Origin of the sequence: Pseudomonas agarici (assembly GCF_001543125.1) — a bacterium.
In the GTDB taxonomy this organism is placed as follows: Bacteria; Pseudomonadota; Gammaproteobacteria; order Pseudomonadales; family Pseudomonadaceae; genus Aquipseudomonas; species Aquipseudomonas agarici.
This window is the reverse complement of record NZ_CP014135.1, coordinates 28297-143639: the sequence shown is the minus strand read 5'-3', so window position 1 is coordinate 143639 and position 115343 is coordinate 28297. Positions and strand designations below refer to the sequence as shown.

General features: G+C 61.1%; 107 protein-coding genes and 1 pseudogene (1 of these 108 running past the window's edge). 62 read left to right on the top strand and 46 right to left on the bottom strand.

The window, feature by feature from the left end; translation table 11 throughout:
- The 6 genes from pqqF to pqqE all read left to right on the top strand — a co-directional run.
- Nucleotides 1–98 carry the 3' end of a pyrroloquinoline quinone biosynthesis protein PqqF gene (pqqF, locus tag AWM79_RS00620; RefSeq protein WP_060781914.1) on the top strand. Its footprint begins 2368 nt before the window's first position, so only the last 98 of its 2466 coding nucleotides appear in the window; its start codon lies beyond the left edge, outside the window; the stop codon is at nucleotides 96–98.
- Between the two features lie 154 nt (nucleotides 99–252).
- The gene (gene pqqA, locus AWM79_RS00615; protein WP_010444206.1) at nucleotides 253–327 is read left to right on the top strand and encodes a pyrroloquinoline quinone precursor peptide PqqA; all 75 of its coding nucleotides are present in this window, start codon (nucleotides 253–255) and stop codon (nucleotides 325–327) included.
- A gap of 86 nt (nucleotides 328–413) precedes the next feature.
- Nucleotides 414–1325 (top strand): pyrroloquinoline quinone biosynthesis protein PqqB, encoded by a 912-nt coding sequence (pqqB, locus tag AWM79_RS00610; RefSeq protein ID WP_060781913.1) that lies wholly within the window; start codon nucleotides 414–416, stop codon nucleotides 1323–1325.
- A 12-nt stretch (nucleotides 1326–1337) separates the two neighbouring features.
- Complete coding sequence (pqqC, locus tag AWM79_RS00605) at nucleotides 1338–2090, top strand: pyrroloquinoline-quinone synthase PqqC (protein WP_060781912.1); 753 nt, start codon at nucleotides 1338–1340, stop codon at nucleotides 2088–2090.
- On the top strand, nucleotides 2087–2362 hold the full coding sequence (pqqD, locus tag AWM79_RS00600) for a pyrroloquinoline quinone biosynthesis peptide chaperone PqqD (RefSeq protein WP_060781911.1): 276 nt from the start codon (nucleotides 2087–2089) through the stop codon (nucleotides 2360–2362). Before pqqC ends, pqqD begins: the two co-directional genes overlap by 4 nt.
- Nucleotides 2355–3500 carry a pyrroloquinoline quinone biosynthesis protein PqqE gene (gene pqqE / locus AWM79_RS00595; protein WP_244159640.1) on the top strand — a complete coding sequence of 382 codons (1146 nt, stop codon included), beginning with the start codon at nucleotides 2355–2357 and terminating at the stop codon, nucleotides 3498–3500. Before pqqD ends, pqqE begins: the two co-directional genes overlap by 8 nt.
- 284 nt (nucleotides 3501–3784) lie before the next feature.
- Here pqqE and AWM79_RS00590 read toward each other — a convergent pair whose 3' ends face one another.
- From AWM79_RS00590 to bioB, 9 genes are all read right to left on the bottom strand, one after another.
- Entirely contained in the window at nucleotides 3785–5563 is a 1779-nt protein-coding gene (locus tag AWM79_RS00590) for an acyl-CoA dehydrogenase C-terminal domain-containing protein (protein WP_017129806.1), read from the bottom strand.
- Nucleotides 5564–5720: 157 nt separating this feature from the next.
- On the bottom strand, nucleotides 5721–7016 hold the full coding sequence (locus tag AWM79_RS00585; protein WP_060781909.1) for a GGDEF domain-containing protein: 1296 nt from the start codon (nucleotides 7014–7016) through the stop codon (nucleotides 5721–5723).
- A gap of 336 nt (nucleotides 7017–7352) precedes the next feature.
- On the bottom strand, nucleotides 7353–9158 hold the full coding sequence (locus AWM79_RS00580) for a phenylacyl-CoA dehydrogenase (protein WP_060781908.1): 1806 nt from the start codon (nucleotides 9156–9158) through the stop codon (nucleotides 7353–7355).
- Between the two features lie 406 nt (nucleotides 9159–9564).
- Nucleotides 9565–9858, bottom strand: coding sequence for a hypothetical protein (locus AWM79_RS00575; protein ID WP_060781907.1), 294 nt, complete (start codon nucleotides 9856–9858; stop codon nucleotides 9565–9567).
- Between the two features lie 107 nt (nucleotides 9859–9965).
- Nucleotides 9966–10646, bottom strand: a complete 681-nt coding sequence (gene bioD, locus AWM79_RS00570; RefSeq protein ID WP_060781906.1) for a dethiobiotin synthase — start codon at nucleotides 10644–10646, stop codon at nucleotides 9966–9968.
- On the bottom strand, nucleotides 10643–11455 hold the full coding sequence (gene bioC / locus AWM79_RS00565; RefSeq protein WP_060781905.1) for a malonyl-ACP O-methyltransferase BioC: 813 nt from the start codon (nucleotides 11453–11455) through the stop codon (nucleotides 10643–10645). The genes bioD and bioC overlap by 4 nt, the downstream gene beginning before the upstream one ends.
- The gene (locus tag AWM79_RS00560; RefSeq protein WP_060781904.1) at nucleotides 11448–12179 is read right to left on the bottom strand and encodes an alpha/beta fold hydrolase; all 732 of its coding nucleotides are present in this window, start codon (nucleotides 12177–12179) and stop codon (nucleotides 11448–11450) included. The genes bioC and AWM79_RS00560 overlap by 8 nt, the downstream gene beginning before the upstream one ends.
- On the bottom strand, nucleotides 12172–13362 hold the full coding sequence (gene bioF / locus AWM79_RS00555; protein ID WP_060783921.1) for an 8-amino-7-oxononanoate synthase: 1191 nt from the start codon (nucleotides 13360–13362) through the stop codon (nucleotides 12172–12174). Before bioF ends, AWM79_RS00560 begins: the two co-directional genes overlap by 8 nt.
- A 5-nt stretch (nucleotides 13363–13367) precedes the next feature.
- A complete protein-coding gene (gene bioB, locus AWM79_RS00550; protein WP_060781903.1) occupies nucleotides 13368–14423 on the bottom strand; it encodes a biotin synthase BioB in 1056 nt (351 codons plus the stop codon).
- A 93-nt stretch (nucleotides 14424–14516) separates the two neighbouring features.
- On the opposite strand from bioB, the gene AWM79_RS00545 reads away from it, so the two are divergent.
- The 5 genes and pseudogenes from AWM79_RS00545 to rarD all read left to right on the top strand — a co-directional run bounded on the left by AWM79_RS00545 (nucleotide 14517) and on the right by rarD (nucleotide 19964).
- Nucleotides 14517–15254 (top strand): ComF family protein, encoded by a 738-nt coding sequence (locus AWM79_RS00545; RefSeq protein WP_060781902.1) that lies wholly within the window; start codon nucleotides 14517–14519, stop codon nucleotides 15252–15254.
- Nucleotides 15255–15318: 64 nt separating this feature from the next.
- Nucleotides 15319–15420, top strand: a pseudogene (locus AWM79_RS24770) (TOBE domain-containing protein); the annotation flags it as partial.
- Between the two features lie 527 nt (nucleotides 15421–15947).
- Complete coding sequence (locus AWM79_RS00540; RefSeq protein ID WP_060781901.1) at nucleotides 15948–17849, top strand: PhoX family protein; 1902 nt, start codon at nucleotides 15948–15950, stop codon at nucleotides 17847–17849.
- A 127-nt stretch (nucleotides 17850–17976) separates the two neighbouring features.
- Nucleotides 17977–18951, top strand: a complete 975-nt coding sequence (locus tag AWM79_RS00535) for a serine/threonine protein kinase (RefSeq protein WP_060781900.1) — start codon at nucleotides 17977–17979, stop codon at nucleotides 18949–18951.
- Between the two features lie 125 nt (nucleotides 18952–19076).
- On the top strand, nucleotides 19077–19964 hold the full coding sequence (rarD, locus tag AWM79_RS00530; protein ID WP_060781899.1) for an EamA family transporter RarD: 888 nt from the start codon (nucleotides 19077–19079) through the stop codon (nucleotides 19962–19964).
- A gap of 216 nt (nucleotides 19965–20180) precedes the next feature.
- On the opposite strand, the gene AWM79_RS00525 is transcribed toward rarD, so the two are convergent.
- Nucleotides 20181–20702: a glycine cleavage system transcriptional repressor gene (locus tag AWM79_RS00525; protein WP_017129976.1), complete on the bottom strand. Its 522-nt coding sequence runs from the start codon at nucleotides 20700–20702 to the stop codon at nucleotides 20181–20183.
- Nucleotides 20703–21338: 636 nt separating this feature from the next.
- On the opposite strand from AWM79_RS00525, the gene AWM79_RS00520 reads away from it, so the two are divergent.
- Nucleotides 21339–23516 (top strand): malate synthase G, encoded by a 2178-nt coding sequence (locus AWM79_RS00520; protein ID WP_060781898.1) that lies wholly within the window; start codon nucleotides 21339–21341, stop codon nucleotides 23514–23516.
- Nucleotides 23517–23664: 148 nt separating this feature from the next.
- Here the strand turns inward: AWM79_RS00520 and AWM79_RS00515 are convergent, their stop codons facing one another.
- Entirely contained in the window at nucleotides 23665–24108 is a 444-nt protein-coding gene (locus tag AWM79_RS00515) for a response regulator (RefSeq protein WP_060781897.1), read from the bottom strand.
- Nucleotides 24109–24438: 330 nt separating this feature from the next.
- Between AWM79_RS00515 and AWM79_RS00510 the strand changes: the two genes are divergently transcribed.
- Together AWM79_RS00510 and AWM79_RS00505 are read left to right on the top strand one after the other, a co-directional pair.
- Entirely contained in the window at nucleotides 24439–26373 is a 1935-nt protein-coding gene (locus AWM79_RS00510) for a DUF294 nucleotidyltransferase-like domain-containing protein (protein WP_060781896.1), read from the top strand.
- Nucleotides 26370–27077: a 3'-5' exonuclease gene (locus AWM79_RS00505; RefSeq protein ID WP_060781895.1), complete on the top strand. Its 708-nt coding sequence runs from the start codon at nucleotides 26370–26372 to the stop codon at nucleotides 27075–27077. The genes AWM79_RS00510 and AWM79_RS00505 overlap by 4 nt, the downstream gene beginning before the upstream one ends.
- 49 nt (nucleotides 27078–27126) lie before the next feature.
- Here AWM79_RS00505 and rloA2 read toward each other — a convergent pair whose 3' ends face one another.
- From rloA2 to AWM79_RS00485, 4 genes are all read right to left on the bottom strand, one after another.
- Entirely contained in the window at nucleotides 27127–27627 is a 501-nt protein-coding gene (gene rloA2 / locus AWM79_RS00500; protein ID WP_017129981.1) for a retropepsin-like aspartic peptidase RloA2, read from the bottom strand.
- A 38-nt stretch (nucleotides 27628–27665) separates the two neighbouring features.
- Entirely contained in the window at nucleotides 27666–28208 is a 543-nt protein-coding gene (locus AWM79_RS00495; RefSeq protein WP_060781894.1) for a DUF2780 domain-containing protein, read from the bottom strand.
- 99 nt (nucleotides 28209–28307) lie between these two features.
- Nucleotides 28308–28961 carry an ATPase gene (locus AWM79_RS00490; RefSeq protein WP_017129983.1) on the bottom strand — a complete coding sequence of 218 codons (654 nt, stop codon included), beginning with the start codon at nucleotides 28959–28961 and terminating at the stop codon, nucleotides 28308–28310.
- Complete coding sequence (locus AWM79_RS00485; protein WP_017129984.1) at nucleotides 28961–29305, bottom strand: type II toxin-antitoxin system Phd/YefM family antitoxin; 345 nt, start codon at nucleotides 29303–29305, stop codon at nucleotides 28961–28963. The genes AWM79_RS00490 and AWM79_RS00485 overlap by 1 nt, the downstream gene beginning before the upstream one ends.
- A 336-nt stretch (nucleotides 29306–29641) precedes the next feature.
- Between AWM79_RS00485 and AWM79_RS00480 the strand changes: the two genes are divergently transcribed.
- A complete protein-coding gene (locus tag AWM79_RS00480) occupies nucleotides 29642–30046 on the top strand; it encodes a DUF3757 domain-containing protein (RefSeq protein ID WP_082712555.1) in 405 nt (134 codons plus the stop codon).
- Nucleotides 30047–30250: 204 nt separating this feature from the next.
- Here the strand turns inward: AWM79_RS00480 and fdhA are convergent, their stop codons facing one another.
- The 7 genes from fdhA to glyA all read right to left on the bottom strand — a co-directional run bounded on the left by fdhA (nucleotide 30251) and on the right by glyA (nucleotide 39254).
- Entirely contained in the window at nucleotides 30251–31450 is a 1200-nt protein-coding gene (fdhA, locus tag AWM79_RS00475) for a formaldehyde dehydrogenase, glutathione-independent (RefSeq protein ID WP_017129986.1), read from the bottom strand.
- Nucleotides 31451–31575: 125 nt separating this feature from the next.
- Nucleotides 31576–32433: a formyltetrahydrofolate deformylase gene (gene purU, locus AWM79_RS00470; protein ID WP_017129987.1), complete on the bottom strand. Its 858-nt coding sequence runs from the start codon at nucleotides 32431–32433 to the stop codon at nucleotides 31576–31578.
- A 102-nt stretch (nucleotides 32434–32535) separates the two neighbouring features.
- Nucleotides 32536–33168, bottom strand: a complete 633-nt coding sequence (locus AWM79_RS00465; RefSeq protein WP_060781892.1) for a sarcosine oxidase subunit gamma — start codon at nucleotides 33166–33168, stop codon at nucleotides 32536–32538.
- 58 nt (nucleotides 33169–33226) lie between these two features.
- A complete protein-coding gene (locus tag AWM79_RS00460; RefSeq protein WP_060781891.1) occupies nucleotides 33227–36244 on the bottom strand; it encodes a sarcosine oxidase subunit alpha in 3018 nt (1005 codons plus the stop codon).
- Nucleotides 36241–36570 carry a sarcosine oxidase subunit delta gene (locus AWM79_RS00455; protein WP_017129990.1) on the bottom strand — a complete coding sequence of 110 codons (330 nt, stop codon included), beginning with the start codon at nucleotides 36568–36570 and terminating at the stop codon, nucleotides 36241–36243. Before AWM79_RS00455 ends, AWM79_RS00460 begins: the two co-directional genes overlap by 4 nt.
- A 156-nt stretch (nucleotides 36571–36726) precedes the next feature.
- Nucleotides 36727–37977: a sarcosine oxidase subunit beta family protein gene (locus tag AWM79_RS00450; protein WP_017129991.1), complete on the bottom strand. Its 1251-nt coding sequence runs from the start codon at nucleotides 37975–37977 to the stop codon at nucleotides 36727–36729.
- A 23-nt stretch (nucleotides 37978–38000) separates the two neighbouring features.
- Entirely contained in the window at nucleotides 38001–39254 is a 1254-nt protein-coding gene (glyA, locus tag AWM79_RS00445) for a serine hydroxymethyltransferase (protein ID WP_060781890.1), read from the bottom strand.
- A gap of 297 nt (nucleotides 39255–39551) precedes the next feature.
- On the opposite strand from glyA, the gene AWM79_RS00440 reads away from it, so the two are divergent.
- Both AWM79_RS00440 and AWM79_RS00435 read left to right on the top strand, forming a co-directional pair.
- Nucleotides 39552–40598: a threonine aldolase family protein gene (locus AWM79_RS00440; RefSeq protein WP_060781889.1), complete on the top strand. Its 1047-nt coding sequence runs from the start codon at nucleotides 39552–39554 to the stop codon at nucleotides 40596–40598.
- A gap of 171 nt (nucleotides 40599–40769) precedes the next feature.
- The gene (locus tag AWM79_RS00435; protein WP_017129994.1) at nucleotides 40770–40970 is read left to right on the top strand and encodes a hypothetical protein; all 201 of its coding nucleotides are present in this window, start codon (nucleotides 40770–40772) and stop codon (nucleotides 40968–40970) included.
- 228 nt (nucleotides 40971–41198) lie between these two features.
- Here AWM79_RS00435 and AWM79_RS00430 read toward each other — a convergent pair whose 3' ends face one another.
- From AWM79_RS00430 to gbcB, 3 genes are all read right to left on the bottom strand, one after another.
- The gene (locus AWM79_RS00430) at nucleotides 41199–41501 is read right to left on the bottom strand and encodes a cell division protein ZapA (RefSeq protein ID WP_017129995.1); all 303 of its coding nucleotides are present in this window, start codon (nucleotides 41499–41501) and stop codon (nucleotides 41199–41201) included.
- On the bottom strand, nucleotides 41498–41728 hold the full coding sequence (locus tag AWM79_RS00425; protein ID WP_017129996.1) for a hypothetical protein: 231 nt from the start codon (nucleotides 41726–41728) through the stop codon (nucleotides 41498–41500). The genes AWM79_RS00430 and AWM79_RS00425 overlap by 4 nt, the downstream gene beginning before the upstream one ends.
- A 260-nt stretch (nucleotides 41729–41988) precedes the next feature.
- The gene (gene gbcB / locus AWM79_RS00420) at nucleotides 41989–43089 is read right to left on the bottom strand and encodes a glycine-betaine demethylase subunit GbcB (protein ID WP_017129997.1); all 1101 of its coding nucleotides are present in this window, start codon (nucleotides 43087–43089) and stop codon (nucleotides 41989–41991) included.
- Nucleotides 43090–43470: 381 nt separating this feature from the next.
- Here gbcB and gbcA point away from each other — a divergent pair, with 381 nt between their 5' ends.
- From gbcA to AWM79_RS00350, 14 genes are all read left to right on the top strand, one after another.
- Nucleotides 43471–44766 carry a glycine-betaine demethylase subunit GbcA gene (gbcA, locus tag AWM79_RS00415; protein ID WP_017129998.1) on the top strand — a complete coding sequence of 432 codons (1296 nt, stop codon included), beginning with the start codon at nucleotides 43471–43473 and terminating at the stop codon, nucleotides 44764–44766.
- An 867-nt stretch (nucleotides 44767–45633) separates the two neighbouring features.
- The gene (locus tag AWM79_RS00410; protein WP_017129999.1) at nucleotides 45634–46140 is read left to right on the top strand and encodes a prepilin-type N-terminal cleavage/methylation domain-containing protein; all 507 of its coding nucleotides are present in this window, start codon (nucleotides 45634–45636) and stop codon (nucleotides 46138–46140) included.
- On the top strand, nucleotides 46115–46498 hold the full coding sequence (locus AWM79_RS00405; protein WP_017130000.1) for a type II secretion system protein: 384 nt from the start codon (nucleotides 46115–46117) through the stop codon (nucleotides 46496–46498). Before AWM79_RS00410 ends, AWM79_RS00405 begins: the two co-directional genes overlap by 26 nt.
- Nucleotides 46485–46979 carry a type II secretion system protein gene (locus AWM79_RS00400; RefSeq protein ID WP_017130001.1) on the top strand — a complete coding sequence of 165 codons (495 nt, stop codon included), beginning with the start codon at nucleotides 46485–46487 and terminating at the stop codon, nucleotides 46977–46979. Before AWM79_RS00405 ends, AWM79_RS00400 begins: the two co-directional genes overlap by 14 nt.
- Before the next feature lie 109 nt (nucleotides 46980–47088).
- Entirely contained in the window at nucleotides 47089–48666 is a 1578-nt protein-coding gene (locus tag AWM79_RS00395) for a lytic polysaccharide monooxygenase (RefSeq protein ID WP_017130002.1), read from the top strand.
- Between the two features lie 276 nt (nucleotides 48667–48942).
- The gene (gspG, locus tag AWM79_RS00390; protein ID WP_017130003.1) at nucleotides 48943–49383 is read left to right on the top strand and encodes a type II secretion system major pseudopilin GspG; all 441 of its coding nucleotides are present in this window, start codon (nucleotides 48943–48945) and stop codon (nucleotides 49381–49383) included.
- Between the two features lie 17 nt (nucleotides 49384–49400).
- Entirely contained in the window at nucleotides 49401–49895 is a 495-nt protein-coding gene (locus tag AWM79_RS00385) for a lytic transglycosylase domain-containing protein (RefSeq protein ID WP_060781888.1), read from the top strand.
- The gene (locus AWM79_RS00380; protein ID WP_060781887.1) at nucleotides 49892–51070 is read left to right on the top strand and encodes a type II secretion system F family protein; all 1179 of its coding nucleotides are present in this window, start codon (nucleotides 49892–49894) and stop codon (nucleotides 51068–51070) included. Before AWM79_RS00385 ends, AWM79_RS00380 begins: the two co-directional genes overlap by 4 nt.
- Before the next feature lie 4 nt (nucleotides 51071–51074).
- Entirely contained in the window at nucleotides 51075–52709 is a 1635-nt protein-coding gene (locus tag AWM79_RS00375) for a GspE/PulE family protein (protein ID WP_017130006.1), read from the top strand.
- The gene (locus AWM79_RS00370; RefSeq protein WP_244159606.1) at nucleotides 52690–53436 is read left to right on the top strand and encodes a hypothetical protein; all 747 of its coding nucleotides are present in this window, start codon (nucleotides 52690–52692) and stop codon (nucleotides 53434–53436) included. The genes AWM79_RS00375 and AWM79_RS00370 overlap by 20 nt, the downstream gene beginning before the upstream one ends.
- Nucleotides 53436–53978 carry a hypothetical protein gene (locus AWM79_RS00365; RefSeq protein WP_017130008.1) on the top strand — a complete coding sequence of 181 codons (543 nt, stop codon included), beginning with the start codon at nucleotides 53436–53438 and terminating at the stop codon, nucleotides 53976–53978. The genes AWM79_RS00370 and AWM79_RS00365 overlap by 1 nt, the downstream gene beginning before the upstream one ends.
- A gap of 14 nt (nucleotides 53979–53992) precedes the next feature.
- On the top strand, nucleotides 53993–54550 hold the full coding sequence (locus AWM79_RS00360; protein WP_017130009.1) for a hypothetical protein: 558 nt from the start codon (nucleotides 53993–53995) through the stop codon (nucleotides 54548–54550).
- Complete coding sequence (locus tag AWM79_RS00355) at nucleotides 54547–55050, top strand: hypothetical protein (protein ID WP_017130010.1); 504 nt, start codon at nucleotides 54547–54549, stop codon at nucleotides 55048–55050. The genes AWM79_RS00360 and AWM79_RS00355 overlap by 4 nt, the downstream gene beginning before the upstream one ends.
- 30 nt (nucleotides 55051–55080) lie before the next feature.
- Nucleotides 55081–57006, top strand: coding sequence for a secretin and TonB N-terminal domain-containing protein (locus AWM79_RS00350; RefSeq protein WP_017130011.1), 1926 nt, complete (start codon nucleotides 55081–55083; stop codon nucleotides 57004–57006).
- A 24-nt stretch (nucleotides 57007–57030) separates the two neighbouring features.
- Here the strand turns inward: AWM79_RS00350 and etfB are convergent, their stop codons facing one another.
- The 6 genes from etfB to AWM79_RS00320 all read right to left on the bottom strand — a co-directional run bounded on the left by etfB (nucleotide 57031) and on the right by AWM79_RS00320 (nucleotide 64898).
- Nucleotides 57031–57801 carry an electron transfer flavoprotein subunit beta gene (gene etfB, locus AWM79_RS00345; RefSeq protein WP_017130012.1) on the bottom strand — a complete coding sequence of 257 codons (771 nt, stop codon included), beginning with the start codon at nucleotides 57799–57801 and terminating at the stop codon, nucleotides 57031–57033.
- Between the two features lie 15 nt (nucleotides 57802–57816).
- The gene (gene etfA / locus AWM79_RS00340; protein WP_060781886.1) at nucleotides 57817–59037 is read right to left on the bottom strand and encodes an electron transfer flavoprotein subunit alpha; all 1221 of its coding nucleotides are present in this window, start codon (nucleotides 59035–59037) and stop codon (nucleotides 57817–57819) included.
- A complete protein-coding gene (gene dgcB, locus AWM79_RS00335; RefSeq protein ID WP_060781885.1) occupies nucleotides 59037–60980 on the bottom strand; it encodes a dimethylglycine demethylation protein DgcB in 1944 nt (647 codons plus the stop codon). Before dgcB ends, etfA begins: the two co-directional genes overlap by 1 nt.
- Nucleotides 60981–61097: 117 nt before the next feature.
- Entirely contained in the window at nucleotides 61098–63173 is a 2076-nt protein-coding gene (dgcA, locus tag AWM79_RS00330; protein ID WP_017130015.1) for a dimethylglycine demethylation protein DgcA, read from the bottom strand.
- A 52-nt stretch (nucleotides 63174–63225) separates the two neighbouring features.
- The gene (locus AWM79_RS00325) at nucleotides 63226–63765 is read right to left on the bottom strand and encodes a DUF5943 domain-containing protein (protein WP_017130016.1); all 540 of its coding nucleotides are present in this window, start codon (nucleotides 63763–63765) and stop codon (nucleotides 63226–63228) included.
- A 155-nt stretch (nucleotides 63766–63920) separates the two neighbouring features.
- Nucleotides 63921–64898, bottom strand: a complete 978-nt coding sequence (locus AWM79_RS00320) for a dipeptidase (protein ID WP_060781884.1) — start codon at nucleotides 64896–64898, stop codon at nucleotides 63921–63923.
- Nucleotides 64899–65142: 244 nt separating this feature from the next.
- Between AWM79_RS00320 and AWM79_RS00315 the strand changes: the two genes are divergently transcribed.
- Both AWM79_RS00315 and AWM79_RS00310 read left to right on the top strand, forming a co-directional pair.
- Entirely contained in the window at nucleotides 65143–65544 is a 402-nt protein-coding gene (locus AWM79_RS00315; RefSeq protein ID WP_017130018.1) for a lysozyme inhibitor LprI family protein, read from the top strand.
- 175 nt (nucleotides 65545–65719) lie between these two features.
- Complete coding sequence (locus AWM79_RS00310; RefSeq protein WP_060781883.1) at nucleotides 65720–66136, top strand: DUF3010 family protein; 417 nt, start codon at nucleotides 65720–65722, stop codon at nucleotides 66134–66136.
- Between the two features lie 48 nt (nucleotides 66137–66184).
- Here the strand turns inward: AWM79_RS00310 and AWM79_RS00305 are convergent, their stop codons facing one another.
- On the bottom strand, nucleotides 66185–67129 hold the full coding sequence (locus tag AWM79_RS00305) for a GlxA family transcriptional regulator (protein ID WP_060781882.1): 945 nt from the start codon (nucleotides 67127–67129) through the stop codon (nucleotides 66185–66187).
- 195 nt (nucleotides 67130–67324) lie between these two features.
- Here AWM79_RS00305 and choX point away from each other — a divergent pair, with 195 nt between their 5' ends.
- The 6 genes from choX (at nucleotide 67325) to AWM79_RS00275 (ending at nucleotide 72535) form a co-directional block, all read left to right on the top strand.
- Nucleotides 67325–68269, top strand: a complete 945-nt coding sequence (gene choX / locus AWM79_RS00300; protein WP_017130021.1) for a choline ABC transporter substrate-binding protein — start codon at nucleotides 67325–67327, stop codon at nucleotides 68267–68269.
- A gap of 72 nt (nucleotides 68270–68341) precedes the next feature.
- Nucleotides 68342–69229: a 3-dehydrocarnitine:acetyl-CoA trimethylamine transferase CdhC gene (gene cdhC / locus AWM79_RS00295; RefSeq protein ID WP_060781881.1), complete on the top strand. Its 888-nt coding sequence runs from the start codon at nucleotides 68342–68344 to the stop codon at nucleotides 69227–69229.
- 57 nt (nucleotides 69230–69286) lie between these two features.
- Nucleotides 69287–70252: an L-carnitine dehydrogenase gene (locus AWM79_RS00290; protein ID WP_017130023.1), complete on the top strand. Its 966-nt coding sequence runs from the start codon at nucleotides 69287–69289 to the stop codon at nucleotides 70250–70252.
- Between the two features lie 74 nt (nucleotides 70253–70326).
- Nucleotides 70327–70827 carry a thioesterase family protein gene (locus AWM79_RS00285; protein ID WP_060781880.1) on the top strand — a complete coding sequence of 167 codons (501 nt, stop codon included), beginning with the start codon at nucleotides 70327–70329 and terminating at the stop codon, nucleotides 70825–70827.
- Complete coding sequence (locus tag AWM79_RS00280; RefSeq protein ID WP_060781879.1) at nucleotides 70824–71987, top strand: gamma-butyrobetaine dioxygenase; 1164 nt, start codon at nucleotides 70824–70826, stop codon at nucleotides 71985–71987. The genes AWM79_RS00285 and AWM79_RS00280 overlap by 4 nt, the downstream gene beginning before the upstream one ends.
- A gap of 287 nt (nucleotides 71988–72274) precedes the next feature.
- Nucleotides 72275–72535, top strand: a complete 261-nt coding sequence (locus AWM79_RS00275) for a hypothetical protein (RefSeq protein ID WP_060781878.1) — start codon at nucleotides 72275–72277, stop codon at nucleotides 72533–72535.
- 20 nt (nucleotides 72536–72555) lie between these two features.
- On the opposite strand, the gene gbdR is transcribed toward AWM79_RS00275, so the two are convergent.
- A complete protein-coding gene (gene gbdR / locus AWM79_RS00270; protein ID WP_017130027.1) occupies nucleotides 72556–73659 on the bottom strand; it encodes a choline metabolism transcriptional regulator GbdR in 1104 nt (367 codons plus the stop codon).
- Between the two features lie 413 nt (nucleotides 73660–74072).
- Nucleotides 74073–75449, bottom strand: a complete 1377-nt coding sequence (locus AWM79_RS00265) for an L-serine ammonia-lyase (protein ID WP_017130028.1) — start codon at nucleotides 75447–75449, stop codon at nucleotides 74073–74075.
- Between the two features lie 438 nt (nucleotides 75450–75887).
- On the opposite strand from AWM79_RS00265, the gene AWM79_RS00260 reads away from it, so the two are divergent.
- From AWM79_RS00260 to yccS, 14 genes are all read left to right on the top strand, one after another.
- Nucleotides 75888–76835, top strand: coding sequence for a choline ABC transporter substrate-binding protein (locus tag AWM79_RS00260; protein ID WP_017130029.1), 948 nt, complete (start codon nucleotides 75888–75890; stop codon nucleotides 76833–76835).
- A gap of 69 nt (nucleotides 76836–76904) precedes the next feature.
- Entirely contained in the window at nucleotides 76905–77750 is an 846-nt protein-coding gene (gene choW / locus AWM79_RS00255; protein WP_026012970.1) for a choline ABC transporter permease subunit, read from the top strand.
- Entirely contained in the window at nucleotides 77747–78925 is a 1179-nt protein-coding gene (gene choV, locus AWM79_RS00250; protein WP_060781877.1) for a choline ABC transporter ATP-binding protein, read from the top strand. Before choW ends, choV begins: the two co-directional genes overlap by 4 nt.
- Nucleotides 78926–79245: 320 nt before the next feature.
- Complete coding sequence (betI, locus tag AWM79_RS00245) at nucleotides 79246–79854, top strand: transcriptional regulator BetI (protein WP_017130032.1); 609 nt, start codon at nucleotides 79246–79248, stop codon at nucleotides 79852–79854.
- Between the two features lie 168 nt (nucleotides 79855–80022).
- Entirely contained in the window at nucleotides 80023–81495 is a 1473-nt protein-coding gene (betB, locus tag AWM79_RS00240) for a betaine-aldehyde dehydrogenase (protein ID WP_017130033.1), read from the top strand.
- Nucleotides 81496–81609: 114 nt separating this feature from the next.
- Nucleotides 81610–83313: a choline dehydrogenase gene (gene betA / locus AWM79_RS00235; RefSeq protein ID WP_017130034.1), complete on the top strand. Its 1704-nt coding sequence runs from the start codon at nucleotides 81610–81612 to the stop codon at nucleotides 83311–83313.
- Nucleotides 83314–83508: 195 nt separating this feature from the next.
- Entirely contained in the window at nucleotides 83509–84204 is a 696-nt protein-coding gene (locus tag AWM79_RS00230) for an RraA family protein (RefSeq protein WP_017130035.1), read from the top strand.
- A gap of 147 nt (nucleotides 84205–84351) precedes the next feature.
- The gene (locus tag AWM79_RS00225) at nucleotides 84352–85794 is read left to right on the top strand and encodes a TldD/PmbA family protein (protein WP_017130036.1); all 1443 of its coding nucleotides are present in this window, start codon (nucleotides 84352–84354) and stop codon (nucleotides 85792–85794) included.
- Entirely contained in the window at nucleotides 85794–87131 is a 1338-nt protein-coding gene (locus AWM79_RS00220) for a TldD/PmbA family protein (RefSeq protein ID WP_060781876.1), read from the top strand. Before AWM79_RS00225 ends, AWM79_RS00220 begins: the two co-directional genes overlap by 1 nt.
- Nucleotides 87132–87361: 230 nt before the next feature.
- A complete protein-coding gene (locus AWM79_RS00215; RefSeq protein ID WP_060783920.1) occupies nucleotides 87362–88240 on the top strand; it encodes an alpha/beta fold hydrolase in 879 nt (292 codons plus the stop codon).
- Nucleotides 88241–88274: 34 nt separating this feature from the next.
- On the top strand, nucleotides 88275–89702 hold the full coding sequence (gene mdtD, locus AWM79_RS00210; protein WP_060781875.1) for a multidrug transporter subunit MdtD: 1428 nt from the start codon (nucleotides 88275–88277) through the stop codon (nucleotides 89700–89702).
- 212 nt (nucleotides 89703–89914) lie between these two features.
- Entirely contained in the window at nucleotides 89915–91252 is a 1338-nt protein-coding gene (dbpA, locus tag AWM79_RS00205) for an ATP-dependent RNA helicase DbpA (protein ID WP_244159639.1), read from the top strand.
- Between the two features lie 14 nt (nucleotides 91253–91266).
- Nucleotides 91267–92445 (top strand): BaiN/RdsA family NAD(P)/FAD-dependent oxidoreductase, encoded by a 1179-nt coding sequence (locus AWM79_RS00200; RefSeq protein ID WP_060781874.1) that lies wholly within the window; start codon nucleotides 91267–91269, stop codon nucleotides 92443–92445.
- 112 nt (nucleotides 92446–92557) lie between these two features.
- The gene (yccS, locus tag AWM79_RS00195) at nucleotides 92558–94741 is read left to right on the top strand and encodes a YccS family putative transporter (RefSeq protein ID WP_060781873.1); all 2184 of its coding nucleotides are present in this window, start codon (nucleotides 92558–92560) and stop codon (nucleotides 94739–94741) included.
- A 57-nt stretch (nucleotides 94742–94798) separates the two neighbouring features.
- Here yccS and AWM79_RS00190 read toward each other — a convergent pair whose 3' ends face one another.
- On the bottom strand, nucleotides 94799–95536 hold the full coding sequence (locus tag AWM79_RS00190) for a substrate-binding periplasmic protein (protein WP_060781872.1): 738 nt from the start codon (nucleotides 95534–95536) through the stop codon (nucleotides 94799–94801).
- Between the two features lie 295 nt (nucleotides 95537–95831).
- Here AWM79_RS00190 and AWM79_RS00185 point away from each other — a divergent pair, with 295 nt between their 5' ends.
- Complete coding sequence (locus AWM79_RS00185; protein ID WP_060781871.1) at nucleotides 95832–96284, top strand: GNAT family N-acetyltransferase; 453 nt, start codon at nucleotides 95832–95834, stop codon at nucleotides 96282–96284.
- A 6-nt stretch (nucleotides 96285–96290) separates the two neighbouring features.
- Here the strand turns inward: AWM79_RS00185 and AWM79_RS00180 are convergent, their stop codons facing one another.
- From AWM79_RS00180 to AWM79_RS00170, 3 genes are read right to left on the bottom strand one after another with little or no spacing between them, the layout of a single operon-like run.
- Nucleotides 96291–96587, bottom strand: coding sequence for a winged helix-turn-helix domain-containing protein (locus AWM79_RS00180; RefSeq protein WP_017130046.1), 297 nt, complete (start codon nucleotides 96585–96587; stop codon nucleotides 96291–96293).
- A gap of 21 nt (nucleotides 96588–96608) precedes the next feature.
- Nucleotides 96609–97121: a M48 family metallopeptidase gene (locus AWM79_RS00175; RefSeq protein ID WP_017130047.1), complete on the bottom strand. Its 513-nt coding sequence runs from the start codon at nucleotides 97119–97121 to the stop codon at nucleotides 96609–96611.
- Between the two features lie 45 nt (nucleotides 97122–97166).
- Nucleotides 97167–99290 (bottom strand): putative bifunctional diguanylate cyclase/phosphodiesterase, encoded by a 2124-nt coding sequence (locus tag AWM79_RS00170; protein ID WP_060781870.1) that lies wholly within the window; start codon nucleotides 99288–99290, stop codon nucleotides 97167–97169.
- 434 nt (nucleotides 99291–99724) lie between these two features.
- Between AWM79_RS00170 and AWM79_RS00165 the strand changes: the two genes are divergently transcribed.
- On the top strand, nucleotides 99725–100396 hold the full coding sequence (locus tag AWM79_RS00165) for a polysaccharide lyase family 7 protein (RefSeq protein WP_060781869.1): 672 nt from the start codon (nucleotides 99725–99727) through the stop codon (nucleotides 100394–100396).
- A 68-nt stretch (nucleotides 100397–100464) separates the two neighbouring features.
- Here AWM79_RS00165 and AWM79_RS25840 read toward each other — a convergent pair whose 3' ends face one another.
- Nucleotides 100465–100599 carry a hypothetical protein gene (locus tag AWM79_RS25840; RefSeq protein WP_279615807.1) on the bottom strand — a complete coding sequence of 45 codons (135 nt, stop codon included), beginning with the start codon at nucleotides 100597–100599 and terminating at the stop codon, nucleotides 100465–100467.
- Nucleotides 100600–100957: 358 nt separating this feature from the next.
- Here AWM79_RS25840 and AWM79_RS00160 point away from each other — a divergent pair, with 358 nt between their 5' ends.
- Nucleotides 100958–101455, top strand: a complete 498-nt coding sequence (locus tag AWM79_RS00160) for an RICIN domain-containing protein (RefSeq protein ID WP_060781868.1) — start codon at nucleotides 100958–100960, stop codon at nucleotides 101453–101455.
- 208 nt (nucleotides 101456–101663) lie between these two features.
- Entirely contained in the window at nucleotides 101664–101885 is a 222-nt protein-coding gene (locus AWM79_RS00155) for a hypothetical protein (RefSeq protein ID WP_060781867.1), read from the top strand.
- 88 nt (nucleotides 101886–101973) lie between these two features.
- On the opposite strand, the gene fba is transcribed toward AWM79_RS00155, so the two are convergent.
- From fba to tkt, 6 genes are all read right to left on the bottom strand, one after another.
- Nucleotides 101974–103038: a class II fructose-bisphosphate aldolase gene (fba, locus tag AWM79_RS00150; protein ID WP_060781866.1), complete on the bottom strand. Its 1065-nt coding sequence runs from the start codon at nucleotides 103036–103038 to the stop codon at nucleotides 101974–101976.
- A gap of 69 nt (nucleotides 103039–103107) precedes the next feature.
- Nucleotides 103108–103455, bottom strand: a complete 348-nt coding sequence (locus tag AWM79_RS00145) for an MliC family protein (protein ID WP_060781865.1) — start codon at nucleotides 103453–103455, stop codon at nucleotides 103108–103110.
- Nucleotides 103456–103513: 58 nt separating this feature from the next.
- A complete protein-coding gene (locus AWM79_RS00140; protein WP_060781864.1) occupies nucleotides 103514–103738 on the bottom strand; it encodes a hypothetical protein in 225 nt (74 codons plus the stop codon).
- Between the two features lie 32 nt (nucleotides 103739–103770).
- Nucleotides 103771–104934, bottom strand: a complete 1164-nt coding sequence (locus tag AWM79_RS00135) for a phosphoglycerate kinase (RefSeq protein WP_060781863.1) — start codon at nucleotides 104932–104934, stop codon at nucleotides 103771–103773.
- 17 nt (nucleotides 104935–104951) lie between these two features.
- Nucleotides 104952–106001, bottom strand: coding sequence for an erythrose-4-phosphate dehydrogenase (epd, locus tag AWM79_RS00130; protein ID WP_060781862.1), 1050 nt, complete (start codon nucleotides 105999–106001; stop codon nucleotides 104952–104954).
- Between the two features lie 228 nt (nucleotides 106002–106229).
- On the bottom strand, nucleotides 106230–108227 hold the full coding sequence (gene tkt / locus AWM79_RS00125) for a transketolase (RefSeq protein ID WP_060781861.1): 1998 nt from the start codon (nucleotides 108225–108227) through the stop codon (nucleotides 106230–106232).
- A gap of 259 nt (nucleotides 108228–108486) precedes the next feature.
- Between tkt and AWM79_RS00120 the strand changes: the two genes are divergently transcribed.
- The 4 genes from AWM79_RS00120 (at nucleotide 108487) to AWM79_RS00105 (ending at nucleotide 113109) form a co-directional block, all read left to right on the top strand.
- Nucleotides 108487–109482, top strand: coding sequence for an ArsR/SmtB family transcription factor (locus AWM79_RS00120; RefSeq protein ID WP_060781860.1), 996 nt, complete (start codon nucleotides 108487–108489; stop codon nucleotides 109480–109482).
- Between the two features lie 19 nt (nucleotides 109483–109501).
- Nucleotides 109502–110692 (top strand): methionine adenosyltransferase, encoded by a 1191-nt coding sequence (gene metK, locus AWM79_RS00115; protein ID WP_017130059.1) that lies wholly within the window; start codon nucleotides 109502–109504, stop codon nucleotides 110690–110692.
- Nucleotides 110693–110941: 249 nt separating this feature from the next.
- Nucleotides 110942–112615 (top strand): NAD-dependent DNA ligase LigB, encoded by a 1674-nt coding sequence (gene ligB, locus AWM79_RS00110; RefSeq protein WP_060781859.1) that lies wholly within the window; start codon nucleotides 110942–110944, stop codon nucleotides 112613–112615.
- A 98-nt stretch (nucleotides 112616–112713) separates the two neighbouring features.
- Nucleotides 112714–113109: a DUF1090 domain-containing protein gene (locus tag AWM79_RS00105; RefSeq protein WP_060781858.1), complete on the top strand. Its 396-nt coding sequence runs from the start codon at nucleotides 112714–112716 to the stop codon at nucleotides 113107–113109.
- A gap of 28 nt (nucleotides 113110–113137) precedes the next feature.
- On the opposite strand, the gene AWM79_RS00100 is transcribed toward AWM79_RS00105, so the two are convergent.
- Entirely contained in the window at nucleotides 113138–113587 is a 450-nt protein-coding gene (locus AWM79_RS00100; RefSeq protein WP_026012973.1) for a c-type cytochrome, read from the bottom strand.
- A gap of 146 nt (nucleotides 113588–113733) precedes the next feature.
- On the opposite strand from AWM79_RS00100, the gene mltA reads away from it, so the two are divergent.
- Nucleotides 113734–114882, top strand: a complete 1149-nt coding sequence (gene mltA, locus AWM79_RS00095; RefSeq protein ID WP_060781857.1) for a murein transglycosylase A — start codon at nucleotides 113734–113736, stop codon at nucleotides 114880–114882.
- The last annotated feature ends 461 nt before the right edge of the window (nucleotides 114883–115343 follow it).

The window sequence follows — 115343 nt, the reverse complement described above, 5'->3', positions numbered from 1 at the left end:
TCCTGAGGGCCGTCGGGCAGCTCAATCAGGCCGAGGGTGGCTGGTTGTGCCTGGCAAACGGGCCGGGGCCGGCCTCAGGCTGGCGGGTCATCAGATGATCGTACCTTGGCCGCCAGGGGTTTTCTCCACCGAGGCGCTCTATCCTCAAGGTCAAATTGAGTAACATTAACCTCTTAACTATCTGAACATCTCCGGTCGCAGGTGGACTATATGTATAGAGACCAACCGTCCACCTACCCAAAGGAGCCATTCATGTCCTGGACCAAACCCGCCTATACCGACCTACGCATCGGTTTCGAAGTCACGATGTACTTCGCCAACCGTTGAGCCGCGCTTTTATTTCACTGCATGCAGTGCAACGCCTCGGTTCGCCGGGGCGTTTTATTTTCAGACCTTGAGTGAGTAACGCGGCCATGTTCGTCCAGATCCTAGGTTCCGCCGCCGGCGGCGGTTTCCCCCAGTGGAACTGCAACTGCGCCAATTGTGCGGGGTTTCGTGAGGGCAGCCTGCGGGCCACGGCACGTACCCAGTCGTCCATTGCCCTCTCCGACGATGGCCTGAACTGGGTGCTGTGCAATGCATCACCGGATATCCGCGCTCAGCTCCAGAGCTTCGCCCCGATGCAACCGGGCCGGGCCGCGCGCGACACCGGCATTCGCGCTCTCATCCTGATGGACAGCCAGATCGACCACACCACCGGCCTGCTTAGCCTGCGCGAGGGCTGTCCGCATCAGGTCTGGTGCACCGAGATGGTCAAGGAAGACCTGAGCACCGGCTTCCCGCTGTTCAGCATACTGAGCCACTGGAATGGCGGCCTCGACTGGCAACGCATCGAGCTGGGTGGCCACTTCACTATTGCGGCCTGCCCCAACCTGCGCTTCACCCCGCTACCGCTGCGCAGCGCCGCGCCACCTTATTCACCGCATCGCCTCGACCCACACCCCGGCGACAATATCGGCCTGATCGTCGAAGATCGCCACACGGGCGGCAAATTGTTCTATGCGCCGGGCCTGGGCAAAGTCGACCGTTCCCTGTTGGAGATCATGGCCGGCAGCGATTGCCTGCTGGTGGACGGCACGCTGTGGGACGACGATGAAATGCAGCGCCGTGGCGTCGGCACCCGCACCGGCCAGGAAATGGGCCACCTGGCCCAGAACGGCCCCGGCGGCATGCTCGAAGTGCTGGCGCAACTCCCTGGGCCGCGCAAGGTGCTTATCCATATCAACAACACCAACCCGATCCTCGACGAGGACTCGCCGCAGCGCGCCGAGCTGCGCCGGCGCAACGTCGAAGTGGCCTACGATGGCATGAGTATCGAGCTGTAGGAGCACACCAGCATGAGCGACATCCCGATGTCCCCCGCCGAGTTCGAGCAGGCTTTGCGCGCCAAAGGCGCCTACTACCACATTCATCACCCCTACCATGTCGCGATGTATGAAGGTCGCGCCAGCCGCGAGCAGATTCAGGGTTGGGTCGCCAACCGCTTCTATTACCAGGTGAACATTCCCCTCAAGGATGCTGCGATCCTGGCCAATTGCCCGGATCGGGAGATCCGCCGCGAGTGGGTCCAGCGCCTGCTCGACCACGACGGCGCGCCAGGCGCGGACGGTGGAATCGAAGCCTGGTTGCGCCTGGGCCAGGCGGTTGGCCTGGACCCGCAGCAATTGCGCTCCCAGGAACGGGTGCTGCCCGGCGTCCGCTTCGCGGTGGATGCCTATGTCAACTTCGCCCGCCGCGCCAGTTGGCAGGAAGCGGCCGGCAGCTCGCTGACCGAACTGTTCGCGCCACAGATCCATCAGTCGCGCCTGGACAGTTGGCCCCGACACTACCCGTGGATCGATCCCGCCGGCTACGAGTACTTTCGCACACGTCTGGGTCAAGGCCGGCGCGATGTCGAGCACGGGCTGGCAATCACCCTCCAGTACTGCACCCATTACCAAGACCAGCAACGTATGTTAGACATTCTCCAGTTCAAACTGGACATACTCTGGAGCATGCTCGATGCCATGAGCATGGCCTACGAATTGAATCGTCCGCCGTACCACAGCGTGACCGCCCAGCGCGTCTGGCACAAAGGACTCGCCCTATGAGATTCGATCGCGCAAAGACTCCGAAATGGCGACCCGGTTACCGTTTCCAGTACGAACCGGCACAGCAAGCTCATGTGTTGTTGTACCCGGAAGGCATGATCAAGCTCAATGAGAGTGCCGCGCTGATCGGCGGCCTGATCGACGGCAAGCGCCAGGTCACGGCGATCATCGCCGAACTGCAACAGCAATTCCCCGGCGTGCCCGAGCTCGGCGAGGATATCGAGCAATTCATGGAGGTCGCCCGTGCACAGCACTGGATCGAACTTGCCTGAGCCATCCTCGCCGTCCACGGCGCAAATCGGCCTGCCGCTCTGGTTGCTTGCCGAGTTGACCTATCGCTGCCCATTGCAATGCCCGTACTGCTCCAATCCACTGGATTTCACCGAACAGGGCAAAGAACTGAGCACCGACCAATGGCTTAAGGTGCTCCGCGAGGCAAGGGCCATGGGCGCTGCCCAACTGGGCTTTTCCGGCGGCGAACCGCTGGTGCGCCAGGACCTTGTCGAACTGATCGCCGAGGCCCGCCAGTTGGGCTTCTACACCAACCTGATCACCTCCGGCATCGGCCTCACCGAACAGAAGATCCGTCATTTCAAGGAGGCTGGGCTGGACCATATCCAGATCAGCTTTCAGGCCAGTGACGAACAGATGAACAACCTGTTGGCCGGCTCGCAAAAAGCCTTCGCGCAGAAGCTGGAAATGGCCAGGGCGGTAAAAGCCCACGGCTATCCGATGGTGCTCAATTTCGTCACCCATCGGCACAATATCGACAAGATCGATCGCATCATCGAACTGTGCATTGCCCTGGAAGCGGACTTCGTCGAGCTCGCCACCTGCCAATTCTACGGCTGGGCCCAGCTCAACCGAGCAGGGTTGCTGCCGACCCGCGAACAACTGGTGCGCGCCGAACGTATCACCCACCAATACCGTGCCCGGCTCGAAGCCCAGGGGCACCCGTGCAAGCTGATCTTCGTCACTCCGGATTACTACGAGGAACGCCCAAAAGCCTGCATGAACGGCTGGGGCAGCTTGTTTCTCACCGTCACACCGGACGGCACCGCGCTACCCTGTCACGGCGCCCGACAGCTGCCGATACAGTTCCCCAACGTGCGCGATCACAGCCTGCAACACATCTGGTATGAGTCGTTTGGTTTCAACCGCTTTCGCGGTTACGACTGGATGCCCGAGCCTTGCCGCTCCTGCGATGAAAAAACCAAGGATTTCGGCGGCTGTCGTTGCCAGGCCTTCATGCTCACCGGGGATGCCAGCAATGCGGACCCGGTGTGCGGCAAGTCGGCGCACCACGGCCTGATTCTCCAGGCTCGCGAAGATGCCGAACACGCCACCCAGACCATCGCGCAACTGACCTTTCGCAATGAACGGAACTCGCGCCTGATCGCCAAGGGTTGAGCAGAATGGGCGGATCGACCCGTTCGGAGGTTTTGCGATGAGTCCACAAAATCGCGCCCATGCAGGGCACATAAAAGAAAACCCCGCCGAAGCGGGGCTTTGCAGACTGTTTCCCTGACATCCATTTCACTCCACCATCCTGGCGGAATCCTACGTGTCCCTGTTGTTGCTTTGAGCTTCCTGCTCGACGTCCTTGATTAGTAGATTAGCCCTGGATCCAATCCGGCGATATGGGCAAACGGCGGCACGTTATGTAAGCAAATGCTTATACGAAAGACGAAGTGTCAGAACTGTTCGGCATCCAGTAGGAACAGCGACGCACTCCCTGCTTTCACCGACGCGGTCAACGAATGAATACGCGGCAACAAGCGCGCGAAATAGAACCGTGCGGTGCCCAATTTACTCGCATAGAACGTCTCCTGCGTCTCCTTGCCCCATGCCGCCTTGGCCATCAGCGCCCACATGTAGGCATAGGCGGTATAGCCAAAGGTTTGCAGGTATTCGACTGATGCCGCACCCATCTCATCCGGGTTGATCCTGGAGCGCTCCACTACCCACGCTGTCAGCTCGTCGAGGTTATCCACTGCTGCTGCCAGGGGTTGGGTGAACTCCTTCAGGTCGACGCTCGCTGTGTCGATGAAATGGCGGATTTCCTCGGCGAACAGCCGATAGTAGGCGCCACCGTTACCGACGATCTTGCGCCCGACCAGGTCCAGCGCCTGGATACCGTTGGTGCCTTCGTAGATTTGGGTGATGCGCACATCACGCACCAGTTGCTCCTGGCCCCACTCGCGGATATAGCCATGACCGCCGAAGATCTGCTGCCCATGCACCGTGGTTTCCAGGCCCAGGTCGGTCAGGAACGCCTTGGCCACTGGCGTCAGCAGGGCCACCCGTTCATCGGCACGCTGGCGGCTCGCGGCGTCTTCGCTGAACTTGGCGGTGTCCAGTTGCATCGCCACATAGGTGGAGAATGCCCGACCGCCTTCGTTTATCGCCTTCATGGTCAACAACATGCGCCGTACATCAGGATGAACGATGATCGGGTCGGCCACTTTATCCGGGGCCTTGGGCCCGGTCGGCGAACGGCTTTGCAGGCGGTCGCGGGCATACTCGATAGCGTTCTGGTAAGACCGCTCCCCCGAAGCCAGGCCCTGGATACCGACGCCCAAGCGTTCGTAGTTCATCATGGTGAACATCGCCGCCAGACCCTTGTTCGGTTCGCCAATCAGATAACCCACGGCTTCGTCGAAGTTCATCACACAGGTAGCGGAGGCCTGGATACCCATCTTGTGCTCGATGGAGCCGCAGTTCGCCGGGTTGCGGGCGCCGAGGCTGCCATCGGCATTGACCAGGAACTTGGGCACCAGGAACAGCGAGATACCTTTCGGGCCGGGCGGTGCATCCGGGAGCTTGGCCAGAACCAGGTGAATGATGTTTTCGGTCAGGTCGTGCTCGCCGCCCGTGATGAAGATCTTGGTGCCGCTGATCTTGTACGAACGGTCAGCCTGCGGTTCGGCCTTGGTGCGGATGATCCCCAGGTCGGTGCCGGCATGGGGCTCGGTCAGGCACATCGACCCGGCCCAGACACCCGCGTACAGGTTCGGCAGATAAGTCTGCTTCAGTGCTTCGCTGGCATGGGTGTTGATCGATACGCAGGCCCCGGCTGTGAGCATCGGGTAGAGGCCGAAGGCGAGGCTGGAGGAGTTGATCATTTCCTCGACCTGGGCCGAGACCGCCTTGGGCATCCCCATGCCACCGAAGGCCGGGTCACCGCCGACGCCGACCCAGCCACCTTCGGCATAGGTCTGGTAGGCCTGGGCGAAACCGGCGGGCGTGGTGACTACGCCATTGTCCCAGCGGCAGCCTTCTTCGTCGCCACTGCGGCTCAGTGGCGCAATACTCTTGGTGGCAACCTTGCCGGCTTCCTCAAGAATCGCCTCGACGGTTTCTGCGTCCACGGTCTCGGCCAGGGCCGGTAGTTGGGCCCAGAGATTGGCGACCTCGAAAACTTCATTGAGAACGAAGCGCATATCGCGCAAGGGCGCTTTGTAGTCAGCCATGGCAAACCTCGCAAGATCTAAAACGACAAGGCCCGCACGGGCCGATTTCCGAAGGTTTGAGTGTACCCGAACAACTTTTGCGACACATAGGGTCAATGCGTGACTTTTTTGTTATTTTTGGTCACATGCATATCTTGAGATCATGCCCCGCCGTCACTCAGCCTAGCGCCTCGCCCGTGCGCACCGCGCCACGGCGCGAGGCCTGCCCGGCGGACATTACACAGTTGCGGCCAGCGCCCTTGGCGGCATAAAGCGCCTGGTCGGCGGACTTAAGCACCTGTTCCGCCGTGCGCTGGTCCTGCTGGCGCTCGGCGACACCGATACTGACTGTCACCGAGACACTGGTCGCCGCACTGCCCGCACGCCGCTGGCGACCTTGCTGGTCGTCCCGAGGGCGGCTGTCCGGGTTGCGCAGATGGATGTTGTAGTGGGCGATGACCTCGCGAATCACCTCCAGGTGCGGCAGGCATTCTTCCAGGGTCTTACCGGCGAATACCACCGCGAATTCCTCGCCACCATAACGGTAGGCGCGCCCACCGCCGCTGACTTTCGCCAGCTTGCTCGCTACCAGGCGCAGCACCTGGTCCCCCACGTCATGACCATGGGTGTCGTTGAATTTCTTGAAGTGGTCGACGTCGGTCATTGCCAGCACATAGTTGCGCCCCAGGCGCTGCATCCGCTCGTTGAGCGCGCGGCGTCCCGGCAGGCCGGTCAGCTCATCGCGAAACGCCATCTGATAAGCCTCATGGACCACCGCCGCGGCGATCATCAGCATCACCTGACTGCACATGATGTTCAGGGTGAAGGGCAAGATAAACGTCTTGGGCAACATCCAAAATAACCCAAGCAGGCCGACCAACTGGGCCGCGTGCAGCGGCCCCGGATGGCGCCAGTACTGGATAGACAACAGCAGGAAGGAGACGATGAACACCGGGTAGGCCAACTGGATCAGGCTCATCCAGCTACCATGCAACGCCGGCCAGCGAATCTGCGCCAGCCAGCCGAGCAAAGCGTCCGGATAACTCTGCTCCAGCCCCAACGCGATGCTACCGACCGCCAGCAGGACGGCAAAGCGTGCCACCATGTCCTGGAATAGGTGCGTGCGCTCCCGCCAGGCGGCGAACACACCAAACAGCAGGGGCAGCAACAGGCAGCACAGGTGGAAGATCACCGCCGCGTCTTCGCGCACCTTACCGTGGTCGCGGTAGTAATCGGTCTGGGTATCGAGCAGGAAATAACCGATGTAAACCGTGACCATCAGGAACAGTTCACGCTGGCGCCGATAGACCGCGCAATAGGCCCCCCCCAGCAGCAGCACCAAGGTCGGCAGCACATTGAACAGCGAGGTGAAGAACACGCTGAGGTCCTTGACGTAGGCGGCCGCCAGCCCCGCAAGCAACAACAGTAAAGACGGTAGGAAATGATTGAAATGTACAGCGCAAGGACGCGGCAAGGTAAAGCTCCGACCGGCTGAATCAACAGATGGCATTGTGCCTCTATTTGTCCGAGTAAAGCACAAGGAATGTGACAAGGATCAGCAATGCTTTCTCTTTAACGGCAGCCGGCAAGTTCTTCTTAGGATCTGTACGAAATGTTTTTGAGCAAAGACCGGGCCAGGCAAGCCGGCTTTCAACGCCGCATGGGCGAGCACAAATACATTTCCTACAGAGCCTAATGTTCGCGCAGGAATATTTATCGCCACAACCCGTCGCGATGTTGAAAAGCCACGCATAAAAAAGCCGCCTCACCCGGAGGCGAAGCGGCTTTGCAGCAGTCAGCCAGGCAGTAATCAGTAGCCCAGGCTGAAGTGCTCTTCCTTCATGTCCATCAGGTTGTTGGCCCCCGACAGCATGGCTGCAACGTGAGTACGGGTACGCGGCAGGATGCGCTGGAAGTAGAAGCGCGTCGTCTGCAGCTTGGCGGTGTAGAACGCCTCTTCGGTGGTGCCGACGGCCAGTTTCTCGGCAGCCACACGCGCCATGTCCGCCCAGAAGTAGGCCAGGCAGGCATAACCGGAGTACATCAGGTAGTCCACCGAGGCGGCACCGACTTCTTCGCGGTCCTTCATCGCCGCCATGCCCACTTTCATGGTCAGCTCGCCCCACTCCTTGTTCAACGCGGCCAGCGGCACAACAAACTCGATGACGGCGCTGTTGCCTTCATTGGCCTGGCAGAACTTGTGGACAATCTTGGTGAAGCTCTTCAGGGCTTCGCCCTGGGTCATCAGCACCTTGCGACCCAGCAGGTCGAGGGCCTGAATACCGGTGGTGCCTTCGTACAGCATCGAAATACGGCTGTCGCGAACGTTCTGCTCCATGCCCCATTCGGCAATAAAGCCGTGGCCGCCGTAGATCTGCACGCCGTGGTTGGCGGCTTCGAAGCCGACTTCAGTCATGAACGCCTTGGCGATTGGGGTCATGAACGCCAACAGGGCGTCAGCCTTCTTCTTCTCTTCTTGGTCCTGACCGTACTTGACGATATCCACCTGCTTGGCAGTGAAGTAGACCATCGCCCGGTTACCTTCGGCGAAAGCTTTCATGGTCAGCAGCATGCGCCGCACGTCGGGGTGTACGATAATCGGGTCGGCGGCCTTGTCCGGCGCTTTCGGACCGGTCAGGGAACGCATCTGCAGGCGCTCGCGAGCGTACTTCAGGCCACCTTGGAAACCGATCTCGGCGTGGGCCAAGCCTTGCAGCGCGGTGCCCAGACGAGCGGTGTTCATGAACGTGAACATGCAGTTCAGGCCCTTGTTCGGCGGGCCGATCAGGAAACCGCTGGCCGCGTCGAAGTTCATCACGCAGGTGGCGTTGCCGTGGATACCCATCTTGTGTTCGATGGAACCACAGGACACGGCGTTGCGCGCACCGACCGAGCCATCGGCGTTCGCCAGGAACTTGGGTACGATGAACAGCGAAATACCCTTGGTGCCCGCCGGTGCATCCGGCAGGCGGGCCAGGACGATATGGACGATGTTGTCGGCCATGTCGTGTTCACCCGCCGAGATAAAGATCTTGGTGCCGCTGACCCTATAGGAACCATCAGCCTGAGGTTCGGCCTTGGTGCGCAGCATGCCCAGGTCGGTGCCGCAGTGTGGTTCGGTCAGGCACATGGTGCCGGTCCACTCGCCGGACACCAGCTTGGTCAGGTAGGCCTCTTGCTGTTCGGGCGTGCCGTGCTCGGAGATGGTGTTCATCGCGCCATGGGACAGGCCGGGGTACATACCCCACGACCAGTTGGCTTCGCCGACCATTTCGCTGATCGCCAGGCCCAGCGACTCGGGCAGACCCTGGCCGCCGTGCTCGACGTCATGGGCCAGGCTTGGCCAGCCGCCTTCGACGAACTGCTGGTAGGCTTCCTTGAAACCGCTGGGCGTCTTCACACCCGCCTCGCTCCAGGTGCAGCCTTCGGTATCACCCACGCGGTTCAGCGGAGCCAGGACCTGTTCACAAAACTTGGCGCCTTCCTCAAGGATCGCGTCAACCATGTCCGGGGTAGCGTCCTGGCAGGCCGGCAGGCTCTGATAGTGCGCTTCGTAGCCGAGCAGCTCGTTACGAACGAAGCGAATATCACGCAAGGGGGCCTTGTAATCAGGCATAGCGATAAACCTCTGCTGATGAAACCTGGAATAAGCGACCGCGTCCATTTGTCACGTCGGTCAAACGATTGTTTGAAACATACGTTTGCGCTGAAATCTTGTCAAGCCTCGACCATCAGCCATTCCTCATACATAAGGGACAGGCATTGAGGAAAAGGCCTGCGTCCTAGAGGACAACGGCTGACGACAGGTTAAGAGTAGTCGCCCACCGACATGCGCGGGACGCTCTGCGCGACTCATTGCCTAAAGGCTTGCCGCCGCTACGTTAATTTTTTATGAACAGTCACGAGATGGGTATGGCCATCATGAGCCTGGGACTCATCCGCCATGCTGATGGTCGATGAGCGCCGGGGAGTTGCCGGCTTATGGGACTGGTGTAGAACGATGGGCGAGGAACGTGGAAGGGTCAGGCGTAAGTGTCGATCAATGTGCCCAGCGCCTGGTCCGCGGCCTTCTCGACCTTAGCCCCCAGCTCGACCTGGAGCTTGCCTCGGGACAGGTCGACCAGAGTGCTCGACAAATCCTGCCGGCTGCGATCCACCGACAACAGGCGCTCGACCTGGACATCGGAAGACTGACTCTTGAGCGAGCGCTCGACAGTAGTATTGGCGATCTCGCTCGCGGCTCGGTCGACACGGTTTTGCCCAGACTGAATCGTGCTCAAACCGGCATAAAAGGCGGTATTTCCTGAGATTTCCATGGACGAACTCGACTCTACGAAGAAGCGACAATGCTTATTGAAGCAGACCGGTCAGAAAAATACCCGTCAAAAACACTAATGGCACAATGCCTGTCGATAGCCAAAAGCTAGTCGAGCAAGTCCAGTTGCAAATGCGCCGCCACCGCCTTGGCCGTCGCCCCCTTGAGTTTTGGCACGCGTCCCAGGCAGGGGGCCGGCAACCGTTCGGCCAACGTCGCGAGGTTTTCTTCCAAACGAGAGGTCTTGGGGTCGATGATATTGGCCACCCAACCGGCCAGTTGCAGGCCGTCACGGGCAATCGCTTCGGCGGTGAGCAAGGCATGGCTAATACAGCCAAGACGCACCCCGACCACCAGGATCACCGGCAACCCCAGGCCCTGGGCCAGGTCCGATAGGCTGGCCTGGCCCGCCAAGGGCACTCGCCAGCCACCCGCGCCTTCGATCACGGTGAAGTCGGCGTTTTTCGCCAGTACCGCCCGCATCGGCACCAGCAACGATTGCACGGTCAACCCCACACCCGCCTCGCGCGCCGCCAGATGCGGGGCAATGGCCGGCTCGAATGCCAGCGGATTGACCTCGGCGTAGGAAAGCGCCACGGAACATTCGGCCAGCAACGCTAGAGCATCGGCGTTGCGCAAGCCCTTGGGCGTCACCTCGCAACCGGAAGCCACCGGTTTGCCCGCCGCCGTGCTCAACCCCGCTGCCCGCGCAGCGTGCAACAAGCCGGCGGCGATGGTGGTCTTGCCGACATCGGTGTCCGTGCCGGTAATGAAATAGGCCGCATTCATAGCGGTTTCTCCAGCACCGCATAGACCACTTGATAGGTCGCCGGTAAACCCGCGGTCTGACGCAATTGTTCGTAAGCCTGCGTCAGCCCGAGAATCCGCTCGCGGCCCGTCAGTCCTCCTGGCCGACCGGGATTGAGGTTATGCGCCCCCAGCGCCTTGAGCTCATGAGTCAGGCTGCGCACATCCGGGTAATACAGCACTCGCGGCTGGCTTTCCAGGCTCAGTACCTGTAGGCCACTGGCCACGCACAGCCGCTCATAGTCGGCGAACGCTCGGAAGCGATTGACGTGGACCATGCCGTCCACGGTCCCCCAGCTTTCGCGCAACTCATGCAAAGTGCCGACACACAAACTGGCAAAGGCCAGCACGCCGCCCGGCTGCAGGACCCGCTGGGCTTCATCGAGCACCGCCGCAAAATCCGCGCACCATTGCACCGCCAGGCTGGAAAACACCAGTGCGCAACTTTGCGCCTGCAGTGGCAACCGCTCCGCATCTCCGGCGATAAAATGTCGGGCGCCACCCAAGGGCCGGGCGTGCGCGAGCATGCCCACGGCAATATCCAGCGCCAGCCCTCGGTCTTCGCCGAAGCGAGCGCCCAGTACGCGAGTGAAATAACCCGTACCGCAACCGACATCGAGCCAGCGCGACGGGCTCAGTGACGGCGGCAAGCGCAGCAATAGCTCATGGCCCACATCGCGCTGCAATTGGGCAACGCTGTCGTAACTGGCCGCCGCACGGGAAAACGAAGCCGCGACCTGACGCTTGTCGGGCAAGCCGCCCGGCAACGGCGGATGAGCAAGATCAGTCATCACCGGACTCATGCAAAAAAGCCTGGATAGCCCCGGCCACTCCGTGGGGGTTTTCCAAAAGAAAAGCGTGACCGGCCTGTTCGATCAGACCGACTTCAACATCCGGCAACAGCGCCAGCAACTCGCCCGCGGCCTCGGCTGGAACCAGACCATCGAGCCCGGCGAACAGATGCAACTGCGGCCCACGATAGGCTTGCAGAGCCTCACGCGTATCCAATTGCGCCAACACTTCCAGGCCGTTCAACAAGACCGAAGCAGCGGTGTTCGGCGCACCACTCGACAACAGCCGCGATTGTCCGCGCGGGTCCGCGCCGCCCTGGGCACATAGCAGGCTGAAGCGCTTGAGGGTGGCCTGCGGCTGCTCGCGACAGCCCGCCAGGAATTGATCGAACGTTTCGTTGGCCATCGCGCTGGGCCAGCCGTCACGCACGACGAAACACGGGTTGCTCGCCAATGTCAGCAAGCCGCAGCAACGATCGCCACGGCGCGCCGCCAGCGCCGAGGCAAGCATCCCACCCAGCGACCACCCCCCCAGCCAGGTATTCTCCGGCAAGCTCGCATCCAGTTCCTCGATCCACTGTGCCAGCTCGTTGGAATCCAGGTCCGGCAGCGGCTCGATTGTCACCCGCAGGTGCTCGTCCAGCCCGCGCAAGGCGGCCGCCAGCGGCTCCAGCGGTGAAATACCGAGGCCCCAACCGGGCAACAGAATCAACTGATCACGCATGGTCTGGCTCCAACGGCTCATGGGGGCCAAGCAACCTGGAACATTCCGCCAAGCCTTCTAACAATAGCTGCACTTGCGCCTCACTGTGGGCGGCGGACAAGGTCACCCGCAAACGCGCACTGCCGGCGGGCACGGTCGGCGGACGAATCGCCGTGACCAGCAACCCGCGCTCACGCAGCCTCTGCGAGAAACGTAGCGCCCGCCCGGCATCGCCGATCAAGATCGGCTGGATCGGCGTAAAGCTGTCCATCAACGCCAGGCCGATCTGCCGCGCACCCGCGCGAAACTGACCGATCAACGTCTTCAGATGCGCCCGGCGCCAGTGCTCGGTACGCAGCAGTTCCAGGCTTTTCAGGGTCGCGCAGGCCAGCGCCGGTGGCTGGCTGGTGGTGTAGATATAGGGTCGAGCGAACTGGATCAGGCTCTCGATCAGCTCTTCGCTACCGGCGACAAACGCCCCCGCCGTGCCGAAAGCCTTGCCCAAGGTGCCGACCAATACCGGCACGTCCTCCTGGCTCAAGCCGAAGTGCTCGACGATCCCGCCACCGTTGGCCCCCAGCGGGCCGAAACCGTGAGCGTCATCGACCATCAGCCAAGCGCCCCGGGACCGGGCTTCGCGGGCCAGGGCCGGCAGCTCGGCCAGGTCGCCGTCCATGCTGAACACCCCGTCGGTGACTACCAGGGTATTGCCGGTGGTTTTTTGCAGGCGTTGGGCGAGACTCTCAACATCATTGTGCAAATAACGATTGAAACGCGCGCCCGAGAGCAGTCCGGCATCCAGCAGCGAGGCATGGTTGAGACGGTCTTCCAGCACCGTGTCACCCTGCCCCACCAAGGCCGTGACCGCACCGAGGTTGGCCATGTAGCCGGTGGTGAACAACAGCGCACGGGGCCGCCTGGTGAAATCGGCGAGCGCTTCTTCCAACGCATGGTGCGGGCCGCTGTGGCCGATCACCAGATGCGACGCGCCACCGCCTACGCCCCAACGCGCCGCGCCGGCTTGCCAAGCTTCGATCACCTGCGGATGATTGGCCAGGCCCAGGTAATCGTTGTTGCAAAAAGCCAGCAGCCGCTGACCATCGACGACCACTTCCGGCCCCTGGGGACTTTCGAGCAGTGGTCGCTGACGATAGAGGTTTTCGGCGCGACGGGCGGCCAGGCGTGCCGAGAGATCGAAGGACATATGGATCAAACAGCAGCGTTATAGAACTGCTCACTGCTCTTGTGCTCCACCAGCGCCTGTTCGATGGCCGCCTGATGCACTTCGTCCGCGTGTTCTTCACGGGCCTCCGGCTGGATACCCAGGCGCGCGAACAACTGCATGTCCTTGTCGGCTTGCGGGTTGGCGGTGGTCAGCAGCTTGTCGCCGTAGAAAATCGAGTTCGCGCCAGCCAGGAACGCCAGGGCCTGCATCTGCTCGTTCATTGCCTCACGACCCGCCGACAGGCGCACATGGGATTTAGGCATCAGGATCCGCGCCACCGCCAGCATACGGATGAAGTCGAACGGATCGACATCATCGGCGTTCTCCAGCGGCGTACCGGCGACCTTCACCAGCATATTGATCGGCACCGACTCTGGATGCTCCGGCAGGTTGGCCAGTTGAATCAACAGCCCGGCGCGGTCGTCGAGGGACTCGCCCATGCCCAGGATGCCGCCGGAACAGATCTTCATGCCGGCATCACGCACATAAGCCAGGGTCTGCAAACGCTCGCTGTAGGTGCGCGTGGTAATGATGCTGGTGTAGAACTCCGGCGAGGTGTCGAGGTTGTGGTTGTAGTAGTCCAAGCCAGCTTCAGCCAGCGCGGCGCTCTGCTCTTGATCGAGGCGGCCCAGGGTCATGCAGGTTTCCAGGCCCATGGCCTTCACGCCCTTGACCATCTGCAGCACGTAAGGCATGTCCTTGGCCGACGGATGCTTCCACGCCGCGCCCATGCAGAAGCGGGTCGAACCGATGGCCTTGGCCCGAGCGGCCTCCTCCAGCACCTTCTGCACTTCCAGCAGTTTTTCTTTTTCCAACCCGGTGTTGTAGTGGCCGGACTGCGGACAGTATTTGCAGTCTTCCGGGCAAGCGCCCGTCTTGATCGACAGCAGGGTCGACACTTGCACGCGATTGGCATCGAAGTGCGCACGATGCACGGTCTGAGCCTGGAACAGCAAGTCGTTGAACGGCTGAACGAACAGCGCCTTGACCTCGGCCAAAGACCAATCGTGACGCAAAGTGGCAGTGATGCTGGCGCTCATCGGCGGGATTCCTTGTTTTATGCTGGGCAAGCGGCCGAGGTAAGCAACACTCAACGCCGCGACACGGATACTCGGCATATTTAAGGAACAGACATGGACTGTCAACCACGGAACAAAATGCAGGTTTACATCTGGTTAAAAAACAAACAAACCTGTTTGTTATGCGATGAGCCCGCCGACAGCACCTATCCACTTTGCACACCCTGTGAAAGCGAGCTGCCCTGGCTGCTGGCGTACTGCCAGACCTGCGCCTTGCCCTTGCCGATGGCCGGCTTGACCTGCGGCCATTGCCTGAAGCGACCGCCCAGCTTCGAACAGGTGATTGCCCCGTGGTCCTACCACTTTCCGCTGGATAGCCTGATCACCCGCTTCAAGCACCAGAGTCAATGGCCACTGGGGCGTTTGCTCGCCGAGCTATTGGCTGAGGCACTGCGCGAGCGTTTCAACAACGGCTTGTCCCGCCCGGACTTGCTGCTGCCGGTGCCCCTGGCGCTAAAACGTCAGCGTCAACGCGGCTTCAACCAGGCCGCCATGCTGATGAACTGGCTGGGTCGAAGCCTGAAAATCGCTACGGATGAACACCGCTTGCTGCGTACCCAAGACACCGTGGCGCAGCAGGACCTGGACGCCAGGGCGCGCCGCCGCAACCTGCTGAACGCCTTTGCGCTGACACCCGGCGCACGCGTCGACGGCCTGCACTTGGCCTTGGTCGATGACGTGCTGACTACCGGAGCAACCGCCGAAAGCCTCGCCCGCCTGCTGCTCAAGGCTGGGGCCCGGCGTGTCGATGTCTATTGCCTGGCGCGCACCCCCGCCCCGCACAACCGCTAGCGACTTGACGCCATCGACCTGGAGAGGCACCTTGCCAACTACTTTGCCGCCCGAAGTTCGCCGCATGCTCCTGCCCGTCTTGCTGACCCAACATATCGTCCGTCGCCAGCAGCGCATCGCGCTGCTGCAACATATCGCCGAGCAGGGTTCGATTACCCGTGCGGCATAAACAAGCTGCCCCCCATCAGCACGGCTGACATAAAAACCCATGCATCGACCCGATTGGGAAAGTCCCAGGAATGCCAAGGCACGATGAACGTAGGAATACACAGGACCAATCCGAAAAACCTGTAAGACGGGAGCTTGATTATCGAGTCGGGCGTTTTCAATCACGCGACAGGCTTTTAGCCTCACGCACGTTCATTTACCTTTTTTGCAGTACGGGCAATCAAATCTTATTCGGTGGGCTGAAATTGATCGCCCCGCAGGTCTCGGCAACACCTTGACACAATTACCCAGGCAGTCTTGCCGAGGAAACCCAGGAGGACCAAAGCGGGCCTACTGAGATCGGGATGGCCGCTCGGTACGCCGTTGTGAGGCGATGGTCGGCAGCCGGCTCTTGCAGAAAACTGCAGACATTGCGCCGATGTCGGTTTGCCGGTGATCGATCGGGCAACACTTGCGGCTTTCTTCTGCAACAAATTCGTCATCCACCCTCACTAAGGTGGTCGCTTAACCGCAGGGAGCCTGATGATGAAACAACTAGAAGAAAACCAACTCACCGATCTCGAACAGATGGTCGGCCTCAGCCGTCGCGGCTTTATCAGTGCCGGTGCCCTGTGCGGCGCGGCGATGTTTCTCGGCGGCAACCTGCTCACCCGCAGCGTGATGGCCGCCAGCGTCAGCGCCGCCTCCGGCAATCTGCTGGGCTTCGCCGGGATTGCCGCCGCCACCAGCGACAGCCTGACCCTGCCGCCCGGCTATACCGCCTCGGTGTTAATCAGTTGGGGTCAGCCCCTGGAGAAAAACGGCCCGGCCTTCGACCCGAGCGGCAATGGCAGCGCCACGGCCCAGGAAACCCAGTTCGGCGACAACAATGACGGCATGAGCCTGTTCCCCTTCCCCGGCGACGACAACCGCGCGCTGATGGCGATCAACAACGAATACACCAACTACCGCTATCTCTACCCCCACGGCGGCCAGCCGAAATCCCTCGAAGAGGTGCGCAAGGCCCAAGCCAGCGAAGGCGTCTCGGTGATCGAGGTGCGACGCCAGGGCGAGCAGTGGCAGTTCGTCCAGGGCTCCCCTTACAATCGACGTATCCACGGCAACACGCCCATCAAGTTCGGCGGCCCGGCGGCTGGTCACCCCTGGTTGCAGACCCAGGCCGACAAACAGGGGCGCAAAGTCCTCGGTACTTTCCAGAACTGTGCCAACGGCCAGACGCCATGGGGCACCTACCTGACCTGTGAAGAGAACTTCACCGACTGTTTCGGCAGTAGCAACGCCGAACAGATTTTCGATGCCGGGCAAAAGCGCTATGGCGTCGTGGCCACCAGCAAGGAAATCAACTGGCATCTGCACGACCCGCGCTTCGACATGGCCCTGAACCCCAACGAACTGAACCGTCATGGTTGGGTGGTGGAAATCGATCCGTTCGACCCACAGTCCACCCCGGTCAAACGCACTGCCCTTGGCCGCTTCAAGCACGAAAATGCCGCCCTGGCCGAAACCCGTGATGGCCGTGCGGTGGTCTACATGGGTGATGATGAGCGCGGCGAGTTCATCTACAAATTCATCAGCCACGACAAGATCAATCACAAGAACCCCAAGGCCAACCGCGAACTGCTGGATCACGGCACTTTGTATGTCGCCCGTTTCGACAATGGCGACGGCAACCCGGACCACCCCAAGGGCGCGGGCGAATGGGTCGAATTGACTTTCGGCACCAACGGCATCGATGCCAGCAGCGGTTTTGCCAGCCAGGCCGAAGTGCTGATTCACGCCCGACTGGCCGCCAGCGCGGTCAAGGCGACGCGCATGGATCGTCCGGAGTGGATCGTTGTCAGTCCCATCGATGGCCGGGTCTATTGCACTCTGACCAACAACGTCAAGCGCGGCGAAGACGGCCAGCCAGTGGGCGGCCCCAACCCCAGGGAGAAAAACGCCTACGGACAGATTTTGCGCTGGCAGGCCGCGGGTAACGATCATGGCGCCCTGCACTTCGACTGGGACCTGTTCGTAATCGCCGGCAACCCGCAAGTGCATGTCGGCACCGCCAAGGGCGGCTCGTCGAACATCACCCCGCAGAACATGTTCAACAGCCCGGATGGCCTGGGCTTCGACAAGGCCGGGCGGCTGTGGATCCTCACGGACGGCGACTACAGCAATGCCGCCGATTTCGCCGGCATGGGCAACAACCAGATGCTCTGTGCCGACCCGGTGACCGGCGAGATTCGTCGCTTCATGGTCGGGCCGGTGGGTTGCGAGGTCACCGGCATCAGCTTTGCCCCGGACCAGAAGACCCTGTTCGTCGGCATCCAGCATCCGGGTGAAAACGGCGGCTCGACCTTCCCCGAACATCGGCCCGGCGGCAAGCCGCGCTCATCGGTGATGGCCATCCGGCGAGAGGACGGCGCAATCATCGGCGCCTGATCGACCAGAGCCAAAAATGGCGACCTTGTGGCGAGCGGCTTCGCCACATGAGTCCATCACCTTTCTTGGCCCCGGTGCGCTAACATGCTTGGCCGGACGCGGCAGCCTGCCGCGCGCAGGAGCCAGTATGTCCCACCCGTTTGAAACACTTACCCCCGACCTGGTGCTCGACGCCGTGGAAAGCATTGGCTTTCTCAGCGACGCCCGCGTGCTCGCGCTCAACAGCTACGAAAACCGCGTCTACCAAGTGGGCATCGAAGATGGCGAGCCCCTGATCGCCAAATTCTATCGACCCCAGCGCTGGACCAACGAAGCCATCCTTGAGGAACACCGCTTCACCTTCGAACTGGCCGACTGCGAAGTCCCGGTGGTCGCGCCCTTGCTGCATAACGGCGAGAGCCTGTTCGAACACGCCGGTTTTCGCTTCACCCTGTTTCCCCGACGCGGCGGACGGGCGCCGGAACCGGGCAATCTCGACCAACTCTATCGCCTCGGCCAACTGCTGGGGCGCCTGCACGCCGTCGGAGCCACTCACCCGTTCGAGCACCGCGAAGTCCTCGGGGTGAAGAATTTCGGCCACGACTCACTGACCACCCTGCTCGAAGGCAACTTCATCCCGCGCAGCCTGCTACCAGCCTATGAGTCGGTGGCCCGCGACCTGCTCAAGCGCGTGGAACAGGTTTATAAGGAAACCCCGCACCAGAACATCCGCATGCACGGCGACTGTCACCCTGGCAACATGATGTGCCGCGACGAGGTGTTCCATATTGTCGACCTCGATGACTGTCGCATGGGCCCAGCCGTCCAGGATCTGTGGATGATGCTGGCCGGCGACCGCCAGGAATGCCTCGGCCAGTTATCGGAACTGATGGATGGCTACAGCGAGTTCCACGACTTCAATCCTCGCGAACTGGCCCTGATCGAGCCCCTGCGCGCCTTGCGCCTGATGCACTACAGCGCCTGGTTGGCACGGCGCTGGGACGATCCGGCGTTTCCCCATAGCTTCCCCTGGTTCGGCAGCGAGCGTTACTGGGGCGACCAGGTGCTGGCCTTGCGCGAACAACTCGCGGCCCTGAATGAAGAACCGCTGAAACTATTCTGATGCCCCACGGATCGTCCCCATGCTCCCTGTCGATGCGCGGTGTCACGGCAGCGTCCAGCGGGGCGTGGGAACGACCGGTCGCTTACTTTACACTGGCTCTTTAGTCGGCCTCTAAAGGACTCTGCATGCAAGCCGTCAACCCGACTCGCGGATACATTCTGGGCCTCACCGCCTACATCATCTGGGGGCTGCTCCCGATCTACTTCAAAGCCATCGCCACCGTGCCGTCCGTGGAAATCATCATCCACCGTGTGCTCTGGTCCGCGCTGTTCGGCGCCTTGCTGCTGGCCGTCTGGAAACACCCTGGCTGGTGGCGCGAGCTGCGGGAAAACCCGCGTCGCCTGGCGATCCTGGCGCTGAGCGGCACGCTGATCGCCGCCAACTGGTTGACCTATGTCTGGGCGGTGAACACCGGACGGATGCTCGAAGCCAGCCTCGGTTACTACATCAACCCGTTAATCAATGTGTTGCTGGGCCTGTTGCTGTTGGGTGAACGCCTGCGCCGCCTGCAATGGATCGCGGTCGGCCTGGCCGCCGTGGGCGTGGCACAACAAATCTGGCAGGTCGGCAGCCTGCCGTGGGTCTCGCTGGTGCTGGCGTTGACCTTCGGTTTCTACGGCCTGATTCGCAAGCAGGCACCGGTCAAGGCGTTACCGGGCCTGGTGGTGGAAACCTGGATGCTGGCGCCGATTGCCCTCGGCTGGCTGCTCCTCCATCCAATGGCCGACACCGCGCAAACCGACTTCTGGAGCAGCTCCCAAGCGTGGTGGCTGGTGGCTGTCGGCCCGATCACCCTGGTTCCGCTGGTGAGCTTCAACGCCGCTGCGCGCCATCTGCCCTACACCACCCTCGGCTTCCTCCAGTACCTGGCACCGACCCTGGTGCTGCTGGAGGCAGTCTGGCTTTTCGACGAGCACCTATCGCCAAGCACTTTGGTCGCGTTCATGTTCATTTGGGCGGGCCTGGCGATTTACAGTGTGGATATCTGGCTCAACCTGCGCAAACGTAGCTGATCAGAAAACGTACAAAAGCCTGCAAGCCACACCCGACAATGGCTGCAGGCTTCCATCCCAAGCTTATCCACAGGCCGGTCCACGCCGTTTGTGCACAAGCCCTTGAAACTGTTCGTTTTTTGCTCACATCTGCGCAAGCCACGACCCGCCTGGCCGGGCGCCGTGTCTCCCCAGGTTATCCACAGGCCCGTCCCCGTTAACACTGGATAACCCGCCTCAGTCTTCTTCGCCGCGCAACACCAACTCCACCATCAGCTCATCGGCCAGGGTTTCCAGGCACGACTGCAAGGCTTCCAGCGTCTGCTCAAACGGCACCGCCAGGATCGCCTCGGCATGGAACAGCAGGTCGCCACTCATGGGCGCGGGGCTTACGTCGGTCACCAGTTGCTCCAGGTTGACCCCCTGCTCAGTCAACAAGCGGGTGATATCGCGCACGATGCCCGGACGATCATTGCCCACCAGCTCCATCGCAATGGCTTTCCACTGGCCGGGCGCTTCGCCGCCATCGGGAATAACCTGGATATGAATACCTTGGCTGGCAAGTGATTGCAGCGCCAGGATCAGTTCATCATGGGCCTGGGCTGGCGCCTCGACCCGGACAATACCGACAAACTGCCCGGCCAGGCCCGACATCCGGCTTTCCAGCCAGTTGCCACCGTGTTCGGCGATGCACAGCGCAATCTGTTCGACCTGGCCGGCCTTATCGGGTGCGAATACAGTCAGTACGAGGTGATCCACGGGATAGCCCTCCGGTCATGGGTCGACCCAGTATAGGCAAGGGGCACTCCACCCGTGGGGTTTTGCAGGTTTGGAATCACTTGAGGTACGGATGGGAAACCCCAAAGCGGCGCGGAGTGGCTGACTTCATGGGCAAACCATTGTGAAGTCATACAGGCATATCAGATCGTCCCTATTTTTAAGGATCCTTGGTTCTTATAGCGTTTAGCCCTTGAAGCTGAAAAAAAGCAGCAAGCCCTATCGAGCCTCAGCAATGCCGATTACCTCGGCGACATCACCGTAAGCCTTATTGCAGCTGTTGAGGGTGGTATTGGTCCGCAGCAGTCATTTGATGCATCAATCGTTACGCTTGCTTTGCTGTTAGGTGGCGCCTCGTTTATAACCGCCTGGGACAAGGATTAGGCTCGGTATGACATCCTCCCTTTCTCAAAAACGCCACCGGCTTTTGCGTGACCGGATAGAACCCATTGGTCGCAAAACGACGCATTTAGTCTGATTTTCACAACCACGAACCATCATGTAGTATGCCTCGGCGAGCACTACATAATGTTGAATGGATGTCTGCCCGAGTGTCTGTGAAACCACGCCAGGCGTTAAAACACAAGAGCTGAATAGCTGAGCAGAGTGAGGCAAGCAATGACTGAACACGTTCAAGTCGGTGGCCTTCGAGTCGCCAGAGTCCTGTTCGACTTCGTGAACAACGAAGCCATTCCCGGTACCGGCCTGACCGCCGAGCAGTTCTGGGCCGGTGTCGACAAGGTTATCCACGAGCTGGCGCCGAAGAACCGAGCCCTACTCGCCAAACGCGATGATCTCCAGGCCCGCATCGATGCCTGGCACCAGTCCAGAAGCGGTCAGGCTCACGATGCCGTGGCTTACAAAGCTTTCCTGCAAGACATTGGCTACTTGCTACCAGAAGCAGAGGATTTCCAGGCCACGACCCAGCATGTCGACGACGAGATCGCCCGCACCGCCGGCCCGCAACTGGTGGTCCCGGTGATGAACGCGCGTTTCGCCCTTAACGCCTCGAACGCCCGCTGGGGTTCGCTGTATGACGCCCTGTACGGCACCGACGTCATCAGCGAAGCCGGCGGCGCGGAAAAGAGCAAGGGCTACAACAAAGTCCGTGGCGACAAAGTGATCGCCTTCGCCCGTGCCTTTCTCGATGAAGCCGCGCCACTGGCGGCCGGCTCCCATGTCGACGCCATCGGCTACAAGATCGTCGAGCGCAAGCTGGTGGTCGCCCTCAGGGGCGGCAGCAACAGTGGCCTGCGCGACGATGCCCAACTGGTCGGTTTCCAGGGCGATGCAGTGGCCCCCACCGCCATCCTGCTGAAGAACAACGGCCTGCACGTCGAGATCCAGATCGACGCCGACAGCCCGGTCGGCCAGACCGACCCCGCTGGGGTGAAAGACCTGCTGATGGAAGCGGCCTTGACCACCATCATGGACTGCGAAGACTCGGTCGCCGCCGTCGACGCCGATGACAAGGTGCTGATCTATCGTAACTGGCTCGGCCTGATGAAAGGCGACCTGGCGGAAGACGTCGCCAAGGGCGGCACCACCTTCACCCGCACCATGAACGCCGACCGCCGCTACACCGCCCTCGACGGCAGTGAACTGAGCCTGCCTGGCCGCTCGTTGCTGTTCGTGCGCAATGTCGGTCACCTGATGACCATCGATGCGATTCTCGACCAAGATGGCAACGAAGTTCCCGAAGGCATCCTCGACGGCCTGCTCACCAGCCTCGCGGCGATGCATAGCCTCAACGGCAACAACCTGCGCAAGAACAGCCGCACCGGCTCGGTCTACATCGTCAAACCGAAGATGCACGGGCCGCAAGAAGCGGCGTTCACCAATGAGCTGTTCGCACGCATCGAAGAGGTGCTGAACCTGCCGAGCAATACGCTGAAAGTCGGGATCATGGACGAGGAACGGCGCACCACCGTCAACCTGAAGGCCTGCATCAAGGCGGCCAGCGAGCGTGTGGTGTTTATCAACACCGGCTTCCTCGATCGTACCGGCGACGAGATCCATACCTCCATGGAAGCCGGGGCGATGGTGCGCAAGGCCGCCATGAAGACGCAAAAATGGATCGGCGCCTATGAAAACTGGAACGTCGATATCGGCCTGAGCACCGGCCTGCAAGGTCGCGCCCAGATCGGCAAGGGTATGTGGGCCATGCCCGACCTGATGGCGGCGATGCTCGAACAAAAAATCGCCCATCCGCTGGCCGGTGCCAACACCGCCTGGGTCCCGTCGCCGACCGCCGCCGTGCTGCATGCACTGCATTACCACCGGATCGACGTGTTCGCCCGCCAGGCCGAACTGGCCCAGCGTGCGCAGGCTTCGGTGGACGATATCCTGGCAATTCCGCTGGCGAGCCATACCGACTGGTCGAGCGAAGAGATCCGCAACGAACTGGACAACAACGCCCAGGGTATCCTCGGCTATGTGGTGCGCTGGATCGACCAGGGCATCGGCTGTTCGAAAGTGCCGGACATCAACGACATCGGGCTGATGGAAGACCGTGCGACCCTGCGCATTTCCAGCCAGCACATCGCCAACTGGCTGCGCCACGGCATTGTTACCAAGGAGCAAGTGCTGGAAAGCTTCAAGCGCATGGCGCCGGTGGTTGACCGGCAGAATGCTGGCGACGTCCTGTACCGCCCCCTGGCTCCGGACTTCGACAGCAACATCGCCTTCCAGGCGGCGGTCGAGCTGGTGCTCGAAGGAACCACGCAGCCAAACGGCTACACCGAGCCGGTGCTGCACCGTCGCCGCCGCGAGTTCAAGGCCCGTAACGGCCTGTAATCTCAAGAAACGCAACAGCCCTGATCCTTAACGATCAGGGCTTTTTCATTTCGGGCATCTCGCCCCAAGGCCTAGTGGCCTGTACGGTTGGTTCAGTAGTTCAAGTCGGATACCACCCGTCCATGGCGAGGAACAGCGACTCAGGCCACTAGGCCAGCAAGCCCAGTTCGCGCCTGGCCAATGCCAACAGATGCTCGACATCGATCGGCTTGAGCAGGAAATCCACCACGCTCAAGTGCATGGCATCAATGGCATCGCACACCCCGGCATGACCGGACACGATGATGATCGGCAGCGCCGCCCGCTCCGAACTGCGGATTTTGCGAATCAGGTCCAGGCCATCGTCGGCCATGCGCAGATCAGTGATCAGCAAGCCGATGGAGCGATCCGCCTCCAGCAGTTGGAGCGCCACGCAGCCGCTGGCGGCGGTCAGGCAGTGAATGCCATTTAGCATAAAAATTTCCGACAACAACTCACGGGCGTCCCGGTCGTCATCGACGATCAGCACGCATTGGGTCGGCAATTGCGGCGTCTGCATCACCTGAAGTAATGCTTCACGCTCGGCATCGCTCAAAATATCGTGTTCGGGCATACGGTTCTCTAGCTTCCCTTAGCTATCCAATTCCCTGGCACTGTGGTCAGACACTGCTAAACGGCGACTCAATGTGCACTTCGTCGGAAAGTTTTCCAAGAAGCTCTTCATTAAGAACTCGATGAGTTAACTGTAGATTATTTCTCGACCCGAAGAATCTGTACGAAAAACTCGCCGAACACCGATCAGACAAGGCAGACGACTAACGGGAGTAACAGCCGCAAGCCACTAGACTTACGTCCAATGGGCATCCGTTAACAAGCGTCCGACCATGGGCGAACGCGACAGAAAAAAGCCCGATAACAATAACGGACAACAGCGATAGCGGTCATGAACAAAGCCGATACCTTCACCCAGGCAGGCAAGACCGCGGTGTTACAAAACATTCACGGCACCCTGCAGTTCCTGCGACGCTTCCCTCCTTTCAACCAGATGGAACACGCCCATCTGGCGTATCTGGTCGAGCAGTGCCAACTGCGCTTCTACAGTCAGGGCGAGAGCATTATCAAACCCACCGACGGCCCGGTGGAGCACTTCTATATCGTCAAGCAGGGACGCATCGTCGGCGAGCGCCCACACGGCGCCAGTGGCGGCACCGAGACCGTCTTCGAAATCAGCACCGGCGAATGCTTCCCGCTGACCGCGTTGCTGGGCAAACGCGCCACCCGCACCGAGCACCTGGCGGTCGAAGACACCTTCTGCCTGCAACTGAACAAACCAGCCTTCATCAAACTGCTCTCGCTGTCCGAGCGCTTTCGCAATTTCGCCTTGCGTTGCGTCAGCAGCCTGCTCGACCAAGTGAACCAGCAGGTCCAGCAAAAGGCCGTGGAAACCCTCGGCACGCAATATTCCCTGAACAGCCGCCTCGGCGAACTGGCCATGCGTCACCCGGTCACCTGCGGCCCGCTCACGCCACTGCGCGAAGCCGTGACCCTGATGCATAAGCAGCAGGTCGGCAGCATCGTGGTGGTCGACGAGCGCAAGGCCCCGGTGGGCATTTTTACCCTGCGCGACCTACGCCAAGTGGTGGCCGACGGCCTCGATGACTTCGACCAGAGCATCGACCGGCACATGATCAACGCGCCGTTCGCCCTGACCCCGGACCACAGCGCCTTCGATGCCGCTATCGCCATGACCGAACGGCATATCGCCCATGTCTGCCTGGTCAAGGATCGGCGGCTGTGTGGCGTGGTCTCCGAGCGCGATCTGTTCTCCCTGCAACGGGTCGACCTGGTGCATCTGGCACGGACCATCCGCACCGCCGCCCAGGTGGAAAACCTGGTAACGATACGCGGCGAGATCGGCCAATTGGTGGAGCGCATGCTCGCCCACGGTGCCTCCTCCACCCAGATCACCCAGATCATCACCCTGCTCAACGATCACACGGTATGCCGGGTGATCGAGCTGACCCTGGACGACCAGGGCGATCCGGGCGTGCCCTTCAGTTGGCTGTGCTTCGGCAGCGAAGGCCGCCGCGAGCAGACCCTGCACACCGACCAGGACAACGGCATCCTCTTCGAGGCTCGCGACGCGGCACATGCCGCCGAAATTCGCGACAAGCTGCTGCCGCTGGCCCAGCAGATCAACCAGAGCCTGGCGTTGTGCGGTTTCACCTTGTGCAAGGGCAATATCATGGCTGGCAACCCCGAGCTGTGCCTGTCCCGCGCCGAATGGGCGCAGCGCTTCGCCACCTTCATTCGCGAAGCGACGCCGGAAAGCCTGCTGGGATCGAGCATCTATTTCGATCTACGGGTGGTCTGGGGCGACGACCAGGCCTGCCAGTCGCTACTCCAGGGTATCCTCGGCCAGGTTGCCGAAAACCGACTGTTTCAGCGCATGATGGCCGAAAACGCGCTGCGCAACCGCCCACCGGTAGGTCGTTTTCGCGAGTTCGTGTTGAGCCGCAAAGGCAGCGACAAGGCGACGCTCGACCTCAAGATCCAAGGCCTCACGCCTTTTGTCGACGGCGCCCGTCTGCTGGCGCTGGCCAACGGCATCGAGGCCAGCAACACCCTGGCTCGCCTGCAACAGCTAGTTGTCAGGGAAGTGATCGCTCCCCTCGACGGTGCTGCCTATGAAGAGGCCTATCACTTTATTCAGCAGACCCGCATGCAGCAGCACCAATTGCAGACTCGGGCCAACCTGCCGTATTCCAACCGGGTCGACCCGGAAAGCCTCAATCACCTGGACCGGCGCATCCTGCGTGAAGCCCTGCGCCAGGCGCAACGCCTGCAACGCAGCCTAGCCCTGCGGTATCAGCTATGAAGCTGTTTGCCTGGTTCAAGCCCACTACTCCGCCGCTCACGACGGCTCAACGCGAACGCCTGCGACAATTGCCGGCGACGCGGCCCTTGCAGGAGTGCTCGCTGCGTGAACAGCGCTGGATCGTGGTCGACCTGGAAACCACGGGTCTCAACCTCAACCGCGACCTGGTGATCGCCATCGGCGCGGTGGTGATCGAGGATGGCGCCATCGACCTCGGGCAATCCTTCGAGCGCACGCTCTTGCGGACCAACCAGCCGATCAACCCCAGCGTACTGATCCATGGATTGGGGCCCAGTGCCCTGGCGGCGGGCAGCGACCCGGCCGAGGCTTTGCTGGCCTTCATGACATTTGTCGACGACAGCCCACTGCTGGCCTTCCATGCCCCGTTCGACCAGCACATGCTGTCCCGTGCGCTAAAGGACAGCCTCGGTTATCGTTTGCGGCACCCATTCTTCGACGTGGCCGCCATCGCGCCGATGCTGTGTCCGCAGGCGGGTTTGCGCGATGCCGGGCTGGATGACTGGATCGCTCACTTCAACCTTCGGGTGGAAGAACGCCATCACGCCAGCGCCGACGCCCTGGCCACCGCCGAACTGGCGTTGATCCTATTCAGCCGGGCGCGGCAACAACAGATCCATGGCTCGCGGGCCCTGCAGCAACGATTGAGCCACTGGCAGCGGAGTCGGCACGGTCACTCGTTCTGATCCGCCGTCCACAACTGATTCGAACCGGTAATACATCCACGCCCGCCAATCAGCAGTCGGGTTTGTCAGCGGTATAACGCCGCGCCGGATTCACCGCCGCACCGAACTCGCGCAGGGCCTTGGCGCCGATCAGTAACGGATAGTTGAAGCTGCTGCGGTTGGTCAGGTTGACTTCCACGGTGCGTTTGACGTTGCCAAGGCACATTTCCAGGTCCACCACAGGCCGCTTGCTCGGATCGGCGACATCACTGTCCTCGTCTTCCTCGGTGCGAGTCTTGATCTTACTGATGCGTGAGATCAGGTGTTCATAGACCTTGTTATCGGCATCGGCGGTACCGAGACGGAAACGTACCCAGTCCTTGCCGTCGCGCTTGAACAGCTCGATATCCTTGGCCGACAGCGACGCGGTCAGGGCACCGGTGTCCATCTTGGCCTTGAAGGTCTGGCCGATTTCCGGCAGTTGGATGTATTCGTAGCGCCCGTACAAGGTCGGCTCGGCGGCCATGGCGGGCAAGGCCAGGAGGGACAACAGGGCAAGAAGCGATTTCACTTGGACGGTACCTTTGAGTGGAGACGTGGGGAGTGGGTTCAGCTACCGGCGCCCCAAATTCCGCTCAGGCTCTGCAGCAGCGGCCCGCTTACGCCCTGGTCGCCCAAGTACTGGAGAATGATCGGGGCAAACTGGCCGACCATACCGCTGTTCATGCCCAGGGCGCCAAAGGCGTTGTCCAGGTCAGCGGGACTTTTTACATTGCCCAAAGCATTGCCGACGGCGGAAGAGCTACCCGACTGCCCGCCGAGCAAACCACCGAGCCCGGCCAGGGCACCACCACCGGACAATTGATCCAGCCCCGGTACGCTCTGGCTCAGTTGCGAATAATCGTTGCCGCTGAGTTTGTTCTTCGCCAACCCCAACATCGCCCCGGTACCACCGATGGCCTGTTCCGGCGTGACATTGAGCTGCGAGCCAAGAGCACTGAGCAAGCCGCTGGCCGGCGCGGCGGCGTTCTTGTTGCCGTCCTGCATGGACGATATCGCATTGGCCGCATCGCTCAGGCTGAAAGCCGCAAACACCGGCGTGGCGGCAAATGCCATCAGTGAAACCAGTACAACACCGCGTGAAACCTTCATCGCTACCACCTCTTGAGTCATCTGAAAGCCCCTGCGCACGGGGCTTGGCACTGCCCGTTGGAGTCGAAAAAACCGGGCTTGTTCCCAGGGCAATAATCTTCAGTGGCGCTCGATGGCAGCCTGGACAAGCGGTCGTGCCCATTCGGGCGTTGCCCGCAGGGCCTGGGCATCTTGCGGATAGGGATAGACCATCTGGCCCTCGACCATCTCCAGCACGAGCAACGGGTCGGGAATCTCCTCGTCGGGCTCGGCGTCGGTGCTGTTATCAAAGACTTGCAGATGGGTCAGGTATGGCATCAGCGCAATCAGGTTCATCCGCGAATTGACCCAACGTTCGCGAATCTTCTGTGGCGCAATATCATGACCGCCACGCGAAACTCGCAAGTGCACTCGCTGCAGGTGCTGCTCCGGCGAAGACAAGCCACAAAACAGCATCACCACATCATGGGTCCGCGACGCCTGGGCGAGCATCAGGGCGATGGTATTGCCCCCCAACGTGGTCTCGAAAGCATAGTTGCGGCCTTCGCACAGGGCGCGTTCCAATTGTCTACGACCGTGTTCCCAGGCCAAGCCATTGGCCTGGGTCGGCTCGATCGCTAATGAACCGATCAGCTCGCGGGCAAAGCTGTCTGGGTTAAACCAATCCAACCCATGCTCGGCGAGCAACGCACCGCCTATCGAGCTTTTGCCGGCGCCATTGACGCCGGCCAGGACAAAAATAAACGGACGTTCGGCGACAGGCGTCACCGCCATCAGAATGAAGAGCCAGCTTTAGGTCGCTTGGCCAGCTTGCCTTTGGCCGCCAGCAACGAGCGCAGCCCCTGGGCGGCTTCGGGTTGTTGCAGGCTCTCCAGGCGCGCATTAAAGCGCTGGGTCAGCTCATCCAGCGCCGATTGCTCCCGAGCCTTGTAGGCCTGCACTTGCGCGGTCAACTGCTGGTAGGTCTCGGCGTCCAGCAAGACCATTTCCACCGTGGAGTGATTGGTCACAGCGACACTGCCGGACTGATGAACCAGGCGAACAACATCGGCCCACTTGTTCTTCACCTGGGACGCGTTCTGACGGGGCAGATCAAGCAGATCAGGCAAGGCAATCATGACGCGGACTCGCAGACAAGGAAGACAGGCTCACTATAACAAGGCGACGCCATTCTGGCTATTTTTGCCATATTGGTTTTTTCTGGCCTATGAAGGTGGCACGCAGACGTGCTCGCCCGCCAAAGGTGCAGAGACGCTCCCAACGTCCTCAGAATTCCCCTCCTACGCCGAGCGGACAACGAGCAAACTATCGCAACGCTTATATAGCCGCACTGTTATTCAGCAACCTGGCGTTATTTCAAAACAACCTCGGAACCTGTCAATTCTGACAGTAGCCATCACCACTGACTTTGCGCAACATCAAAGTCCTTTCAATCGATAAGTGAGCAAGCAGACATGCAAGGAAAAATAAAAGTAGGACTAGGACTGATGGTGATTGCCTTGTTCACAGGCAATGCTTATGCCGATACCGCCACCTGCCCACACACTGCGACAATCAAAGAGCAACCGCTTAAGGATGGAGGCTTCAGTTATAGCGCTCCAGGCCCCGAGGGACGAATGTGGACGGGAGAAAATGAATATGCCGCCAAGAGTTATCTGGGCGAAGTTAATTTTACCAATGCCAAGTTCAATACCGACAGCCAGGCAGTCATCTGTAGCTATGAAGGCGACGGCGAGGCGGGTATCAGGTTGGCCCTGAAACCTTTCAATCAGTGGAAAGCGGCGAACGGAACAGCCTGGCAAAAGCAAGACTGCGCCGATTCGGACATCTCAAAGTGCTCTTTTGAGTATCAGAAATAGAAGAATCACCCAGCCTCCTTGTTTGATCGTTCCCACGTTCCAACGTGGGAACGCCTCGCATACTTTGTAAAGATGATTGCGCAGGACAATATCACTTATTCCACGCCCGAACGTCTGAATATGGCGATACTCATGAGAGCAATCATCACGAGAAACTAAAAAAGGCGACCGGAGTCGCCCTTTTTAGTTTCGCCCTTTATCTATTTACGCCGCACTGAACAGCTTGTGCGGGTCGATCACGAATTTCTTCGGCACGCCGGCGTCGAACTCGCCATAACCTTGTGGTGCCTGGTCCAGGCTGATGACCTGCACACCGACGATTTCGGCGATGTTGATTCGGTCCCACATGATCGCCTGCATCAACTGGCGGTTGTATTTCATCACGGGGGTCTGGCCGGTATGGAAACTGTGGGACTTGGCCCAGCCGAGGCCAAAGCGGATGCTTAGGCTGCCGATTTTCGCGGCGGCGTCCACCGCGCCCGGATCTTCGGTCACGTACAGCCCTGGAATACCAATCTTGCCCGCCACCCGCACCACCCCCATCAGCGAGTTGAGTACGGTAGCCGGCGCCTCGTGCTTGACGCCCTCATGACCGTGACCACGGGCCTCGAAGCCCACGGCATCGACAGCACAGTCCACTTCCGGCTCGCCCAGCAACGCCGCAATCTGTTCGTGCAGCGGCGTGTCCTGGGACAGATCGGCGATTTCAAAGCCCTGGGCCTTGGCGTGGGCCAGGCGAATCGGGTTGACGTCACCGATGATGACGACAGCGGCACCCAGCAGGCGCGCCGAGGCGGCGGCGGCCAGGCCGACCGGACCGGCGCCAGCGATATACACGCTACTGCCCGGACCGACACCGGCGGTCACGGCACCGTGGTAGCCGGTCGGCAGAATGTCGGAGAGGCAGGTCAGGTCGCGGATTTTCTCCATGGCCTTGTCGCGATCCGGCAGTTTCAGCAAGTTGAAGTCGGCATACGGCACCAGCACGTACTCGGCCTGACCACCGGTCCAATCGCCCATGTCGACGTAGCCGTAGGCGCCACCGGCACGGGCCGGGTTGACGGTCAGGCAGACGCCGGTGTGCTGCTCCTTGCAAGAGCGGCAGCGTCCACAGGCAACGTTGAAAGGCACGGAAACCAGGTCGCCGAGTTTCAGGTTCTCGACGTCACTGCCCTTCTCGACCACTTCACCGGTGATCTCGTGACCCAGAACCAGACCAACCTGGGCGGTGGTGCGACCACGGACCATGTGCTGGTCGGAGCCGCAGATATTGGTGGAGACTACGCGCAGGATGACTCCGTGCTCGATCTTCTTGCCGCGCGGGTCCTGCATTTTCGGATAGTCGATTTTCTGCACTTCGACCTGACCATTGCCCAGATACACCACACCACGATTGCCAGACATGCTTTCACCTCGCTGTTGTTTTTAGATAACGGCGCGTCACCAGAGGGCAGCGCACGGATTGCTCGGGTTTGTGCTTGTGTCTTGTTATTGCGTTGTTCTTGCCGGCGCAGAGAACGGCCAGATAATCAGAGGACGACGGTCCGATTGGCGTTCAAAAAGACGCGTCGCTCAATGTGATAACCCACCGCCCGCGCCAGCGTCAGCCCTTCGATGTCTCGCCCCTTGGCAATCAGGTCCTCGGGATAATGGCTGTGATCCACCACTTCCACGCCCTGGGCGATGATCGGGCCTTCGTCCAGGTCGTTGTTGATGTAGTGCGCGGTGGCACCCACCCATTTCACGCCCTTGTTGTAGGCCTGGTGATACGGCTTGGCGCCCTTGAAGCCGGGCAGCAACGAGTGGTGGATATTGATGGCCTTGCCATCGAGCTTGCGGCACAGCTCCGGCGACAGCACCTGCATGTAGCGGGCGAGAATCACCAGTTCGGCGTCGGATTCCTCGATCACCCGCCAAACCTGGCGCTCCTGGCTCGGCTTGTCGTTGGGGTCCAGGGGGAAATGGTAGTAGGGAATTTGGTGCCAGTCGGCCAGGGGCTTAAGGTCCGGGTGATTGGACACCACGGCGACCACGTCCATGGACAATTGGCCGATGCGCTGGCGGTAGAGCAGGTCATTGAGGCAGTGATCGGCCTTGGAGACCATGATCACCACTTTCGGTCGGTGATTCGGCGCAGTCAGCTCGAAGATCATACCGAAGGTCTCGCCACGCCGGGCCAGGCCTGCACGGAAGGCCTGTTCGTCGAAAGCCTCGGGCTGGCGGAACTCCACACGAATGAAGAACCGGCCCGAGAGCCGATCATCGAACGAGTGGTGTTCGGTGACGTAGCAACCCTGCTCGAACAGATAGCGGGTCACCGCATCCACCGTACCGAGCACGCTGGGGCAGTCAGCGGTCAAAATCCATGTATCGGGTGCGCGGCTCATTGCTTGACTCCTGTGCGTGACGCCAGTTGGTGAATACCCGAGCGATGCAGCACCTGTAGCGAGGGGGCTTGCCCCTCGCCACCCAGTGCCTGCCCGCTCATATCAGGCCTGGACGCTGAGACCGTATTCAACCGAGGCGTCCTGCAACCACAGCCACCAGTAGTCCGAGAAGCTGCGCCGGATCACCAGTTCCCAAGTCTCCTCGCCGGTATGGCGGATCATCAGTTGCGACTTGGCGAACACGGTGCCCACCGCCTTGCCCACGGGGAAGTTGTTGGGGTGTACGTCATAGCTGGTGGACTTCATCAGCACCTCGCGCACGTTCGGGCCGCTCAGTTCCAGCAGTTGCTGGCCGCCGCTGACATTGACGATGGCGACATGCAAGTCGCCCAGCGCTTCGCGCAGTGCCTGCTCGGCGGCAAACTCCTCGCCGCTGGGGACGATTAGCAGCCACTCATCGGGGCCAAGCCATTGCAGGCTGGTGTCACCCTTGGCGACTACGGTCAGCGCCACCGGCAGTTCCAGGCCGAGGGCCTTGTGTACACCGGCGGCCAGCGCCGGGTCGCGGCCATCGCCACGAAGGGTCAGGTGCCCGAGCAGCTTCTTTTCCCGCACGGTCACTCCGGCGTTCTTGCGGCCCCGGCCCACCCTGCTCGCGAGGTCGGCATGGTGCAACGACGACTCGGCCTTGGCCCCGGAGGTCGGGCGTTGTTGGTAAACGTTGGCTGTGGTCATAAAACACCTTTGCTGAATGCTGTTGAGCGTTCCGCTGTTCTGCGCGGGAACCCTCTACTTAAATGTTCTGGCGATCGCCCTTTGGATCGAAGAACACCGAAGAAACGATTTGCGCCTCGATCACGCTGCCATCGGCCAGCGGTGCGAACACCCGCTCGCCAATGCGCTTGAGCCCGCCCTTGACCACGCCCAGGGCAAACGAATAACCGAGGGAGTTGTGGGCATAGCTGGAGGTCACGTGACCGACCATCTTCATTGGGATCGATTGCTTCGCATCGAACACCAACTGCGCGCCTTCCGGCAGCCACTGGGTCGGATCGACCGGCTTGAGCCCGACCAACTGCTTGCGCTCGTCGCGCACGCAGTCTTCGCGATTCATTCCGCGCCAGCCGATCCAGGAGAACGGCTTGGTACGCCCCACACACCAGCCCATGTTCAGATCGTCCGGGGTCATCGAGCCATCCGTGTCCTGACCGACGATGATGAAGCCCTTCTCGGCCCGCAGCACGTGCATGGTCTCGGTGCCATACGGAGTCAGGTTGTACTGTTTGCCCGCCTCGGCGATTTTTTCCAGCACGCCCATGGCGTAGTCGGCCTGGATGTTGACCTCGTAGGACAACTCGCCGGTAAAGGAAATCCGGAACACCCGCGCCGGCACGCCGCCCACCCGGCCTTCTTTCCAGGTCATGAACGGGAACGCATCCTTGTCCAGGTCGATGTCGGTAACTTCGCTGAGCAACTTGCGGCTGTTCGGGCCGGACAACGTCAGGGTCGCCCAGTGGTCGGTCACGGAGGTGAAGTACACCTGCATGTCCGGCCATTCGGTCTGGTGATAGAGCTCCAGCCATTGCAGTACGCGCGCGGCACCGCCAGTGGTGGTGGTCATCAGAAAGTGGTTGTCGGCCAGACAGGCGGTGACACCATCGTCGAAGACCATGCCGTCTTCCTTGCACATCAGGCCGTAGCGGGCCTTGCCCACCTCAAGCTTGGTCCAGGCGTTGGTGTACACGCGGTTGAGGAATTCACGGGCATCCGGGCCTTGGATATCGATCTTGCCCAGGGTCGAGGCGTCGAGCAGGCCGACGCTATCGCGCACGGCCTGGCATTCACGCTTGACCGCCGCGTGCAGGTCCTCGCCGTTGCGCGGGAAGTACCACGGCCGTTTCCACTGGCCGACGTCTTCGAATTCGGCGCCCTGTTTCACATGCCAAGCCTGCAAGGCAGTGTAGCGCACCGGCTCGAAGAGATGCCCGCAGTGGCGCCCGGCGACCGCGCCGAAAGTCACTGGCGTGTAGTTCGGACGGAACATGGTGGTGCCCATCTGCGCGATGGTCACGTTCAGCGAACGGGCGGCAATGGCCAGACCGTTGACGTTGCCCAGCTTGCCTTGGTCGGTACCGAAGCCCAGCGCAGTGTAGCGCTTGACGTGTTCGACCGATTCGAAGCCTTCGCGGGTCGCCAGTTCGATGGCGGCGGCGGTGACATCATTCTGCAGGTCGACAAATTGCTTCGGTGCCCGTGCGGTGGCTTTTTCGTGGGGTACCTGAAACAACGCCAGGGTCGGCTCTTCCAGGCGCGCCAGAGCCTTGGGCAGCACCCCTTCGACGGCCTTGAAACCGGCTTCGCTGGCGGCGCGCGCACCGCCCTCAAAACCGTCGGCCAGGGCATCGGCGAGGCCATAGACACCGTTGATGCCACCGACGCACACGCGTTTCTGCGGCGCTTCTCCAGGGACGAAACCGAGAATGTCTTCACGCCAGATCGGCTTGCCACCCAGGTGCGAGGCCAGGTGTACCACCGGGCTGTAGCCGCCGGAGCTGGCCACCAGGTCGCAGTCCAACCATTCGCCGGGGCTGGTGACTTTATGGGCCTGGACGTCGATGGCGGCGATCCGCGCCGCAGTCACGTGCTTGCTGCCACGGGCTTCGATCACGGCGCTGGCGGTGAGAATGCGAATGCCCTTGGCCCGTGCCTCTTCCACCAGCGCACCACGCGGGTTGCTGCGGGCGTCGGCAATCGCAACCACTTGCAGGCTGGCGTCGAGCCAGTCCAAGGCCACGCGGTAGGCGTGATCGTTGTTGGTCGACAGCACCAGTTTCCTGCCAGGTGCCACGCCGTAACGCCGCACGTAGGTCGAAACGGCACCGGCGAGCATATTGCCCGGCACATCGTTGTTGCCATAGACCAGCGGGCGCTCATGGGCGCCGGTCGCCAGGACCACCCGCTTGGCGCGGACCCGATGAATACGCTGACGCGCCTGCCCGATCGGTGCGCGGTCGCCGAGGTGATCGGTGAGACGCTCGTGGATGGTCAGGAAGTTATGGTCGTGGTAGCCGTTGACGGTGGCCCGTGACAGTAGCAGGACATCCGGCAGCGCCTTCAACTCGGCGATCACACTGGCGACCCACTCGGTCGCGGGTTTGCCGTCGAGGCTTTCGCGCGAATCGAGCAGACTGCCGCCGAATTCTTCCTGCTCATCGGCGAGGATCACCCGCGCACCGCTGCGAGCCGCAGCCAGTGCGGCAGCCAAACCGGCAGGACCGGCGCCGACGATCAGTACGTCACAATGCCGATTCATGTAATCGTAGGTATCGGGATCGTTCTCGGTCGGCGAACGGCCCAGGCCGGCAGCCTTGCGAATGTACTTCTCATAAGTCATCCAGAACGACTGCGGATACATGAAGGTCTTGTAGTAGAAGCCCGGCGGCATCAGCTTGCCGCCCACCTTACCGAGAATCCCCATCACATCGTTGTTGACGCTCGGCCAGCCGTTGGTGCTAGTGGCGACCAGGCCCTGATAGAGGGCCTGCTGGGTAGCGCGGACGTTGGGGATCTGGGTCGCTTCGGTGGCGCCGATCTGCAACACCGCATTCGGTTCTTCGCTACCGGCGGCAACAATGCCCCGTGGCCGCGAATACTTGAAGCTGCGCCCGATGATATCCACGCCGTTGGCCAACAACGCGGCAGCCAGGGTGTCACCTTCGAAGCCCTTGTAGGTCTGGCCATTGAAGGTGAAGCTCAAGACTTTGTTGCGGTCGATCCGACCACCGTTGGACAGGCGATTGACCTGGCTCATACCTTCTCTCCCACAACGGCGCCCGGCGCTTTCGAACGGTCTGCTCCGGCGGTGAACTGGGGCTTCTCGCCGATCCGGTAGGTTTCCAGGATTTCGTAGGTGACGGTGTCACGGGTCACGTTGAAATATTGGCGGCAGCCGGCGACGTGATCCCAGAGCTCGTGGTGCAGTCCGCGCGGGTTGTCGCGAAAGAACAGGTAGTCGCCCCACTGCTCGTCGCTGCAGACGCCGGGCTCCAGGGGACGCGGGATGTGCGCCTGTCCGGAGGCGTGAAACTCCTCTTCGGAGCGCAGCTCGCCGCAATGAGGACAGAAGATATGCAACATAGGGATTTCTCCTCTCAAGCCTCTTGAAAACGTAGCGAGCGAAGGCAAGACAAGGCAAAAACAGGTGAAAAAACGGAGCTTAGTTTACTAAGTGAGCGTTTCGAGCCTGTTTTTAACGCCGTATTGCCGAGCGCAGTCGTTTTCATAAGGTCTTTATTAGTGGGCGACCGCGGCTGCGCCATGTTCATCGATCAACGCACCGTTGTGGAAACGGTCGATGGAGAAAGGTGCGGCCAGAGGGTGCATTTCACCTTTGGCCAGGCTCGCGGCAAACACGTTGCCCGAGCCCGGTGTTGCCTTGAAGCCACCCGTACCCCAACCGCAGTTGAAGAACATGTTCGGGACCGGGGTTTTCGAGATGATCGGGCACGCATCCGGCGTGGTGTCGACGATGCCGCCCCACTGGCGGTTCATGCGCACGCGGGACAACACCGGGAACATCTCGACGATGGCCTGGATCGTATGCTCGATCACCGGGTACGAGCCACGCTGGCCGTAACCGTTATAGCCATCGATGCCGGCACCGATCACCAGGTCGCCCTTATCCGATTGGCTGATGTAGCCGTGTACAGCGTTGGACATGATCACGCTGTCGATGATCGGCTTGATCGGTTCGGACACCAGCGCTTGCAGGGGGTGGGATTCGATTGGCAGACGGAAACCGGCGAGCTTGGCCATATGCCCGGAGTTCCCGGCGGTGACCACGCCGACGCGCTTGGCGCCGATAAAGCCCTTGTTGGTTTCTACGCCGATGCACACGCCGTTTTCTTTGCGAAAACCAATCACTTCGGTCTGTTGGATCAGGTCCACCCCCAGGGCGTCGGCCGCGCGGGCGAAGCCCCAGGCCACGGCATCGTGACGAGCGACGCCGCCGCGACGCTGGACGGTGGCGCCCATGACCGGGTAGCGGGTGTTCTTCGAGCAGTCCAAGTACGGAATCTCGTCCGCTACCTGCCTGGCGTCGAGCAGTTCACCGTCGACGCCATTCAGACGGTTGGCGCTGACCCGCCGCTCGGAATCACGGATATCCTGCAGGGTGTGACAGAGGTTGTAGACGCCACGCTGGGAGAACATGACGTTATAGTTGAGGTCTTGGGACAGGCCTTCCCACAGTTTCATCGCGTGTTCGTACAGGTGTGCCGACTCGTCCCACAGGTAGTTGGAACGCACGATGGTGGTGTTGCGGGCGGTGTTGCCGCCGCCCAGCCAGCCCTTCTCGACCACCGCGACGTTGCTGATGCCGTGCTCCTTGGCCAGGTAGTAAGCGGTTGCCAGGCCATGCCCGCCGCCGCCGACGATGACCACGTCATAGACCTTTTTCGGGGTCGGCGTGCGCCACATTTTCTGCCAGTTTTCGTGATGGCTCAGAGAGTGCTTGAAGAGGCCGAAGCCCGAATAGCGTTGCATGGTCATTTACTCCAAAACCGCTCTCAGCGATAAACCGGGAAGTCCGCGCACAGCGCTGTCACCTGCTTGGCGACGTTCGCCTCGACATCGGCATCGCCGAGGTTGTCGAGGATGTCGCAGATCCAGCCGGCCAGTTCCACGCATTGGCTCACCTTGAAACCTCGGCTGGTAACGGCCGGGGTGCCGATGCGCAGGCCGGAAGTGACAAACGGCGATTGCGGGTCGTTCGGCACCGCGTTCTTGTTCACGGTGATATGCGCACGACCCAGGGCGGCATCGGCCTCTTTGCCGGTCAGGCCCTGACGGATCAGGCTGACCAGGAACAGGTGGTTGTCGGTGCCGCCGGACACGACATCGTAGCCACGCTTGATAAAGACACTCGCCATCGCCTGGGCGTTGTCGATGACTTGTTGCTGATAGACCTTGAAGCCCGGCTCCAGCGCCTCCTTGAAGCTCACGGCCTTGGCGGCGATCACATGCATCAGCGGGCCGCCCTGGGCACCGGGGAACACCGCCGCGTTGAGTTTCTTCTCGATCTGCTCATTGGCCTTGGCCAGGATCAGGCCACCACGGGGACCGCGCAGGGTCTTGTGGGTGGTGGTGGTGACCACATCGGCGTAGGGCAGCGGATTGGGATACAGGCCGGCGGCGACCAGACCGGCGACGTGGGCCATGTCGACGAACAGCAGCGCACCGACCTTGTCGGCGATCTGACGAAAGCGCGGGAAGTCGAGGGTTTTCGAATAGGCCGAGAAACCGGCGACGATCATCTTCGGCTTGTGCTCAACGGCCAGGCGCTCGACTTCATCGTAGTCGATCAGGCCGGTATCGGTGTCGATCCCATATTGAACGGCGTTATACAGTTTGCCCGAGGACGACACCTTGGCACCGTGGGTCAGGTGACCGCCGTGGGCCAGGCTCATGCCCAAGAGGGTGTCGCCGGGTTGTAACAGGGCCAGGTACACCGCGCTGTTGGCCGAAGAACCGGAGTGCGGCTGGACGTTGACGTAATCGGCGCCGAACAGTTGCTTGGCGCGCTCGATGGCCAGGGCCTCGACCTTGTCCACGTGTTCGCAGCCACCGTAGTAGCGCTTACCCGGATAACCTTCGGCGTACTTGTTGGTCAGGCCGCTGCCCTGGGCCTGCATCACGCGCTTACTGGTGTAGTTCTCCGACGCGATCAGCTCGATGTGATCTTCCTGACGCTGCTCCTCGGCATTCATGGCCGTCATCAGTGCATCGTCATAACCCTGGATCTGGTCTTGCTTGCTGAACATCGCGTCTCTCCCAGCGGCGGTGGCACGCCATTCGTCTCGGTGAGGCCGTTGCCATGCGGCAGTGCCCTTTGCCGCTGATGGTATGACCGGCGCAGACAGCTCAAATGCCTACGCACGCCTTGCAAAGGTGCGTTTACGACATAGCCTGGCGCAAAGAGATAATCGAGGCGAAAGATGACGCAAGCCTGTGGCGGGCGGTGCTCGTTGAATAGCGAGTTTTCCTACGCAAACTGCGCCTGTGCGGTGAGGTCATTTCTGGTTACAGTGCACAGCATAAATGATCACAAGGACCGGGCCATGACCGACAAGAGCCAACAATTCGCCAGTGACAACTATTCCGGTATCTGCCCTGAAGCCTGGGCTGCCATGGAGCAGGCCAACCACGGCCACCAGCGCGCCTACGGCGACGATGAGTGGACCCAGCGCGCCGCCGATGGCTTTCGCAGACTGTTCGAAACCGACAGCGAGGTATTCTTCGCCTTCAACGGCACCGCCGCCAACTCCCTGGCCCTGTCGTCCCTGTGCCAGAGCTACCACAGTGTGATCTGCTCGGAAACCGCCCACGTCGAGACCGACGAATGCGGCGCGCCGGAGTTTTTCTCCAACGGCTCCAAGTTGCTCACCGCCCGCACGGAAAACGGCAAACTGACGCCGGACTCGATCCGCGAAATTGCCCTCAAGCGCCAGGACATCCACTACCCCAAGCCACGGGTGGTGACTCTGACCCAGGCCACCGAAGTCGGCAGCGTCTACACCCCGGAGGAAATCCGCGCCATCAGTGCCACCTGCAAGGAGCTGAACCTGAACCTGCACATGGACGGCGCGCGCTTCTCCAACGCCTGCGCCTTCCTCGACTGTTCGCCGGCGGACCTGACCTGGAAGGCCGGGGTCGACGTGTTGTGCTTCGGCGGGACGAAAAACGGCATGGCGGTAGGCGAAGCGATCCTGTTCTTCAACCACGACCTGGCGGTGGACTTCGACTACCGCTGCAAGCAGGCCGGACAGTTGGCTTCAAAGATGCGCTTTCTCTCCGCGCCCTGGGTCGGTCTCCTGGAAAACCACGCCTGGCTCAAGCATGCCCGGCACGCCAACCACTGTGCACAGTTGCTCAGCAGCCTGGTCAAGGATATTCCCGGCGTGGAACTGATGTTCCCGGTCGAGGCCAACGGCGTGTTCCTGCAACTGTCGGAACCGGCCATCGCCGCGCTGACCGCCAGGGGCTGGCGCTTCTACACCTTCATCGGCAAGGGCGGCGCGCGCTTCATGTGCTCATGGGATACCGAAGAGGCGCGGGTGCGGGAGCTGGCGGCGGATATCCGTGAGGTCATGACCGGGTTTCTGTAAGGACTGGCTTTGCAGACCGCTACCGCCGGTCGCGACTGTCATTTCTGACAGTATCGAGCGCCGTCCCGCGGATGGGAAAATCCAACCGCCTGAAAAGGAGTTCGTGCAGTCTTTCAGGATATGGGCCAGCCACTCACTCAGTGACAGCCCCCATGCCAAGGAGAGATAGACATGACCAAGCAAACCCTCTGCGCCAACCCGCAAGCCAACGCCGGCCCTGCGGAGGTCAACTGGGAAGAAGTGCAGAAGTTGATCAGTATCGGCGACCACGTAAAGTTTCTCGCGGGGTCGTCGGAAGGCAAAATCGGCCGCAAACTTTATGAGCAAACAGGGCCTGACACTTACCAAATAAAAATTTGGCGAGAAGATTAGTAGGAATCCGGTCGTTCCCACGCTAGTGGCCTGTACGGTGAGTTCGTTAGCTCAAGTTCGGATGCCATAAGTTCATGGCTAAGGCGCTGTGACGAGTCATAGCCGGGCTATGGCGAGGAACAGCAACGCAAGCCAGGGATTTAGGGCGCCGAAATTGACTCATAGAACTAACCACACAGGCCACTAAAGCGTGGGAACGATCGTCGCGACCCAGCAGTGGGGTCCCCCTCAGCTCTGCCCGATGGTTTTCGAGATCGCTTCGACCGTGGCGCTGACTTGCTCTTGATAACGGTCGAGCTCCTCGCGGTGCTGACGCCGCGCTTCGAGTTGCTGTGAACACAGGTTCAAGGCCGCCAGGACCAGCAACGGCTCGCCGATCAGCGTGGGAAACCTCTTCTTGGTGTCGACCAGGGCCGTCTTGAGCATCAGGGTTGCGTCCTGCAACGTCTGCTCCTGGCCGGCGGGGGCCTTGATCGAATATTCCTCACCGAGGATCGAGATGACGGTCACCCCATCGGCGCTGGCTATCATGCGCCCACGGGATCCGCGCTGACACGTTCGACCAGCGCCCGGATACGAGCGGCGGTGGCGCCGTGCTTTTCTTCCTGCTCCATCAGGCTCAGTTGCAGGCTTTCGTTTTCATCCTTGGCCTGGGCCAGTTCGGCGCTCAATGCCGCATTGGCGGCCAACAGTTCTTGTTTTTGCTGAACCAGTTCGCTGACCAGTTGTTCCAGTTGATTGAGGGAAGTCTCCAACATTTTCTTGATCTCTCGGGCAGTTTCAAAGGGCGCGTAAGATAAAGAAAAGCCCCTGGATTTGCCAGGGAAAAACGCTCTCAAAGCCTTGATTTTCCTGGCCGGGTGCTTTTCTTCATGCTTAGGGACTGTGATTGGCCAAACATGTTCCCGGCCTTTCGTCGCAAAGCCGCCCCCATGCGAAAATACGCAGAAGCTTCAGGCTTTCCTCCTACGACCGACGCGTCGATGTAGGGGTCCAGAGCATATTGTCGCCGACCCGATCAGTACTCGATCCGTACATCCCCCTTCGGCACACTGCAACATGACAGAATATAACCCTCGGCCATATCGTCGTCGGTGATCCCGCCGTTGTGGTCCATCTCCACCTCCCCACCCAGCTTAAGCACCTTGCAGGTGCCGCAGATGCCCATGCCGCAGGCCTTGGGAATCATCAGGCCCAGCTTGGCCGCTGCCGCGTGCACGGTTTCACCAGGCACCACGCGAATGCTCTTGCCAGTGGCGGTGAATTCCACCTGGTGCAGGTCCGCAGCATCCACTTCCGGCGCCTCGGCGGCCTGTTCGGCCTGTTCCACGGCATCGGCACGGGCTTGCGACGGCGTCGCGCCGAACGATTCCTCGTGATAGCGGTTCATATCGAACCCGGCAGCTTCCAGCAGGCGCTTGACCGCGTTCATGTACGGCGTCGGGCCGCAGCAGAATACTTCGCGGTCGAGGAAGTCCGGGGTCATCAGCTCCAGCATTTTGTGGTTCAGGTAACCGCGATAACCGGCCCAGGGCTCGCCCAGGCCATGTTTTTCACAGATCAGGTGCAGACTGAAGTTATCGATCCGCGACGCCATATGCTCCAGCTCGCGCTGATAGATGATGTCCTTGGGCGAGCGGGCACTGTGGATAAACACCATGTCGACATTGGCGTTGGTGTCATAGAACCAGCGGGCCATGGACATCACCGGGGTGATGCCGACGCCGCCGCTCAGGTACAACACTTTGGGGCCGGGGAAGTCGATAGCGTTGAACAGCCCGACCGGCCCGTGCACCGCCAACTCCTGGCCTTCGTGCAGGGTGTCGTGCAGCCAGTTGGAGACCCGCCCGCCCGGTATGCGCTTGATGGTCACGGAAAAGCTGTAGGGCACCGACGGCGAGCTGGAAATGGTGTAGGAGCGCATGATCGGCTGCCCGTCGATTTCCAGTTCCAGGGTGACGAACTGCCCCGGTTTGAAGAAGAACATAATCGGCTGGTCGGCCATGAAGCAGAAGGTGCGCACGTCCCAGGTTTCCTGGATAACCTTCACGCAACGCACGATATGCCGACCATTGGCCCAGGTCTGGGTAGTTACCGGATTCAGGAAGCTGTTCGACATCGTGTTCTCCGCGCCGATCGTCGGCTCTATGTGGGCGATTCTGCGCAAGCCTCATGGCGACCATTTACCTATCCACGACATTGACATGCTTATCGCGACCAGCCCCCAACGACAGGGGATTGCGCGTCGGGAACGGATGCGGCCATGTCGCCCATGGATAAGGTCAGCATCGCTGCCAGTCGCACACTCCAGCGTCAATGAGCCGCTGTATTTTTGCCTTGCGCACTCGGGGCTGTACGACATGTTTTCGAGCACAGGCCAGGCAAGGCGAAAGCCGGCGAGCCAGCTTTCAACGTCGCATGGGCAAACGCAGATACATTTGGTACAGAGCCTAACCGTATTAATCGTCGGCCACACCGTATGGCCATGAGGACCGAATCGATGGACGTCACTGCAACCCTGAGCCTGGGCGATCCGCTGGAACCCGCACGCAAGGCCACCGCACAGATGCTGCAAGAACGCGAGCGGACCTTTTCCCTGCCGCAGCCGTTCTACTGCGATGAGCGGCTGTTCGAAATCGACATGCAGGAAATCTTCCAGAAAGAGTGGTTGATCGCCGGTATGACCTGCGAAATCCCGGCCAAGGGCAATTACATGACCCTGCAGATCGGCAAGAACCCGATCATCGTGATCCGTGGCGCCGACGGCGTGGTCCATGCCTTTCACAACGTCTGCCGCCATCGCGGTTCACGCTTGTGTACCAGCGACAAGGGCAAGGTCGCCAAGCTGGTCTGCCATTACCACCAATGGACCTATGAACTGGACGGGCGCCTGCTGTTCGCCGGCACCGAGATGGGCGCCGACTTCGACATGCAGCAATACGGCCTCAAACCGGTGCATGTGAAGACCTCCGGCGGCTACGTCTTTATCAGCCTGGCGCAAAACCCGCCGCCGATCGACGAGTTCCTGGCGACCCTGAACCACTACATGGAACCCTACGACATGGAAAACACTAAGGTGGCGGTGCAGACCACCCTGGTGGAAAAAGCCAACTGGAAACTGGTACTGGAGAACAACCGCGAGTGCTACCACTGCAACGCCTCTCATCCGGAACTGCTCAAGACCCTGCTGGAGTGGGATGACGTCACCGACCCGCGCGCCGACCAGAAATTCAAGGACCACGTGGCCGAATGCACCGTGGCCTGGGAAGCCGAGAAGATCCCTTACGCCCACGCCAGCTTCGGCCTGCGCAACCGTATCGTGCGTATGCCATTGCTCAAGGGCACCGTGTCGATGACCCTGGACGGCAAGCAGGGCTGCAAGAAGCTGATGGGGCGGATCAAGAACCCCGACCTCGGCTCGATGCGCATCCTGCACCTGCCGCACTCGTGGAACCACTGCATGGGCGACCACATTATCGTGTTCACCGTCTGGCCGATCAGTGCCCAGGAGACCATGGTCAGCACCAAGTGGCTGGTACACAAGGATGCGGTCGAAGGCGTCGACTATGACGTGGCGCGCATGCGTGAAGTCTGGGATGCGACCAACAACCAGGACCGTCGCCTGGCCGAAGAAAACCAGCGTGGCATCAACTCCACGGCCTACCAACCCGGGCCATACTCGAAGACCTACGAGTTTGGCGTGGTCAACTTCGTGGATTGGTACAGCGAGCGGATGTTGAGCAACCTGGGGGCCGAGCCCGCGCCGTACCTCAAGGGCGTGCCGGTACACGGCTAAACACACGGATAGACAGTGGTGGCCTGCACGGTGAGTCCCTGACCACACAGGCCACTAGGGCTGTATGAAATTTGATCTATAACGCTCGGCGCTATAAGAACCGAGGCTTAGCGGGCTTGGCGAACAACTTATCCACAGAAGCGCCCACAGCAAATGTGGGTAAGTGCCGATTCAGGCACTGTCGACAGCGAAATAATTTGAATAAAATCCGTGACTTATTCAAAAAGATCGGTTCCAGGCGCTATCGAACATTTTTTGATCAAATCGCTACAGCCCACGTTTTTAAAGGTTCGTGACGAACCGCAAACACCTTATCCACAAAAAGGCCAACAGACTTTGTGTGCAAGTCGGTCATTTTTTCAAGTGTCTGTGGAAAACCCTGAAAAACCGCCAGATATGTAGGTTTCAAGTTGATCAGATGAAGAAAAAACTACAATTGGATAGTTTTTAATCAAAACCTTACAAGCCTTGTAAAACAAGGTCTACAGCGGATAGCAAACATCTTATCCACATAATCGCCAACAGGCTTTGTTAACAAATCGCTCACCAAGCCCCCCTTTGAAAGCCCCTTATCCACATAAAAAACTTGAATAAAAACCGTCAATTAGGTTGATTACTTTTTGTACCAGGGGCTACAACCGTTGAGCTGTGGCGGATACAGCGATGCACCAACATTTTATCCACAGAACCGCCCACAGCCTCTGTGGACATTTATTCAGATGAACACAACCACCCACCGATGCCGAACAGTTCGCCTGGCATCCTTGAACTATCGACTACACTTCTGGCACAGCGCGCCATGTTCTTGCAGTAAAGGTGTCTTGGCCTGACGCATTTACCCGAGGATATCCAGATGGTGCGATCCCCATGTGGCCGTTTCCGTTATTTCCCCTAGCGTTTCGCCGCCCATCCGTAGCCGGCTTCACCTTGATCGAGTTGCTACTTGCTCTGGCATTGCTGGCAACCCTGGCCACGGTGGCCTATCCGCTGACGGCCCTGGTGGGCAAACGCGAACGCGAACTTGACCTGCAACGCTCGTTGCGGGAAATCCGCCGTGCCATCGACGCCTACAAGGAGGCGGTCGATGACGGGCGGATCGACAAAGGCATCACCAACGGTTATCCCCCCTCCCTCGAAACCCTGGCCGAAGGCGTCGTCGATAAGAGCGACCCGAGCGGCCAGAAGATTTTTTTCCTACGGCGTATTCCCCGCGATCCGGTCTGCGAGTGCCCGGACCAGCCCGCCGAGAAAACCTGGCGCCTGCGCAGCTACAAGAGCACCGCCGAGGATCCGGCCGAAGGTGAAGATGTCTTCGATATCAGCTCTACCAGCCAGCGGGAGGGCCTCAATGGCATTGCGTACAACCAATGGTAAGGCCAGGGGCTTTACCCTGATTGAGCTGCTGGTAGTGATGGCCATCATCGCCACGCTGATGACCCTGGTCATGCCGCAGTATTTCCGCCAGCACACCAAGGCACAGGAAACCGTGCTGCGCCATAACCTGGTGTCGATCCGCCAGGCGCTGGATCACTACCGCGAGGACAAGGGTGGCAACCCCGAATCTCTGGAAGACCTGGTCAACGGTCGCTACCTGCGTGAGATTCCTCGGGACCCGATCACCGGCCGACGCGATACCTGGCGCTTGCAGAGCGGCGAGGACAGCGGTTTCGGCGATGTACACAGCGGTGCGCAGGGACAGGCCGTGGACGGCACCGATTATGGCTCCTGGTAACGATTGGCGCGTCCGGGCACCGCAGCGCGGCTCGGTGTTCATGGGTCTGCTGGTGTCGGTGGCGATTGTCGCGGTGCTGATGATGGAAGTGGGCGTGCTCTGGTCGACCCTACTGCGCCGCGAACGCGAGGCGCAGCTACTGGCCCATGGCGAGGAAATCCGACGGGCCATCGGCCTGTACTACGAATCGCAGAGACTGTACCCAAAGACCCTCGAGGACCTGCTGCTGGACCGTCGCCAACCCACGATCAAACGCTACTTGCGCCGGGTCTACGCCGACCCCATGAGCGGCACCACCGATTGGGGAATCATCGCCGGCCCCGGGGAAACCATCATGGGCGTGTTCAGCCAGGCACCGGGACAGCCGCTCAGGCAAGGCAACTTTCGTCGGCACCAGGAAAGTTTCACAGGGCAAAGCAGTTATCAGGGGTGGCAGTTTCTGTACCGGCCTGGACAGAGTAACTCTCCAAAAAGAACGTAGCACTTACGTTGGAGGTGAACATGTTGGGCGATCAAGTCAGTCAATGAACGAAATACCAGAAGCCCGAACGGTTCGGGAGGTTTTTTCCAACTTGAACGTGGACTGAACAATGAACAGCTTACATTTCTACGCACGATCCATTATCCGCTATTCGCTGGTCATGTCACTGGCGGCGCCAGCGCTGGGCTGGGCCCACGGCTCACCGGACACCCCCATCACACGGCAGACACTGTGCCGCAGCTACGCCGATTATTGGGGGGCTCCCGACAAAATGAAGGACGAGGGTTGCCGAAGGGCTGTGACCGAGCCGGGGTATTCGGGACAACTGGCCCATGCCGCGACCCAGTGGCATGAAGTCAGCCTGAACATCGGCGGCCGCTACAACGACGCGGACGGCGGCGAGGCCGCCGTCAAGGCACTCGTGCCCGACGGCAAGCTCTGCTCGGTAAACCGTCCGGGAATGGATGTACTCAACCTTGCCATGCCACAGTGGACCAAGACCGAGGTGAAACCCGATGCCTCCGGCAAGATGAAGGTGCGCTTGATCGCCACCGCCCCCCATGTCCCCAGTTTTGTCAGGATCTATCTCAGTAAACCCGGTTACGACAGCGCGACCCGTCCGCTGAAGTGGGACGACCTGGAGCTGGTTCACAGCGAAGAACTGACCGAATCCCGCAGGGATTGGGGCAACAACCCTCCGGCCATATCGGGCACCAGCGCCTTCTTTCAGTTCAACGTGCAAATACCCGCCAGCCGCTCGGGTAATGCCGTGCTCTTCACCCGCTGGCAGCGTCGGGACCCGGTGGGTGAAGGTTTCTATGGCTGCAGCGATATCGCCTTCGAGGACAAGACCCAACCCTCGCCCTGGACCAAGGAGAAGGTGTTTATCGACGGTAACGGGATCGATCCGAAGGCCGGTGACACGGTACACTTTCGCGTGTTCGGACATGACAGGGCAGTCACCGAACTGATTGACCTGAAAGTGCCCATCGACGCCAGTAACCAGAGTCCGGCTGTGTGGGGCGCGCAATTGGCGAACCTGTTGAGCAGCAGCCAGCACATCATTCGCGTCGGCGTCAAAAAAAATGAAACCATCACCTTCAATCCCAACGACATCTATGCCAACTACAACTACCTGGCCGATACCAGAGACTCCACGCAGATGTCGGTCGACACCGACGATGACGGAGGAGGAACCCCAGGTCCGGTGGATGAACGTCCGCCCGTGGCAGTGATCGAAGGGCGCACCGAGATCAAGGCGGGTGAGCGCTTTATCATGGATGGCAAACGATCCGTATCTTATAACGGCACGCCATTGCGTTATGTATGGGCATTCCAGGGCGGACCGGGCTGGACCTACGGAGCGAACACCGAGCAAACCTTCACCATTACCACGCCCGTCAGCGACAAGGTCTCGACCGCCAAGCTGCTGCTCAATGTCTACGACGACGCCAACAAAAAGCGCCATGAAGCGCAAGTGACACTGACCGCCAGGCCAGAGGCGGGGGGTGGCGATTATCCACAATACCAGGAAGGCACGGACTACAAGGACGGCGACATCGTGACCAACGCCGGCGCCAACTACAAGTGCAAACCCTGGCCGGCTACCGGTTGGTGCAAAGGCGCCGCATGGGCCTATGCCCCTGGCACCGGCATACACTGGCAGGAGGCTTGGGACAAGCTCTAGTGGCCTGTGTGGTGGATGATAACGTCGCACGGCCCGTGCGACGTTATCCAGGCGAGCGGTTTCTCTTATATTTTTCAATCACAAAAAAATCTCTCACTAATAATAAAGAGATATAACCCCAAAGTACTTGCCACTTAGGGTATTGAACTAGAGTTACAATCAGTCATTCACTCCGAGACATGTTCAACGTGTACCTGCCGGTGGTGCCCGCCTGATGTAGGGCCGGAATAGGTTAGCAGTAACCGCGTTCCCTGCCTCATCAGCCGAGCGGCCTTCATGAACGGTTTATCGTTACGCCTGCGCCTTGCCCAGCCCTCACGCGGCTTCACCTTGCTTGAACTGCTGGTGGTCCTGCTGATCATCGCCCTGCTGGCCGGCTACGTCGGACCGAAGATGTTCGATCGCCTGGAACTGGCGAAAGTCCAGACCGCCAAGGGCCAGATGAAATCCCTGTCCGACGCCCTGAACCAGTACCGCCTGGACAACGGCCATTACCCCAGCGAGGCCCAGGGCCTCAACGTCCTGGTCGAGCGGCCAGCCAGCGAGCCCGCCTGGCACGGGCCGTACCTGTCCAAGGGCGTACCGCCCGATCCCTGGAACAATCCGTACCTTTTCAAGAACCCCGGCGCCAGCCATGAAGTCGAGATCATCTCCCTGGGTCGCGATGGCAAGGCCGCAGGCGAGGGAACCAACGCCGACATCGTGTATGGCTTCTGAGCCCGGAGGTCCTGCCCATGCGTCACTCATTCGAACTGCTGATCGCCCTGGCCGCTCTGCTGATGGCCGGTGCCAGCGGCGCCAACTGTTTCCAGGACGCTGGCGAGCGCTACCATATCGATCCCCTGCTACTTTATGCCATTGCCCAGGTCGAATCCGGGCTCGATCCCCGTGCGCGCAATATCAACCGCGATGGTAGCCGTGATATCGGTCTGATGCAGATCAACAGCCGCCACTTGGAACGTCTTGCCGCCTTCGGGATCGGCGAACGCAACCTGCTCGACGAGCCCTGCACCAGTGTGATGGCCGGTGCCTGGATTCTCGCCCAGTTCGTCCAGCAGCTCGGTTATGGCTGGCAGGCCGTGGGCGCCTACAACGCCGGCGCTCGTAGCGAGCGTGACGCCCATCGCGGTCGCTATGCCCGACGGGTATGGAGCTACTACGCCAACCTGCTGCAACTGCGTCAGCGGGGCGCCGGCACGCTGGCCTCGCGCGGCGGGGCGCGACCATGAGGGAATTCGATGCGCGTATCATCAGCCAGGGCCAACTGCGCAACCTGCGCCTGCAGGCCGTCGACCTCGACGATGCTCGCCGCCAGTTACAGCACACCCAGGTAGTTTCGCTGCGCCAGCGTACCGCCTTCAAGTGGCCGGGACGCAGCGTGCGTTTCGCTCTGGGCCTGTTTATCCAGGAACTGGTGGTACTGCTCGACGCCGGACTGGTCCTGGTGGAGTCGGTGGAAACCCTGCGCGACAAGGCCGCACCGGGGGTCAACCGGCAGGTGTTGAGCGAGCTGCTGGAGTCGATGTACCAGGGCAACGCCTTTTCCAAGGCCATGCAAGCCAAGCCGGCGATCTTTCCGAGCCTGCTGGTGGCCACCGCCGCTTCTTCCGAACATAGCGGGCAACTGTCGGTGGCACTGCGGCGCTACCATCATTTCGAAGCCCATCTGGAAACCGTGAAGAAACGCGTCAGCAGTGCGCTGATGTACCCTTTGGTGGTGCTTGGCGTGGGCGCGGTGATCCTGCTGTTCCTGTTGTTTTTCGTGATCCCGCGCTTCGCCTCGGTGTTCGACGCAATGAGCGACCTGCCGGCGACCGCGCGGTTCATGGTCTGGTGGGGCGAGTTGGTGGAGCAACAGGGAGGCTTGCTGATGAGTGGCCTGGCGTTGCTGATCGCCGCTCTGGTGCTGCTGGCGCGGACCGCGACGGTCAAGCGCCACCTGGCCGCCCTGCTATGGAAAATCCCCAGCCTCGGTGCCCAGCGGACCCTGTTTATCCTCGCACGTTTCTACCGCACCGCCGGTATGTTGCTGATGGGCGGGATGCCGGCGGTGTCGGCCATGGAAATGGCTGGGGCGCTGCTACCGGCGGAGCGTCAGGGCGACCTGGTCCGCAGTTTGACCGATATTCGCGCCGGCCAGCCGCTGTCCACCACCCTCGCCCGGCATCGGCTCACCACTGCGGTCGCCGAGCGCCTGCTGCGCGTCGGCGAGCAGAGCGGCGAACTGGCGTCCATGTGCGAGCGTATCGCGCAGTTCCACGACGAGGCGCTGGAGCGCGCCATCGAGCTGTTCAGCAAGGTCTTCGAGCCGCTGCTGATGCTGGTGGTCGGCGGCCTGATCGGACTGATCGTGTTCCTGCTGTACATGCCGATCTTCGAACTGGCCGGTTCCATCCAGGGGTAGCGCGATGGACACCCTCAGACAGCAATGGCAGCAGCAGGCACGACAGGCCAACAGGCCGTTGGCGGAGCACCTGCAACAGGTGCTGGAGCACACGCCGGAACACTTGGCCGACATCGCCGCGCTGCTGGGCCTGACGCCACTCACCGACGCCCAGGTCGACGGTCATGAGCGCTTCGACACCCTCTCCCTGCCCCAGGCGCTGGCCCGCCGGACCCTGCCGGTAGAGATCGACGGTCAGGCCTACCTGGTGCTCGGCGCGCCCTTCGCCCTGAGCGGTCGCCAATGGTTGCAAGCCCATGCCGAGCTAGCGCCGATGACCCTGGCGATGAGCCTGCCGGGGGTCGTCGAGACACAGCTGAAAAAGGCTGAGGCCAGCCAGCGTGTGATGGACCCCTTCGCCCGCGATGATGAAGACGCGCGGGTGGCCGAAGCGGTGCAGGAAATATCCCTGAGCAGCATCGCCCGCGACGACAATCCGGTGGTGCGGCTGGTCAACTCGATGCTCTTCGATGCCCTGCAGAGCCGGGCCAGCGATATCCATGTCGAGAGCACTCCCGAAGGCCTGGTGATCAAGTACCGGATCGACGGCGTGCTGCAACAGATCGGCCAGAGCGCCGGGCTCGATACCGCCGAACAGGCGCTGTCACGGCTCAAGGTGCTCTCCGGCCTGGATATCGGCGAGCGCCGCGTCCCCCAGGACGGTCGGTTCAAGGCGCGCATCCAGCAGCGCGACGTCGACTTCCGGGTTTCCATCATGCCTAGCATCCACGGCGAGGATGCGGTGCTGCGGGTGTTGGACAAGTCCCAGCGCGGCGAGTCGCTGAGCCTGGACAGCCTGGGCCTGGACGAGGACGCGATCCGCCGCATCCGCCTGCTGGCCAGCGAACCCTATGGCATGCTGCTGGTCACCGGGCCCACCGGCAGCGGCAAATCGACAACGCTCTACGCCGCCCTGTCGGAGACCAATACCGGCGAGAAGAAAATCATCACCATCGAAGACCCGGTGGAGTACGAGCTGCCCGGCGTGCTGCAAATCCCGGTGAACGACAAGAAGGGCCTGACCTTCGCCCGAGGCCTGCGCTCGATTCTGCGGCACGACCCGGACACCATCCTGGTGGGCGAGATCCGCGACGGTGAAACCGCCGGAATCGCCGTGCAGGCCGCCTTGACCGGCCACCTGGTGCTCTCCTCGGTCCACGCCAACAGTGCGTTCAGCGTGCTGGAGCGCTTCAACTATCTGAAGGTCGAGCCGGCCAGCTTTGTCGAGGCGCTCAACGGCGTGGTCGCGCAACGGCTGCTGCGTCGAGTCTGCAGCGAGTGCGCCGAGGCCACCGAAGCCGATGCGCAATTGCTGCAACTGGCGCATCTGCCGGCCGCTTCCTCCGCCAGCCACTACCGGCTCGGCCGGGGCTGCGAGGCCTGCCGCCATACCGGCTATCGTGGCCGGCTGGCCCTGGCGGAAGTACTGACCGTCACCGACGCACTCAAGGAAGGTCTGCTGCAACGCCGCTCCGCCGCCGCCCTGCGGGAGCTGGCGCGGGAGTCGGGCCACCGTTTCATGCGCGATATCGCCTTGGCGAGCGCCGCCGCCGGACACACCACCTTGCAGGAGGTCCATCGTGTCCTCTCCCTTTATTGATCATGTGGTGCTGCTGGCGCAGGACGAAGTTCACTGGGCCGCCCGCCCGCGCTGGCCCGGCGGCCCCCTCTGGCGGGGCCGCGAGCGCGGCGATCCACTGACTGCCTGTGCCGCGCTGCTGGAACAGGCGCCCCATGGTCGACTGGGTTACCTGGAGCGAGTCACCCTATTGTTGGGCTTCCCTCATGTGCATTACCGAGTTCTGCCTTGGCAGGAAGGTCTCTACAGCCCCCTCGACTGGCAAGATTTTGCCCTGGCGCTGTTCAGCCAGCACAACGATCTCGACTCCGCCCAATGGCAGGTCGCGATCGACCCTGCACCGTTCGGTTGCGCGCGCCTGGCGGCGGCGGTCGACAAGGAACTGATGGAATCCCTCACGACGTTGTTCCGGGCCAGGCACCTGCCCATTCAGCGCTGCGTGCCGTTGCTGATCGATGCCTTGCAACGCCATTGGCGCCAGTTGCCCCAGGACTATCGCTTCGCCGTCCGCGAACCCGACGCTCTCGGTTGCGTATTCGCCCACCAGGGTCGGCCAGCGCAAGTCTGCGTGGTGCCGCTGAGCCAGCAGACGGACTTGGCCGATGCCTTACTGATGGTCGATGTATTGTGCGACGAGCAGGAACAGCAAACCCTGGTGGTGGCCGCCAAGGCGCCGTTCGAACCGTCGGCGAGCAGGCCCTGGCACTGGCTGGGGCCGTTGCATCCTTGGCTGGCGGAGCAGGCCTGATGAACATTTCCCTGATCCGCCGCTGGCGCCACCCACGGGCACCCTTGATCGACCTGCGCGGTGAAAGGATGCGGCCCTGGCTATTGGTCCTACTGAGCATATTAGCCCTCGGCCTGTGGTTGCTGCTGTGGTCGGACTGGCAGGCCCTGCAGGTCCGGGAAGCCGAAGCCGACCAGGTTGAACGGCAATTCACGGCCCTGGCGATCCAGCAGGAACAACTGATGCAAGCCTCCCTGCGCACCTCGCCCCAACAGAAAAAACAACTGGAAACCTTCGCCCGCCAAAACGCCACGCCCTTCGCCCTGCTCGACGCCCTCGGTCAGGCCTGGTCACCGGACGTCGCGTTGTTGCGACTGGAAGTCAACACCGCGGCCCAGGAGCTCAACCTGGACCTGGAGAGCCAGCGCCTGGAAGGCAGCTTGCGCTTTATCGAGAAACTCAAGACCGACACCGGCCTCACCGTCAACCTGCAACAGAGCGCGCGCAATACCCGCGATCCCATGCTGCCGATGAGCGTCAAATTCAAACTCAGCGCCCAATAGGGAACGGACCGGCCATGAAGCCAATACCCCGCCAGTGGCCCGACGCCGCCCGACTCCAGGCACGTCTGCGCTGGTCCCTGGCCCAGATGCAACGTTTCCTTGGCTTCTGGGGTGGCCTGGCGCTGCTGCTGATCGTTGTCGCCCTGGTGATTCGCCAAGGGCTGATCGTTCCCGGCCTCGACAACAGCGCCATGCGTCTGCGCGAGGCCCGGGCGGGCATCGCCGAACGCCCGCTGGACCTGCATGCCGCCGAACCTCGGGCGGTCCGGCAACTACCTGACACCGACAGCTTCGAGGCGCGCCTGGGGAGCCTGGTGGCAGTCCTGCAGCAAAACGGTTTCGCGGTGCTGCAAACCGACTTCCAATACTCCTCGCCGGGGGACGATCAAACCCAACGCCTGGAACTGGATATCCCGCTGAGCGGCGCTTATCCGACCTTACGCAGGGCGCTCGACGAAGTGGTACAGCAACCGGCGGTGCGCATAGAGAGCTTGAGTCTGCAGCGCAAGGATATCACCAGCGCACAACTGGACATCCGCCTGCGCCTCAGCCTGTTGGCGGTGCTCAAGTGAAGCTGGCGCTCCCTCTGCGCGTGCTGCTGGGAGGCGTGCTGCTCGGCTGTGGCTGGCTGTTCTGGCAGGACCTCAACACCTCCATACCGCCCCCGCCAGCGCTCGCCCCGGCGTCGCGCACGCCAATTGCCACACCGCCAGCGGCACCCGACGCCAACGCGCCGGCGCCGGCCACATCCCTGGTGGATCTGTTTCCCAGCCAGAGCTGGCTGCCACCACCGCCACCGGTCGCAGCGGCGAAACCCAGCGCCCCACAGGCACCGCCGATGCCCTTCACGGTCAGTGCGCAATGGCGCTACCAAGGCCAGTCGAAGATTGTCGTGCTACAGGGCCAGGGTGTGCGTTACACCCTGTGCCAGAGCTGCTCGGTGGCGGGACATATCCGTCCGGGGGCGACCTTCGACAAGGGGTATCGACTGGACAAACTGACCGACACCCGCGTGGTGCTGACGTACTTGCCTTTGCGCCAAGTGACCACGTTGCGCCTGGATACTCCCTGAGCACGGACCGCTCTAGCGAAGAGAACGATCATGTCAAAATCTATCCGGCCATGGTTGGCCCTGCTGCTGATCGGACTGAGCGCCTGCCAGTCCCGCGGGCCGCTCAACGAGAGTGAACTGTTGCGCCAGGACGGTGATATCACCCGCTCGGTGGATGTGCTGCGCGCCGCCGTCAGAGAACACCCGGACGATATCCAACTGCGCGCCGCGCTGTTCGGCAGGACCGAGCAACTGGTCGACCAATACAGCCGCCAGTCCAGCGATGCCCTGGCACGCAACGACGATGCCGGTGCCATCGCGGCCATGCGGCAGATCCTCAAATACGACCCCGGCAACCTCGGCGCCAGCCAGGCCATTCGCACCATCGAGAACCTCGCCCGGCTGCGCCCCGAACTGGCTCGGGCCAAGGCACTGAGCGCGAGCAACCCGAGGGAGGCTCTGGCCATCGTCCGTCAGATCATCGTCCAGCAACCCAACTACCGCGACGCCCTTGACCTGCGCGACAGCCTGACGCGTACCCTGGTCAGCGTCGACAGCCTCAAGCCGAAGCTGAGCGACTCGATGAAAAAACCCGTCAGCCTGCACTTCAGTTCCCAGAGCCTGACCACTATTTTCGAGACCATCGCCAGGCTGTCGGGGATCAACTTCGTGATCGACAAAGACGTCAACCCGAACGCGGCGGCCAGTATCTCGGCGTCCCGCACCACCGCCGAAGATGCGCTGAACCTGCTGTTGTCGACCCATCAATTGCAGATGAAGGTACTCAATGCCGACACCGTACTGATCTACCCCGCACGCCCGGACAAGGAGCGCGAATACCGCGAGTTAGCGGTGCGCACCTTCTACCTCAGCCACGCCGATCCGAAACTGGCGGCGGCCGAGATCAAGCAGTTGCTCAAGCCCAAGGAGGTGCTGGTGGACGAACGGCTCAGCGCGGTGATCGTGCGCGACGGCGTGGAAACCCTGAGCGCCGTGGAGAAGCTGGTGCAAGCCATCGACCTGGCCGATTCGGAAGTGACCATCGATATCCAGGTGATGGAAGTCAGCCTGGTCGACGAACTCAACCTGGGGGTCAATTACCCCGGTTCCATCGGCCTCTCGCTGCCCGGCACCCTCCCGGCCACCACGGGGCTTGGCGGGCGCCAACTGGAAATCGGCAGCCTGGAAGCCAAGATCAACCTGCTGCAACGTAGCGGCAATACGGTCACCCTGGCCAATCCGCGCATCCGCGTGAAGAACCGGGAAAAGGCCGAGATCAAGATTGGCGATAAGATTCCGGTGGTCACCTCCACCACGGCTAACCTCACGACCACCGCGTCGGTCTCCTACCAGGATGTCGGGCTGAGCATCGAAGTCCAGCCCAATATCAGTCTCAACGATGAAATCAACTTGCAGATGGTGATCGACATGACGCATATCACCAAACGCAACGAAGGCACCGACAATATCCCGCCGACCTTCGAGCTCGGCTCGCGCTCGACCCGCACCACACTCACCGCGCGCAACAATGAAACCCAGGTGGTCGCCGGCCTGATTCGCACCGCCGACATCGACGAGGGCAGCGGCCTGCCGGGCTTGAGCCGGTTGCCGGGGTTGGGTCAGGCGATTTTCGGCACCAACAAGAGCGAGCAGGGCAAGAGCGAGATCATCCTGCTGATCACCCCCAGGATCGAGCGTAATCTCGACCTGCCGGCATCCCAGGTCAGTACCTTCAGCAGCGGCACCGAAGCGCGCAGCTCCACCGAGGGCATGGTGTTACACAACAGCCAGAACTTGAATATGAAAACCAGCGGCGGCGCCAGCAACGGTGCCATTCCACCACCGTTGGCGGTGCCACGGGCGAATGAGAACTGGCAGCCGTTGCCGGCGCCCGTGGAGCAACCGGTGATGGAGTCGCCGCTGCCCAAGCCGGTGGAACAACCGGCCAGCTCCGCGCCAGCCACTCCGCCGCCTTAAGTATCGTGGCGAGCAGGCTCGGTATCAACGCACCACGCCTTCCTCGATCAATAACTTGAGGATCGCCTGCGCGCCCGCCTCCGCAGTGACGCCCTTGAGTACCTGGCCACCGCCGCCGCTGGCTTTGGCCGTGGCCGCCTTCATCCGCTCGGCGCCGCTCTTGGCCTTGATCACTTTCAGGCGCTTAGGCCGGGGCTTGGCCGATTGCAACAACGCAGCGGCGAACAACTCATCCTCCAGCACCTCGACTTCCTCGGCCTGCAACACCCCGCGCCGGGCCGGACCATAGGCACTCTGGCGTGGCTCGGGCGCGGCGTTGTCCACCGTGGCGAGAAACGGCAGGCGGACTTTCAACCGGCGCCGCTGGCCTCGCGGCAATGCCTGCAACACATGGGCCACACCGCCTGCAATGGACTCGACTTCAGCCAGTCCCACCACCAGCGGCCAGCCGAGGTTTTCCGCCAGCAGGAACGGCAGCATGCCCGAACCTTCACCGGTTTCCGCCTGGCTACCGGTCAGCACCAACTGCGCCCCGGCATCGCGCAAATAGTCGGTCAGCGCCGGCAGCGCATCGGCGCCAGTGGGTTGCTCCAGCACCCGTAACTCGTCCAGGCCCATGCCCAGGTAAGCCCGCAGCGCTGGCTCGGCGATATCGCCGGCATGCACCACTTGCAAGTTATCCCCAGCCAGTCGCAGGCCCAGTTCCACCGCACGGGCATCCTGTCCGGCGCGCCGGGCACGGCCAGAGGTGGGGTGGGCACCGATGGACACCAAGCTGATTACCGTCGTACTCATGACCTTATCCCTACCTTAAGCCGCTTCGCGCTGGGTGCCGTTGCGATATGCCGTCACCGCCGCGATCAGGGCGCGGAAGATTTCGCTGCTCTCGCCGACCACCGACAAGTCGGCGCGCTTGACCATGTCGCAACCCGGATCGAGGTTGATCGCCACCACCTTGTCACAGGCACCGATACCTTGCAGGTGCTGGATTGCCCCGGAAATCCCCACGGCCACATAGACCCGCGCCGTGACCCAAGTGCCGCTGGCGCCGACCTGACGGTCGCGGGCCATGAAACCATCGTCCACCGCCACCCGCGAAGCCCCTTCGGTGGCGCCCAGAGCCACGGCGGTTTGGTGGAACAGCGGCCAGTCCTTGACTCCATTGCCGCCGGAAAAAATGAATTCGGCCTCGGCCATGGAAATCGCCGCCGGGTCCACCGCCACCGCGCCGAGGTCCTCGATACGCGACAGAGGGCGGGCGAGATGTGCGGATAACGCCACTGACAAAGCTTCGTGACGGGTTTCGCTGACCGGCTCGGCGCATTCGGCAGCGGCCAGGATCAAGCGCGCCAGCGGTCGCACGACGTCCTGCAGTCCCGCGCCGGCACGACCGATGCACTGATCGCCCTTGACCTGCCAGACCCGCGTGGCCGGACGTTCGCCCAAGCTGGCGGCAAGCCGTCGACCCAATTCGCCACCACCGCCGCGGCTGTCCGGCAGCAACCAGTGGCGAGGCTTGAACTGGTTATCCACAGCCCGCAGGCCCAGCATCCGTGGCTCCGGCGAATAGCCGTTGAACTCGCTGCCTCCCAGCACCAGCAGACGGTCGACGCCTGCGGTTTCAAAGGTGCTTTCCTTGTGCTCGCCGAAGACGACGGCCAATACCGCGCCGTCCTTCCCGGCCAACTGATGAGCCAGGCCAAGCAGATCACGGTCGTGACTGCTCAGACGACCGCCGACCATGTCCGGCACCACGCTGATATAGAAGGCAGGCTGGCGCACCTGATGCAGCGGTAGCTGCACTTGGACACTGGCCGAGCGCTTGCTTGTGCCGCCCTGCTGGACGCCGCTGCGGTCGATACGCTTGATGCCGTTGGGACCGATAAAACCGACGCCATGGACATTCTTGCGCACGATCCCGTTGGGACCCATCCAGCTATGTTGCAGCGGTTGCATGGCCGCATGCAGCGGATGCAGGCGGTTGCGGGCGATCCATTCGGCGTGGGGGTCGCGGCGGATAATGTCGCTCATCAGTGCACCTCCACGGGTTCGCGCTGGGGCGCCGATTTGTTCGGTGCCGCCTCTTCAAGCAGGGCCTCGGCCACCAGTTCGGCCAGATCCTTGATCAACGGTCGTGGTTCAACCACGCCTTCGAGCATCGCCGTGCATTGCGGACAACCGACCGCTACCAGTTCGGCAGCGGTTTCGCGGATATCTTCCATGCGCATATCGGGAATCCGCTGCTTGCCGGGAATGTCGGTAATCGGTGCGCCACCGCCGCCACCGCAACAACGGGAGCGCAAGCCCGAACGCTGCATTTCCTTGACCTCGATCCCCAGTGCCCGCAGCACCTCACGCGGCGCTGCATACTCGCCGTTATAGCGGCCCAGGTAGCACGGATCATGATAGGTCACGCTGTGGCCCCGGTGTCGACCGAGGTTCAGCGCACCGGCGCCGATCAGTTCGGCCATGTAGGTGCTGTGATGCTGCACCCGGTAGTCGCCGCCAAAGGCACCGTATTCGTTTTTCAGCACATGAAAACTGTGGGGATCACAAGTGACAATGCGCTTGAAGCGGTACTTGGCCAGGGTCTGGATATTGCGCTTGGCCAACTGTTGGAAGGTTGCCTCGTCGCCCAGGCGCCGAGCCACGTCACCGCTGTCGCGCTCTTCCAGGCCCAGTACCGCGAAATCGACCTTAGCCGCCTTCAGTACTTTGACAAAGGCGCGCAAGGTACGCTGGTTACGCATGTCGAAGGCGCCGTCGCCGACCCAGAACAACACCTCGGTGGTTGACTTTTCACTGAGTAGATCGAGGTTCAGGTCCGCCGCCCAGTTCATTCGCCCGCCTGGGGCGAAACCGCCGGGATTGTCGGTAGCAATCAGATTTTCCAGGACTTCGGCACCCTTGTTCGGCGTCGCGCCTTTTTCCAGGGTCAGGTGACGGCGCATATCGACGATGGCATCGACGTGCTCGATCATCATCGGGCACTCCTCGACACAGGCGCGACAGGTGGTACACGACCACAAGGTTTCGGCATCCACTAGGCCATTGACGATTGGTTGGTGCGGGTTGCCGGAATGCTCGCCGACAGCCTTGCCAGGATACGGACTGCCGGCGAAGTTCGCGTCGGTGCCGCCGACAAGACCGACCACCATGTCCTGGATCAACTTTTTCGGATTCAGCGGCTGACCGGCAGCGAACGCCGGGCAGGCCGCCTCACATTTACCGCACTGCACGCAGGCGTCGAAACCCAATAGCTGGTTCCAAGTGAAGTCCTTGGGCTGCTCGACGCCCAGCGGCGCTTGCGGGTCGGCCAGGTCCAGCGGTTTGAGGCCAGTGGAACGGCCGCCGCCAAAGCGTTCCGCGCGCCGGTGCCAAGCCAGGTGCAAGGCACCGGCGAAGGCGTGCTTCATCGGCCCGCCCCAGGTCATGCCGAAGAACAGCTCCGCCACGCCCCACAGCACACCCAGGCCGAGGATCACCGCCAGCAGCCAACCACCGAAATCTTCTGGAAGAATACCGGCGACCGGCAGGGTGACCAGGAAGAACGACGCCGAGAACGCCAGCAGGCTTTTCGGCAGACGCATCCACGGGCCTTTCGATAAACGGCTCGGCGGATGGCGGCGACGCAAATAGACAAAGATCGCACCGACAAACATCAACGCCGACATCAGCAGCAGGGCATAACCGAGGACCCGGTTATGCAGGCCGAAGCCGTGCACCAGGATCGCCAGGACAATCGACGCCACCGCGCCGCCAGCCGTGGCGACGTGGGTATTGGCGATGTATTTGTCTCGCGCCACCACCTGATGCAAATCGACCATATAGCGCTTGGGCATGGCGAGGAGCCCTGCGAGCAGGTCGACTTTCGCGGGTCGACCACGGCGCCACATCGCGACCCGCCGCAATGCGCCGAGGACCGCAAGGCCCAGGGCGGCGAACAGCAGGATGGGAAGAAGAGTGTTCAACATGGTGCAGCTCCCAAAGACCTCGGGTCTTGCGAGGGTTCATGTGCAGGCCGGTAAAGAAGCATGCACCGACTTGTGGCAAGGGAGCTCGCCCCTTGCCACAGATGGGCAGCGTGCCCGTTAGAAATCCTTACACAAGCGCAGCGCGTCGTAGATCGCCGCATGCGTATTGCGCTGGGCCACACAGTCACCGATACGGAACAGCAGGTAGCCGTCGCCCGCCGGCTCTTGATCACGAGTATTCAGCGACGGCTGCGGCCGGATCGCGAACAGCGCGTCGATGTCGATCTGGCCCTGGTTGCGCGAACCGTCCTTGAGCGCGTAGTACAGCGCTTCGTCCGGACGCACACCGTTCTCGACCACCACCTGGTCCACCACCCGCTCCTCCTTGGCGCCGGTGTATTCGTTTTCCAATACCGCCACCAGCTTGTCGCCCTCGCGATAGACCTTTTCCAGCATCATGTCGCCAGTCATGATCACTTCCTTGGGGTATAGGCTGCGGTAGTAAGTCGGGAACGACGTACCGCCGACCGCCACGCCCGGCTTGATATCGTCGGTGACAATTTCGACCTGGCTGCCTTTGTCGGCCAGGAAGTCGGCGGCCGACAGGCCGGTGAATTCGCAGATGGTGTCGTAGACCAGCACGTTCTTGCCCGGCGCCACCTTGCCGTCAAGCACATCCCAACTACTGACCACCAGCCCTTCGGCGGCCCCCCAGTGTTCGTTCTGCTCGACGAACGGATGACCGCCCACCGCCAGCACCACCACATCCGGGCGCAAGTCGAGGACGGTCGCCGCATCGGCGGCGGTGCCCAGCCGGACATCGACTTTCAGGCGTGCCAGTTCCAACTGGAACCAGCGGGTGATCCCGGCGATCTGGTCCCGTTGCGGCGCCTTCGAGGCCGTGGTGATCTGCCCGCCGATGGCGTCCTTCTTCTCGAACAGGGTCACGTCATGGCCGCGTTCGGCGCTGACTCGCGCCGCTTCCATGCCGGCGGGACCGGCACCGACCACCACGACCTTGCGCTTAGGCCCGGTGGACTTTTCGATGATATGCGGCACGCCCATGTATTCACGGGAAGTCGCGGCGTTCTGGATGCACAGGACGTCCAGGCCCTGGTACTGGCGATCGATGCAGTAGTTGGCACCGACGCATTGCTTGATCTGGTCGATCTGGCCCATCTTGATCTTGGCGATCAGGTGCGGGTCGGCGATATGCGCACGCGTCATGCCGACCATATCGACATAACCGCCTTCGAGAATGCGGGTCGCCTGGTTCGGGTCCTTGATGTTCTGCGCGTGCAGGACCGGTACTTTGACCACTTCCTTGATGCCGGCGGCCAGGTGCAGGAACGGCTCCGGCGGAAAACTCATGTTCGGAATCACGTTGGCCAGCGTGTTGTGGGTATCACAACCCGAGCCGACCACACCGATGAAGTCCAGCATGCCGGTGTCGTCGTAGTACTTGGCGATCTGCTTCATGTCCTCGTGGGACAGGCCGTCCGGGTGGAACTCGTCGCCGCAGATACGCATGCCGACGCAGAAGTCGTCGCCGACTTCGTTACGCACCGCCTTGAGCACTTCCAAGCCGAAACGCATGCGGTTCTCGAAGCTGCCGCCCCATTCGTCGGTGCGCTTGTTGACCCGAGGGCTCCAGAACTGGTCGATCATGTGCTGGTGTACCGCCGACAGTTCGACGCCGTCCAGGCCACCGGCCTTGGCCCGGGCCGCCGCGCTGGCGTAGTTACCGATCACCCGGCGGATTTCTTCCGGCTCGATGGTCTTGCAGGTGGCACGGTGCACCGGTTCACGGATACCCGACGGCGACAACAGGGTCGGCCAGTGTTCGCCGTCCCAGCGCGAGCGCCGGCCCATGTGGGTAATCTGGATCATGATCTTGGCGCCATGCTTGTGCATGGCATCGGCCAGGTTCTGGAAGTGTGGGATGATCCGGTCATCGGCCAGGTTCACCGATTTCCACCAACCTTGCGGACTGTCAATGGCGACGCTCGAAGAACCGCCGCAGATCGCCAGGCCGATCCCGCCCTTGGCTTTCTCTTCGTAGTACTTCACATAGCGGTCGGTGGTCATCCCGCCGTCGGTGGCATACACCTCGGCGTGGGCGGTGCTGAGCACGCGGTTGCGGATGGTCAGTTTGCCGATCTGGATCGGCTGGAACATAGCTTCGAAAGCCATGACACTCTCCTCGAATCGTGAAAAAACTATTGCGCTTGCTCGCTAGTTTTTTTCAACGATTGACAATAGGGTTGACGGTGAACAGACCGTCATCGTGGCCGTCTTCGGAGCCGCCGTAGACCTGCTCGGCCACGGTGCGCAGCGGGCTGCCGCGAGCCGCGAGGATTTGGTCCATGGCACCGGCGAACCAGCCGGTGAACATGTAGTCGACCTTGCGTCCGACCTTGCCGTAGACGTAGACGAACGCCGAGTGTTCGAGCTTGACGCTGGCGGTGCCCCGGTCGAGGTCGATGTCCTGGATCTTGAACAGGCCCCAGCCTCGCTGCGACAGACGCTTCATGTAGTGCTCGAACACCGCGACGCCTTCCAGGCCATGACATTCGGCTTCTTTTTCACACCAGTGCCAGGCGGATTTGTAGCCGGCCTTGTAGAGGATTTCGGCATAGGCCTCGGCGCCCAGCACTTCCTCGATGCCCATATGGTTGTTGACGAAGAAATGCCGTGGGACATAGAGCATCGGCAAGGCGTCGGAGGTCCAGACACCGGTCTCACTGTCGACTTCGATGGGCAGTTGCGGGGCGATTTTAGCCATGGGAAACACTCCAGAATTCTATTGGATGCCGTACAAAGCGCTTGCTTTGGCTCTAAAGATAAACAGCGCGGTGAATGCCTTCGCAGCCGTAGCGAACCTCGATCGCGCAAGGAGCCGACGCAGCTATCGGCGAACGGATCAGGCCGCGTGGCTATTCATTCGCCCCAGACGTCCTTGAGGACGTTGACCCAGTTTTCGCCCATGATCTTGCGCACCACCCGCTCGGAGTGACCGCGCTTGAGCAAGGTCTCGGTAAGATTGGGGAATTCGCCCACGGTACGGATGCCCAGTGGGTTGATAATCTTGCCGAAGCTGGTCAGGCGCCGGGCATAGCCCTTGTCATGGGTCAGGTATTCGAAGAAATCCTGGCCGTGGCCCTGGGTGAAGTCAGTGCCGATGCCGATGGCGTCTTCACCGACGATGTTCATCACGTACTCGATGGCCTCGGCGTAGTCGTCGATGGTCGACTCGATCCCCTTGGCGAGGAACGGCGCGAACATGGTCACGCCGACAAAGCCGCCATGGTCGGCAATGAACTTCAGCTCGGCGTCGGATTTGTTACGCGGATGCTCTTTCAGACCCGAAGGCAGGCAGTGGGAATAGGTGACTGGCTTCTTCGATTCGAGGATGACCTCCTCGCTGGTCTTGGAACCGACGTGAGACAGGTCGCACATGATGCCGACACGGTTCATCTCGGCGACGATCTCCCGGCCAAAGCCCGACAGACCGCCGTCACGCTCGTAGCAACCAGTGCCCACCAGGTTTTGGGTGTTGTAGCACAGTTGCACGATACCGACGCCGAGCTGCTTGAAAATCTCGACGTAGCCGATCTGGTCTTCGAAGGCGTGGGCGTTCTGGAACCCGAGCAGGATGCCGGTCTTGCCCAGCTCCTTGGCCTTGCGAATATCGCCGGTGGTGCGCACCGGCATCACCAGATCGCTGTTCTCGCGGATCAGTTTCTGGCTCGAAGCAATGCTGTTGACGGTGGCCTGAAAACCTTCCCATACCGACACGGTGCAGTTGGCGGCGGTCAGCCCACCCTTACGCATGTCCTCGAACAGTTCACGGTTCCACTTGGCAATGATCAGCCCGTCGATAACGATGCTGTCGGCGTGCAATTCGGCTGGGCTCATCAGGCAGTCCCCTATTGGCGATTCATGCGCCGAATCGTCTGCCGGCGCTTTGGGGCCAGCATATGCCCAGGGGGCAGCGGAGCTGGGTGCAAAAACGACAGGGGAATTGCCGAAAGCGTCAAGCTGCGACAAAGGACGTCAAGGCAGTAGGCTCAAGCACTTGTCGCTGTACGACTATTCTTTGCATTCTGCTTGAGACAGAATTGTCCCACCTCGCCCCTCCATCCCGTATCAGGACGCCGTAATGAAATCTATTTTCCTGGCTTTGGCCCTTGTCAGCATTGGCGTTCACGCGGCCGAAGACTCCGACAACTCGCCTTGCGACGCGGTCCCGGACGATCAACAGACGCTGGAATGTGCCACCTACAACAAAAACACCGCCGATCAGTTGCTCAAGGAGAACTTCCAAGCGCTGCTGGATCGGGTTGCGTCGCAATATGCGAACAAAAAGGCCGATCTGGCGGACATCACCGGCAAATTGCAGACCGCCGAGCAGTTGTGGATAAAATCCCGCGATGCCGACTGCGCCATCGCACCGTTCCCGGCGAAGGTCGGCAGCAAGCCATACAACATCGACCTCAACGACTGCCTGGCGAGCAAGAGCGACGAACGCTCGGAGTTCCTCGAGTCGCTGTTGCAGGAATAGACCTCAGGACACGCGGCGGCGCGCCGGAAACCCACTCGCCCATTGAGTACCGCGCCGAGCCGGCAACATCAGACGAACCTTGTAGCGTTGTCGGTTGGGAAGATATAAGTAAATATTGGAGCCGCTCAATTGGAGCTCTGAGCCCCACTCCCAACCAATCCCCCAAAGGATTCAAATGACTATCTGCGGCATCGAGATCAAAGGCAGCGAAGCCATCTTCGCCCTCGCTACCCTGCAAAACGGCAGCCCTGAACATATTGCCGTCGCCACCAAGAAGATCGCCCTGGATGACGATGACCAAGCAGGCAACGTGAAAGCCTTCGCCGACCAGATCAAGGCCTTTGTCCAGGCCCATGGCATCCAGCGCATCGCCATCAAGAAACGCGGCAAGAAAGGCGAATTCGCCGGTGGACCGACCACCTTCAAGATCGAGGGCATCCTGCAATTGCTGGACAACTGCGAGGTGACATTGCTGTCACCCCAGACCCTCAACGCGCAGCACAAGAAGTTCGACTTTGCCCTGCCCGCGACGCTCAACAAATATCAGCATGAAGCCTATAAGGCGGCCTGTGCCGCGCTGCTGAAAAGATAAACGGCTCCGACGTGGCCTGTTCAGCGGGTTAGCTCAAGTTCGGAGCCACTAAGCCTTGATTCCGCGCCGGTCCTCTCGCGGGCAGCGGGCAAACCTGGCTCGGTAGCTGCGGGTGAAATACGACGGCGACTCGAAGCCGCTGGCGATACTCACTTCCAACACGCTCATGTCGGTCTGGCGCAGTAGCTGGCGCGCCTTCTCCAGGCGCAGGCCCAGGTAGAAGTTGCTCGGTGTGTCCTTGAGGTACAGGCGAAACAGACGCTCCAACTGGCGCCGCGTAACCTTGATCGACTCCGCCAGCGCCAGCGTGCTCAGGGGTGGCTCCATGTGTTGCTCCATATCGCCCACCACCTGCACCAGCTTTTTGTTGCTGATGCCGTAGCGCGTGGCAATCCGCATGCGCTGGTGGTCCTTGCGTGGGCGGATGCGCCCAAGCACGAACTGTTCCGAGACCTGGATCGCCAGCTCCGGCCTGTGGGCCTGGCCGATCAGGTCGAGCATCATGTCGATGGACGCCGTACCGCCTGCGCAAGTGATGCGTCGGCGGTCGATCTCGAACAGTTCCTGGGTCACTGCCAACTGGGGATAGGACTCCTTGAACGCCTCCAACGCCTCCCAGTGCAGGATCACGCGATGACCTTCGAGCAGGCCGGCTTCGGCCAGCACTACGCTGCCGGTGTCGATCCCGCCGAGGGTGACGCCCTCGTGATCGAGTCGGTGCAACCAATGTTTCAAGGCCGCCGTCACGCATTTCAAGGGTTCGAAGCCAGCCACCACCAACAAGGTCGCGCCCCTCTTCAACGGCTCCAGCGCCGCATCGGCGTTGACCGACATGCCGTTGCTCGCCAATACCGCGCCACCGTCGGCGCTCAGTACATGCCAGCGATACAGCTCGCCACGGAAGCGATTGGCCACACGCAACGGCTCGATCGCCGAGATAAAGCCCATCGCTGAAAACCCCGGCATCAGCAAGAAATAGAAATCCTGGAACATGGAGCGCACTCGCAAGACGGGTAGCGTTGCCGCTGTGATACGCCAGTTCAACGGCGGCGACAAGCGCCCAGGTCGCTGCTGTGCAAGAGTCGGTCGCCGCTGTGCGTTTTTAGTGGACCGGAGCTGCGTAACTTGGCCATTACCGGCGCATCAGACACCGGGACCGACAATAAACGACCTGCCGAGGAAACTTTCATGAAACCACTGATCAGCCGCTGTGCACTCGCACTCACCGCCGCCGCGCTCTTGAGCACGGGCGTCATGGCCGCGGACCAGGCGTCCTGCCGGAATGTGCGCCTCGGCGTGGTCAACTGGACCGATGTGATCGCCACCAGCGCCATGACCCAGGTGCTGCTCGACGGCCTGGGCTATCAGGTCAAGCAGACCAGTGCCTCGCAGCAGATCATTTTCGCCGGCATCCGCGACCAGCGCCTGGACATGTTCCTGGGTTACTGGAACCCACTGATGACCCAAACCATCACACCGTTTGTCGAAGGCAAACAGGTGCAGGTCCTCGCCGAACCGAGTCTCAAGGACGCCCGCGCCACCCTGGCCGTGCCGACCTACCTGGCGGACCAGGGCCTGAAGACCTTTGCCGATATCGCCAAGTTCGAGAAAGAGCTAGGCGCCAAGATCTACGGCATCGAGCCCGGCTCGGGCGCCAATACCCAGATCAAGGAAATGATCGCCAAGAACCAGTTCGGCCTGGGCAAGTTCCAACTGGTGGAGTCCAGTGAAGCCGCCATGCTCTCGGCGGTGGATCGCGCCGTGCGGCGCAAGGAGGCCGTGGTGTTCTTCGGCTGGGCGCCGCACCCGATGAACGTCAATGTACAGATGACCTATCTCACCGGTAGCGACAACGCCCTGGGCCCGAACGAAGGCAAGGCGACGGTCTGGACCGTCACCGCACCGACCTATGCCGAGCGCTGCCCGAACGTGAACAGGCTGCTGACCAACCTGACCTTCACCGCCGAAGACGAGAGCCGCATGATGCAACCGCTGCTCGATCACAAGGACGCGCTGACGTCGGCCAGGCAGTGGCTCAAGGATCACCCGCAAGACCAGGCCCGCTGGCTGGAAGGAGTGACCACCTTCGATGGCAGGCCGGCCGCCAACAACCTGCAACTGACCCGCCAGTAAATCACTGAGAATCGCACCCGCGGCCCTCGACGGCTGCGGTGTGAACCACCACGCCTGTAAGGAACCCGCACCATGAACCACGACGTCATCATCACCTGCGCACTCACCGGTGCTGGCGACACCACCGGCAGAAGCCCTCACGTACCGGTCACGCCTAAACAGATCGCGGCGGCTGCCGTTGAAGCGGCCAAGGCGGGCGCTACCGTGGTGCATTGCCATGTGCGCGATCCCCAGACGGGCAAGTTCAGTCGTGACGTGGCGCTCTATCGCGAACTGATGGAGCGCATCCGCGAAGCGGACGTCGACATCATCGTCAACCTCACCGCTGGCATGGGCGGCGACCTGGAGATCGGCGCCGGCGAAAATCCGCTGGAGTTCGGTCCGAACACCGACCTGGTTGGCCCGCTGACTCGCCTGGCCCACGTCGAGGCACTGCTGCCGGAAATCTGCACCCTGGACTGCGGCACCCTGAACTTCGGCGACGGCGACACCATTTACGTTTCCACCCCGGCACAACTGCGTGCTGGCGCCAGGCGCATTCAAGAGCTGGGCGTGAAAGCCGAGCTGGAAATCTTCGACACCGGACACCTGTGGTTCGCCAAGCAGATGATCAAGGAAGGCCTGCTCGACAATCCGCTGTTCCAATTGTGCCTGGGCATTCCCTGGGGCGCGCCAGCCGACACCACCACCATGAAGGCTATGGTCGACAACCTGCCAGCGGATGCGCTATGGGCCGGTTTCGGTATCGGCCGCATGCAGATGCCGATGGCCGCGCAGGCCGTGCTGCTGGGCGGCAACGTGCGGGTCGGACTGGAAGACAACCTGTGGCTGGACAAGGGCGTGCTGGCGACCAATGGCCAGTTGGTCGAACGTGTTTCGCAGATCCTCAGCCACATGGGCGCCCGTGTCCTGACCCCAGCCGAAGGTCGGGTGAAGATGGGCCTGACCCAACGCGGCTGATCCCGACACCCCACTTCCCCGTGGGAACGGGCTCATCGAACTCTTTAGGAACTTGCCATGAGCTTTATCACCGAAATCAAAATCTTCGCGGCGTTAGGCAGCGGTGTCATCGGCAGCGGCTGGGTCTCCCGTGCGCTCGCTCACGGCCTCGATGTTATCGCCTGGGACCCGGCGCCCGGTGCCGAAGCGGCCCTGCGCCAGCGCGTCGCCAATGCCTGGGCTGCCCTGGAGCAACAAGGCCTGGCTCCCGGTGCCGCACAAGAGCGCCTGCGCTTTGTCGCCACCCTCGAAGAGTGCGTGAAAGATGCCGACTTCATCCAGGAAAGCGCCCCGGAACGGCTTGAGCTTAAACTCGAACTGCACAGCAAGATCAGCGCCGCAGCCAAGCCCAATGCCCTGATCGGCTCCAGCACTTCGGGCTTGTTGCCCAGCGAATTCTACGAAGGCGCCACCCACCCGGAACGATGCGTGGTCGGTCACCCGTTCAACCCGGTGTACCTGCTGCCATTGGTGGAAGTGGTCGGCGGCAAGAACACCGCGCCAGAGGCCGTGCAGGCGGCGATGAAAGTCTATGAGTCCCTCGGCATGCGCCCGCTGCATGTGCGCAAGGAAGTCCCCGGTTTTATCGCCGACCGCCTGCTCGAAGCGCTGTGGCGCGAGGCGCTGCACCTGGTCAACGACGGCGTCGCCACCACCGGCGAAATCGACGATGCGATCCGCTTTGGCGCCGGCCTGCGCTGGTCGTTCATGGGTACCTTTCTGACCTACACCCTGGCGGGTGGCGATGCCGGCATGCGCCACTTCATGGCTCAATTCGGCCCGGCGTTGCAATTGCCGTGGACCTACCTGCCGGCTCCGCAGTTGACCGACAAGTTGATCGACGATGTGGTCGACGGCACCCGCGATCAGCTGGGCAAGCACAGCATTGCCGCCCTGGAACGCTATCGTGACGACTGTCTGCTGGCAGTGCTGGAAGCGGTGAAAACCACCAAGGCCAAGCATGGCCTGAGCTTCAGCGAGTAGCTGTACCCAGACCCAGTGGCGAAGGGGTTCGCCACTGGGATGCCATTCGCCGTTATCTTTGTGGAAGCCCCACCATGCCCACCCTCACCACCTACGCCAGCGAAGTCAACCCGGACTGGGTCGACTACAACGGCCACCTGCGTGACGCCTTCTACCTGCTGATTTTCAGCTATGCCACCGATGCCCTGATGGAACGCCTGGGCATGGACAGCAACAACCGCCAAGCCACCGGCAGCTCGCTGTTCACTCTCGAACTGCACCTCAACTACCTGCACGAAGTGAAACTCGGTGCCCAGGTCCAAGTACGCACACAGATCATCGGCTACGACGCCAAGCGCCTGCATCTCTACCACAGCCTGTACCTGGCGGACGGTGACAAGGAGCTGGCCGGTAACGAACAGATGCTGCTGCATGTCGACCTCGCCGGCCCGCACTCGGCGCCCTTTACCGATGCAGTGCTGGAAAAATTGCAAGCCATTATCCAACAGCAGAGCGACCTGCCGCCGCCCGAATACATTGGCCGCGTCATTGGCCTGCCTGCCAATAAGCATCCAGTGAAAAGGAGCTCACCGTGAACACCGCCGCGTTTGCCGATTTCCGCAGTTATCCGCTGATCAGTGCCCTGACCGCTGTGCATCCGCTGGCGGATCGCCTTGAGGTGCATTGGGCGGATGGGCGTATCAGCCCGTACCATCACGTATGGCTGCGGGACAACTGCCCATGCCCGCAGTGCGTGTACACGGTGACCCGTGAACAAGTGCTGGAAATTGTCGATGTACCCGACGACTTGACTGCCGCTGCCGCCCGCATCGACGACAGCGGCTGCCTGTGCATCGACTGGCAGGACGGCCACGCCAGCCGTTTCGACCCTGGTTGGCTGCGAGCCCATGCCTATGATGCTCAATCACGCGCCGAGCGCCAGGCCGGCAAACCGAAAAGCCGGCTGTGGGACAGCAGCCTGGAGTTGCCGGTATTTGAGTTCGCGGCACTCAAGGCAGACCCGAACATCCTGCTGCATTGGTTGCTGGCATTACGCGATACCGGCCTGACCCAGGTACGTGGCGTACCCACCGAGCCTGGCTCATTGGCCGAGGTGGCCAAGCTGATCGCGTTTATCCGCCAGACTAACTTCGGCGTCCTGTTCAACGTGCAATCCAAGGCCGACGCCGATAGTAACGCCTACACCGCCTTCAACTTGCCGCTGCACAGCGACCTGCCGACCCGCGAACTGCAACCGGGGCTGCAATTTCTGCATTGCCTGGTGAACGACACCGAGGGCGGCGAGAGCATTTTCGTCGACGGTTTTGCCATTGCCGCCGCCCTGCGCCAGGAAGATCCGGCGGCGTTTAGCGCACTCTGCGAAATCCCCGTGGAGTTCCGCAACAAGGACCGCCACAGCGACTACCGTTGCCTGGCGCCGATCATTGCCCTGGACAGTCTCGGTCAGGTCAGTGAGATCCGCATGGCCAACTTCCTGCGCGGGCCGTTCGATGCGCCCACCGAGCAGATGCCCGTGCTGTACGGCGCCTATCGACGCTTTATCGCCATGAGCCGCGAAGCGCGCTTTCGCCTGATACGCCGGCTCGACCCTGGCCAACTGTGGTGCTTCGACAACCGCCGCATCCTGCACGCGCGCAACGCCTTCGACCCGGCCACCGGTGCGCGACACTTCCAGGGCTGCTATATCGACCGGGATGAATTGTTGTCGCGGATATTGGTATTGCAGCGCCAATAGCAGCGACCTCTCATCGCAAGCACATCGATAATTCAAGGCAAAAAAAACCTCGATCAAGCCGTGGCAGGATCGAGGTGAGGGAGTGTCCTCAGCAGTTGAATGTCGAGAGGGCGACCAAACCATCGACGGGTCTACTGAGGCCCAGTGTGCCCACTCCTCTGGCCTGCGAGTTAGTTGAAAACGACCTGTTCATAGGTATCACAGTCATCGCGACAATCTACCCTTGCCGACACTCCCGGCGCCTACCAGAATCGAAACACGATCACGCCCTGAATAGGACAAGCGCCATGATGCACGCGGATTTGATTGACCAGGAAGACCTGCTGGGACAACTGAAGTCCCTGGGGTTCGAGGTGCCACACGTCGCCAGCGCCGAGCAGGCCTGCGAGTGCGCGGTACGTGGCTTGAACGATGTGCGGGCGATTACCCTGCGGACCATGGTCAAGCAGATGTACACCAGCAGCGCGACGATTCTACCGGCGGTGCGCCAGGCCATCGATAAACAGTTGCTGCCAGCGCTGGCGCACTATCAGCAAACACGCCCCTGACCGAAGAAACACACAGGCCACTAGAGCCTCACACTGGCAAACGTCGACTCGTTGCGCGCCTGGCTCAAGGCCGACATCGGTCCGGACAACGGGGCCAGGACCAGCGCCTGCGGAATCGGCATCATCGCCACCTGCTGGGTGGTGTTGGAGCCGACGCGCTCGTCACGTGGCGGAATGCCGAAGTACTCGCGATAGCACTTGGAGAAGTGCGGCGTCGAGACGAAGCCGCAGACCGACGCCACTTCGATGATCGACATCGGCGTCTGCTTGAGCAACTGCCGCGCCCGGATCAACCGCAACTTGAGGTAGTAGCGCGACGGCGAACAGTGCAGGTACTTCTGGAACAGCCGCTCCAACTGCCGGCGGGACACGGTGACGTACACGGCCAGCTCGTCGAGGTCGATCGGCTCTTCCAGGTTGGCTTCCATCAACGCGACGATTTCCTGCAACTTCGGCTGGTTGGTGCCGAGCATGTGCTTGAGCGGCACGCGCTGGTGATCCTGTTCGTTGCGGATACGTTCGTAGACGAACATCTCGGAAATCGCGGCCGACAGTTCACGACCGTGATCGCGGCTGATCAGGTGCAGCATCATGTCCAGCGGCGCGGTACCGCCGGAGCTGGTAAAGCGGTTGCGGTCGAGGGTGAATAGGCGAGTGCTCATGACGACGCGCGGAAAGGCCTCCTGCATCGACGCCAGGCACTCCCAGTGCACGCTGCAATCGAAGCCGTCGAGCAGACCGGCACAGGCCAACGCCCAACTGCCGGTGCAGACCGCCCCGAGGCGGCGGGACTGGCGAGCCTGACTCTGCAACCAGGACACATGCTCGCGGGTCACGGTGCGCTGAATGCCAATGCCGCCGCAAACAATCACGGTGTCCATCGGCGGGGCTTTGTGCATGGAGGCATCCGGCGTGATCTGCAGTCCGTCGCTGGCCCAGACCTGTCCACCATCGACGCTCAGGGTGGTCCAGCGATAGAGCTCGCGACCGGACAGCTGGTTGGCCATGCGCAGCGGCTCGACCGCCGAGGCCAGGGAAATGAGCGTGAAATTGTCCAGCAGCAGGAAGCCGATGGATTGAGGCGCACGGTTCTGGGGCTGGACCCCGGATTGAAACGACGTCATCGCGGTATCTCCTCACACAAGCGGGTGATGGCCTCAAGCGGAGGCTCTTGTTATTGCCCTCGTTCCCACGGGGAAAAGGTGCTTTGTGATGACAGAGCAATTGCCATGCCTAAAGTTGAATGCATATTCAATAACTCCTGAAAACGACATGACGGCGTGTCTATATAGCCCCTGCCAGGAGTGCGGGTTATAAGCGCGAAAAAGTTCCGTAGGCGCCCTGCTTCGGCGGTTTGAGCAAATCGGTAGCACTTGTGTTTCGGGCGCAGCAAAGCGCCGGGCGAGAGTGTCACCGCAAGCACGGTGGGCCGGCGGTAACGGGGCACGATCCTGGTTGTTGCCCCGGTGTTTCAGTTATCTGTTTGCGACGCCCCAAATACGGGCCACCAGGATAAGCGGTAGGTCCACAGGCTCGATCAGCACTCCACTGCACTGACCGCCAATCCACCCCGCGAAGTCTCCTTGTATTTGTCGTGCATATCGGCACCGGTATCACGCATGGTGCGAATCACCCGGTCCAGGGAAATAAAGTGCTGGCCATCCCCACGCAAGGCCATCTGTGCGGCGTTGATTGCCTTCACCGCGGCAATCGCGTTGCGCTCGATACAAGGTACCTGCACCAGTCCGCCCACCGGGTCGCAGGTCAGGCCGAGGTTGTGTTCAAGGCCGATCTCGGCGGCGTTGCACAACTGCTCCGGCGTCGCCCCGAGGATCTGCGCCAACCCCGCCGCAGCCATGGCGCAGGCGGAGCCGACTTCGCCCTGGCAACCGACTTCGGCGCCGGAGATGGAAGCATTCTTCTTGCAAAGGATCCCGACCGCCGCCGCTGCCAGGAAGTAATCGACGACATGGGCATCGGTCACCGCGTCGCTGAACTTCATGAAATAGTGCAACACCGCCGGGATGATCCCCGCTGCGCCATTGGTCGGCGCCGTCACCATGCGCCCGCCGGCAGCGTTCTCTTCATTGACGGCGAGGGCAAACAGGTTGACCCACTCCATCGCCCCGAGGGTCGAGCCGATTACATTCGGCTTGTTCAGTTCCTGCAGGCTACGGTGCAATTTGGCTGCACGTCGACGCACATTCAAGCCGCCGGGCAGGATGCCCTCATGCTTGAGGCCCTGCTCGACACAATCTTGCATCGCCCGCCAGAGCTTCATCAAGTTGGCGCGGATCTCGTCCTCCGAGCGCCAGCTCCGTTCATTCGCCATCATCAACTGCGCCACTCGCAGGTTATGTTTGCGGCACAATTCGAGCAGCTCGACCGCACTGGAAAAATCATACGCCAGTACGGTCTGGTCCCTATCCGCGACACCGCTGGCTGCTTGCTCCGCGTCAACGACAAACCCACCTCCGACCGAATAGTAGGTGTCACGATGCAGCTCGCCAGCGCCATCGAAGGCGACCAGGGTCATGGCATTGGGATGGAACGGCAGGTTCTCGTCGATCAGTTGCATGTCGCGCGCCCAGACAAAGGGAATCGGCAAGCGATTGTCGAGCAACAGCGTATCGGTTTCTCGCAGAGTAGCGATGCGCAAGCCGATTTGCGTCGGATCGATCGCATCCGGCCACTCACCCATCAACCCCATGATGACCGCGTTGTCGCTGCCGTGGCCGATACCAGTGGCCGACAGCGAACCATAGAGCCGCACCTCGACCCGACAAACCCGCTCCAGGGCACCGCGCTCGCGCAGTTTTTGCACGAACAACGCCGCCGCCCGCATGGGTCCCACGGTATGGGAGCTGGACGGACCGATGCCGATCTTGAACAGGTCGAATACGCTGATTGCCATGACCGTGACGCCCTCTGGATGCAGGTTCCAGACGTTGAAACGCCTGGTGGCGGACGGCTACGTTCGTAGCTGCGACCCGCCGGAATGACGGCATCATCAGCCTTTTGAATCGGTGCTCGACGTCTGGCACCGACGCACTCATGTCTATCTACGCCAGCCGCCGCCGACAGGTTTTTTTCAACGCTCTTTCGCGATTCCGGGAAGAAAAAAGCAGCGAAAAAATCTGTAAACGACCTCACCGACACTGGATGCGACTCTCCCTGTACTGGATACGACGCACCCTGTAGGCGACATATTCAGGCTGGTACATGATCAGTCTCGACTCGATTGCAGGATACCGGGGTAGAGCTGCCCTCGACGCCTCCAACCGCAACAGAACAATTAAGCGCGATGGTCCAGTCGGACACTGCCAAAAAAAACACATAGGAGTCTACCCCCATGAAAGGTTCCCCCTCGTTGTTGTTGGCCACTATGCTGAGTCTCCCGCTGTTGGCCCACGCCGCGGAACCGGCGCAGTGCAGTACCGTGAACTTCTCCGATGTCGGTTGGACAGACATTACCGCCACTACCGCCACCACCAGCGTCGTGCTGCAGGCCCTTGGCTACAAGACCAAGACCACGATGATTTCCGTGCCGGTCACCTACAAGTCCCTGGCCGACGGCAAGAACATGGACATCTTCCTCGGCAACTGGATGCCGACCATGGAGAATGACATCAAGGCCTACCGTGACGCCGGTACCGTGGATGTAGTGCGCACCAACCTCAAGGGCGCCAAATACACCCTGGCCGTGCCCCAGGCGCTGTATGACAAGGGTCTGCATGACTTCGCCGATATCGTCAAGTTCAAGAAGGAACTGGACGGCAAGATCTACGGCATCGAGCCGGGCAACGACGGCAACCGCCTGATCCAGAGCATGATCGACAAGAACGCCTTCGGCCTCAAGGACGCCGGTTTCAAGGTCGTCGAATCCAGCGAAGCGGGCATGCTTTCCCAGGTCGACCGGGCACAGAAACGCGACACCGCGGTGGTCTTCCTCGGCTGGGCGCCGCACCCCATGAACAAGCGTTTCAAGATCCAGTACTTGACCGGCGGCGACGACTTCTTCGGCCCGGACTTCGGCGCGGCCACCGTGGCGACCAACACCCGCAAGGGCTACGTGCAAGAGTGCAGCAATGTCGGCCAGTTGCTGAAGAACCTCGAATTCACCGTCGACATGGAAAGCTCGCTGATGGGCAACATCCTCGACGACAAGATGAAGCCTGAAGCCGCGGCCAAGGCTTGGTTGAAGAACAATCCACAGGTACTCGATACCTGGCTGGCCGGCGTGACCACCATTGACAGCAAACCTGGCCTGGACGCCGTGAAAGCCAAGCTCGCGCAATGACCGCCGACGCCGGGCGGGCCTGCTCACCGGCGCCTGCATTTATTCCCCCGCATGTGGACGTTCAATACCATGCTGACTGAACACAAAATCCCTCTAGGCCAGTACATCGCCGCCTTCGTTGAATGGTTGACCCAGAACGGGGCCAACTACTTCGATGCGATCGCTTCGACCCTGGAAACGATGATCCACGGCGTAACGTTTGCGCTGGCCTGGTTCAATCCGCTGGCATTGATCGCGCTGATCGCCCTGATCGCCCACTTTATCCAGCGCAAATGGGGGCTGACCGCCTTCGTGGTCGCTTCATTCCTGCTGATCCTCAACCTGGGGTACTGGCAGGAAACCATGGAAACCCTCGCCCAGGTGATGTTCGCCACCCTGGTCTGCGTGGTCATCGGCGTGCCGCTGGGCATTGTCGCCGCGCACAAGCCGATGTTTTACACCCTGATGCGTCCGGTCCTCGACCTGATGCAGACCGTACCGACATTCGTGTACCTGATTCCGACCCTGACCCTCTTCGGTCTGGGCGTGGTGCCCGGCCTGATTTCCACGGTGGTGTTCGCGATTGCCGCCCCCATCCGCCTGACCTACCTGGGCATCCAGGATGTACCGCAGGAATTGATGGACGCCGGCAAGGCCTTTGGCTGCTCGCGCCGCCAGTTGCTCGCACGCATCGAGCTGCCCCACGCCATGCCGAGCATCGCCGCCGGTATCACCCAGTGCATCATGCTGTCGTTGTCGATGGTGGTGATCGCTGCACTGGTAGGAGCCGATGGCCTGGGCAAGCCCGTGGTCAACGCACTGAACACCGCTGATATCGCCCTGGGCTTCGAGGCCGGCCTGGCGATTGTATTGCTGGCAATCATGCTCGACCGTATCTGCAAACAACCCGACGCACCGGCAAGGGGTGACGCATGAGCATAATCCGCTTCGACAAGGTAGACGTTATCTTCTCCAAGAACCCGCGTGAGGCCCTCGCGCTGCTGGACAAAGGCCTCAAGCGGGAAGAAATCCTGAAGAAAACCGGGCAGATCGTCGGCGTCGAGAATGCCAGCCTGGCAATCGAGAAAGGCGAGATTTGTGTACTGATGGGCCTCTCCGGCTCCGGTAAGTCCAGCCTGCTGCGTTGCATCAACGGCCTGAACACGGTCAGCCGTGGCCATTTGTTCGTCGAGCATGAAGGTCGACCCATCGATATCGCCCACTGCACCGACGCCGAACTGAAGATGATGCGCACCCAGCGCATCGCCATGGTGTTCCAGAAGTTCGCTCTGATGCCCTGGCTGACGGTGCGCGAGAACATCAGCTTTGGCCTGGAAATGCAGGGACGCCCGGAAAAGGAACGGCGCAAGCTGGTGGACGAAAAGCTTGAGCTGGTGGGCCTGACCCAATGGCGTAATAAGAAGCCCGATGAGTTGTCTGGCGGTATGCAGCAACGGGTCGGCCTGGCCCGCGCCTTGGCAATGGATGCCGATATCCTGCTGATGGACGAACCGTTCTCGGCCCTCGACCCGCTGATCCGCCAGGGCCTGCAGGACGAACTGCTGACCCTGCAGAACAAACTGGCGAAAACCATCGTGTTCGTCAGCCACGACCTCGACGAAGCGCTGAAACTGGGCAGCCGCATCGCGATCATGAAAGACGGCCGGATCATCCAGTACAGCAAGCCTGAAGAAATCGTGCTCAACCCGGCGGACGAATATGTACGCACCTTCGTCGCCCATACCAACCCGCTCAATGTGCTCTGCGGTCGCAGCCTGATGCGCGCCCTGGACAACTGCAAACGCGTCAATGGCTCAGTGTGCATCGATCCGGGTGGCGACTCGTGGATCGATCTGGCCGAAGGCGACACCATCAAAGGCGCCCGCCAGAACGGTGCCGACCTGAACCTGCAAAGTTGGGTACAGGGCCAGACCGTCGAGAGTCTGGGCCGCAGCCCGACCCTGGTAGATTCGAATATCGGTATGCGCGACGCGCTGCAGATCCGCTACCAGACCGGCAACAAGCTGGTGCTGCACGACAACAACAAGCTGGTCGGGATTCTCGGCGACAGCGAGTTGTACCATGCTCTATTGGGCAAGAACCTGGGTTGAGACCGACGCAACAACGCCGCGAAAGGATCGCGGCGTTGTTGTTTTCGGGGTGACATCACGCGTGTCGGCGCTGAGCTTGTCGAGACGCCGAACCGCGAGGAATGCCCCTCAAGACGGCCAAACGCTTCGCCGGCATGCCCGCAGCTTCGGTGTTTTTTCAAAGATCCTGTCTCCGCCGACTGCCTATAGGAAAAAACTGTAGGCGGTGACGATTCGTCGCCGACTTTTTGTTGATTGAACGATCAATCAAAACAAAATAAACTGATCCACAAGCCGATAGCCGTTCTATGTCTGCCGGCGGGCCCAAGGAGAGCAGAACCATGCCCAAGATCGGTATGCAACCCATACGCCGCCAACAATTGATCGAAGCCACCTTGACCGCGATCGATCAGGTCGGAATGGCAGACGCCAGCATCGCGCTGATCGCCCGCTTGGCGGGTGTCTCGAATGGCATCATCAGTCACTATTTTCAAGACAAGAACGGCCTGCTCGCCGCCACGATGCGGTATCTGATGAGCGCCCTGACCGACAATATCGCCGCGCGCCGCCAGGCACTGGCCGATGACAGCCCGCGGGCCCATCTGCAAGTGATTATCGAAGGTAACTTCGATGCCAGCCAGGTCAATGGCCCGGCGATGAAAACCTGGTTGGCCTTTTGGGCCAGCAGCATGCACCAGCCGTCTTTGCACAGGTTGCAGCGGATCAACGATCACCGTCTGTATTCCAACCTGTGTTGCCAGTTCCGCCGCGCCCTGGCGCCGCCCGCCGCCCGTAGCGCGGCACGGGGCCTGGCGGCGTTGATCGACGGTTTGTGGTTGCGCGGCGCGTTGTCGGGAGATGCTTTCGACACCGTGCAGGCGCAACGGATCGCTTATGAATATATGGATTTGCAACTGGCTAAGCAGGAGCACTACGGCACCCAGGCGTAGTCATACACACTAACGGGTGGCCCGTTTGACCACTCGGCACAGGGTTTAAAACCCTAGCGAGCGCAGGTAAGACGAAGGAGTGTTCAACGCAGTCTTACCTGCATGCACCGAAGGTGCCCAGCCCGCAGTCGTGTTTAGCCCAACCACTGATGCACTTGCGAGGACTCTATGGCCCGTTTCGAACTGCAAAAACTCTACATCGATGGCGGTTACACCGACGCCAGCGGCGAAGCCACTTTCGATGCCATCAACCCGGCTAACGGTGAAGTGCTCGCCAAGGTGCAACGTGCGACCCAAGCAGACGTCGAGCGCGCCGTGACCAGTGCCGAGAAGGGCCAGAAAATCTGGGCGGCGATGACCGCCATGGAACGTTCGCGCATCCTGCGCCGCGCCGTGGATATCCTGCGCGAGCGCAACGATGAACTGGCCGCCCTGGAAACCCTGGACACCGGCAAGGCCTACTCCGAAACCCGTTATGTCGATATCGTCACCGGTGCCGACGTACTGGAATACTACGCCGGTCTGGTGCCCGCCATCGAAGGCGAGCAGATTCCGCTGCGTAGCACTTCATTCGTCTACACCCGTCGCGAGCCGCTGGGCGTGGTTGCCGGTATCGGCGCCTGGAATTACCCGATTCAGATTGCCCTGTGGAAATCCGCGCCGGCGCTGGCGGCTGGCAACGCGATGATCTTCAAACCCAGCGAAGTCACCTCGCTGACCACCCTGAAACTGGCCGAGATCTACACCGAAGCCGGCGTTCCGGACGGTGTGTTCAACGTCCTCACCGGCAGCGGCCGTGAAGTCGGGACCTGGCTGACCGAGCATCCGCGCATCGAGAAAGTCTCCTTCACCGGTGGCACCGACACTGGCAAGAAGGTTATGGCCAGCGCATCCAGCTCGTCGCTCAAGGACGTGACCATGGAACTGGGCGGCAAGTCGCCACTGATCATCTTCGACGACGCCGACCTCGATCGCGCCGCCGACACGGCAATGATGGCCAACTTCTACAGCTCCGGCCAGGTCTGTACCAACGGCACCCGCGTGTTCGTGCCGAGCCACCTGAAAACCGCATTCGAAGCCAAGATCGCCGAGCGCGTGGCACGGATTCGCGTCGGTAACCCACAAGACGAGAACACCAATTTCGGTCCGCTGGTCAGCTTCGCCCACATGGAAAGCGTGCTGGGCTACATCGCCAAGGGCAAGGCAGAAGGCGCCCGCCTGCTGTGCGGTGGCGAACGCCTGAGCGCCGGCGAGTTCGCCAACGGCGCCTACGTGGCGCCGACCGTGTTCACCGACTGCACTGACGAGATGACCATCGTTCGCGAAGAAATCTTCGGCCCGGTCATGAGCATTCTTAGCTACGAGACCGAAGATGAAGTGATCCGCCGGGCCAACGATACCGACTTCGGCCTGGCTGCCGGTGTGGTCACCCGCGACCTGAACCGCGCCCACCGCGTGATTCATCAGCTCCAAGCCGGTATCTGCTGGATCAATGCCTGGGGCGAGTCCGACGCGAAGATGCCGGTAGGCGGTTACAAGCAGTCGGGTGTCGGTCGTGAGAACGGCATCAGCTCGCTGAATAATTTCACCCGGATCAAATCGGTGCAGGTCGAGCTGGGCGATTACGCCTCGGTGTTCTGACTCTGACGCGGGTCTAGTGGCCTGTGCGGCGAGGGGGAGTTCCGACCAGCCCCCTCGCCGCATTTGAACCGCTGCGGCCTGTGCCCCGATCCACTTCCACGAGGGCTACCTGTCATGTCCCAAGAATTCGATTACATCATCATCGGCGCCGGCTCGGCCGGTAACACCCTGGCCAGCCGCCTGACCGAAGACGAAGGCGTCACGGTCCTGCTGCTCGAAGCCGGCGGTCCCGACTATCGTTTCGACTTTCGCACCCAGATGCCCGCCGCCCTGGCATTCCCACTGCAAGGCCGGCGCTACAACTGGGCCTACGAGACCGATCCGGAACCGCATATGGACGGTCGTCGCATGGAGTGCGGTCGCGGCAAGGGCCTCGGTGGCTCATCGCTGATCAACGGCATGTGCTACATCCGTGGCAACGCCCTGGACTACGACGGCTGGGCCAGGCTGCCCGGCCTGGAAGACTGGAGCTACCTCGACTGCCTGCCGTATTTTCGCAAGGCGGAAACCCGCGACATCGGCGCCAACGACTACCACGGCGGCGACGGCCCGGTCAGCGTGACCACGCCCAAGGCCGGCAACAACCCGCTGTTCCACGCCATGGTGGAAGCCGGCGTACAGGCCGGTTATCCACGGACCGACGACCTCAACGGCTACCAGCAGGAAGGCTTCGGCCCAATGGACCGCACCGTGACGCCCAACGGCCGTCGCGCCAGCACCGCCCGTGGCTACCTGGACACCGCCAGACAGCGCTCGACCCTGACCATCGTTACCCACGCCCTGAGCGACAAGATCCTCTTCGAAGGTAAACGGGCGGTAGGCGTACAGTACCTGCTGGGCAGCGCCGAGGAGCGGGTCGAGGCCCGTGCCCGCAAGGAAGTCATCGTCAGCAGCGGCGCGATCGCCTCGCCACAACTGTTGCAGCGCTCCGGGGTCGGCCCGCGTCAGTTGCTCGAAAGCCTGGACATCCCAGTGGTCCACGACCTGCCAGGCGTCGGCGAGAACCTCCAGGATCACCTGGAGTTGTACCTGCAATACGCCTGCACCCAGCCGGTCTCGCTGTACCCCTCGCTGCTGTGGTGGAACCAGCCGGCTATCGGTGCCCAATGGCTGTTCAACGGCACCGGCATCGGCGCCAGCAACCAATTCGAAGCGGGTGGCTTTATCCGCACCCGCGCACAATTCGAATGGCCGAACATCCAGTACCACTTCCTGCCGGTGGCGATCAATTACAACGGCAGCAACGGCGTCAAGGAACACGGTTTCCAGGCGCACATGGGCTCCATGCGCTCGCCCAGTCGTGGTCGCGTGCGGATCAAGTCCAAGGACCCGCGCCAGCACCCGAGCATCCTGTTCAACTATATGTCCACCGAGCAGGACTGGCAGGAGTTCCGCGACGGCATTCGCCTGACTCGGGAAATCATGCAGCAGCCGGCACTGGACGCTTACCGTGGCCGCGAAATCAGCCCAGGCATCGAGGTGCAGACCGACGAACAACTGGACCAGTTTGTCCGTGAGCACGCCGAGACCGCGTTCCACCCGTCCTGCTCGTGCAAGATGGGCAGCGACGAGATGGCGGTGGTCGACGGCCAGGGCCGCGTGCAGGGCATGCAGGGCCTGCGCGTGGTCGATGCCTCGATCATGCCGATCATCACCACCGGCAACCTGAACGCGCCGACGATCATGATCGCCGAGAAAATCGCCGACAAGATCCGTGGCCGCCAGCCGCTGCCGCGCAGCAAAGCGCAATACTATGTGGCCGGCCAGAAACCGGTGCGTGGCCAGCCGCTGCGCGAAGTGAGCCATATCGCGCAGTAACCTGCCTGTGGTGAGCGGCGTTCCGCCGAGCCGCTCGCCACAGGGCTATCACGCCCACTCCCACCAAACAAGGTAAACAATCCTCCATCGTTCTACCCTTGCTCCTACCTTCGCGCAGGCCTAATCTATTGGCGCGCAAACGTTTCACCCGCCCCAATCGACACACCGCCACATTGCTGGCCACGAGGCTCCCCCATGTTTGATGTCGTTTCTTCGAGCAAATGGCCTACCGGCTACCTGATCAACCCGAATCCTGAACCGCTCGATCCTAAATGGCTGAATGAATTCAGCAAGATCCCTGCCGCCGCCGTCAGCGACTGCCTGGGACGCAACGTCGGTGGCTTGGGCCTCAAGCCTTTCCACGGCACTACCCCGATGCTGGGTAATGCCTTGACCGTGCGCGTGCGTCCGGGCGACAACTTGATGATCCTCAAGGCCATGCAAATGGCTCGTCCGGGCGATGTGCTGGTGATCGACGGCAGCGCCGACCTGACCAGGGCCGTGTTCGGCGGCATCATGCGCGCCATGGCCCTCAAGGCCGGAATCGTCGGTGTGGTGATCAACGGCGCCCTGCGCGACCTCGACGAATGGCAGACCGGCGAGCTGCCGGCCTATGCCATCGGTGGCGTACACCGTGGCCCGAGCACCGATGGTGGTGGAGAAATCAACGTGCCGATTTCCTGTGCCGGGATGCTAGTAACCCCAGGTGACCTGATGATCGGCGACGGTGACGGCGTGGTCGCGGCGGCTCGTAGCGAACTGCCGGAACTGCTGATCCGCTGCCACGACCTGCTGGCACGGGAAAAAGCTACCCTGGCGGCAATCGAAGCCGGCACCCTGGACCCGGATCGTTTCGATGCGATTCTGCGGGCCAAGGGTTGCCCGCTGTAACTCCAGACCTTGCCTCGTAGGAGCCGGCAAGCCGGCCTCTACAAAGTTTGTGTCGTTCGCAAAATCGCCTTTTCCTGACAGACTGACATTGGGGCCTCTCCTAAAGTGCCTCGTCGCCGCCGCTGCCATTTCCAGGGAGGTTCCTCAATGTTCGACTTCCACCCCCAGCTCAAGCAGCACTTCGCTGCCTTGCGCACGGGCGCTGAATTCTTTTCCCTGCGTTATGTTCGCGAGTCCGGCCAATACCTGTCGGTCCGCAAGAACGTCCCGGAGCCCCCCAGCCTGAGCCGCGACGAAGGCGCGATGCTGACCGTGCGAGTCAACGGTGTCGAAGCCTATGCCGCCACCAACGACCTCTCGCGACAAGGCTTGCAGGCCGCTCTGCAACGGGCCGAAGAGCAGGCCCGGCTGATTGCCGGTCACGCTCTGCTCGACCTGCGTGAGCAAGCCGTCTCCAGCGAGCGCAGCGATTATTGCTCGCCACAACTTGAACAACCCTTCGCCTCGCTGAGTGATTGCTACGCCCTGCTCGCCGCCGAATCCGCCGCCGTACCCAGGGACGAGCGCCTGGTGAACTGGGAAGTCAGCCTCGGCGTGACCCATGTCGAACAGATCTACCTCAACAGCGCCGGGGCCCAGTTGCGCCAGGCACAACGTTTTGTGTTCCCAGGCCTGAGCGTGACCGCCTTCGACGGCATGGACAGCCAGACCCGCACCCTCGGTCGCGAAAACTTCGGCCAACAAGGCAGCGCCGAGGTGATCCATCGCTCCGGACTGATCGGCGCCGGCGCGCGGATCGCCGACCAGGCCCTGCAATTACTGCTGGCCCCCAACACCCCGTCGGGTCCACGCGACCTGCTGCTGACGCCGGACCAGATGATCTTGCAGATCCACGAATCCATCGGTCACCCGCTGGAGCTGGACCGGATCCTCGGCGACGAACGCAATTACGCCGGCACCAGCTTCGTCAAGGCCAGTGACTTCGGTCACCTGCAGTACGGTTCGCCGCTACTCAACGTGACCTTCGATCCGCAGATCCCGGAACAGTTGGCCAGCTACGGGCATGACGACGACGGCAGCGCCGCCCGCAAACAGTTCCTGATCCGCCAAGGCTTGTTGCTGCGACCGCTGGGAGGCGCGCTGTCGCAGTTCCGCAGCGGTCTGGAAGGCGTCGCCAACAGCCGCGCCAGCAGTTGGAACCGACCGCCAATCGACCGCATGGCGAACCTGAATATCGAACCGGGGGACCAGTCCTTCGGACAGTTGGTCGGCGGTATCGAGAAGGGCATCCTGATGTCCACCAACCGCTCGTGGTCGATCGACGATGCGCGCAACAAATTCCAGTTCGGCTGCGAATGGGGCCAGTTGATCGAAAACGGCGAACTCAAGGGCGTGGTCAAGAACCCCAACTACCGGGCGATTTCCGCACAGTTCTGGCGCAACCTCATCGCGGTCGGCGATGCCAGCACCTTCCAGGTCCTGGGCACGCCGAGCTGCGGCAAGGGCGAGCCCAATCAGATCATTCGCGTCGGGCACGCTTCGCCCGCCTGTGTATTCAGCCATGTCGACGTGTTTGGAGGAGATGCCTGATGGATCAGTCACTGAGTCAGGTGGAACACTTCCAGGCACTGGTGCAAGATTTGCGCGAGCATCTGCGGGACACGGAACAATTCACCCTGGGTTATGCCGCCGAATCTTCGCAGTTCATCCGCTTCAACCACGGTCGTGTGCGCCAGGCCGGGCAGGTGCGACAAGCCAGGCTGAGCGTCAAACTGATCGATGCGCAAAGGCATGCGGACCTGCAAATCACCCTCTGCGGTGAACTGGAGCTGGATCGCCAGCGCCTGTCCGACGGCCTGCAACAGTTGCGCGAAACCTTGCCGTTGTTGTCCGCCGATCCGTACCTGTTACTCAATCACGACGCCTGGCAAAGTCGCCATGTGCAGAATCAACCGCTGCCGGACACCGCCCGAGTCCTGGAAGAGATACGCCGCGCCGCGACCGGTCTGGATCTGGTCGGTTTCTATGCCGCCGGCCCCATCAGCCGAGGTTTTGCCAGCTCCGACGGGGCGTTCGGTTGGCATCAGGCCAATAGTTTCAATTTCGATTGGAGCCTGTTCCACGAAAACGGCCAGGCGGTGAAAGCCAGCTATGCCGGCCATGAATGGGACAGCGACGCCTTCGCCCGGCGCCTCCAACAGGCTCGCGAACAACTGGGGTTTCTTGGGCGGCCATTGCGTACCCTCGCCCCCGGCGAGTACCGGGCGTACCTGGCGCCAGCGGCGCTGGAAGAAATCATGGGCATGCTCCGCTGGGGCGGTTTCTCGGCCCAGGCCATCGCCAACAAGCACAGTCCCCTGCAGAAGCTGTACGCCAACGAAGCTTCGTTCCACCCGCTCGTCTGGTTGAACGAGCAGGTCAGCGGCTCCTTGAGCCCGGCGTTTTCCAACGAAGGTTATCCGCGCGGCGACCTGTCGCTGGTTGCCAAGGGCTCGGCCAACGAGCAGATGATCAACTCCCGCAGCGCCGCCGAATACGGCCTGACCGCCAACGGCGCGGGCAGTGGCGAATACCCCAGCGCCCTGGAGATGAAGGCCGGGCAGTTAGCGCAACAGCACGTTCTGGAGAAACTGGGCACTGGCCTGTATATCAGCAACTTGTGGTACCTGAACTACTCGGACCAATCGGCCGGGCGCATGACCGGCATGACCCGTTTCGCCACTTTCTGGGTGGAGAACGGCGAGATCCAGGCGCCGGTCAGCACCATGCGCTTCGACGACAGCGTCTACAGCCTGCTGGGTACTCAACTGGAAGCCCTGACCCAGGAGCGCGAATTGCTATTGTCGGCCAGTACCTACGATCAGCGGCAGACGGCGTCGAGCCTGCTGCCGGGGGCGCTAGTTCGCAAGCTGACGCTGACCCTCTAACCCGGCACTGATCGTTACCCTGCGAAGCGAGGAACGATCAAGGGGCTCATCCGTTCCGACGGTTGTCCCGTAAGACCCTGGCGGGCTATACATATCCCTTCATTCGGCGCAGCATTAACACCGACCATTTCGTTCGACCTCATCATAAAGTCAACAGGCTTCACCCGCGATTTCGTCATTCAATGCTGCGCCTCTTTCACTCGCCGAAGGTGTTTTTGCTGGAGTTTGATATGAATCAAGGAAGCTTCGTCATCAACAATCTGTTCAAGCATTTAAACGTTCATGTCCAGCGCATCGGCGACGATCCGCGGCGCAATACCGCGCTGCTGGTCAATGGCGCCCTCTCCACCACCTCGTCCTTCGCTCGCACCAGCAAATGCCTGGCCGAGCACTTCAACGTGCTGCTGTTCGACCTGCCCTTCGCCGGTCGCTCACAGCCCTATAATCCCGATCCAGGATTGGTGACCAAGGACGACGAGGTGGAAATGCTCCTGGCGCTGGTGGAACGCTTCGAGGTCAATCACCTGGTGTCGGCCTCGTGGGGCGGTATCTCCAGCCTGTTGACCCTGGCGAGGAATCCGCCCAGCATCCAGAGTTCGGTGATCATGGCCCTTGCCCCCGACCTCAACCCGCCGATGCTGGCTTACGTGCAGCGGGTACACGAGCTGATCCAGGTCGACGACAAGTCGGCTATCGGCCATCTGCTCAACGACACCGTCGGTCATTTTCTCCCTCCCCGCCTGAAGGCCACCAACCACCAGCACCTCAGTGCCATGGCCAGCACCGAATACCGCCAGGCGCGCTTTCATATCGACCAGGTGCTGCAACTGGGCGACGGCAACTACCTGCGGTCGCTGTCCGCAATCCGCACCCCAGTACACTTCATCAACGGCGCCAAGGATATCTACACCCCCGCCGAAGGCGCCCAGAAGTTCCAGCAGCACATCCCCCATTGCAGTTTTTCAGTGGCCGAGGACACTGGCCACCTGCTCGACCTGGAGTCGCGGGTGGCAGCCGACAACGTTCATCGAGCCCTGCTCGGTTTTCTGCTGTCGAAGGATCAAATAGAACCTTGCCGGAGCGCCCAGGCCCAAACCGATCAGGCATAATCGGCCCTATAGCCAGCTAACAAAAGAGCTGCCCATGCCCCACCGTGCCCCGCTGGATACAACAACCGCTCGCGGGCTGCCCTGGGTGGTGGCCATCGCCTTCTTCATGCAGTCCCTCGATGGGACCATCCTCAACACCGCCCTGCCGTCCATGGCCCTCGACCTGGCGGAAAATCCGTTGCGTATGCAGGGTGTGGTGATTGCCTACATGCTCACCGTGGCATTACTGATTCCGGCCTCGGGGTGGCTTTGCGACCGTTTCGGCACCAAGCGGGTGTTCTTCTGCGCGATCCTGCTGTTCAGCCTCGGGTCGCTGCTGTGTGCCCTGTCGAGTTCCCTCGACATGCTGGTGGGCGCACGGGTGATCCAGGGTTTGGGCGGCTCGCTGATGCTGCCGGTGGGCAGGTTGTTGGTGTTGCGTGCCTACCCACGTTCGGAGCTGGTGCGGATCATGGGTTTCATCGCCGTCCCCAGCCTGCTCGGCCCGTTGATCGGCCCGACCCTGGGCGGCTGGATGGTGCAATTCCTGACCTGGCACTGGATCTTCCTGATCAATCTGCCGGTGGGCCTGGTGGGCTGTTATGCGGTGTGGAAATTGATTCCCGACCTGCGCGGCGGCGAGCCTACGCGCTTCGACGGTATCGGTTTCCTGTTGTTCGGCGCGGCGATGTTGCTAATCACCATCGCTATGGAGGGCCTGGGCGAGCTGCAACTGCCGCACCTACGGGTGATGTTGCTGCTGTTCGCCGGCTTGGCCTGCCTGGCGGCTTACTGGCTGCGCGCCGGACATATCGACAACCCGTTGTTTGCCCCCTCGTTGTTCAAGACTCGGACCTTCGCGGTGGGCATCCTCGGCAACTTGTTCGCCCGCCTGGGTAGCGGCGCCCTGCCGTTCCTGGTGCCGTTGCTACTGCAGGTGGCTCTGGGTTATTCGCCGTCCCAGGCCGGAATGAGCATGCTGCCCCTGGCGGCAGCGGCGATGCTCACCAAGTCGATTGCCCGGCCACTGATCGAGCGCCTTGGCTACCGCATCGTGCTGACCGGCAACACCCTGGCGCTGGGCATCATGCTCGCGGCCTTGGGCCTGGTCTCCGAGCACACGCCGTATCCGCTGCTACTGGCCATGCTGGCGATTGCCGGGGCGATCAACTCGCTGCAATTCACCGCGATGAACACCGTGACCCTGATCGACCTCGACGACGCCGCCGCCAGCAGCGGCAACAGCCTGCTGTCGGTGGTCGCGCAACTGTCCTTGAGTCTCGGCGTGGCCTGCGCCGGTGCCCTGCTCGGCGGCTTTACCGCGGCCGTGGGTAACGACGGCGTGGACACGATGCTCGGCGCCTTCCAACTGACGTTCCTCACCGTGGGCAGCATGGCGATGCTGGCGTCGGCGATCTTCCTGCAACTGTCGCATCAGGACGGCAAGCGGCCGAAATCGGTCGAGGTACATATCGAGCATTGACACTCATTGTGGCGAGCCGGTGTGTCGAAACGCCGCACTCAGATGCGTGTCCGCCCTGAACAGGCTCGGCGGCGACACTCTCTGGCTACTTTTCATCCAGAATTTGCAGCACCGCCGGCCAGGGCTGATACACTGCGCGACATTTTGTTTTGCAGGCTTGTCCCGTGACCACCATCGCCACCGCTTTTAACTCGTTGCCCCTGTCCGCTGCCATGTTGGCTAACCTCGACTCCCTCGGTTACGCCCAGATGACGCCGATTCAGGCGCAGAGCTTACCGGTGATTCTCAAGGGCATGGATCTGATCGCCCAGGCCAAGACCGGCAGCGGCAAGACCGCCGCCTTCGGCATCGGCCTACTGAACCCGATCAATCCGCGCTTCTATGGCTGCCAAGCCCTGGTGATCTGCCCGACCCGCGAACTCGCCGACCAGGTCGCCAAGGAAATCCGCCGCCTGGCACGCGCCGAAGACAATATCAAGGTGCTGACTCTTTGCGGCGGTGTGGCCTTAGGTCCGCAGATCGCTTCATTGGAACACGGCACGCATATCATCGTCGGCACCCCAGGGCGCATCCAGCAGCATCTGCGCAAGGGCTCGCTGGTCCTGCACGGCCTCAACACCCTGGTGCTCGACGAAGCCGACCGCATGCTCGACATGGGTTTCTACGACGCCATCGAGGAAATCATCGCCCAACTTCCCGAGCGCCGACAGACCTTGTTGTTCTCCGCCACCTACCCGGTGAGCATCAAGCAGTTGGCCGCCAAATTCATGCGCAACCCACAGCAGGTCAAGGCCGAGGCACTGCATGCCGACAGCCAGATCGAACAGCGCTTCTACGAGATTGCCCCGGAAGATCGCATGGACGCGGTGCTCAAGGTGCTTAACCATTTCCGCCCAGCCTCCTGCGTGGCGTTCTGCTTCACCAAGCAGCAGGTCCAGGAAACCGTCGACACCCTGACCGCCAAGGGCGTATCCGCCGTGGCCCTGCACGGCGACCTGGAACAGCGCGACCGCGATCAAGTCCTGGCGATGTTCGCCAACCGCAGCATCTGCGTGCTGGTGGCCACCGACGTGGCGGCGCGCGGCCTGGATATCGATGCGCTGGACATGGTGATCAACGTCGAGCTGGCGCGTGATTCGCAGATGCATATCCACCGCGTCGGTCGTACCGGGCGGGCGGGCGAGACCGGCCTGGCGATCAGCCTGGTAGCGCCGTCCGAAAGCCTGCGCGCACGGGCTATCGAGGAGGTGCAGAAATCGCCGTTGAACTGGGACCAGCTCGACAACCTCAAGTCCCAGGGCGGCGGTCCGTTGCTGCCGGCCATGAGCACCCTGTGCATCGCCGCCGGGCGCAAAGACAAGGTGCGTCCGGGCGATATCCTCGGCGCCCTGACCGGCGACGCTGGGATTCCCGGCGCCCAAGTCGGCAAGATCGCGATCTTCGATTTCCAGGCCTATGTGGCGGTAGAACGCGGTGTTGCCAAGCAGGCCTTGCAACGCCTGAACGACGGCAAGATCAAGGGTCGCTCGCTGCGCGTGCGGATTCTCTGAAAGAGGACATCGTTGTGCCCGCTACTGAAGTTGTGATCATCGGCGCCGGTGCCGCCGGCCTGATGTGCGCCTTTACCGCCGCCGCCCGTGGGCGCCAGGTGATGCTGATCGACCATGCCAACAAGGCCGGGAAGAAAATCCTGATGTCCGGCGGCGGGCGCTGCAACTTCACCAACCTGTACACCGAGCCCGGCAATTTTCTCTCGCAGAATCCGCACTTCTGCAAGTCGGCCCTGGCTCGCTACACCCAGTGGGATTTCATCGCGATGGTGGCCAAGCACGGCGTGCCCTATCACGAGAAAAAACTCGGCCAATTGTTCTGCGACAACAAGTCCAACGACATTCTCGACATACTCCTGGATGAATGCGAGCAGGCCGGCGTCAATCTGCGCCTGAACACCTCAATCCAGCACATCGAGAAACTCGAAAGCGGCTATCTGCTGCAAACCACCCTCGGCCAGATCAGCTGCCAATCCCTGGTCATCGCTACTGGTGGCCTGTCGATTCCGACCCTCGGCGCCAGCGGGTTCGGCTATCAGGTGGCCAAGCAGTTCGGCCACCGATTGTTGCCAACCCGCGCCGGCCTGGTGCCGTTCACCATCACCGATCAACTCAAGGCATTGTGCAGCGAGCTGTCCGGGACGTCAGTGGATTGCCTGGTGAGCTGCAATGACCAGAGTTTCCGGGAAAATATCCTGTTCACTCATCGCGGCCTCAGCGGTCCGGCGATCCTGCAGATTTCCTCGTTCTGGCAACCCGGTGATACCGTGCACATCAACTTGCTGGCGGACCACGACGCCCTGCAATGGTTGCAACAGCAACAGACCGAACGGCCCAACAGCGAGCTGAAAACCCTGCTCGGCGAACTGTTCACCAAGAAGATGGCCAACCTGCTGGCCGAACACTGGTTCGTCTCCAAGCCCATGAAACAGTACACCCCAGCGGAACTGGCCGAGGTCGCGGGCAAGCTCGGCGACTGGCAGGTGGTCCCCGCCGGCACCGAAGGCTATCGCACCGCCGAAGTGACCCTCGGCGGAATCGACACCCGTGAAGTCTCGTCCAAGACCATGGAGTCGCTGAAAACCCCTGGCCTGTATTTTATCGGCGAAGTGCTGGATGTCAGCGGCCATCTCGGCGGTTTCAATTTCCAGTGGGCCTGGGCGTCGGGCTACGCGGCCGCGCAATTCGTCTGACATGCCACTCGATCACCGAATAATTTTTTTCTGGAGATGAGCACCGCACCATTGCAACGCCGCGCGAACTCCCGCAATTTAGATCCATCGCTTAGCAGGCTCTCACTCCTTCATGGCATCGACTTCGTTCAACCAGTCCCTGCGCCGTCTCTGGGCATTGGATAAATTCAGTTATAGCGTTCGGGTGTTCATCGCCCTGACCGGCATCATGGCCCTGTGCTGGTTCCAGAACGAAATGAAGCTGCTGATCCCATTGTTCCTCGGGGTCATCGCCAGCGCCCTGGCCGAGACCGACGACAGTTGGCAAGGCCGTCTCAACGCCCTGGCGGTGACGCTGGTGTGTTTCAGCGTCGCGGCGTTTTCGGTCGAGCTGCTGTTCCCTTATCCGTTGGTATTCGTCGCGGCCATGGCTCTGGCGGCCTTCGGCCTGACCATGCTCGGCGCCCTGGGCGAACGCTATGGGGCGATTGCCTCGGCGACGCTGATTCTCTCGGTCTACACCATGATCGGGGTGGATTCGCGCGGTGGCGAAGTCAACAACCTCTGGCATGAACCCTTGCTGCTGGTAGCCGGTGCCGGCTGGTACGGCCTGCTCTCGGTGCTGTGGCAAGCGCTGTTTTCCAACCAGCCGGTGCAACAGAGCCTGGCGAAGCTGTTCCGCGAACTGGGCCATTACCTCAAGCTCAAGTCGTCGCTGTTCGAACCGATCCGCCAGATGGACGTCGAGGCTCGGCGCCTGGAGCTGGCCCGGCAAAACGGTCGGGTGGTCGCGGCGCTGAACACCGCCAAGGAAATCATTCTGCACCGGGTCGGCAACGGTCGGCCGGGCTCGAAGGTCAGTCGCTACCTGAAGCTGTATTTCCTCGCTCAGGATATCCACGAACGCGCCAGCTCCTCACACTACCCGTATAACGCCCTGGCCGAAGCCTTTTTTCATAGTGATGTGCTGTTTCGCTGCCAGCGCCTGCTGCGTCAGCAGGGCAAGGCTTGCCAGGCATTGGCGGAATCGATCCAGTTGCGTCAGCCGTTCGTCTACGACGCCAGCTTCGCCGAAGCCCTGGGCGACCTGCACGCCTCGATGGAACACCTGCGCATCCAGAGCAATCCGGCCTGGCGCGGCCTGTTGCGCTCGCTACGAGCCCTGGCCGCCAACCTCAGCACCCTGGACCGCCTGCTCAGCGACGCCAGCAACCCCGAAAACCTGGCCGACGCCACTGACAGTAGCCTGCTGGACCGCTCGCCGCGCAACTTCAAGGACGTGCTGACGCGCCTGCGTACCCAACTGACCCCGACTTCGCTGCTGTTCCGCCACGCCCTGCGTCTGCCGCTGGCCCTGAGTATCGGCTACGGCATGGTACACCTGGTGCATCCGTCCCAGGGCTACTGGATCATCCTCACCACACTGTTCGTCTGCCAGCCGAACTACGGCGCGACCCGACGCAAGCTGGGCCAGCGGATCATCGGCACCGGCATCGGCCTGACCGCCGCCTGGGCGCTGTTTGATCTGTTCCCGAGCCCGTTGATCCAAGCCCTGTTCACCATCGTCGCCGGGGTGACATTCTTTATCAACCGCACCACGCGCTACACGCTGGCAACCGCCGCCATGACCCTGACGGTGCTGTTCTGTTTCAACCAGGTGGGTGACGGCTACGGCCTGTTCCTGCCGCGCCTGATGGATACCCTGCTCGGCGCCCTGATCGCAGGTCTAGCGGTATTTCTGTTCCTACCGGACTGGCAGGGCCGGCGCCTGAACAAGGTACTGGCCAATACCCTGAGCTGTAACAGCTTGTACCTGCGCCAGATCATGCAGCAATACGCCCACGGCAAGGTCGACGACCTGGCCTATCGTCTCGCCCGGCGCAATGCGCACAACGCCGACGCGGCGCTGTCGACCACCCTGGCGAACATGCTGATGGAACCTGGGCATTTTCGTAAGGAAGCCGATGTCGGCTTTCGTTTCCTGGTGCTCTCGCATACCTTGCTCAGCTATCTCTCGGGGCTTGGCGCACACCGGGAAAACCAGCTGCCAGCGCAAGTCCGCGAGCATTTGCTCGACAGCGCCGGGGCGACATTGGCCGCCAGCATCGAGCAGATTGCCATTGGGCTGGCGAACAAGACTGCCATCGAGATCCACAGCGATGCCGAGGAGGCCCTGGCCAACGAGCTGGAACAGATGACGGACGAGACTGACGAGATACAGCGACTGGTGCAGACGCAACTGGCATTGATCTGTCGTCAGTTGGGGCCGTTGCGCACACTGGCGGCGCACTTGATCAAGGCACCCGAGCAAGGCTGAACTGAGATAGCCGAAAACGGTGAGAGCCAGCTTGATCCAGGCTGTGTTTGCCCAACCTTACATGCCATGCAGCTTGAGCAGGTGCTCGTAACTACCATCGGCCTTCATCGCGGCGATCTCACGATCGAAGTTCGCCACGATCTGTTCATGCCTCGGGTTCTTCAGGCTGACCAGGATATGCAGGCTGTTCTCGCTCAGCGGCTTGGGCAAAAACTCCACTGCAGCGCGCACCCGTGGTGTTTCGCTTTTCAGGTAATAACGCGCCACATACTCGTCCTCCAGGGTCAGCTTCACGCGCCCCGCCGCTAGCATGCGCACAGCCATGGAGAAGTTGTGCACTGGAATCTTCTGCAACTGGGCGTCCGCCTCGAAGTCCCGGGAATAGGCATAGTCACGCACCACCGCAACCGGAAACTCATGCAGTTGCCGCAGGGTGTCGTAGGTGATGGACGAGTCCTTGCGCTTGAGAAAACGCACGCGGTTGAGCAGGTACTCGCTCGAGAACTGTCCCAGCAAGGTTCTGTCCTTGGAGTACCAGGCATTGATCAGCACATCATAACGCCCTTCGCCAAGCCCTTTGAGGGCTCGCGCCCAAGGTACCTGCTCGAAGTCGCTGGCGTAACCGGCGCGGGCCAGGGCCGTGCTGACGATATCGGTTGCCAGCCCGCCATTGACCAGGGTCGCGTCGGTGAACGGCGGCCAAGTATCGGCCACCAGGCGCAATTTTTCCGCAGTAGCGCTCTGTGTCAGCAGCAGCCATCCAAGCAAAGCAAACGCTCGAAGCAGTCGCGACATGCCAAAAAATCCTTAGCGGGCGGGTCTGCCCTGTGCAGTGAACCGAAGCCCAGGGGCCGGGCGAAGGCAACTGGCCATCTCCCAGTTCCTAACATTAGCTCATCGGCGCCGCGACAAATGCCCTGCAAAGCAGATTACCCAAAGATGACGAGACCGAGCAAAATCAATCATCTCATTTGACCGTCATTCAAAAAATGACCCAGCGGCCCATTTATGCTCCCTAGCGAGCGGTGGTTGGTTCCGCGAGGTAACCGGCTTAGTATCGGTACTGGATATTGGCATCAGGCTGAGCACTATGACAACCGACTGGATCTGCAAACACCACAGCGACCTGGGTAAGGAGCAACTCTACGCCGTCCTGCGACTGCGTACCGAGGTCTTCGTGGTCGAGCAAAAATGTCCCTACCAGGAAGTCGACGGACTCGACCTGGAGGGAGACACCTGTCATTTGATGGGTTGGCAGGATGATCGGCTGACGGCCTACCTGCGCTTGCTCGACCCGCCATCGCCTGGTGGCGACGTGGTGATCGGGCGAGTAGTGATCGCACCGCAGGCCCGGGGACTCGGGCTGGGGCATGAATTGATGACGCAGGCGCTCAAGCACGCCGCAAAGCGGTGGCCGGAACAGCCGATCTACCTCTCGGCCCAGGCCCATCTACAGGACTACTACGCGCGCTATGGCTTCGCTGTGGTGGGCGAGGCGTATCTGGAAGATGACATCCCGCACATCGGCATGCGCAAAGCCTGAGACCGTTCAGGGGTACCCCAGCACCTGCTTGATCGACGCCAGGTTGCGCTCGACCCAGGTCTTGTCGATCGCCCCCCAACTATGGATCCGGTAGCGCCCGGCATGATTGCGGGCGCCCTCTTCCTGCTCGAACTCACAGAGAATATCCAGGTCCGCCAAGGCCACGATGGTGTCCTGGGCGGTGCGCCGCGGCATGCCGGTCGCTTCGGTCAACATCGGCACGCTACAGGCGACCCCGCTATCGATCAACCAAGCCACATACAGCCGGCGATAGAAACTGCTCTTGGTCTTGCTGACATCCATCCGAAAACCCTTATCGGTCGCTTAATCGGCCACAATGGCCTTGCCTTGAAGATCTCGCCAGGTCAGATAGATCCGTAGGTCGAACTCCAACTGGTGATACCCCGGCTGCATGTATTCGCACAACTGGTAGAACGCCTTGTTGTGATCGCTTTCCTTGAGATGCGCCAACTCGTGCACCACGATCATCTTGAGAAACTCGGGCGCCGCCGCCTTGAACAGCGCAGCGATGCGAATCTCTTTCTTGGCCTTAAGCCTGCCACCCTGCACCCGCGAGGTCGCCGTGTGCAAGCCAAGGGCGCGATGGGTCAGATCCAGGCGATTATCGAACAGCACCTTGTCGAGGGTCGGGGCATTGCGCAAGTGCTCCTGCTTCAAGGCCAGGACGTAGCTGTACAGTGCCTTGTCGCTCTGCACCGCATGTCGGTCGGGATAACGCTGGCCCAGATAGGCGCCCAGCTTGTCCTGGGCGATCATCTGGCGCACCGAGTCCTGCAAGGACGTGGGATAGGCTTGAAGGTATTTCAGCGCGGTCATGGAAGGCCGTTACGTGCATTGAACAAGGCCGGCAGTGTAGCGAATTCAACTGCCCAATGCGCTCCAGTCGAATACCGGACCGAATCCACTGGCATCCTTGGCGGTCAGTGGGCGGGCGACCAGGAAGCCCTGGACAAAGGGACAGCCATTGGCTTTCAGCCACTGCGACTGCTCCAGGGTCTCCACCCCTTCGGCGATCACCAGCAGGCCGAACTGCTGGCACAGTTCGATCACGCTACGCGCCAGTGCCGCATCCCGTGGCGAGTCGAGAATCTTGGCGATCAGGTGGCGGTCGAGCTTGAGGGTGTCCAACTCCAGATCCCGCAGGTGATTCAGTGAACAATGACCGGAGCCGAAATCATCCAGGGCCACCCGCATGCCCAACGCGCGAATCCGCCGCAACTGTTTGCGCGAGGCCTCGAAATCATGCATCAGCGCCGCCTCGGTGACCTCTACCTCAAGCTGGCTGGGGCGCAGGTCGTGGCGCTCGATCACTTCCTGCAGTTCCTCGACCAGATTCGACATACAGAACTGCGTGGCACTCAGGCTCACACTCAACACCAGCTCATCGGCGAACACTCCGTTCCAGGCATGGCGCTGGGTCGCCGCCTGGCGATAGATCCAACTGCCCAGGCGGCTGATCAAGCGGACCTCCTCCAGCAACGGCAGGAACAATCCCGGCGGCACATCGCCGACACTGGGATGATGCCAGCGCAACAGGGCTTCGAAGCCACGCAGCCGGCCATCCTCCAGGGACACCTGAGGCTGATAGACCATTTTGAATTCCTGGCCCTCGATAGCCGAACGAACACTTTCCTCGAGCATCAACCGTGAACGGGCCCGTCCGTTCATCTCATGATCGTAGTAGCGATATTGCTGGCGCCCGGCGCGTTTGGCCTCATACATGGCAATGTCCGCCGCTCGCAACAGGCCATCAAGGTTGGCACCGCAATCGGGAAAGGTGGCGATACCGATGCTGACTCCCAGAGTCATGTCCATGCCGTCGATCTGCTGACGGATCGACACCCGCTCGATCAATCTTTCCGCGACCTTCGCCGCCTGCTCCGGGCGCTCCAGATCGAGCAACGTGGTGAATTCGTCACCGCCCATGCGCGCCACGATATCGAAGGGCTTGAGACAGACCTTCAATTGCTCCGAAACCCAACGCAGCACGCGATCGCCGGCTTCGTGCCCGAGGGAGTCGTTGACCCGTTTGAAGCTGTCGAGGTCCAGATACATCAACACCAGCGACTTGCGACTGGGGTCGCAACGCAACAGGGTGTTTTCCGCAGTCCGGTAAAATCCTCGACGGTTGAGCAGGCCAGTCAATGGATCGGTCACCGCCTGGAATTCCAGTTGTTGATGCAGATGATGCACCACCGACATGTCGAGCACGGTGACCACCATCGCTCGCTGATCCGCCGGCAACGGCGCACAGGACATAGCCACCGGCAGCGATTTTCCATCGCTGGTGCGCAGCAGCGCGTCGTGCAGGCGATAGATTTCCCCCTTGCGATAACCTTCGTGCAACGGGCAGTTCAGCCATTCGGGAAAGTGTGGTTGCTGCAGGAAATTCAGGAACGGCATCCCAATCAACAACGCCAGAGGTGCGTTGAGCAGACGGGAAATCGCCGGGTTGGCAAAACCGATATTGCCTTCATCATTGACCACCAGAATGCCTTCCGCGGCATTCTCCAGCACCGACGCATTGAAGGCTCGGGCCGCTTCCAGATCACGGGTCAATTGCTGCAAGGCCCGACGATTGCGCTGCTGTTCAAGCAGCGCCTGAACCTTGGGCCTGAGGATATCCGGGTTGAAGGGTTTGAACAGATAGTCCACCGCACCACTGGCATAGCCCTTGATCACGGCATCCAGGGACTGCTCATTGGCGGTGAGGAAGATAATCGGAGTCAGGCGAGTACGCTGGCTGCCGCGCATCAGGCGAGCGACTTCAAAACCGTCCATGCCGGGCATCTGCACATCCAGCAATACCAGATCGATCTCCTGCTCAAGCAGCACAGTCAGCGCTTCGATACCGGAAGCCGCCGTGACCACCTGCCAGTCCTGGCGCTCCAGTAACGCTCGCATGCTGAGCAGGTTTTCAGGATAGTCATCGACCACCAAAAGGACAGAATTGCTATCACCAGCCTTAACTTGCGCGCAATCCATGCTGCTCCTCTATGTTCAGGGAACTCTACCGGAGGTCAGACAGAAAACCGGATAATTGACAAGGACAACTCTAGTTCGGGTTCGCGCAAAAAGCAGTGACCATTGCGCCACCATTCACAACCAGTGTCGATATCCCGACTAACGGTCGATGAAAATGATTCGGGCATTCAATCGACGGAGGTGATTTTCACCGCCACACAGCAATAGCATTTTGCTAATCCGACCAACGGTTATTGGTGCAAGTCGAAGCCCGCCGGGCTCTGCACATTTCGTCGGTGTTTTGGCGTCAGCCGTTCGCCGATCTGACGTTAACAAACCAGCTTTCACCCCGTATAAAGAGTGTTCAAACCTCCAGGCTAAAGCAGTTTGTCTGAATTTTCTCAGATGATATGCCTATGCCCGTGCGTATTACGTTTTACACGGGAGACACCACCATGATCGATCTGACGACCTGGAATCTTAGCGTACCTGTCGGTACACCACCCGAGACCATCGACACGCCTAAATTAGTAGAAGGTTTCAAGAATCAGTACTTTCACTCAGACACCGGCACCTTGTTCTTCTGGTCGCCCGTAACCGGCTCCAAGACCCAAAACGCGATTTACCCACGTAGCGAGCTACGGGAAACCTACGCTGACGGAAGCGTGCACAACTGGCTCTACGGCGAAGCCAACAATTACCTGCGCGCAGCCCTGGCGGTGAACCAGGTACCGTCATCGGGCAAGATCGTTATCGGCCAGATCCATTCATACAATAGCACCAAGCCCATGCTCAAGGTCGAGTACCAATACAGCGACAGCCGCCAGACCGGGATTATCGTGGTGAAAATCCGCAGTAATCCGGACGACAGCGAAGGCCGCGTCATCCAGATCGCCGACAACGTGGCGCTGGATAAAAGCTTTACCTACCTGATTCACCTCAGCCCCGGCGGCGCCTTGAGCGTGCATGCCGCCGGCGCGGCGTGGTACACCCAGGTCGGCAACACCTGGCGCGACAAGCCGCTGTACTTCAAAGCCGGGGTCTATGTACAGGACAACACCGGGTATACCAGCGAAGGCGGAATGGTGACGTTCTACAAACTGATTATCGAACACCAGAAGAGTTGAGGGCGTATTCGCCGGGCGCCGGCCAATGGCCCCGAACTTCAAATCGGGGCTGAATGACAGACGCCGCATCAGGGCTTGGTGGTGACAGGGGCTTGCCCCTTGGGTTTTGGTGTCACTTCGGCAGGCGGCACTACGACAGGCGGTACCTTGAAGGGCGCCGGGCCTTTGGGCTTGATATCGACTTTCTTGTCTTTGCTGCTCATAACGGTTTACTCCTCTATCGAGACCTGGAATTACAGAGTGCCTGGGCAACAACTCATCGACTACTGTCATATTTGACAGTTTATTATATTATTTAACACTACTCTCTAGATCATCCTCTTCTACTACGCCCATGAAATATCGTTTTATGCTTTCTGCGGCTATTTACTATTCGGAAACCGTCTATAAACCTGTCACTTCTGACAGTAGACCAACTTACACAACCCCACCAATATAATCAGCAACCCTCATCAGGCGTGCCTTTTGCCTGTCGGCCGGTCTAAGCGCCACTCTTCATAAAGGGTGCTCGTCCCCTGGGCACTATGCCCGCAGATCGAAACTTGCAAAAGGAATGTCAGCATGGAAGATGAAACTACTCCTCGCGACACTGAAATTCCCGAACAGGCATTGGGTGCCCCCGGAGGCGCTGAAAGGATAGATAATGGCCTTTATAAAATCTACACGGATCTAACTAGCTCAATGCTGGTGGATATGGCACTCAGCGCTGATGGCAACCGCGCCCACAATGTCAAACTGTATCGTGACAACCCGGCCCCCGAGTCCACCTGGGAATTCCATTTCGATCATATCAAGCAAGGGTATTTGATTATCAATGGAAAGAACCAGAGTCGGGTACTGGAGCCCAGCGGCGATAATGTCGTTGCCGCCCCCATGACACTCGATACACGACAATTTTGGACGTTGAAGAAAGCGGGGACCCAACTCTTCTATATCGAAAACAAAAGCAACGGCAAAGTGCTAGACGTTAATGGATCTAACACGGCGGAAAATACCAACATTATCGCTTACACTTATGGGGGAACGAAAAACCAGAAATTCAAGCTGGTAAAGGCATGAAGCGCTCCCCGACTGGAGCCCAGACACCGTGACATTATATTCATGGGCACCGATGCCGATCAGTGGGCCATCGGGTCATCGTTGAGAAAGAGGCGCCGGTTGCCGAGGTATTGGCGCATGACCCGGTTCAACGATTTTGTCGCATGAAGGGCACACGCTGTCGGTCATATTTTCCAGAATCGAGTATCAACGACAGACGGAGGCAGATATGAAATGGGCCTTGGTGATGGCGTCCAGTACCGGTGGTTTCTATGTGAGCGAAATCAAGGAGTCGGAACACAAGCCGGCCTATCATCCAACCCATATTCGGGCCTGGCGCTGGATCGCCGTCGATCCCGCGGTAGAGGTGTACGTGGGCGATGTCTGGCGGGGCCATTCCTTTCGTTCGCCACAGGTCGGACAAAAGAAGGATCACCACAACCTGGAATAGATCTGGCGGACACTTTGCATCCGCCAGATCAATTGACGCGAATAAAAAAACCGTCTTGCGACGGCTTTTTCATAAACCCGGAAATGGCTTAATTGACCTTAGCGTTCAACTCACCTTTGAGGTAGCGCTGGAACATCGCTTCTAGGGAGATCGGCTTGATCCTGGAGGCGTTGCCAGCAGTGCCGAAAGCTTCGTAACGGGCAATGCACACATCGCGCATGGCGGTCACGGTGGCGCCGAAGAATTTGCGCGGGTCGAACTCGCTCGGATGGGTGGCCATCAGGCGCCGCATCGCCCCGGTGGACGCCAGGCGCAGGTCAGTGTCGATGTTGACCTTACGTACGCCGTGCTTGATACCTTCGACGATTTCCTCGACTGGCACGCCGTAGGTTTCCTTGATGTCACCACCATACTGGTTGATGATCGCCAACCACTCCTGGGGCACTGAAGACGAACCGTGCATCACCAGGTGAGTGTTGGGGATGCGCTTGTGGATTTCCTTGATACGGTCGATCGCCAGCACGTCACCGGTCGGCGGCTTGGTGAATTTGTAGGCGCCGTGACTGGTGCCGATGGCGATGGCCAACGCATCGACCTGGGTCTTCTTGACGAAGTCGGCAGCTTCTTCCGGGTCCGTCAGCATCTGGCTGTGGTCCAACACGCCTTCGGCGCCGATACCGTCTTCTTCACCGGCCATGCCGGTTTCCAGCGAGCCCAGACAGCCCAATTCGCCCTCTACCGACACACCACAGGCGTGAGCCATGGCCACGGTTTGCTGGGTGACACGGACGTTGTACTCGTAGTCGGTTGGGGTCTTGCCATCTTCGCCGAGAGAGCCGTCCATCATGACCGAGCTGAAGCCCAGTTGGATGGAGCGCTGGCAGACGTCCGGGCTAGTGCCGTGGTCCTGGTGCATGCACACCGGAATGTGCGGGAACTCTTCGATAGCCGCCAGGATCAAGTGCCGCAGGAACGGCGCGCCAGCGTATTTGCGGGCGCCGGCGGAAGCCTGGACGATCACCGGAGAGTCAGTCTTGTCAGCAGCTTCCATGATGGCGCGCATCTGCTCAAGGTTGTTGACGTTGAAGGCTGGAACGCCGTAGCCGTACTCGGCTGCGTGGTCCAGCATCTGGCGCATGCTGATAAGTGCCATTGTGTATGTCTCTCCCGGACGAGGGTCGTTAATCGTGCAAGCCTGCCGGAGCGGCGGCTGCTATTCAAGTTATTGCCGATCAGGGGCCTTACAGGCTCGACCGATCAAATCGTTGGTGGCGACCCAGTAGACCAGGCCCTCATCATCTTTTTTATGAAATGCCAACACGTTGTCGCTATACAGCACGCCGCTGTCGACCGCGCCGACCTCGGGTTTCAAACGGTACACCTGCTCGGCACCGCCGAGGCGCACGTCGACCGACTTGCCCGCGCTGTCGGCGTAACGCCAGAACACCTGCGCCTGACTGTCGCAGACCCAGCGGGTCCAGTTATCCGTCGGCGATGTCGAGGAGGACAGGTTGAAGCTGGCGCAACCGCCAAGCAGCGCCAGTGAAGCGAGGGCAATAAAGCCTTTCATGCCGGTTCCTCGACTGACGGCCCTGGCCGCCAGTACTGCCTGTAGTGAATCTGACCCGTCAAGGGCAACCCTGTTCCCGAGCCCCGGACGATGCGTCGTATTTTTCCAGTCCGTCCGGCCCCAGGCGCCCGTTCAGCACCGGCGCGGTTTGCGCCTGCCAATCGGCCTGGTAACAACCTTTGCCGTCAGCCGGAGCGCCCTCAGTCGCCGGCCCGACCTCGGGCGTGCTGGCACAACCGGCCAACACCCCCACCAGGATCAGCAGCACGAATAGCCTGACCATATGAAAACTCCCTTTCAACGGCCTATGCCACCTCAGGCCCTGGCGCGCTTTTCCAGCACTTCCACGGCCGGCAGTACCTTGCCTTCGACGAATTCGAGGAAGGCACCGCCACCGGTAGAGATATAGGAAATATCCGAAGCAACACCATATTTGTCGATGGCCGCCAGGGTGTCACCGCCACCGGCAATGGAGAATGCCGCGCTGTCGGCGATGGCCTGGGCCAGCACCTGAGTGCCATTGCCGAACTGGTCGAATTCGAAAACACCCACCGGACCGTTCCACAGGATGGTCCGGGACGACTTCAGCAACTCGGCGAAATTCGCCGCAGTCTGCGGGCCGATATCCAGGATCATGTCATCGGCGGCTACGTCGGCGATCGGCTTGACAGTGGCCACAGCGCTTTCGGCAAATTCCTTGGCAACCACCACGTCGACCGGCAACGGTACATTGACCTTGGCGGCGATGGCACGGGCGGTGTCCAGCAGATCAGGTTCGTAGAGCGACTTGCCCACCGGGTGACCCGCAGCGGCCAGGAAGGTGTTGGCGATGCCGCCGCCGACAATCAACAGGTCGCAGATCTGGCTCAGGCTGTTCAGTACATCGAGCTTGGTCGAAACCTTGGAGCCGGCGACGATGGCAGCCATCGGCTTGGCCGGCGCGCCCAGGGCCTTGCCCAGGGCATCCAGTTCTGCCGCCAGCAGCGGCCCGGCAGCGGCGACCTTGGCAAACTTGGCCACGCCGTGGGTCGAACCCTCGGCGCGGTGCGCGGTACCAAAGGCGTCCATCACGAACACGTCGCAGAGCGCGGCATATTTGTGCGCCAGCTCGTCGGCATTGTTTTTCTCGCCCTTGTTGAAGCGCACGTTCTCGAACAGCACGATGTCGCCGGACTTGACCTCGACACCGTCCAGGTAATCGGCCACCAGCGGCACATCACGGCCCAAGGCTTTGCTCAGGTAGTCGGCGACCGGCTTGAGGCTGTTCTCGGCCGAGAACTCGCCTTCGGTCGGGCGACCCAGGTGCGAGCAGATCATCACGGCGGCGCCTTTTTCCAGGGCCAGCTTGATGGTCGGCAGCGAGGCCAGGATACGCGCATCGCTGGTGACAACACCGTCCTTGACAGGGACGTTGAGGTCTTCGCGGATCAGTACGCGCTGACCTTGCAGATCGAGGTCGGTCATCTTCAACACGGTCATGGATCACAATCTCTGGTTTACGGTTTTTGGTGAACCACGTTCAGGTAATGCCCTGCAACGTCGATCATTCGGTTGGCAAAACCCCACTCGTTGTCGAACCAGGCCAGCACGTTCACCAGCCTCGGGCCGGACACGCGGGTCTGACTCGCATCGACAATCGCCGAATGTGGGTCATGGTTGAAATCACAGCTGGCATGGGGCAGCTCGGTGTAGGCCAACAGGCCCTTGAGCGGACCGCTGGTAGCGGCTTCGCGCAGGATCCGGTTGACCTCCTGGGCATCGGTATCGCTGACGGTCTGCAGGGTAATGTCCAGGCACGACACGTTCACCGTCGGCACCCGCACCGCTTTGGCCTGGATTCGTCCGGCAAGTTCCGGCAGCAGGCGCTCGATACCTCGGGCCAGGCCCGTGGACACCGGGATAATCGACTGGAACGCCGACCGCGTGCGGCGTAGGTCTTCAGCGTGGTAGGCATCGATCACCGGCTGGTCGTTCATCGCCGAGTGAATCGTGGTGATGGACACGTACTCCAGGCCGATGGACTGATTGAGCAGGCGCAACAGCGGTACACCGCAGTTGGTGGTGCAAGAGGCGTTGGACACCAGCAACTCGTCACCGGTCAAGCAATCCTGATTGACACCGTAGACGATGGTGGCATCGACATCGGTCTCGCTGGCCATCGGTTGAGAGAACAGCACCCTGGGTGCCCCGGCAGCCAGGAAACGCTCGCCATCTTCACGGGTGTGGTAAGCGCCGGAGCACTCCAGCACCAGATCGATGTCCAGAGCGGCCCAGTCGATCGCTTCTGGAGTGGCACTGCGCAAGACTTTCACGCTATGCCCATTGATATGCAAACAATCGTCCTCGACCCGTACTTCGCCGGGAAAGCGACCGTGAGTGGAATCGAAACGCGTCAGGTATTGAAGGCTGGCCAGGTCGGCCAGATCGTTCAACGCAACGATTTCAAACCCGGCCTGCGCCCCTCGCTCGAACAACGCACGCAGGACACAACGACCGATACGGCCGTAGCCGTTGAGTGCAACTCTGTAGGGACGCAGTTGGGGCATGGGGATCTCGCCGAAGCTTGAACATCAAGAACCCACGCAAAGGCGTGGATTTTTTTGCAAACGGGTTCGAGCACGAACCCGGTAGTGATCCATCACTGACCGAGCGCCTTCGCAAGCAAGCCCGGCGCCTACGAAACCGAGTCCTACAGCCATCTGGTGAACGACTCAAACCTCTAGGCGCAGGGCTTGCCCGCGAAGACCTCAGTCCGGACGAGCAATATCCGGTTCTTAGCCTTCCAGCAGCTCCTCAGCCTGGCCCAGGATGTTCTCCAGGGTGAACCCGAACGCTTCGAACAAGGCTGGCGCGGGTGCCGACTCGCCGTAGGTGGTCATACCGATCACGCGGCCTTCCAGACCCACATACTTGTACCAGTAGTCGGCGTGCGCGGCTTCGATGGCGATACGCGCGCCTACTTGCAGCGGCAACACCGCCTGCTTGTAGCTGGCATCCTGGGCATCGAACACGCTGGTGCACGGCATGGACACCACGCGCACCTTGCGGCCCTGCTCGCTCAGTTTGTCGAACGCCTGCACCGCCAGGCCGACTTCCGAACCGGTGGCGATCAGGATCAGCTCCGGCTCGCCCGAGCAATCCTTCAACACATAGCCGCCCCGGCCGATATTGTCGATCTGCGCCGCATCACGCTGTTGGTGCTGCAGGTTCTGTCGCGAGAAGATCAGCGCCGAAGGGCCGTCCTTGCGCTCGATGGCGTGTTTCCAGGCCACGGCGGATTCCACCGCGTCGGCAGGACGCCAGGTGTCTAGGTTCGGCGTGCAACGCAGGCTTGCCAGTTGCTCGATCGGCTGGTGGGTCGGGCCGTCTTCACCCAGGCCGATGGAGTCGTGGGTGTAGACATGGATCACGCGTTTCTTCATCAACGCCGACATGCGCACGGCATTGCGCGCGTATTCCATGAACATCAGGAAGGTCGCGCCATAAGGCAGCAGGCCGCCGTGCAGGGTGACGCCGTTCATGATCGCGGTCATGCCGAATTCACGCACGCCGTAGTACATATAGTTACCGCTGGCGTCTTCAGCACTGACGCCCTGGCAACCTTTCCACAAGGTCAGGTTGGAACCCGCGAGGTCAGCCGAACCGCCGAGGAGTTCGGGCAACAGCGGACCGAAGGCATTCAAGGTGTTCTGGCTGGCCTTGCGGCTGGCGATGGTTTCGCCCTTGGCCGCGACCTCGGCAATATAAGCCGAGGCCCTTTCCGAGAAATCGGCCGGTAACTCGCCGCTCAGACGCCGCACCAGCTCATTGGCTTCAGTCGGGAAGGCCACGGAGTAGGCCGCGAAACGCTGGTCCCACTCGGCTTCGACGGCGCGCCCGGCTTCCTTGGCATTCCACTCGGCATAGATGTCGGCCGGAATTTCGAACGGGCCATGGTTCCACTTCAGCGCCGCACGGGTCAGGGCAATCTCCGCGTCACCCAGCGGAGCGCCGTGGCAGTCTTCCTTGCCTTGCTTGTTCGGCGAACCGAAGCCGATGGTGGTCTTGCAACAAATCAGGGTCGGCTGCTCACTCTTGCGCGCGGTCTCGATGGCGGTCTTGATCTCTTCAGGATCGTGGCCGTCGACGTTGCGGATCACCTGCCAATTGTAGGACTCGAAACGCTTCGGCGTATCGTCGGTGAACCAGCCCTCGACTTCTCCGTCGATGGAGATGCCGTTGTCATCGTAGAAGGCGATCAGCTTACCCAGGCCCAGAGTGCCGGCCAGAGACGCGACTTCATGGGAAATACCTTCCATCATGCAACCATCACCGAGGAACACATAAGTGTGGTGGTCGACGATGTTGTGGCCGGGGCGGTTGAACTGAGCAGCCAGGACTTTTTCCGCCAGGGCGAAGCCAACGGCATTGGCCAGGCCTTGACCGAGCGGACCAGTGGTGGTTTCAACGCCCGGGGTGTAGCCGTACTCCGGGTGACCTGGGGTGCGGCTGTGCAACTGGCGAAAGTTCTTCAGGTCGTCGATGGACAAGTCGTAGCCGGTCAGGTGCAGCAACGAGTAGATCAGCATCGAACCATGGCCGTTGGACAGGACAAAGCGGTCACGGTCGGCGAAGGATGGGTTGCTCGGATTGTGCTTCAGATAATCGCGCCAAAGCACTTCGGCGATATCCGCCATGCCCATGGGGGCACCGGGATGGCCGCTGTTGGCTTTTTGCACGGCATCCATGCTGAGGGCACGAATGGCGTTGGCACGCTCACGACGGCTGGGCATCACTGATCTCCTGGGGCTTGAATAAAACGAAACAGAAAAAGGCGAGCATTTTCTCTCAGGGAACGCCCTCGGGGCAATGATAGATAATCGCTCGGCCATGTTTTTCCTGCCGATAGTTGCGCATTGCACGGGGGAAACCTTTGCGCGCCTCGTCTGTATAGACACGGGCGGAGGGGAAAGTGCCATTTATCGTGCAATATCAAAACTTTTTGATATTGCACTTGCGAGACGCTCCGACGCTCACTAGACTGCTGGCCTTATGAACCTACGTGCACCTGCCCCGCGTCATGATCACTGCGACGAACTGTCCATCCTGTGCAAGGCTGGCGGCGACCCGTTGCGGCTCAATGTATTGCGGGCACTGGCCAATGATTCGTTCGGGGTACTGGAGCTGGCGCAGATCTTCGCCATCGGTCAGTCCGGCATGAGCCATCACCTGAAAGTGCTGGCCCAGGCCGATCTGGTCGCTACCCGTCGCGAAGGTAATGCGATTTTTTACCGTCGAGCCCTGCCTCACCCCGAGCTGCCCGGTGGCAAGCTGCATGCTGCCCTGCTCGACGAGGTGGATAACCTCCAACTGCCGGGCGAAGTGCAGGCACGCATCGCCCTGGTCCACGGACAGCGTGCAGCCGCCAGCCAGGACTTTTTCTCACGGGTTGCGGAGAAATTCAGCGCCCAGCAGGACCTGATCGCCGGCTTGCCGCAATACCGCGAAAGCATCCTGGCCCTGCTCGACAAACTCAGCTTCGACCCTGGCGCCAGGGCCTTGGAAGTGGGCCCAGGCGACGGCGGTTTCCTGCCCGACCTGGCGCGACGTTTCCAGCAAGTTACGGCGTTGGACAATAGCCCGGTGATGCTCGAACTGGCGCGCCATCTATGCGAACGCCAATCACTGACTAATGTCAGCCTGCAGTTGGCCGATGCATTGCTGGGCCACAATATCCAGGCCGACTGCGTGGTCCTGAATATGGTCTTGCATCATTTTGCCGCGCCAGCCGAGGCCCTCAAGCAAATGGCCGCGCTGCTGCGGCCCGGCGGCAGTCTGCTGATAACCGAATTGTGCAGCCACAACCAGAGTTGGGCCAGGGAGGCCTGCGGTGATCTGTGGTTGGGGTTTGAACAGGAAGATCTGGCCCGTTGGGCCACTGCTGCGGGGCTCATGCCCGGGGACAGCCTCTATGTAGGCTTACGTAATGGTTTCCAGATCCAGGTTCGCCACTTTCAGCGACCGGCTGGCACCACTCAACATCGGTAAATTCAGGAAAACCATCGATATGAGCGAATATTCCGTTTTCACCTCCGAGTCCGTGTCCGAAGGGCACCCGGACAAAATCGCCGACCAAATCTCCGATGCGGTGCTGGACGCCATCATCGCCGAAGACAAGTTCGCCCGCGTCGCGTGCGAAACCCTGGTGAAAACCGGTGTCGCCATCATCGCTGGCGAAGTGACCACTTCGGCCTGGGTCGACCTCGAAGACATCGTGCGTAACGTGATCCTCGACATTGGCTACAACAGCTCCGACGTCGGTTTCGACGGTGCGACCTGCGGGGTGATGAACATTATCGGCAAGCAGTCAGTGGACATCGCCCAGGGCGTTGACCGCAGCAAGCCGGAAGACCAGGGTGCCGGCGACCAGGGCCTGATGTTCGGCTACGCCAGCAACGAAACCGTGGAACTGATGCCAGCGCCGATCGCATTCTCGCACCAACTGGTGCAGCGCCAGGCCGAAGCGCGTAAATCCGGGCTGCTGCCATGGCTGCGCCCGGACGCCAAATCGCAGGTGACTTGCCGTTACGAAGGCGGCAAAGTCGTTGGCGTCGATGCTATCGTTCTATCGACCCAGCACAATCCCGACGTGTCCTACAACGACCTGCGCGAAGGCGTGATGGAACTGATCGTCAAGCACGTCATCCCGGCGAAACTGCTGACCAAGGACACTCAGTTCCATATCAACCCGACCGGCAACTTCATCATCGGTGGCCCGGTGGGCGACTGCGGCCTGACCGGTCGCAAGATCATCGTCGACAGCTACGGCGGCATGGCCCGTCACGGCGGCGGCGCATTCTCCGGCAAGGACCCCTCGAAGGTTGACCGTTCCGCAGCCTATGCCGGTCGCTACGTGGCCAAAAACATCGTTGCCGCCGGCCTCGCCGACCGCTGCGAAATCCAGGTTTCCTATGCAATCGGCGTCGCTCAACCGACTTCGATTTCATTGAACACCTTTGGCACTGGCAAGATCAGCGATGACAAGATCATCAAGCTGGTTCGCGAAATCTTCGACCTGCGCCCATACGCCATCACCACCATGCTCGACCTGCTGCACCCGATGTACCAGGAAACCGCAGCCTACGGCCACTTTGGACGCACCCCGCAGCAGAAGACTGTCGGCAACGACACCTTCACCACCTTTACCTGGGAAAAAACCGACCGTGTGGATGCTCTTCGAGCCGCCGCCGGCCTGTAATGTCGCCTGCGTTACCAAAGCCCTCCCTGGTCGGCCAGGGAGGGCTTTTTCATGCTGCCTCGGCGGCTGAAACAAACAGACTCAAAACCTGCAGACGCCCAGCCATATTGCCAGGACCCAGGCCACGGCGCCGGGCGACCCGTTCGAGCAAAGCGACATACGGGGTAAGAAAACCTAGCCCGCCACGGCGCTTTTTTTCGCCCGGACTGATCTAGGCTGTGTTTTTTAGTCGAGCAAGGATGCTCTGGTATGCGTGTTTTCCATGGTTGGATATGTCTGGCATGGTGCTTCAACGCCTATGCCGGTCAATGCCCGGAATGGCCAGCGGAACGCGCCCGACGCGAAGCCGATGCCCTCCGGCAACAACTGGCGCGCTGGGACGAGCGCTACCATCGCCAGGGCATTTCGCCAGTGGCCGACGAACTCTACGATCAATCCCGCCAGACCTTCGAGCACTGGCGCCGATGCTTCGCCCTGCCGCGTGAGCCAGCGGACGAGCCGTTGCTCAAAGCCCGTGGAACCCTTGCCCACCCAATCCCCCATACCGGGCTGGACAAGCTGCCGGACGACGAGTCGGTTCGGGCGTGGATGAAGGACCGCGAGGACCTGTGGATTCAACCTAAGGTCGATGGCGTTGCCGTGACCCTGGTTTATCACCAAGGCCGACTGCATCGGGCCATCAGTCGCGGCGATGGACTCAAGGGCCAGGACTGGACCGACAATGCGCGCCGGATCGCCGCTATCCCGTCGCAACTGCCGCAACCCGTGGACCTGCTGTTGCAGGGAGAGTTGTACTGGCGCCTGGTGAACCATGTACAAGCCCAAGACGGTGGCCTGAATGCCCGTAGCAAGGTCGCGGGGCTGATGGCACGGCACCAGCTCCCAGCCACGGAGGCCGAAAGTATCGGCCTGTTTGTCTGGGACTGGCCCGACGGGCCATCGACCCAACTCGAACGCCTGCAAGGCCTGAGCGCTCTCGGCTTCAGCGACAGCGAACCCTACAGTCAACCGATCAAGCAGTTTGCCGAGGCACGGGACTGGCGCGACTACTGGTATCACCAGCCGCTGCCCTTCGCCAGCGACGGCGTGGTACTGCGCCAGGGCCAGCGACCAGCGGCACAACGCTGGCAAGCCCGGCCGCCTCATTGGAGCGTCGCCTGGAAATACCCGCATGCCCAGGCATTGGCCCATGTTCGCAACGTCAGCTTCAAGATCGGCCGTACCGGACGCATCACGCCGATGCTCGAACTGATCCCCGTGCGCCTGGATGACCGGCACATCCAGCGAATCAGCGTCGGCTCCCTGCAACGCTGGCGCAAGCTGGATATTCGCCCTGGCGATCAGGTAACCATCAGTCTTGCCGGCCTGACCATCCCACGCTTGGAGGGTGTGGCCTGGCGCAGTGTGGAGCGAGAACCGGTCGACGTTCCCGATCCGGATGATTTCCATGCATCGAGCTGCTGGCAAAACAGCCTCGGCTGCGAAAGCCAGTTCCTCGCCCGCCTGATATGGCTGAGCGGCAAACAAGGCCTGGAACTGCCACACCTGGGTCGTGGCACCTGGGAAAAGCTGATTCAGGCTGGCCGTTTGCAACACCTGCTCGATTGGCTGACCCTTGATGCTCGAGAGCTTGCTAACATTGCAGGCTTCGGTGCAAGCCGCAGCCTGCAATGGCTCGACAGTGTGCAGGTGGCTCGGCAACGGCCATTCGAACGCTGGCTCAAGGCGCTGGGGCTGCCGGCGCCCGCCGGTATCAGATTGGCTGGCACCTGGCCTGGGCTGGCCAGTCGAACCACCGAAGACTGGCAGGCACAACCTGGGATCGGACCCATGCGAGCCGCGCAACTGAGTGCCTTCTTCCGCGATCCACAGGTAATGGCCCTGGCTGAGTCGTTACGTGCCGCCGGGGTCGATGGGTTTTGAGGTCAGCATTGCCCACTGATCCGGATCTGCCATAAAAAAGCGGATTGGTTTTATTGATTCATTACTCTTTTCATTATTTTTTCAACACGGAGTTCTTCATGAAATTTCTCTCACCGCTGACTCTCTTCACCTTGTGCAGCGTGATGGTCGCCCCGCTCCTGGCAGCAGAAGAACAACTCGAACTGACCGGCTGTGCCGCCAAACGCCAGGCCATCGGCAGTCAGCTCGAAATTGCCAAGGCCCAAGGCAACAGCGACCAGCAGGCCGGTCTGGAAAAAGCCCTGGATGCAGTGACCACCCATTGCACCGAGGCCTCACTAAAAAAGGAGCGAGAAACCAATGCGCTCGAAGCCAGGCACGAAGTCAGCCGCCGTCAGGCCGACCTCGACAAAGCGATGAAAAAAGGCGATCCGGACAAGATCAACAAGCGCAAGGAAAAGCTGGCTGAGTCGCGCAAGGAGTTACAGGGCGCGCTGGATGAGCTGGACAAGTGACGCGCCATCGGCCCGTGGGGCCAGCGAATCAGTGATCGCGAAACTCTTTATGACAAGCACCACAGGCGTTTTCGACTTTCTCTACCGCAGGCTTGAGGGTGCTCGCCTGGTAGGGTTGGACCTGGCTGGCGATCACCAGTTGGCCGGTAGCCTCTTCCAGCGAGCGCGCCAGCTCCTGGAAACGCGCCTGCTTCTGCCAGACCTCGGCCTTGGCACTGGTATGCTCCGTTTCCTTGACCTGCGGGAAATGCTGCCACGGTTCGTGGGACAAACCTTCAAGCTTGCTCGCACCCTCGGCAAACCGCGGACCGTCGAAGGGGATACGGCCGCGCAACATGCCACCCAGGTCTTCACTGGTCTTGAGCATCTGTTTGAAAATGGCCTTGCGCTGACCCAGTGGCGAGTTCGGATCAATGCCGCCACAGGCAACTAGGGTGAAACAGGCCAGCAATACCACGGGAAATCTTTTAAGCGTCATGATGGCTTCAGGTCATGGGAGACGGCGGTCAGTATCCTCGCCTCGACCTCAAAGACCAATAGGCCCAAGGGCCAATATCCTTACTAACTGAATGGGTTACCTGCACAACGACTGAACGGGTAGTGACTCAAGGAATACGCTTGCTGATGAACACCACTTTCAAACGCCTGGGCTGGAGTATTTTCGCGCTGGCCCTGCTCGCCGGCTGCAATGGCAAGGACAACCAGCCCCACGAGCCGATGACCACCTACGTCAAAGCAGATTGGGACGCCTTGCCGAAGGTTGCCGATGCCGACCTGCTGGCCGGTTTTGCTTCATGGCGCAGTGCCTGTACCCGGCTGAATAACGACGCCCACTGGGCAACGACCTGTGCCGCCGCCGCCACTGTGACAGAAACACCCACCGCCATACGCGCCTTCCTCCAGCAGAACCTTGAGGTCTATGGGCTGCGTTCCGCGCAAAACAGTGCCGATGGGCTGATCACCGGTTATTACGAACCGGTCTATCCCGGCAGCCTGACCCGCACCGTCAACGCTTCGGTGCCTGTCTATGGCGTACCCGACGATCTGATCATCGTGCAACTGGACAGCCTCTACCCCGAGTTGAAAGGCAAGCGTCTGCGCGGACGCCTGGACGGTCGGGTCATCAAGCCCTATGACGATGCGGCGCTGATCGCTACCCAAGGCGTCAAGGCGCCGGTGCTGGCCTGGCTGACCAACCCGATGGACCTGCAATTCCTGCAGATCCAGGGCTCTGGCCGCATCCGCCTGGACGACGGCAGGCAACTGCGAATCGGTTACGCCGACCAAAACGGCCACCCTTATCGTGCCATCGGTCGCTGGCTGGTGGAGCAAGGCGAACTGAAGAAAGAAGACGTCACCATGGGCACCATCGCCGCCTGGGCCAAAGCGCACCCGACGCGCATCCCGGAGCTGCTGGGCAGCAACCCAAGCTATGTGTTCTTTGCCCGCAACCCGGACAGCAACGAAGGCCCACGCGGCTCGCTGAACGTGCCCCTGACCGCCGGCTACAGCGTGGCGGTGGACCGCAAGGTGATTCCGCTGGGCAGTCTGTTGTGGCTGTCGACCACCAAGCCCGATGGCAGCGCCCTGGTCCGTCCGGTGGCCGCCCAGGATACCGGCGGGGCGATTTCCGGCGAGGTGCGGGCCGACCTGTTCTGGGGCACAGGCGATGCCGCCGGGCAACTGGCGGGAGACATGAAACAGAAGGGCAATATCTGGATGCTCTGGCCTAAAGGCATGGCCTTGCCGCAAACGTCTGCCGTAGGGAGTTGAATCGGCTCAAAGAGGGTGACGAGGCAAGGCGACACCCTCTTTGCCGCTCACACCGAGGGAAACCAGCCTCTCGCAATCAGCGCCACCTCGGCACACTTATACCGACCAGCCCCTCTTCACCTCCCCCAAAAGAACATTCCGAATTATTTTTGGGATGGATCTGACAGTTATTCCTTTTCCGCTTTGTTAGCGTCTACCTCGATTTAAATTTGCCTGGCTCGGCCTGGCGCGAATTTATTGCGCTTGGAGTTGCTCTGCCAGCGCGCCCAAGCCTGTCCTAGCTGGGCAAAAAACAACAATAAAAACTGCGTCCTCGACAACCTACGCCGAGACCTCCAGAGCAAGGAAGTAGGCCCATGGCACCACCTCCATCCGCATATTTCAACCTCTCCAATTCCGATGCCTCCAGCCAGGGCTGGGCGGGCATGCCCTCACACTCCCGATCACCGCGTCCTGTACGC

Coding starts and splice junctions, on each gene's coding strand:
- AWM79_RS00105 (WP_060781858.1), top strand. CDS start 112,714: ATGAAATTTCTCTCACCGCTGACTCTCTTCACCTTGTGCAGCGTGATG.
- choW (WP_026012970.1), top strand. CDS start 76,905: ATGCTGACTGAACACAAAATCCCTCTAGGCCAGTACATCGCCGCCTTC.
- purU (WP_017129987.1), bottom strand. CDS start 32,433: ATGAGCCGCGCACCCGATACATGGATTTTGACCGCTGACTGCCCCAGC.
- AWM79_RS00480 (WP_082712555.1), top strand. CDS start 29,642: ATGCAAGGAAAAATAAAAGTAGGACTAGGACTGATGGTGATTGCCTTG.
- AWM79_RS00265 (WP_017130028.1), bottom strand. CDS start 75,449: ATGGCAATCAGCGTATTCGACCTGTTCAAGATCGGCATCGGTCCGTCC.
- AWM79_RS00290 (WP_017130023.1), top strand. CDS start 69,287: ATGAGCTTTATCACCGAAATCAAAATCTTCGCGGCGTTAGGCAGCGGT.
- AWM79_RS00435 (WP_017129994.1), top strand. CDS start 40,770: ATGACCAAGCAAACCCTCTGCGCCAACCCGCAAGCCAACGCCGGCCCT.
- gbdR (WP_017130027.1), bottom strand. CDS start 73,659: ATGACGTCGTTTCAATCCGGGGTCCAGCCCCAGAACCGTGCGCCTCAA.
- AWM79_RS00190 (WP_060781872.1), bottom strand. CDS start 95,536: ATGTCGCGACTGCTTCGAGCGTTTGCTTTGCTTGGATGGCTGCTGCTG.
- AWM79_RS00485 (WP_017129984.1), bottom strand. CDS start 29,305: ATGATTGCCTTGCCTGATCTGCTTGATCTGCCCCGTCAGAACGCGTCC.
- AWM79_RS00145 (WP_060781865.1), bottom strand. CDS start 103,455: ATGAAAGGCTTTATTGCCCTCGCTTCACTGGCGCTGCTTGGCGGTTGC.
- AWM79_RS00350 (WP_017130011.1), top strand. CDS start 55,081: ATGTCAAAATCTATCCGGCCATGGTTGGCCCTGCTGCTGATCGGACTG.
- AWM79_RS00185 (WP_060781871.1), top strand. CDS start 95,832: ATGACAACCGACTGGATCTGCAAACACCACAGCGACCTGGGTAAGGAG.
- AWM79_RS25840 (WP_279615807.1), bottom strand. CDS start 100,599: ATGAGCAGCAAAGACAAGAAAGTCGATATCAAGCCCAAAGGCCCGGCG.
- pqqB (WP_060781913.1), top strand. CDS start 414: ATGTTCGTCCAGATCCTAGGTTCCGCCGCCGGCGGCGGTTTCCCCCAG.
- AWM79_RS00460 (WP_060781891.1), bottom strand. CDS start 36,244: ATGAGCCAGGTCAATCGCCTGTCCAACGGTGGTCGGATCGACCGCAAC.
- AWM79_RS00225 (WP_017130036.1), top strand. CDS start 84,352: ATGTTCGACTTCCACCCCCAGCTCAAGCAGCACTTCGCTGCCTTGCGC.
- epd (WP_060781862.1), bottom strand. CDS start 106,001: ATGCCCCAACTGCGTCCCTACAGAGTTGCACTCAACGGCTACGGCCGT.
- AWM79_RS00430 (WP_017129995.1), bottom strand. CDS start 41,501: ATGATAGCCAGCGCCGATGGGGTGACCGTCATCTCGATCCTCGGTGAG.
- choV (WP_060781877.1), top strand. CDS start 77,747: ATGAGCATAATCCGCTTCGACAAGGTAGACGTTATCTTCTCCAAGAAC.
- AWM79_RS00140 (WP_060781864.1), bottom strand. CDS start 103,738: ATGGTCAGGCTATTCGTGCTGCTGATCCTGGTGGGGGTGTTGGCCGGT.
- AWM79_RS00315 (WP_017130018.1), top strand. CDS start 65,143: ATGAAATCTATTTTCCTGGCTTTGGCCCTTGTCAGCATTGGCGTTCAC.
- etfA (WP_060781886.1), bottom strand. CDS start 59,037: ATGAGCGACATTATCCGCCGCGACCCCCACGCCGAATGGATCGCCCGC.
- metK (WP_017130059.1), top strand. CDS start 109,502: ATGAGCGAATATTCCGTTTTCACCTCCGAGTCCGTGTCCGAAGGGCAC.
- dbpA (WP_244159639.1), top strand. CDS start 89,915: ATGTTGGCTAACCTCGACTCCCTCGGTTACGCCCAGATGACGCCGATT.
- yccS (WP_060781873.1), top strand. CDS start 92,558: ATGGCATCGACTTCGTTCAACCAGTCCCTGCGCCGTCTCTGGGCATTG.
- choX (WP_017130021.1), top strand. CDS start 67,325: ATGAAACCACTGATCAGCCGCTGTGCACTCGCACTCACCGCCGCCGCG.
- AWM79_RS00505 (WP_060781895.1), top strand. CDS start 26,370: ATGAAGCTGTTTGCCTGGTTCAAGCCCACTACTCCGCCGCTCACGACG.
- AWM79_RS00230 (WP_017130035.1), top strand. CDS start 83,509: ATGTTTGATGTCGTTTCTTCGAGCAAATGGCCTACCGGCTACCTGATC.
- AWM79_RS00100 (WP_026012973.1), bottom strand. CDS start 113,587: ATGACGCTTAAAAGATTTCCCGTGGTATTGCTGGCCTGTTTCACCCTA.
- bioF (WP_060783921.1), bottom strand. CDS start 13,362: ATGTCCTTCGATCTCTCGGCACGCCTGGCCGCCCGTCGCGCCGAAAAC.
- gbcB (WP_017129997.1), bottom strand. CDS start 43,089: ATGTCGAACAGCTTCCTGAATCCGGTAACTACCCAGACCTGGGCCAAT.
- AWM79_RS00395 (WP_017130002.1), top strand. CDS start 47,089: ATGAACAGCTTACATTTCTACGCACGATCCATTATCCGCTATTCGCTG.
- betI (WP_017130032.1), top strand. CDS start 79,246: ATGCCCAAGATCGGTATGCAACCCATACGCCGCCAACAATTGATCGAA.
- bioB (WP_060781903.1), bottom strand. CDS start 14,423: ATGAGCGCCAGCATCACTGCCACTTTGCGTCACGATTGGTCTTTGGCC.
- AWM79_RS00285 (WP_060781880.1), top strand. CDS start 70,327: ATGCCCACCCTCACCACCTACGCCAGCGAAGTCAACCCGGACTGGGTC.
- etfB (WP_017130012.1), bottom strand. CDS start 57,801: ATGAGTACGACGGTAATCAGCTTGGTGTCCATCGGTGCCCACCCCACC.
- AWM79_RS00310 (WP_060781883.1), top strand. CDS start 65,720: ATGACTATCTGCGGCATCGAGATCAAAGGCAGCGAAGCCATCTTCGCC.
- tkt (WP_060781861.1), bottom strand. CDS start 108,227: ATGCCCAGCCGTCGTGAGCGTGCCAACGCCATTCGTGCCCTCAGCATG.
- AWM79_RS00120 (WP_060781860.1), top strand. CDS start 108,487: ATGAACCTACGTGCACCTGCCCCGCGTCATGATCACTGCGACGAACTG.
- AWM79_RS00135 (WP_060781863.1), bottom strand. CDS start 104,934: ATGACCGTGTTGAAGATGACCGACCTCGATCTGCAAGGTCAGCGCGTA.
- fdhA (WP_017129986.1), bottom strand. CDS start 31,450: ATGTCTGGCAATCGTGGTGTGGTGTATCTGGGCAATGGTCAGGTCGAA.
- AWM79_RS00580 (WP_060781908.1), bottom strand. CDS start 9,158: ATGCCTGATTACAAGGCCCCCTTGCGTGATATTCGCTTCGTTCGTAAC.
- AWM79_RS00155 (WP_060781867.1), top strand. CDS start 101,664: ATGAAATGGGCCTTGGTGATGGCGTCCAGTACCGGTGGTTTCTATGTG.
- AWM79_RS00260 (WP_017130029.1), top strand. CDS start 75,888: ATGAAAGGTTCCCCCTCGTTGTTGTTGGCCACTATGCTGAGTCTCCCG.
- AWM79_RS00465 (WP_060781892.1), bottom strand. CDS start 33,168: ATGACCACAGCCAACGTTTACCAACAACGCCCGACCTCCGGGGCCAAG.
- gspG (WP_017130003.1), top strand. CDS start 48,943: ATGAACGGTTTATCGTTACGCCTGCGCCTTGCCCAGCCCTCACGCGGC.
- gbcA (WP_017129998.1), top strand. CDS start 43,471: ATGGACGTCACTGCAACCCTGAGCCTGGGCGATCCGCTGGAACCCGCA.
- AWM79_RS00380 (WP_060781887.1), top strand. CDS start 49,892: ATGAGGGAATTCGATGCGCGTATCATCAGCCAGGGCCAACTGCGCAAC.
- AWM79_RS00320 (WP_060781884.1), bottom strand. CDS start 64,898: ATGAGCCCAGCCGAATTGCACGCCGACAGCATCGTTATCGACGGGCTG.
- fba (WP_060781866.1), bottom strand. CDS start 103,038: ATGGCACTTATCAGCATGCGCCAGATGCTGGACCACGCAGCCGAGTAC.
- AWM79_RS00535 (WP_060781900.1), top strand. CDS start 17,977: ATGTCCCACCCGTTTGAAACACTTACCCCCGACCTGGTGCTCGACGCC.
- AWM79_RS00385 (WP_060781888.1), top strand. CDS start 49,401: ATGCGTCACTCATTCGAACTGCTGATCGCCCTGGCCGCTCTGCTGATG.
- ligB (WP_060781859.1), top strand. CDS start 110,942: ATGCGTGTTTTCCATGGTTGGATATGTCTGGCATGGTGCTTCAACGCC.
- AWM79_RS00410 (WP_017129999.1), top strand. CDS start 45,634: ATGTGGCCGTTTCCGTTATTTCCCCTAGCGTTTCGCCGCCCATCCGTA.
- AWM79_RS00450 (WP_017129991.1), bottom strand. CDS start 37,977: ATGCAACGCTATTCGGGCTTCGGCCTCTTCAAGCACTCTCTGAGCCAT.
- AWM79_RS00590 (WP_017129806.1), bottom strand. CDS start 5,563: ATGGCTGACTACAAAGCGCCCTTGCGCGATATGCGCTTCGTTCTCAAT.
- AWM79_RS00495 (WP_060781894.1), bottom strand. CDS start 28,208: ATGAAGGTTTCACGCGGTGTTGTACTGGTTTCACTGATGGCATTTGCC.
- cdhC (WP_060781881.1), top strand. CDS start 68,342: ATGAACCACGACGTCATCATCACCTGCGCACTCACCGGTGCTGGCGAC.
- AWM79_RS00165 (WP_060781869.1), top strand. CDS start 99,725: ATGATCGATCTGACGACCTGGAATCTTAGCGTACCTGTCGGTACACCA.
- AWM79_RS00540 (WP_060781901.1), top strand. CDS start 15,948: ATGAAACAACTAGAAGAAAACCAACTCACCGATCTCGAACAGATGGTC.
- AWM79_RS00425 (WP_017129996.1), bottom strand. CDS start 41,728: ATGTTGGAGACTTCCCTCAATCAACTGGAACAACTGGTCAGCGAACTG.
- AWM79_RS00160 (WP_060781868.1), top strand. CDS start 100,958: ATGGAAGATGAAACTACTCCTCGCGACACTGAAATTCCCGAACAGGCA.
- AWM79_RS00510 (WP_060781896.1), top strand. CDS start 24,439: ATGAACAAAGCCGATACCTTCACCCAGGCAGGCAAGACCGCGGTGTTA.
- AWM79_RS00305 (WP_060781882.1), bottom strand. CDS start 67,129: ATGTTCCAGGATTTCTATTTCTTGCTGATGCCGGGGTTTTCAGCGATG.
- AWM79_RS00375 (WP_017130006.1), top strand. CDS start 51,075: ATGGACACCCTCAGACAGCAATGGCAGCAGCAGGCACGACAGGCCAAC.
- betB (WP_017130033.1), top strand. CDS start 80,023: ATGGCCCGTTTCGAACTGCAAAAACTCTACATCGATGGCGGTTACACC.
- AWM79_RS00220 (WP_060781876.1), top strand. CDS start 85,794: ATGGATCAGTCACTGAGTCAGGTGGAACACTTCCAGGCACTGGTGCAA.
- AWM79_RS00275 (WP_060781878.1), top strand. CDS start 72,275: ATGATGCACGCGGATTTGATTGACCAGGAAGACCTGCTGGGACAACTG.
- AWM79_RS00170 (WP_060781870.1), bottom strand. CDS start 99,290: ATGGATTGCGCGCAAGTTAAGGCTGGTGATAGCAATTCTGTCCTTTTG.
- AWM79_RS00440 (WP_060781889.1), top strand. CDS start 39,552: ATGACCGACAAGAGCCAACAATTCGCCAGTGACAACTATTCCGGTATC.
- glyA (WP_060781890.1), bottom strand. CDS start 39,254: ATGTTCAGCAAGCAAGACCAGATCCAGGGTTATGACGATGCACTGATG.
- AWM79_RS00545 (WP_060781902.1), top strand. CDS start 14,517: ATGGACTGTCAACCACGGAACAAAATGCAGGTTTACATCTGGTTAAAA.
- pqqD (WP_060781911.1), top strand. CDS start 2,087: ATGAGATTCGATCGCGCAAAGACTCCGAAATGGCGACCCGGTTACCGT.
- AWM79_RS00490 (WP_017129983.1), bottom strand. CDS start 28,961: ATGGCGGTGACGCCTGTCGCCGAACGTCCGTTTATTTTTGTCCTGGCC.
- bioD (WP_060781906.1), bottom strand. CDS start 10,646: ATGAATGCGGCCTATTTCATTACCGGCACGGACACCGATGTCGGCAAG.
- bioC (WP_060781905.1), bottom strand. CDS start 11,455: ATGACTGATCTTGCTCATCCGCCGTTGCCGGGCGGCTTGCCCGACAAG.
- AWM79_RS00455 (WP_017129990.1), bottom strand. CDS start 36,570: ATGTTGCATATCTTCTGTCCTCATTGCGGCGAGCTGCGCTCCGAAGAG.
- AWM79_RS00560 (WP_060781904.1), bottom strand. CDS start 12,179: ATGCGTGATCAGTTGATTCTGTTGCCCGGTTGGGGCCTCGGTATTTCA.
- AWM79_RS00575 (WP_060781907.1), bottom strand. CDS start 9,858: ATGGAAATCTCAGGAAATACCGCCTTTTATGCCGGTTTGAGCACGATT.
- AWM79_RS00215 (WP_060783920.1), top strand. CDS start 87,362: ATGAATCAAGGAAGCTTCGTCATCAACAATCTGTTCAAGCATTTAAAC.
- AWM79_RS00325 (WP_017130016.1), bottom strand. CDS start 63,765: ATGGCTAAAATCGCCCCGCAACTGCCCATCGAAGTCGACAGTGAGACC.
- rarD (WP_060781899.1), top strand. CDS start 19,077: ATGCAAGCCGTCAACCCGACTCGCGGATACATTCTGGGCCTCACCGCC.
- AWM79_RS00520 (WP_060781898.1), top strand. CDS start 21,339: ATGACTGAACACGTTCAAGTCGGTGGCCTTCGAGTCGCCAGAGTCCTG.
- AWM79_RS00180 (WP_017130046.1), bottom strand. CDS start 96,587: ATGGATGTCAGCAAGACCAAGAGCAGTTTCTATCGCCGGCTGTATGTG.
- dgcB (WP_060781885.1), bottom strand. CDS start 60,980: ATGTTGAACACTCTTCTTCCCATCCTGCTGTTCGCCGCCCTGGGCCTT.
- AWM79_RS00365 (WP_017130008.1), top strand. CDS start 53,436: ATGAACATTTCCCTGATCCGCCGCTGGCGCCACCCACGGGCACCCTTG.
- AWM79_RS00175 (WP_017130047.1), bottom strand. CDS start 97,121: ATGACCGCGCTGAAATACCTTCAAGCCTATCCCACGTCCTTGCAGGAC.
- betA (WP_017130034.1), top strand. CDS start 81,610: ATGTCCCAAGAATTCGATTACATCATCATCGGCGCCGGCTCGGCCGGT.
- mltA (WP_060781857.1), top strand. CDS start 113,734: ATGAACACCACTTTCAAACGCCTGGGCTGGAGTATTTTCGCGCTGGCC.
- AWM79_RS00515 (WP_060781897.1), bottom strand. CDS start 24,108: ATGCCCGAACACGATATTTTGAGCGATGCCGAGCGTGAAGCATTACTT.
- dgcA (WP_017130015.1), bottom strand. CDS start 63,173: ATGGCTTTCGAAGCTATGTTCCAGCCGATCCAGATCGGCAAACTGACC.
- pqqC (WP_060781912.1), top strand. CDS start 1,338: ATGAGCGACATCCCGATGTCCCCCGCCGAGTTCGAGCAGGCTTTGCGC.
- mdtD (WP_060781875.1), top strand. CDS start 88,275: ATGCCCCACCGTGCCCCGCTGGATACAACAACCGCTCGCGGGCTGCCC.
- AWM79_RS00405 (WP_017130000.1), top strand. CDS start 46,115: ATGGCATTGCGTACAACCAATGGTAAGGCCAGGGGCTTTACCCTGATT.
- AWM79_RS00400 (WP_017130001.1), top strand. CDS start 46,485: ATGGCTCCTGGTAACGATTGGCGCGTCCGGGCACCGCAGCGCGGCTCG.
- AWM79_RS00360 (WP_017130009.1), top strand. CDS start 53,993: ATGAAGCCAATACCCCGCCAGTGGCCCGACGCCGCCCGACTCCAGGCA.